At 41.5% G+C, this 115,099-nt stretch carries 119 protein-coding genes and 2 pseudogenes (1 of these 121 cut by a window edge); 103 read left to right on the plus strand and 18 right to left on the minus strand.

What is annotated here, in order from left to right; genetic code table 11:
• The first annotated feature begins 382 nt into the window (after positions 1–382).
• The 3 genes from A0O21_RS10525 to A0O21_RS10535 all read left to right on the plus strand — a co-directional run bounded on the left by A0O21_RS10525 (position 383) and on the right by A0O21_RS10535 (position 1,629).
• The gene (locus A0O21_RS10525; RefSeq protein ID WP_158511677.1) at positions 383–925 is read left to right on the plus strand and encodes a TcaA 3rd/4th domain-containing protein; all 543 of its coding nucleotides are present in this window, start codon (positions 383–385) and stop codon (positions 923–925) included.
• A gap of 112 nt (positions 926–1,037) precedes the next feature.
• Positions 1,038–1,328, plus strand: coding sequence for a hypothetical protein (locus A0O21_RS10530; protein ID WP_082854372.1), 291 nt, complete (start codon positions 1,038–1,040; stop codon positions 1,326–1,328).
• A gap of 34 nt (positions 1,329–1,362) precedes the next feature.
• Positions 1,363–1,629, plus strand: a complete 267-nt coding sequence (locus A0O21_RS10535; protein ID WP_082854373.1) for a hypothetical protein — start codon at positions 1,363–1,365, stop codon at positions 1,627–1,629.
• A 116-nt stretch (positions 1,630–1,745) separates the two neighbouring features.
• Here the strand turns inward: A0O21_RS10535 and A0O21_RS00010 are convergent.
• Positions 1,746–2,612 (minus strand): annotated as a pseudogene (locus A0O21_RS00010) (RluA family pseudouridine synthase).
• 605 nt (positions 2,613–3,217) lie between these two features.
• Here A0O21_RS00010 and A0O21_RS00020 point away from each other — a divergent pair.
• The 33 genes and pseudogenes from A0O21_RS00020 (at position 3,218) to A0O21_RS00170 (ending at position 33,520) form a co-directional block, all read left to right on the plus strand.
• Entirely contained in the window at positions 3,218–3,496 is a 279-nt protein-coding gene (locus A0O21_RS00020) for a type II toxin-antitoxin system YafQ family toxin (protein ID WP_067059811.1), read from the plus strand.
• A 334-nt stretch (positions 3,497–3,830) separates the two neighbouring features.
• Positions 3,831–6,196, plus strand: a pseudogene (pbp2a, locus tag A0O21_RS00025) (penicillin-binding protein PBP2A).
• 49 nt (positions 6,197–6,245) lie between these two features.
• Positions 6,246–6,398, plus strand: coding sequence for a 50S ribosomal protein L33 (gene rpmG, locus A0O21_RS10540; protein ID WP_082854453.1), 153 nt, complete (start codon positions 6,246–6,248; stop codon positions 6,396–6,398).
• A gap of 54 nt (positions 6,399–6,452) precedes the next feature.
• Positions 6,453–6,629: a preprotein translocase subunit SecE gene (gene secE / locus A0O21_RS00030; protein WP_067059813.1), complete on the plus strand. Its 177-nt coding sequence runs from the start codon at positions 6,453–6,455 to the stop codon at positions 6,627–6,629.
• A gap of 641 nt (positions 6,630–7,270) precedes the next feature.
• On the plus strand, positions 7,271–7,732 hold the full coding sequence (gene essA, locus A0O21_RS00035; protein WP_082854374.1) for a type VII secretion protein EssA: 462 nt from the start codon (positions 7,271–7,273) through the stop codon (positions 7,730–7,732).
• Positions 7,713–7,967, plus strand: coding sequence for an EsaB/YukD family protein (locus tag A0O21_RS00040; protein ID WP_067059818.1), 255 nt, complete (start codon positions 7,713–7,715; stop codon positions 7,965–7,967). The genes essA and A0O21_RS00040 overlap by 20 nt, the downstream gene beginning before the upstream one ends.
• On the plus strand, positions 7,960–8,103 hold the full coding sequence (locus A0O21_RS10980; RefSeq protein ID WP_227806874.1) for a hypothetical protein: 144 nt from the start codon (positions 7,960–7,962) through the stop codon (positions 8,101–8,103). Before A0O21_RS00040 ends, A0O21_RS10980 begins: the two co-directional genes overlap by 8 nt.
• 5 nt (positions 8,104–8,108) lie before the next feature.
• Entirely contained in the window at positions 8,109–9,086 is a 978-nt protein-coding gene (essB, locus tag A0O21_RS00045; protein ID WP_227806897.1) for a type VII secretion protein EssB, read from the plus strand.
• Complete coding sequence (gene essC / locus A0O21_RS00050; protein ID WP_067059820.1) at positions 9,079–13,509, plus strand: type VII secretion protein EssC; 4,431 nt, start codon at positions 9,079–9,081, stop codon at positions 13,507–13,509. The genes essB and essC overlap by 8 nt, the downstream gene beginning before the upstream one ends.
• 15 nt (positions 13,510–13,524) lie before the next feature.
• A complete protein-coding gene (locus A0O21_RS00055) occupies positions 13,525–16,347 on the plus strand; it encodes a YhgE/Pip domain-containing protein (protein ID WP_067059822.1) in 2,823 nt (940 codons plus the stop codon).
• A 104-nt stretch (positions 16,348–16,451) separates the two neighbouring features.
• Positions 16,452–16,745 carry a WXG100 family type VII secretion target gene (locus tag A0O21_RS00060; protein WP_067059824.1) on the plus strand — a complete coding sequence of 98 codons (294 nt, stop codon included), beginning with the start codon at positions 16,452–16,454 and terminating at the stop codon, positions 16,743–16,745.
• 109 nt (positions 16,746–16,854) lie between these two features.
• Positions 16,855–17,280 carry a DUF5082 family protein gene (locus tag A0O21_RS00065; RefSeq protein WP_067059826.1) on the plus strand — a complete coding sequence of 142 codons (426 nt, stop codon included), beginning with the start codon at positions 16,855–16,857 and terminating at the stop codon, positions 17,278–17,280.
• 9 nt (positions 17,281–17,289) lie between these two features.
• Positions 17,290–17,574 carry a hypothetical protein gene (locus A0O21_RS00070; protein ID WP_067059828.1) on the plus strand — a complete coding sequence of 95 codons (285 nt, stop codon included), beginning with the start codon at positions 17,290–17,292 and terminating at the stop codon, positions 17,572–17,574.
• Between the two features lie 104 nt (positions 17,575–17,678).
• On the plus strand, positions 17,679–19,103 hold the full coding sequence (locus A0O21_RS00075) for a T7SS effector LXG polymorphic toxin (protein ID WP_067059830.1): 1,425 nt from the start codon (positions 17,679–17,681) through the stop codon (positions 19,101–19,103).
• A 63-nt stretch (positions 19,104–19,166) separates the two neighbouring features.
• Complete coding sequence (locus A0O21_RS00080; protein ID WP_158511678.1) at positions 19,167–19,880, plus strand: hypothetical protein; 714 nt, start codon at positions 19,167–19,169, stop codon at positions 19,878–19,880.
• A 1-nt stretch (position 19,881) separates the two neighbouring features.
• Positions 19,882–20,214 (plus strand): DUF4176 domain-containing protein, encoded by a 333-nt coding sequence (locus tag A0O21_RS00085; protein ID WP_067059834.1) that lies wholly within the window; start codon positions 19,882–19,884, stop codon positions 20,212–20,214.
• A complete protein-coding gene (locus A0O21_RS10915; RefSeq protein WP_067059836.1) occupies positions 20,204–20,614 on the plus strand; it encodes a hypothetical protein in 411 nt (136 codons plus the stop codon). Before A0O21_RS00085 ends, A0O21_RS10915 begins: the two co-directional genes overlap by 11 nt.
• Positions 20,615–20,920: 306 nt before the next feature.
• Complete coding sequence (locus tag A0O21_RS00095; RefSeq protein ID WP_067059838.1) at positions 20,921–22,699, plus strand: T7SS effector LXG polymorphic toxin; 1,779 nt, start codon at positions 20,921–20,923, stop codon at positions 22,697–22,699.
• Positions 22,700–22,714: 15 nt separating this feature from the next.
• The gene (locus tag A0O21_RS00100) at positions 22,715–23,587 is read left to right on the plus strand and encodes a hypothetical protein (RefSeq protein ID WP_067059840.1); all 873 of its coding nucleotides are present in this window, start codon (positions 22,715–22,717) and stop codon (positions 23,585–23,587) included.
• Between the two features lie 57 nt (positions 23,588–23,644).
• On the plus strand, positions 23,645–23,941 hold the full coding sequence (locus tag A0O21_RS00105; RefSeq protein WP_067059842.1) for a DUF4176 domain-containing protein: 297 nt from the start codon (positions 23,645–23,647) through the stop codon (positions 23,939–23,941).
• Between the two features lie 128 nt (positions 23,942–24,069).
• Complete coding sequence (locus A0O21_RS00110; RefSeq protein ID WP_067059844.1) at positions 24,070–24,645, plus strand: hypothetical protein; 576 nt, start codon at positions 24,070–24,072, stop codon at positions 24,643–24,645.
• A complete protein-coding gene (locus A0O21_RS00115; protein WP_067059846.1) occupies positions 24,620–25,093 on the plus strand; it encodes a hypothetical protein in 474 nt (157 codons plus the stop codon). Before A0O21_RS00110 ends, A0O21_RS00115 begins: the two co-directional genes overlap by 26 nt.
• A complete protein-coding gene (locus A0O21_RS00120) occupies positions 25,090–25,491 on the plus strand; it encodes a glycosyltransferase (RefSeq protein ID WP_067059848.1) in 402 nt (133 codons plus the stop codon). The genes A0O21_RS00115 and A0O21_RS00120 overlap by 4 nt, the downstream gene beginning before the upstream one ends.
• A 126-nt stretch (positions 25,492–25,617) precedes the next feature.
• On the plus strand, positions 25,618–25,911 hold the full coding sequence (locus A0O21_RS00125) for a WXG100 family type VII secretion target (RefSeq protein WP_067059824.1): 294 nt from the start codon (positions 25,618–25,620) through the stop codon (positions 25,909–25,911).
• 109 nt (positions 25,912–26,020) lie between these two features.
• The gene (locus tag A0O21_RS00130) at positions 26,021–26,446 is read left to right on the plus strand and encodes a DUF5082 family protein (protein WP_067059826.1); all 426 of its coding nucleotides are present in this window, start codon (positions 26,021–26,023) and stop codon (positions 26,444–26,446) included.
• Positions 26,447–26,455: 9 nt separating this feature from the next.
• Complete coding sequence (locus tag A0O21_RS00135) at positions 26,456–26,740, plus strand: hypothetical protein (protein WP_067059828.1); 285 nt, start codon at positions 26,456–26,458, stop codon at positions 26,738–26,740.
• Positions 26,741–26,844: 104 nt separating this feature from the next.
• A complete protein-coding gene (locus A0O21_RS00140) occupies positions 26,845–28,230 on the plus strand; it encodes a T7SS effector LXG polymorphic toxin (protein ID WP_067059850.1) in 1,386 nt (461 codons plus the stop codon).
• A 14-nt stretch (positions 28,231–28,244) separates the two neighbouring features.
• On the plus strand, positions 28,245–28,883 hold the full coding sequence (locus tag A0O21_RS00145) for a DUF443 family protein (RefSeq protein WP_067059852.1): 639 nt from the start codon (positions 28,245–28,247) through the stop codon (positions 28,881–28,883).
• 114 nt (positions 28,884–28,997) lie between these two features.
• Positions 28,998–29,504, plus strand: a complete 507-nt coding sequence (locus tag A0O21_RS00150; RefSeq protein WP_067059854.1) for a DUF443 family protein — start codon at positions 28,998–29,000, stop codon at positions 29,502–29,504.
• A 271-nt stretch (positions 29,505–29,775) separates the two neighbouring features.
• Complete coding sequence (locus tag A0O21_RS00155; RefSeq protein ID WP_067059856.1) at positions 29,776–30,447, plus strand: DUF443 family protein; 672 nt, start codon at positions 29,776–29,778, stop codon at positions 30,445–30,447.
• A gap of 153 nt (positions 30,448–30,600) precedes the next feature.
• Positions 30,601–30,921, plus strand: a complete 321-nt coding sequence (locus A0O21_RS00160) for a DUF4176 domain-containing protein (RefSeq protein ID WP_067059858.1) — start codon at positions 30,601–30,603, stop codon at positions 30,919–30,921.
• A 286-nt stretch (positions 30,922–31,207) separates the two neighbouring features.
• Complete coding sequence (locus A0O21_RS00165; RefSeq protein ID WP_158511679.1) at positions 31,208–31,756, plus strand: hypothetical protein; 549 nt, start codon at positions 31,208–31,210, stop codon at positions 31,754–31,756.
• A 21-nt stretch (positions 31,757–31,777) separates the two neighbouring features.
• Positions 31,778–33,520: a restriction endonuclease FokI recognition domain-containing protein gene (locus A0O21_RS00170; protein ID WP_067059863.1), complete on the plus strand. Its 1,743-nt coding sequence runs from the start codon at positions 31,778–31,780 to the stop codon at positions 33,518–33,520.
• Between the two features lie 10 nt (positions 33,521–33,530).
• Here the strand turns inward: A0O21_RS00170 and A0O21_RS00175 are convergent, their stop codons facing one another.
• Entirely contained in the window at positions 33,531–35,492 is a 1,962-nt protein-coding gene (locus A0O21_RS00175; RefSeq protein WP_067059866.1) for a Dam family site-specific DNA-(adenine-N6)-methyltransferase, read from the minus strand.
• A 290-nt stretch (positions 35,493–35,782) separates the two neighbouring features.
• On the opposite strand from A0O21_RS00175, the gene A0O21_RS00180 reads away from it, so the two are divergent.
• The 7 genes from A0O21_RS00180 to greA all read left to right on the plus strand — a co-directional run bounded on the left by A0O21_RS00180 (position 35,783) and on the right by greA (position 41,651).
• Entirely contained in the window at positions 35,783–36,076 is a 294-nt protein-coding gene (locus A0O21_RS00180; protein WP_067059824.1) for a WXG100 family type VII secretion target, read from the plus strand.
• Positions 36,077–36,185: 109 nt separating this feature from the next.
• Entirely contained in the window at positions 36,186–36,611 is a 426-nt protein-coding gene (locus tag A0O21_RS00185) for a DUF5082 family protein (RefSeq protein ID WP_067059826.1), read from the plus strand.
• 108 nt (positions 36,612–36,719) lie between these two features.
• Positions 36,720–37,370 carry a DUF4176 domain-containing protein gene (locus A0O21_RS00190; RefSeq protein WP_067059868.1) on the plus strand — a complete coding sequence of 217 codons (651 nt, stop codon included), beginning with the start codon at positions 36,720–36,722 and terminating at the stop codon, positions 37,368–37,370.
• Positions 37,371–37,629: 259 nt separating this feature from the next.
• Entirely contained in the window at positions 37,630–38,118 is a 489-nt protein-coding gene (tnpA, locus tag A0O21_RS00195; protein WP_067059869.1) for an IS200/IS605 family transposase, read from the plus strand.
• A 780-nt stretch (positions 38,119–38,898) separates the two neighbouring features.
• Positions 38,899–39,393, plus strand: coding sequence for a GNAT family N-acetyltransferase (locus A0O21_RS00200; RefSeq protein WP_067059871.1), 495 nt, complete (start codon positions 38,899–38,901; stop codon positions 39,391–39,393).
• 101 nt (positions 39,394–39,494) lie between these two features.
• On the plus strand, positions 39,495–41,102 hold the full coding sequence (gene mltG, locus A0O21_RS00205; protein ID WP_067059873.1) for an endolytic transglycosylase MltG: 1,608 nt from the start codon (positions 39,495–39,497) through the stop codon (positions 41,100–41,102).
• A gap of 66 nt (positions 41,103–41,168) precedes the next feature.
• Positions 41,169–41,651: a transcription elongation factor GreA gene (gene greA / locus A0O21_RS00210; protein ID WP_067059875.1), complete on the plus strand. Its 483-nt coding sequence runs from the start codon at positions 41,169–41,171 to the stop codon at positions 41,649–41,651.
• A gap of 1,036 nt (positions 41,652–42,687) precedes the next feature.
• Here greA and yidC read toward each other — a convergent pair.
• Both yidC and A0O21_RS00220 read right to left on the minus strand, forming a co-directional pair.
• On the minus strand, positions 42,688–43,605 hold the full coding sequence (gene yidC, locus A0O21_RS00215) for a membrane protein insertase YidC (RefSeq protein WP_067059877.1): 918 nt from the start codon (positions 43,603–43,605) through the stop codon (positions 42,688–42,690).
• Between the two features lie 82 nt (positions 43,606–43,687).
• Positions 43,688–43,966: an acylphosphatase gene (locus A0O21_RS00220; RefSeq protein ID WP_067059879.1), complete on the minus strand. Its 279-nt coding sequence runs from the start codon at positions 43,964–43,966 to the stop codon at positions 43,688–43,690.
• A 607-nt stretch (positions 43,967–44,573) separates the two neighbouring features.
• Here A0O21_RS00220 and A0O21_RS00225 point away from each other — a divergent pair.
• The 16 genes from A0O21_RS00225 (at position 44,574) to yidD (ending at position 58,400) form a co-directional block, all read left to right on the plus strand.
• The gene (locus tag A0O21_RS00225; RefSeq protein WP_067059881.1) at positions 44,574–45,317 is read left to right on the plus strand and encodes a TrmH family RNA methyltransferase; all 744 of its coding nucleotides are present in this window, start codon (positions 44,574–44,576) and stop codon (positions 45,315–45,317) included.
• 36 nt (positions 45,318–45,353) lie between these two features.
• The gene (locus tag A0O21_RS00230; protein ID WP_067059882.1) at positions 45,354–45,857 is read left to right on the plus strand and encodes an HD domain-containing protein; all 504 of its coding nucleotides are present in this window, start codon (positions 45,354–45,356) and stop codon (positions 45,855–45,857) included.
• A gap of 16 nt (positions 45,858–45,873) precedes the next feature.
• A complete protein-coding gene (locus A0O21_RS00235; RefSeq protein WP_067059884.1) occupies positions 45,874–46,563 on the plus strand; it encodes a Bax inhibitor-1/YccA family protein in 690 nt (229 codons plus the stop codon).
• 282 nt (positions 46,564–46,845) lie between these two features.
• Positions 46,846–47,700, plus strand: coding sequence for a DUF6574 domain-containing protein (locus A0O21_RS00240; protein WP_067059886.1), 855 nt, complete (start codon positions 46,846–46,848; stop codon positions 47,698–47,700).
• A 12-nt stretch (positions 47,701–47,712) separates the two neighbouring features.
• Entirely contained in the window at positions 47,713–49,320 is a 1,608-nt protein-coding gene (locus tag A0O21_RS00245) for a zinc ribbon domain-containing protein (protein ID WP_067059888.1), read from the plus strand.
• Between the two features lie 945 nt (positions 49,321–50,265).
• On the plus strand, positions 50,266–51,510 hold the full coding sequence (locus tag A0O21_RS00250; protein ID WP_067059890.1) for a diaminopimelate decarboxylase: 1,245 nt from the start codon (positions 50,266–50,268) through the stop codon (positions 51,508–51,510).
• Positions 51,511–51,687: 177 nt separating this feature from the next.
• Positions 51,688–51,930 carry a YneF family protein gene (locus A0O21_RS00255; protein WP_067059892.1) on the plus strand — a complete coding sequence of 81 codons (243 nt, stop codon included), beginning with the start codon at positions 51,688–51,690 and terminating at the stop codon, positions 51,928–51,930.
• Between the two features lie 720 nt (positions 51,931–52,650).
• On the plus strand, positions 52,651–53,451 hold the full coding sequence (gene racE, locus A0O21_RS00260) for a glutamate racemase (protein ID WP_067059894.1): 801 nt from the start codon (positions 52,651–52,653) through the stop codon (positions 53,449–53,451).
• Positions 53,448–54,443, plus strand: coding sequence for a nucleoside-triphosphate diphosphatase (locus A0O21_RS00265; protein ID WP_067059896.1), 996 nt, complete (start codon positions 53,448–53,450; stop codon positions 54,441–54,443). The genes racE and A0O21_RS00265 overlap by 4 nt, the downstream gene beginning before the upstream one ends.
• Positions 54,419–54,940: a metallophosphoesterase gene (locus A0O21_RS00270; protein ID WP_067059898.1), complete on the plus strand. Its 522-nt coding sequence runs from the start codon at positions 54,419–54,421 to the stop codon at positions 54,938–54,940. The genes A0O21_RS00265 and A0O21_RS00270 overlap by 25 nt, the downstream gene beginning before the upstream one ends.
• A complete protein-coding gene (gene cbpB / locus A0O21_RS00275) occupies positions 54,937–55,401 on the plus strand; it encodes a cyclic-di-AMP-binding protein CbpB (RefSeq protein ID WP_067059901.1) in 465 nt (154 codons plus the stop codon). Before A0O21_RS00270 ends, cbpB begins: the two co-directional genes overlap by 4 nt.
• Positions 55,394–56,137: a site-specific tyrosine recombinase XerD gene (gene xerD, locus A0O21_RS00280; RefSeq protein WP_067059903.1), complete on the plus strand. Its 744-nt coding sequence runs from the start codon at positions 55,394–55,396 to the stop codon at positions 56,135–56,137. Before cbpB ends, xerD begins: the two co-directional genes overlap by 8 nt.
• On the plus strand, positions 56,137–56,841 hold the full coding sequence (locus tag A0O21_RS00285; protein WP_067059906.1) for a segregation/condensation protein A: 705 nt from the start codon (positions 56,137–56,139) through the stop codon (positions 56,839–56,841). Before xerD ends, A0O21_RS00285 begins: the two co-directional genes overlap by 1 nt.
• A gap of 5 nt (positions 56,842–56,846) precedes the next feature.
• Positions 56,847–57,437, plus strand: coding sequence for an SMC-Scp complex subunit ScpB (scpB, locus tag A0O21_RS00290; RefSeq protein ID WP_067059908.1), 591 nt, complete (start codon positions 56,847–56,849; stop codon positions 57,435–57,437).
• Positions 57,424–58,146: a pseudouridine synthase gene (locus A0O21_RS00295; RefSeq protein WP_067059910.1), complete on the plus strand. Its 723-nt coding sequence runs from the start codon at positions 57,424–57,426 to the stop codon at positions 58,144–58,146. The genes scpB and A0O21_RS00295 overlap by 14 nt, the downstream gene beginning before the upstream one ends.
• Positions 58,146–58,400 (plus strand): membrane protein insertion efficiency factor YidD, encoded by a 255-nt coding sequence (yidD, locus tag A0O21_RS00300; RefSeq protein ID WP_067059912.1) that lies wholly within the window; start codon positions 58,146–58,148, stop codon positions 58,398–58,400. The genes A0O21_RS00295 and yidD overlap by 1 nt, the downstream gene beginning before the upstream one ends.
• 51 nt (positions 58,401–58,451) lie before the next feature.
• On the opposite strand, the gene A0O21_RS00305 is transcribed toward yidD, so the two are convergent.
• Together A0O21_RS00305 and trkA are read right to left on the minus strand one after the other, a co-directional pair.
• On the minus strand, positions 58,452–59,891 hold the full coding sequence (locus A0O21_RS00305; protein WP_067059914.1) for a TrkH family potassium uptake protein: 1,440 nt from the start codon (positions 59,889–59,891) through the stop codon (positions 58,452–58,454).
• Positions 59,892–59,894: 3 nt separating this feature from the next.
• The gene (trkA, locus tag A0O21_RS00310) at positions 59,895–61,244 is read right to left on the minus strand and encodes a Trk system potassium transporter TrkA (protein ID WP_067059916.1); all 1,350 of its coding nucleotides are present in this window, start codon (positions 61,242–61,244) and stop codon (positions 59,895–59,897) included.
• 342 nt (positions 61,245–61,586) lie between these two features.
• Here trkA and A0O21_RS00315 point away from each other — a divergent pair, with 342 nt between their 5' ends.
• The 6 genes from A0O21_RS00315 (at position 61,587) to A0O21_RS00340 (ending at position 66,474) form a co-directional block, all read left to right on the plus strand.
• Entirely contained in the window at positions 61,587–62,135 is a 549-nt protein-coding gene (locus tag A0O21_RS00315) for a tRNA (cytidine(34)-2'-O)-methyltransferase (protein ID WP_067059918.1), read from the plus strand.
• A gap of 225 nt (positions 62,136–62,360) precedes the next feature.
• Positions 62,361–63,770: a spherulation-specific family 4 protein gene (locus tag A0O21_RS00320; protein WP_067059920.1), complete on the plus strand. Its 1,410-nt coding sequence runs from the start codon at positions 62,361–62,363 to the stop codon at positions 63,768–63,770.
• Between the two features lie 201 nt (positions 63,771–63,971).
• Positions 63,972–64,439: a LytTR family DNA-binding domain-containing protein gene (locus tag A0O21_RS00325; RefSeq protein ID WP_067059922.1), complete on the plus strand. Its 468-nt coding sequence runs from the start codon at positions 63,972–63,974 to the stop codon at positions 64,437–64,439.
• Positions 64,411–64,857 carry a DUF3021 family protein gene (locus tag A0O21_RS00330; RefSeq protein WP_067059924.1) on the plus strand — a complete coding sequence of 149 codons (447 nt, stop codon included), beginning with the start codon at positions 64,411–64,413 and terminating at the stop codon, positions 64,855–64,857. The genes A0O21_RS00325 and A0O21_RS00330 overlap by 29 nt, the downstream gene beginning before the upstream one ends.
• On the plus strand, positions 64,854–65,705 hold the full coding sequence (locus A0O21_RS00335; RefSeq protein WP_067059926.1) for an ABC transporter ATP-binding protein: 852 nt from the start codon (positions 64,854–64,856) through the stop codon (positions 65,703–65,705). The genes A0O21_RS00330 and A0O21_RS00335 overlap by 4 nt, the downstream gene beginning before the upstream one ends.
• The gene (locus A0O21_RS00340; RefSeq protein WP_067059928.1) at positions 65,686–66,474 is read left to right on the plus strand and encodes an ABC transporter permease subunit; all 789 of its coding nucleotides are present in this window, start codon (positions 65,686–65,688) and stop codon (positions 66,472–66,474) included. Before A0O21_RS00335 ends, A0O21_RS00340 begins: the two co-directional genes overlap by 20 nt.
• 109 nt (positions 66,475–66,583) lie before the next feature.
• Here A0O21_RS00340 and A0O21_RS00345 read toward each other — a convergent pair whose 3' ends face one another.
• The 3 genes from A0O21_RS00345 to A0O21_RS00355 all read right to left on the minus strand — a co-directional run bounded on the left by A0O21_RS00345 (position 66,584) and on the right by A0O21_RS00355 (position 69,478).
• On the minus strand, positions 66,584–67,378 hold the full coding sequence (locus tag A0O21_RS00345) for a formate/nitrite transporter family protein (RefSeq protein WP_067059930.1): 795 nt from the start codon (positions 67,376–67,378) through the stop codon (positions 66,584–66,586).
• A 246-nt stretch (positions 67,379–67,624) separates the two neighbouring features.
• Positions 67,625–68,857 (minus strand): NAD(P)H-dependent oxidoreductase, encoded by a 1,233-nt coding sequence (locus A0O21_RS00350; protein WP_067059932.1) that lies wholly within the window; start codon positions 68,855–68,857, stop codon positions 67,625–67,627.
• A gap of 15 nt (positions 68,858–68,872) precedes the next feature.
• A complete protein-coding gene (locus tag A0O21_RS00355; RefSeq protein ID WP_067059934.1) occupies positions 68,873–69,478 on the minus strand; it encodes an NADPH-dependent FMN reductase in 606 nt (201 codons plus the stop codon).
• Between the two features lie 104 nt (positions 69,479–69,582).
• Here A0O21_RS00355 and A0O21_RS00360 point away from each other — a divergent pair, with 104 nt between their 5' ends.
• From A0O21_RS00360 to A0O21_RS00380, 5 genes are all read left to right on the plus strand, one after another.
• On the plus strand, positions 69,583–69,942 hold the full coding sequence (locus tag A0O21_RS00360) for a YbaN family protein (protein WP_067059936.1): 360 nt from the start codon (positions 69,583–69,585) through the stop codon (positions 69,940–69,942).
• Between the two features lie 43 nt (positions 69,943–69,985).
• Positions 69,986–70,432, plus strand: coding sequence for a dUTP diphosphatase (locus A0O21_RS00365; RefSeq protein ID WP_067059938.1), 447 nt, complete (start codon positions 69,986–69,988; stop codon positions 70,430–70,432).
• Positions 70,433–70,557: 125 nt separating this feature from the next.
• Positions 70,558–71,919, plus strand: a complete 1,362-nt coding sequence (radA, locus tag A0O21_RS00370; RefSeq protein WP_173644639.1) for a DNA repair protein RadA — start codon at positions 70,558–70,560, stop codon at positions 71,917–71,919.
• Between the two features lie 189 nt (positions 71,920–72,108).
• Complete coding sequence (locus tag A0O21_RS00375) at positions 72,109–72,606, plus strand: beta-class carbonic anhydrase (protein WP_067064982.1); 498 nt, start codon at positions 72,109–72,111, stop codon at positions 72,604–72,606.
• Between the two features lie 115 nt (positions 72,607–72,721).
• A complete protein-coding gene (locus tag A0O21_RS00380) occupies positions 72,722–73,474 on the plus strand; it encodes a TIGR00266 family protein (protein WP_067059942.1) in 753 nt (250 codons plus the stop codon).
• Between the two features lie 292 nt (positions 73,475–73,766).
• Here A0O21_RS00380 and A0O21_RS00385 read toward each other — a convergent pair whose 3' ends face one another.
• The gene (locus tag A0O21_RS00385) at positions 73,767–74,159 is read right to left on the minus strand and encodes an Lrp/AsnC family transcriptional regulator (protein WP_067059943.1); all 393 of its coding nucleotides are present in this window, start codon (positions 74,157–74,159) and stop codon (positions 73,767–73,769) included.
• Between the two features lie 153 nt (positions 74,160–74,312).
• Between A0O21_RS00385 and A0O21_RS00390 the strand changes: the two genes are divergently transcribed.
• The 19 genes from A0O21_RS00390 to A0O21_RS10700 all read left to right on the plus strand — a co-directional run bounded on the left by A0O21_RS00390 (position 74,313) and on the right by A0O21_RS10700 (position 93,757).
• On the plus strand, positions 74,313–74,885 hold the full coding sequence (locus tag A0O21_RS00390) for a cysteine hydrolase family protein (protein WP_067059945.1): 573 nt from the start codon (positions 74,313–74,315) through the stop codon (positions 74,883–74,885).
• A 92-nt stretch (positions 74,886–74,977) separates the two neighbouring features.
• The gene (gene gltX / locus A0O21_RS00395) at positions 74,978–76,444 is read left to right on the plus strand and encodes a glutamate--tRNA ligase (RefSeq protein ID WP_067059947.1); all 1,467 of its coding nucleotides are present in this window, start codon (positions 74,978–74,980) and stop codon (positions 76,442–76,444) included.
• 226 nt (positions 76,445–76,670) lie between these two features.
• Complete coding sequence (locus tag A0O21_RS00400) at positions 76,671–77,888, plus strand: argininosuccinate synthase (RefSeq protein ID WP_067059949.1); 1,218 nt, start codon at positions 76,671–76,673, stop codon at positions 77,886–77,888.
• A 618-nt stretch (positions 77,889–78,506) separates the two neighbouring features.
• A complete protein-coding gene (argH, locus tag A0O21_RS00410; RefSeq protein WP_067059954.1) occupies positions 78,507–79,892 on the plus strand; it encodes an argininosuccinate lyase in 1,386 nt (461 codons plus the stop codon).
• Between the two features lie 85 nt (positions 79,893–79,977).
• The gene (gene rnpA / locus A0O21_RS00415; protein WP_067059956.1) at positions 79,978–80,337 is read left to right on the plus strand and encodes a ribonuclease P protein component; all 360 of its coding nucleotides are present in this window, start codon (positions 79,978–79,980) and stop codon (positions 80,335–80,337) included.
• On the plus strand, positions 80,303–81,136 hold the full coding sequence (locus A0O21_RS00420) for a YidC/Oxa1 family membrane protein insertase (RefSeq protein WP_269465549.1): 834 nt from the start codon (positions 80,303–80,305) through the stop codon (positions 81,134–81,136). Before rnpA ends, A0O21_RS00420 begins: the two co-directional genes overlap by 35 nt.
• Positions 81,137–81,381: 245 nt before the next feature.
• Positions 81,382–82,365, plus strand: a complete 984-nt coding sequence (jag, locus tag A0O21_RS00425) for an RNA-binding cell elongation regulator Jag/EloR (protein ID WP_067059959.1) — start codon at positions 81,382–81,384, stop codon at positions 82,363–82,365.
• Positions 82,366–82,591: 226 nt separating this feature from the next.
• A complete protein-coding gene (rpmH, locus tag A0O21_RS00430; protein WP_067059962.1) occupies positions 82,592–82,726 on the plus strand; it encodes a 50S ribosomal protein L34 in 135 nt (44 codons plus the stop codon).
• Positions 82,727–83,675: 949 nt separating this feature from the next.
• Positions 83,676–84,500, plus strand: a complete 825-nt coding sequence (locus A0O21_RS00440; protein ID WP_067059966.1) for a ZIP family metal transporter — start codon at positions 83,676–83,678, stop codon at positions 84,498–84,500.
• A 1,683-nt stretch (positions 84,501–86,183) separates the two neighbouring features.
• Positions 86,184–87,164: a Gfo/Idh/MocA family protein gene (locus tag A0O21_RS00445; RefSeq protein ID WP_067059968.1), complete on the plus strand. Its 981-nt coding sequence runs from the start codon at positions 86,184–86,186 to the stop codon at positions 87,162–87,164.
• Positions 87,165–87,499: 335 nt separating this feature from the next.
• Positions 87,500–88,282 carry a TatD family hydrolase gene (locus tag A0O21_RS00450; RefSeq protein WP_067059970.1) on the plus strand — a complete coding sequence of 261 codons (783 nt, stop codon included), beginning with the start codon at positions 87,500–87,502 and terminating at the stop codon, positions 88,280–88,282.
• Entirely contained in the window at positions 88,272–88,841 is a 570-nt protein-coding gene (rnmV, locus tag A0O21_RS00455; protein WP_067064984.1) for a ribonuclease M5, read from the plus strand. The genes A0O21_RS00450 and rnmV overlap by 11 nt, the downstream gene beginning before the upstream one ends.
• A gap of 2 nt (positions 88,842–88,843) precedes the next feature.
• On the plus strand, positions 88,844–89,290 hold the full coding sequence (locus tag A0O21_RS00460; RefSeq protein WP_067059972.1) for an HIT family protein: 447 nt from the start codon (positions 88,844–88,846) through the stop codon (positions 89,288–89,290).
• A 140-nt stretch (positions 89,291–89,430) separates the two neighbouring features.
• A complete protein-coding gene (locus A0O21_RS00465; protein ID WP_067059974.1) occupies positions 89,431–90,372 on the plus strand; it encodes a ketopantoate reductase family protein in 942 nt (313 codons plus the stop codon).
• Entirely contained in the window at positions 90,373–90,903 is a 531-nt protein-coding gene (locus A0O21_RS00470) for a DUF1697 domain-containing protein (RefSeq protein WP_067059976.1), read from the plus strand.
• Between the two features lie 30 nt (positions 90,904–90,933).
• Positions 90,934–91,455 (plus strand): methyltransferase family protein, encoded by a 522-nt coding sequence (locus tag A0O21_RS00475; protein WP_067059977.1) that lies wholly within the window; start codon positions 90,934–90,936, stop codon positions 91,453–91,455.
• 40 nt (positions 91,456–91,495) lie between these two features.
• Positions 91,496–92,338, plus strand: a complete 843-nt coding sequence (locus A0O21_RS00480) for an SDR family NAD(P)-dependent oxidoreductase (RefSeq protein ID WP_067059979.1) — start codon at positions 91,496–91,498, stop codon at positions 92,336–92,338.
• A gap of 18 nt (positions 92,339–92,356) precedes the next feature.
• Positions 92,357–93,229, plus strand: a complete 873-nt coding sequence (gene rsmA / locus A0O21_RS00485; RefSeq protein WP_067059981.1) for a 16S rRNA (adenine(1518)-N(6)/adenine(1519)-N(6))-dimethyltransferase RsmA — start codon at positions 92,357–92,359, stop codon at positions 93,227–93,229.
• Between the two features lie 171 nt (positions 93,230–93,400).
• Positions 93,401–93,757, plus strand: a complete 357-nt coding sequence (locus A0O21_RS10700; RefSeq protein ID WP_158511680.1) for a hypothetical protein — start codon at positions 93,401–93,403, stop codon at positions 93,755–93,757.
• Between the two features lie 716 nt (positions 93,758–94,473).
• Here the strand turns inward: A0O21_RS10700 and A0O21_RS00495 are convergent.
• Positions 94,474–95,106 (minus strand): GntR family transcriptional regulator, encoded by a 633-nt coding sequence (locus tag A0O21_RS00495; RefSeq protein ID WP_067059983.1) that lies wholly within the window; start codon positions 95,104–95,106, stop codon positions 94,474–94,476.
• Positions 95,107–95,819: 713 nt separating this feature from the next.
• Here A0O21_RS00495 and A0O21_RS00500 point away from each other — a divergent pair.
• The 7 genes from A0O21_RS00500 to A0O21_RS00530 all read left to right on the plus strand — a co-directional run bounded on the left by A0O21_RS00500 (position 95,820) and on the right by A0O21_RS00530 (position 98,682).
• Positions 95,820–96,065, plus strand: a complete 246-nt coding sequence (locus tag A0O21_RS00500) for a GlsB/YeaQ/YmgE family stress response membrane protein (protein WP_067059985.1) — start codon at positions 95,820–95,822, stop codon at positions 96,063–96,065.
• 10 nt (positions 96,066–96,075) lie between these two features.
• On the plus strand, positions 96,076–96,651 hold the full coding sequence (gene amaP, locus A0O21_RS00505) for an alkaline shock response membrane anchor protein AmaP (protein ID WP_067059987.1): 576 nt from the start codon (positions 96,076–96,078) through the stop codon (positions 96,649–96,651).
• An 8-nt stretch (positions 96,652–96,659) separates the two neighbouring features.
• Complete coding sequence (locus A0O21_RS00510) at positions 96,660–96,848, plus strand: DUF2273 domain-containing protein (protein WP_067059989.1); 189 nt, start codon at positions 96,660–96,662, stop codon at positions 96,846–96,848.
• Between the two features lie 10 nt (positions 96,849–96,858).
• Positions 96,859–97,356 (plus strand): Asp23/Gls24 family envelope stress response protein, encoded by a 498-nt coding sequence (locus A0O21_RS00515; RefSeq protein ID WP_067059991.1) that lies wholly within the window; start codon positions 96,859–96,861, stop codon positions 97,354–97,356.
• 17 nt (positions 97,357–97,373) lie between these two features.
• Positions 97,374–97,589 (plus strand): CsbD family protein, encoded by a 216-nt coding sequence (locus tag A0O21_RS00520; protein ID WP_067059993.1) that lies wholly within the window; start codon positions 97,374–97,376, stop codon positions 97,587–97,589.
• Positions 97,589–98,125, plus strand: coding sequence for an Asp23/Gls24 family envelope stress response protein (locus A0O21_RS00525; RefSeq protein ID WP_067059994.1), 537 nt, complete (start codon positions 97,589–97,591; stop codon positions 98,123–98,125). Before A0O21_RS00520 ends, A0O21_RS00525 begins: the two co-directional genes overlap by 1 nt.
• A 194-nt stretch (positions 98,126–98,319) precedes the next feature.
• Positions 98,320–98,682: a hypothetical protein gene (locus A0O21_RS00530; protein WP_067059996.1), complete on the plus strand. Its 363-nt coding sequence runs from the start codon at positions 98,320–98,322 to the stop codon at positions 98,680–98,682.
• Positions 98,683–99,102: 420 nt separating this feature from the next.
• Here A0O21_RS00530 and A0O21_RS00535 read toward each other — a convergent pair whose 3' ends face one another.
• Positions 99,103–99,879, minus strand: coding sequence for a MurR/RpiR family transcriptional regulator (locus A0O21_RS00535; protein WP_067059998.1), 777 nt, complete (start codon positions 99,877–99,879; stop codon positions 99,103–99,105).
• A gap of 189 nt (positions 99,880–100,068) precedes the next feature.
• Between A0O21_RS00535 and pfkB the strand changes: the two genes are divergently transcribed.
• The 4 genes from pfkB (at position 100,069) to A0O21_RS00555 (ending at position 104,105) form a co-directional block, all read left to right on the plus strand.
• Complete coding sequence (gene pfkB / locus A0O21_RS00540) at positions 100,069–101,001, plus strand: 1-phosphofructokinase (protein WP_067060001.1); 933 nt, start codon at positions 100,069–100,071, stop codon at positions 100,999–101,001.
• 2 nt (positions 101,002–101,003) lie between these two features.
• Complete coding sequence (locus A0O21_RS00545; protein WP_067060003.1) at positions 101,004–102,413, plus strand: PTS fructose transporter subunit IIC; 1,410 nt, start codon at positions 101,004–101,006, stop codon at positions 102,411–102,413.
• A 78-nt stretch (positions 102,414–102,491) separates the two neighbouring features.
• On the plus strand, positions 102,492–103,472 hold the full coding sequence (gene lacD / locus A0O21_RS00550) for a tagatose-bisphosphate aldolase (RefSeq protein WP_067060005.1): 981 nt from the start codon (positions 102,492–102,494) through the stop codon (positions 103,470–103,472).
• A 159-nt stretch (positions 103,473–103,631) separates the two neighbouring features.
• Positions 103,632–104,105, plus strand: a complete 474-nt coding sequence (locus A0O21_RS00555) for a hypothetical protein (protein WP_067060007.1) — start codon at positions 103,632–103,634, stop codon at positions 104,103–104,105.
• 148 nt (positions 104,106–104,253) lie between these two features.
• On the opposite strand, the gene dinB is transcribed toward A0O21_RS00555, so the two are convergent.
• Positions 104,254–105,348 (minus strand): DNA polymerase IV, encoded by a 1,095-nt coding sequence (dinB, locus tag A0O21_RS00560; RefSeq protein WP_067060009.1) that lies wholly within the window; start codon positions 105,346–105,348, stop codon positions 104,254–104,256.
• 711 nt (positions 105,349–106,059) lie between these two features.
• Between dinB and pflB the strand changes: the two genes are divergently transcribed.
• A complete protein-coding gene (pflB, locus tag A0O21_RS00565) occupies positions 106,060–108,387 on the plus strand; it encodes a formate C-acetyltransferase (protein WP_067060011.1) in 2,328 nt (775 codons plus the stop codon).
• Positions 108,388–108,540: 153 nt separating this feature from the next.
• Here pflB and A0O21_RS00570 read toward each other — a convergent pair whose 3' ends face one another.
• Positions 108,541–109,113 carry a nucleotidyltransferase family protein gene (locus tag A0O21_RS00570; RefSeq protein WP_067060013.1) on the minus strand — a complete coding sequence of 191 codons (573 nt, stop codon included), beginning with the start codon at positions 109,111–109,113 and terminating at the stop codon, positions 108,541–108,543.
• A gap of 680 nt (positions 109,114–109,793) precedes the next feature.
• On the opposite strand from A0O21_RS00570, the gene A0O21_RS00580 reads away from it, so the two are divergent.
• Together A0O21_RS00580 and A0O21_RS00585 are read left to right on the plus strand one after the other, a co-directional pair.
• Positions 109,794–110,231, plus strand: a complete 438-nt coding sequence (locus tag A0O21_RS00580) for a GNAT family N-acetyltransferase (protein WP_067060017.1) — start codon at positions 109,794–109,796, stop codon at positions 110,229–110,231.
• 189 nt (positions 110,232–110,420) lie between these two features.
• Positions 110,421–111,113, plus strand: a complete 693-nt coding sequence (locus tag A0O21_RS00585; RefSeq protein ID WP_067060019.1) for a DUF975 family protein — start codon at positions 110,421–110,423, stop codon at positions 111,111–111,113.
• A gap of 491 nt (positions 111,114–111,604) precedes the next feature.
• Here the strand turns inward: A0O21_RS00585 and A0O21_RS00590 are convergent, their stop codons facing one another.
• The 4 genes from A0O21_RS00590 to gla form a co-directional block, all read right to left on the minus strand.
• Positions 111,605–112,219 (minus strand): DUF1269 domain-containing protein, encoded by a 615-nt coding sequence (locus A0O21_RS00590; protein ID WP_067060021.1) that lies wholly within the window; start codon positions 112,217–112,219, stop codon positions 111,605–111,607.
• 132 nt (positions 112,220–112,351) lie between these two features.
• Complete coding sequence (locus A0O21_RS00595; RefSeq protein WP_067060023.1) at positions 112,352–113,281, minus strand: serine hydrolase domain-containing protein; 930 nt, start codon at positions 113,279–113,281, stop codon at positions 112,352–112,354.
• On the minus strand, positions 113,278–114,030 hold the full coding sequence (locus A0O21_RS00600; protein WP_067060025.1) for a CppA family protein: 753 nt from the start codon (positions 114,028–114,030) through the stop codon (positions 113,278–113,280). The genes A0O21_RS00595 and A0O21_RS00600 overlap by 4 nt, the downstream gene beginning before the upstream one ends.
• A gap of 251 nt (positions 114,031–114,281) precedes the next feature.
• Positions 114,282–115,099: the 3' portion of an aquaglyceroporin Gla gene (gene gla / locus A0O21_RS00605; protein WP_067060027.1), read on the minus strand. 28 nt of this gene lie beyond the right edge of the window; the window shows 818 of its 846 coding nt (coding positions 29–846); its start codon lies beyond the right edge, outside the window; it ends in the stop codon at positions 114,282–114,284.

Below are 115,099 nucleotides of genomic sequence, written 5' to 3' on the forward strand. Positions count from 1 at the left end.
GTGGCTGCAGTTTACCGAAGCTGCAAAGAAAATTTGCCAAAAAAGGAGTACAGATAGGTCTGGGTGTTTTTGTTCTGGTCCTTTGTTTTTGGGGCATCTGGGGACGGATGGTTTTTTCTAAAACAAATTTAATCAGAGATTATGTAGCAGCACGAAGCGATCAATCGGGGATCCATTTGAAAATATTAAAGGTTACTTAGTTTGGGCAGATACCAAAGAAAAGGTAACCAATGATGATGTTAAATATGCCAAATACAGCGCCATCAGTAAACAGCAGGCTGATGAGCTGAAAGAGGAGCTGGAAAGGGCTGATGAGTCTGATGACTACTATGTTGAGCGAGTGGGCACACGGTTTTTCTTTTTCCCGGATTACCGCATAGCCATGAAACCAATGAGCCTGACCATTAAAACTAATCTGCCTAATATGGATGTTTTGCTCAACCAGAAACGTCTGGCAGCCAGCGATTCTGAGGATTTTAGTGTGACTGTGGACCGCCTGCCGATCGCTGATGATTACACAGCCAGTATTTCCGGCAGATACAATGATAAGACAGTTGTTGAGCAAGTCTATGATGGGGAGAATCCTGTCTTGGATTTATTGGTAACATTTAAGAACTTTACCGTAAATAGTAACTTAACAGACGGTGATTTGTATTTTGGAGAGACCAAGGTCGCTGCTTTGGATAATGGGACCTACCAGGTTGAGGACTATCCTGTAACTGATTCGGCGGATGCTTATGTGAAAAAAAACTTTGAAGACGGGGATCTTGAGTCTAACAAGCAGCCGCTGGCTGAGATTGCCGAAGGCGCTACAGTAGACTTAAATGTCGATAATCTGCTGGATGAGACAGGTGCTGTTCAGTATCTGCAGACTGTCTTTGATCAGCTGTCTGCTTACGCTGAGACCAAGCAAGATCCAATGTGACTGCAGTCTTTGAAAGGGTACTGACAATGATTTTTACAAGGCGCTGAAAGAAAGTGTCGCAGATAAACTGGAAAACGACCGCCGCAAGGCTTCTGATTTTACAGTCAGTGATGTGACTTTAAACAGTCTGGAGCAGGTTGGTAAAGAAAGCTATCTGCTAAACTTTGCTGTCAGCTATGCCTTTTATTACGATAAGGCGACGGATCTTGATAAAAACTCCTATGGCAATATCGTTCAGGCGCTGACAGGCCAGCTGACTTTGAAGAAATCTGATTCGGCTTATCTTGTTGCGCAGGAAGGGCAGAAAAATCTCACCGTCACTTGGGAAGATAATCAGGTTCAAGCAGATCCTGACTTGCCGGAAGGACTTTTAGGCAGCTGGGAAGCTAAAACAGTCAGATAAGACTATCAGCCTGACTTTTGCGGAAGACGGTACGGTGACTAAGACAATTGATTATAAAAGCAATAAAAAAGAGGATCGGACAGTCACTGCAGTCATCAGCAGTTTGGAAACAGTAGCCGACAGCACTTATCGCTATGTGTATGAAGCAGGAAGTGACCCGTCAGCTTTTGTTGCAGCGGACAGTCTGGATAATCCTGATAACAGCCAGTATGGTTTCAAGCTGGAAGATTCCAAGTTAACCCTGCTCATCTGGGAAGACGGCAAGGAAAAGACAGACCTCACCTTGAAGAAAAATAAATGACCCGACTGGAAGTCAGAAAATTGCATACTAAAAGCAACAGCTTTACTCCGCTGTTGCTTTTTAGTATAGAATGAGTATTTAGGGGTACAGCAGGCCTGCTTTTAGAATCTGTGCTTTCACTGCTGTCTTGAAAATGGAGCCAGTGCTGTTTTAAAGCTGTCAGATTCTGCCTCAGCCCTTATAGTTTCTAAAGTCAGAGGGTGCCTAAAACTGATTCGGTAAGCGTGCAGCATCAGGCGGCTGTGAGCTGCCGAACTGTAGAGGGGATCGCCTATCAGAGCATGGCCGTGATAGGCCAGATGCACTCGATTTGGTGGGTGCGTCCGGTTTCTAAGGAGCAGTCCAGCAGGCAGCTTGTTTATACTGGTTCAGCCGTCTGACCTTGGTGACAGCTGTCTGACCGTTTTTTCTGTCAACCAGCCGCTTGCGCCGATCATGGCGGTCCCGTCCGATTTTTTCTCGGTAAATGCAGTTACCGTCTGGAAATTCCCCTGAGCGAGGGCTAAGTAGCGGCGGGCGATCCGTTTTTCTTCCAGCAGGCGGTTGAGAATAGGGAGAATAAAAGGTTTTTGGCAAAATCAAAACACCGCTGGTTTCTTTGTCTAAACGGTGGACAACATAGCAGGTTTGGCCGTATAGGCCGAAACATGATTGAGCAGAGCAATTTCGCCGGCCCGTTGCCATGTGTTTTCATTCCTTCATCTTTATTGACAATAATAAGGTGCTCGTCTTCATAGAGGCAGTTCACTTTATTTTTATCTCCCATTATTATAGTTTTAGAAGGTAGTCCTCTTCGTCAAACTGTAAATAAAGATATCACCGGGCTTTGCCTGATTTTGCCAGTGCACAGGCTGTCCGTTGAGCCAGACATGATTTTTGCGTAAGAAATGCCGGATTTTCCTAGGAATGAGCAGATGCTCTTCTAAAAGTTCTTTAATCGTGCAGGGCCCGTAAGGGTTGTTAAGGGTTACTGAGAATGCCATACTTTTATTATAACACCTTGTCTGCCAAAAATATTTGCGGTAAAGATGTTTTCTGGGAATTTGTCTAATAAACTACTGTTTTTAACAGCTTAGATCAGCAGTTTTACAGTTTCCGGCTGTCGTTTTATGCCAAAATTGCATGACAACATAAATTTATAATTGCTTAATTTAAAGGTGTTTTGAATCATTTTATATAGGCGTAGTAGAAGAATTAACCAAAAATTAACCAAGCAGTGTATTTTTTAGTTAATGATATAGAATAAAGTGCATTAGTAGAAGCTAATGCATTTTATTGTGTATCTTATAAATCTTGATTAATATTTACATTATTGGTATAATGTTAGTATAGAAAAGAGGTGTACAGTTTATGACTACAATTACATTTAAGGTTGATGATGAAATGAAGAAAGAGGCTACTGAATTGTATAAATCAATGGGTTTAATTTGTCTAGTGCCTTGCGATTATTTTTGAAGCAATCGTTAGTTACTCGCAGCATCCCTTTTGTCATTAGGCTGATGAATTATCGCCTATTATTGAGGATTCATTAAAGGAGTTAATATGAGTGAAGAATTTACTGATGTTAAAAGTTTGCTAGAGAGTTTAGATGCTTAAAATCAAATATCATAATCAGTTTAAAAAAGATTATAAATTAGCTTTGAGACGTGGGTTTAAGGCCTCTAAGCTAGAAGAAGTTTTAGAGATTTTAGTAGAAGGAAATGGTTTACCAGAAAAATATAGAGATCATCAGTTGACTGTCAGCAAATATTATAAGGGTGTCAGAGAATGTCATATTCAGCCAGATTGGCTTTTGATCTATCGGATTGATGATGATAAGTTGATTTTAAATTTGTTGAGAACTGGTAGCCATTCTGATTTATTTTAATTTTAGAAGAGGTGTTTTATGAAGAAGAAATTATGATGAGACAATTTCTTTTGATGAAAATACATATGTTAAAGAAGGTTCTGATAAGTATAAATCTTTGATAGAAAATGCATCTGAGGTTTATGGAAATTAAAGAAAAAGACGGCTAGAGAAATCTAGTCGCTTTTTTCGATTAAATTTTCAGGGATGAAATAACTAAAAATGTAGAAAGAAGTAAAATATATAGTAAGTGGTTGTTTTTTGAGGAAGATTTATTTTTGGGATAATGCTTTGTTATAATAGTACATTGCAGGTAGTGTTAGATAATTTTTTTTGGTGGTGATATAATAGAGCTATGACGATTATTGAATTACTGAAAAAAAAGTTTTTCCCAAAACGATCAGACCAGCCTTCTGCTGAGGGAAGATCTCAGTTCGATGATAGAACAGCAGCGCCTTCTGATCAGGATAGTCTGGATGAAACCAAGATTTTCCAAGATGACAGTCTAAAAGAGGATGTTGCTGCCAGTGAAAGAGAAGAGGCTGCGGACGCCAGAGAGAGCGCCTATCAGCGCAGCCGCGGCTACCGTGAAAAAGAAAGAGAGCGTCCGGCCTGGCTGCAGACCCTGAGCCGTTTTGTGCCATCACCTAAAAGTCCTATTCGTCGTTTCTGGCGGCGCTACCGCATCGGCAAGATTCTGCTGATTATAGGAGCTGTTTTTGTTTTAGTGATAGGCTCCTACCTCTTTTATTTGGCAAAGACGGCTAAGGTTTCTGATTTGCAGGAAGCGCTGAAAGCTACGACTGTTATTTATGACCGCAATGAAGAGTACGCCGGCAGTCTGTCCGGACAAAAAGGAAGTTATGTGGAGCTGGACGCTATTTCTGATGATTTGGAAAATGCGGTTATTGCGACCGAAGACAGGAGCTTTTACAGCAATAACGGAATCAATATTCCGCGCTTCCTTTTGGCCGTTGTGACCTTTGGAAAATTCGGCGGGGGGTCAACCATTACTCAGCAGCTGGCTAAAAATGCCTACCTGACTCAGGACCAGACTATCAAACGTAAGGCTCGAGAATTTTTCTTGGCTTTAGAGCTGACTAAAAAATACAGCAAGGATGAGATCCTTACCATGTACCTGAACAATGCTTATTTTGGCAATGGGGTCTGGGGTGTTGAAGATGCCAGTCAGAAATATTTTGGTACCAGTGCAGCCAATCTCAGCTTGGATGAAGCAGCTACTCTGGCCGGCATGCTGAAAGGGCCTGAGGTTTATAATCCTTATTATTCTGTTGAGAATGCCACTAACCGCCGAGATACAGTTTTAGCTAATATGGTGGCCGCCGAAAAGATTACGCAGGAAGCTGCTGACCAAGCAGCGGCTGTAGGTCTCGGCAATCAGCTGGCTGACACCTATGTCGGTAAATCTGATGATTACCAGTACCCCTCATATTTTGATGCGGTGGTCAATGAAGCCATAGAGGTTTACGGCCTGTCAGAAGAGGATGTTGTCAATAACGGCTACAAGATTTATACGGAGTTAGATCAGAATTATCAGTCCGGTATGCAGATTACCTTTGATGATGACAGCCTGTTTCCTGTTTCGGCTTATGATGGAACCAGTGCTCAGGCGGCCAGTGTGGCTCTTGATCCAGCTACCGGCGGCGTCCGAGGCTTGATAGGTCGGGTCAACAGTACTGAAGACGTTTCTTTCAGAAGTTTTAACTATGCTACCCAGTCCTCAAGAAGCCCAGGGTCAACCATTAAACCGCTGGTTGTTTACGCACCGGCGATTGCAGCCGGCTGGAGTGTTGACAGAGAACTTCCCAATTCGGTGATTGACTATGATGGCTATGCGCCGACCAATTACGGCGGTTATGAATCGGAAAACATTCCTATGTATCAGGCCTTAGCCAATTCTTACAACATTCCTGCTGTTTACACTCTGGATAAGCTGGGAATCAGCAAGGCCTTCTCCTACGGTGAAAAGTTTGGGCTCAATATGGACGCTGCCAGCAAGGAGCTGGGGGTTGCGCTTGGCGGCAGTATGACGACCAATCCGCTGGAGATGGCTCAGGCCTATGCAGCTTTTGCTAACGGAGGGGTTATGCACACTGCTCACCTCATTACCCGTATTGAAACGGCCAGCGGCGATGTGATTAAAGAGCATAAAGATAAGTCCAAACGTGTGCTCAGTCAGTCGGTAACCAATAAAATGACCAGTATGATGCTGGGACTTTTTCCAATGGTTCAGCAGTCAATGCTAATGTTTATGGCTACACTCTTGCCGGTAAAACAGGTACCACAGAGACAGATTTCAACCCAGATTTAAGTGGCGACCAGTGGGTGATCGGTTATACACCCGATGTGGTCATCAGCCAGTGGCTGGGCTTCAATGAGACAGATGAAAACCATTATCTCAGCGATGCCAGCTCCGGGACGGCCTCCTATATTTTCAGCACTCAGGCCTCCTACATTCTGCCTTATACGGACGGAACAGATTTTAAGGTTGAAAATGCCTATCTGCAAAACGGTGAAAGTCTGGTTTATGATGCGGACGACAGCAATGACACCACAGCCAATGATTCGCAGAGCATTATTGACAGCATCAAAGACTCAGCGGATAAAGCCAGTCAAAGTATCAAAGATGCTGTAGAGGAATACGGCATTAGAGAGAAGGCCAAGGAGCTGTGGGATAATATCATCGATTATTTCAGATAGCTTGCGTGAAATGCTGAATCGTGTTAGAATAAAGACCGACGGAGGCATTATGGCACAGAAAAAAGCAAGTCTGGCCTGCACGGTCTGCGGCAGCCGCAACTATACCATAAAAATCGGCAGCACGCCCAGACCCGTACGGTTAGAAGTTAAGAAGTTTTGCAAATACTGTAAAAAATACACGCTGCATAAAGAGACCCGCTAGTCGATTATATCAGAGGAAAGAGCGAATGCTGTTTCCCAATGGAAGGAGAAACCCGTGGCATTTATTAAAGGTGTTTTCACGATTTTAAAAGAAACAACCTGGCCTGGCCGCAAACAGCGCTGGAAGGACTTTCTGTCAGTTATGGAGTATACGGTCTTTTTCACGATTGTTATCTTCATCTTTGACCAGCTGCTGGGCCTAGGTCTGTTGGAACTGCTCAATCATTTTTAAAAACAGAGGCTCTCTGTCGGCTGTAATAGCTGATAAAGGGCCTCTTTATTTAACTTTTGGCTCTTTTTCGAAAATAGAAAACTAAATCATAAACTGTGCTAACTTACTTATAATGGTTGTTTTTATATTTTGTGTAGTCTCTTGGTCTTACTGAAAGAGCTGCTTTAAAAGGCTAGCTGATATAAAGTTTATTACTGTAAAATTATAGAGCTCTTCTATTTTTTGTTTGATTAGAGAATGCGCATGAGTTGAATGGATTCACAAAAGGTGTGGGATGGAATAAATGAGAAATCCTTTAAATATTTGGAGACGAGACTAGTGGAATTAATTGTAAAAATAAATTTAAATCGGAGTCGCTATTCTGACTATAACAAACAACCTGTCGATGGAATAATGTTTAAAAGTTAAAAAAATTCACTTAATCGCTGAAATGAATATTCCAGAATGCTTTTTTTGAGTGTTTCTCTTTTCCAAATATTGAAAAAAATGACAAAATTTCATATACTATAGTAATATAGTGAGTTGGTTTCAGATAATTTTAACTGTTTGTCTACCCATAAGAGAGCGTTAAATGGTGATTAAGATAAATTTATTTAAAAATAGCAATCGCAACTGGTAGAAAGTGAAAGGGAGAGATTGAAGTGAAAAAAGGGATATTCTTTGTATCACTAATCTTAGTCATAGCATCGTCGACTAGCATTGATGCTAATGATGGTAATTTGGATATCAAAACCGATACGATTAATCAGTCAAGGCAACATTCTACTGGCAATGCTATTGAACGACAATATGCACCGAATCTTTTTCTTGATCGAGTGGCTCAGGAAGTTACAAGAGAAAAGACTAATGATGAAAATGTATTATCTGAGGCTGCCAATATAACATTTAATGGGGTTTCAAGCAATAATTATACATTTGATACTATGTCTTACACCAGTAAACTGTTTGATAATTATTCGATTGACGATACGATTGTAACTACAGAAAATGAGCAACCAAAAAAAGTAGTATGGAAGATTTCAGCAGCTGTTCTTTTTATGGTGATAATGTGTGGAATTGGAGTATGGCTAGGAAGGGTCTGGCATGGAAGACGAATACATTAATGTGACAATAAGATATAAAAATCAAGATTTAGATTTACGTTTTTCTAAGAGGTTGTCATTAGAGCAGTTGGAAGATTTAGTGAAAAAAAGTTCTTTGGAAAATCATTTAGGGATTCTTGAAAAAAATTGGATATTAGAAATATCTAATAAGCCTATAATAATCGAAAGACACCGTGCGCTTGCGGACTATCCGGTAGGGAATGGTGATGTATTGGAGGTTAAGTTCAATGAGTAATGATTTGATACAATTAAAAGTAAAGAAAGAACAGTTGGAAGTTATTTTAACATCTAATACATTTGTACGAGATAAGCTATCTACTATCCAACAATATGTAGATGCGCAGGTGACTTTGAACGAAGGGGGGAATTAGCTCTTATATATAAAAAACCTCCGCATTCTCGCAGCCTTCATAAATTAACTCAAGAGACACGTACAAATCTGGAACGTCTGAAGTTGGCGCAAATTCTAATGGCTATTCCACGGCATGACAATGACTTCCGTATTACATATTTGCATCCTAAAAATATTTTTGTTCGAGGAAATGTAGTTGAATTATTACATTATGGGATTTCAGAAATTATGTTTCCAGAGGAATACAGTGAGGAAAATTATCTTAGACATTATAAAGCTTTAGTAGTATCAGTTTTACGTCCCAAACTTGATTTTGAGTTTTTAGTTAATGGGCTTTCTGCTGTTAATGATAAAACTGTGCAAGAAATCGCTGTCCTCAAAAACTACAGTGACGTGGTGGAATACATAAATAGAATTTACGATGATGAGGCTAGAAAAGAGCGTGAATCTAAGCAGTTAGTCTCTATTATGAAATGGAGGATTGTAACGATTGCGGCAGCTGTTCTGGGAGTTTTAACCGTTGGATTGGGAGCTGTTGCAGGATATAATGTCTTCTGGAAGACACCTTTGCAAACAGATACAGTTAAGGCTCAGGCATCCTTTTTATCTAATGATTATGAATCAGTAGCTGACAGCTTAGAACCCTACTCTCTTGCCCGACTTGAAGAAGAAGCTAAGTATGTTTTGGCCACTTCATATGTGCATCTGGATAATTTATCAGATAGCCAAAAGGCGTCGGTGCTAAATACAATTTCTCCTTCAAGCGAAGAAAATCTACTGGACTATTGGATCAGTATCGGACGTGGTAAATATAGTAAAGCGTTGGATTTAGCCAAAAATATTGGAGATAATCAATTAATTCTGCATGCTTATACTAATCTTTATGAACAAGTCAAAGCAGACTCCAACATGAAGGGCTCTGAGAAGCAAAAAAAGTTAACATCTTATAGAAAGCAAATAAAAAAGCTATCAAAACGATTAGGAGAACAGCAGAATGAGTGAAAACATTAAGCGTTCCTACCACCAATTAGGGGATGATTTGATAGATGAGCAGACTAATCGGCGTCAAATTATAGTGTTTGGTGAGGAGCTTCAAATTAATAGTCTCGATCCTGATGAAAATGTAACTTTAGGAGAATTTTGCTTCACAGACAAAGCAGGAGAGCTATTTGTAAACAATCTTGCTTTATCTGATAGCTCTGTCACTGTGGAAGGTACACTAATCTACGCATTAAGTAGTTTAGATGATATTTATGTAGAGTATATTTTTCCACCAGCTTATGATCTTATTTTATCAAATAAGCCTAATGAAGGCATAACAGCTTCGACTCAGGCTAAAGTTGTTTTTTCCAAAGATTCGGTCTATATTTATCCAAATGGGAGTTTAGTATACTATAATCGCAAGTATGTATCCCAAAATGTGATTAAAAAATTTGAAATAAACGATGAGATTTTTGTTGGAAATTATTTGATAAAAAACAGGGGTAGGCAGTGGGAAATTGCTTCGTTTTTTACTCCTCCTATTTTTAATGAAAAGCACATTTTTATAGAGGACAAAAAGGATATTTACCCTCTTTCTTTTCCGGAGTATCGTAGAAGTCCACGTGTGCTTCCAACAGTCCATGATGAAAAAATACGCTTTGAAAAGATAAAAAATCCTAGCAGTAAGCCTAAAAACGCTTTGTGGCGTGCAGCGCTTCCTCCAATAGGTATGGTTATTTTAGCTGGGGTAGTAACTGTTTTGATGAAACGTAACCCTGTTATGATGCTGACTATGGGTGGGATGAGTGTTATGACTGCAGCTTTTTCCATTACTAATTATTTTTCTACTAAAAAGGACTTTAAGGAAAATGAATTGATGAGAGTTGCAGATTACGAACAGTATCTTTTGAAACATACAGCCGAGTTAGAAGAGTATTATTTGGAAGAAAAAAATATTCTCTACTATCAGCAACCTCGTATTTCTGAATTAGAGGACATGGCAATACGTCTTGATTCTCGGATTTACGAACGGTTATCCTTTAATGAAGACTTTATGCAGGTAGCTTTGGGAATTGGAGATGTCAAAAGTCAGTTAGATCTTTCGTATCATTATGATCCGTTGAACAAAGATGATGAGACTGTCTTTGCTCAGAAACTATTACGTGATTTTGAGATTCAGAGATCTGTTCCTGTAACTATCAACCTTAATGAAACTTTTTTGGGTATTGTCGCTGGTCATGATTTAGGGCAGCGCCTAGCTCAAACGTTAATATTTCAGCTTGCTGTCTTCCATTCCTATCGTGATGTCAATTTTGTTGCCTTAGTTTCTGAGGAAGACTACCAATCAATTTGGAAAACTTGGCGTTTTTTACCTCATTTTGATTTAGCTGGAAGAAATGTTCGAGGGATTATTCATGATGAGCGCAGTAAAGATGCAGTTTTAACTAGTTTGTATCAACTTTTTCAAAGTCGGCTTCAAGTTGAGAAAGGAGAGGATACAACCTTCTTACCTCATATTGTGGTATTGATATCGGATGACCGTCATTTAACCGGTCACGTTATTAATGAGTATTTATCACGACCAGACTTGTCCCAGTATGGGGTAACTGTTATCTGGTTAAAAGAAAGTAAACGGCAATTGCCTGAAACGGTTAATAGTTTAGCAGTTCTTCAAAGCAGCAGCAGTGCACATCTTATCAATGATCATGGGATATATATTAACCAAGCTTTCGATCCCTATGTGGAGTTTAATCAATTTGAAATGGCTGTTCGTTCTTTGGCCAATCTTAACCATGTGGAAACACAGAAAAATTCCTTACCAGATTCAATGACATTCTTGGAGATGTATGGCGTCACACATGTTAACGAGCTTGATATTAACAAGCGTTGGGAGAAAGCAGACACATCTAAAAGCTTAGCTGTTCCTTTGGGGGTAAGAGGAAAGGATGATATCATATTTCTTAATCTGCATGAGCGCGCTCATGGTCCTCATGGCTTGGTTGCAGGAACAACAGGTTCGGGGAAGTCTGAAATTCTACAATCGTACATCTTGTCTTTAGCTCTTAATTTTTCCCCGGAAGATATTGGTTTTTTGCCAATTGACTTTAAAGGTGGAGGAATGGCAAACCTGTTCAGAAATTTACCTCACTTAATGGGCTCGATTACAAACTTAGATGGTGCAGGGACTCAGCGTGCACTGGCTTCAATTCGTGCAGAGCTCCAAAAACGTCAGCGCTTGTTTGGAAAATTTGGAGTGAATCACATTAATGGTTATACTAAACTCTATAAACAAGGTAGACAAGCTAATGATGACAGATTCCCAACTGAACCCTTACCACATTTGTTTTTGATATCTGATGAATTTGCGGAACTGAAACAGAATGAACCTGAGTTCATGAATGAATTGGTATCAACGGCTCGTATTGGTCGCTCTTTGGGTATTCATCTGATTTTAGCGACACAAAAGCCATCTGGTGTCGTTAATGATCAAATTTGGTCTAACTCACGATTTAAATTAGCGTTGAAAGTAGCTGATAAAGCAGATTCTAAGGAAATTATAAAAACACCGGATGCCGCTTCTATTACGCAGCCAGGCCGAGCCTATTTGCAAGTAGGAAACAATGAAATCTATGAATTATTTCAATCTGCTTGGTCAGGTGCAGCCTACAACCCCTCGAGTGACCTAGATAGTAATGAAGTGGACAAACGCCTTTGGGTCATCAACGAGTTGGGGCAGTATGAGTTGGCAACTGAAGACCTCTCTTACTTAGAGGATAAGGCAGCGAATCTTAGTGATGTGACAGAGCTTGATGCAATTGTTAATTATATTTCTGATTATACTTCAAAATCAAATGTTACGATCCCAGAGAAACCATGGCTCCCTCCACTTGAATATGAAATTGTCTCTCCTATTTTAGAAACTCAATGGTGTGAAAAACGGACTCTTCAGGCCTCTTTTGCTTTTATGGATGTTCCGTCTGAACAAACTCAATATGATTGGAAGTTTGACTTGGAAGAAATGGGGCATACTATCATTTTTGCTTCTCCGGGATATGGAAAATCACAAGCTCTCCAAACCTTAATTATGAATTTTTCAAGAGTTAACAATCCTGAGCAAATGCATTTTTATCTCTTTGATTTTGGAACTAACGGTCTTCTGCCGCTTAGAGATCTTCCGCATGTGGCAGATCTGGTTACTTTAGATGAAGGAGAAAAGTTGCTGAAAGCTCTTAAACGTATTCGTGAAATACTTAAAGCGCGTAAAGAACTGTTAGCAGAATATGGGGTTGCCTCGATTGATCAATATGAGCAGAAGTCTGGGGAATCATTACCGATTATTGTTAACATTATTGATTTATATGATACCATTCGAGAAAACTCTTTAGAAGTAGTGGCTGAAGCTACTTTTAATCAGGTACTCAGGGAAGGCTCGAGTTTGGGAGTGTATCTTATTGTGACGGCTCTTAGAAGTAACTCACTGAAGTTAAATATGCGTTCAAACTTTGCCAGTCAGTTGGTTCTCTATTTAGTTGATAAAGATGGGAAAAAAGAATTAGTTGGTTTTGACGCTTTACCTGATCAGGAAATTGCAGGACGAGGGCAAATAAGACTAGATAACCAGTTAAGAGCCTTTCAAATTTACCTGTCTGAACCAGGCAGAAATGATATTGAACGGCTCCGCGCTTTGGAAGCAGATATAACTTCTATGACTCAATTATGGACTGGCAAAGTACCTGCTGCAATTCCTATGCTTCCGAAAGAGATAACTTTTGCCGATTTCGAAGCAGATGAAAATGTCCAGAAATCTAAGGTAGAACTCGCCCTCCCTATTGGCTATGACAAAGAAACAACCGAAGTAGCAGCTCTAAATCCTAAGGAGTACAGTTTTTTACTTTTCACAGATGATACACCTAATCAGACCTATAGTCTTGAGAAAGCAATTGTGATGGCTTTCGCTTCTTTTGCTGGCAGAGTTGATCGTGTAGTTATTGATTTAGATGGGCGGTTTGAAAAAAATGCCGAAAGTTTTGATAATATCATTACAGAGGAAGTGTTAAGCCAATTTATGGGAGAACTGCTTGCACTTATTAGAAGTGGACAACAGAAAGAAAAACCTATGTATATCTATTTCCCAGATATTCACCTTGCGGGTGACAAAATTTCTTTGACTGAAAAGGAGCTGGATTCACTCTTTAAAAAAGGTTCATCTGTAGGTATCCATCTGATTTTCCATGGCTATCAAAATAATGTTGAGACTAAATTTACTCCGTTTTTTAAGCGTTTGCGCCAAAATATTCCGGCTGGAACATTTGGAACAATCAGCTCAGAGCAAAAATTGGTTTCGGGTCGCCATGCTTTTAATGAACCTTTAGTAGCGCTTGATGAAACTCAATTATTTAAAGGAAGAGAGATTTATCGTGTCAGATTTCCGCAAGATGAATAGGAGAAACGAGAAACTATGATTAAGTTAAAAAGTTTTAGAAAATTACTAATTGAAGTAGGTGCAGTACTTGTTCTCTTAGGAGTAATAGGGGCTGTTTACTTTAATTGGAATAAGCTTTTTCCAAATATAAAGTTACAGCAAAAAAATCATATGAATATTGCTGTTGTTAATCAAGACAATGGAGGAATTTTTAATAAAATAAACTATCAATTTGGTAAAGATTTTACAAATTTACTGACAAAAATAAACTCAGATAATACAACATGGACAGTTATGTCACGAAGTCAAGCAGAAAATCGGTACAATAACAATTCTGTAGACGCTGTTATTTATATATCTAGTGATTTTTCAACAAATATTTTACAATTAGATAGTTTTAATCCAGAGAATGCCAAGATTTCCTATAAAGTAAAGCGAACAACTGATAAGGCTCAGTCTCTTGAGATGGAAAAACGCATTGGGACTTATATTAATGTTATTAATCAAAGGGCCATTAAAATGTATTTTGCCAGCGTTATTAATAATTTAGATGACGCTAAAGTTCAATTGACAAATATTGTTGGAGACGAAGATGCTATTTACAGCGGTTTATCAACAAATATTTACGCACCTTCTCAGCAGTCAACACAATACTTGAGTAATCTAACAAGATCCGCAGATGGTTTGAAAACATCAAATGGATCCTTTGAAAATTCTGTATCAAGTTTCAAAGATTCTACTGTGAAATTGCTTCAAAATAATGCTTCGACCCTTAATGAGCAGCTATCAGTTATTCAGTCTAATACAGAATTACAGTCACAGATTAACAAGCACAATGCTTCAGTATCAGAAAAAGCCGTAACTAATCAGTACGATACAGACAGTCAATTATACTCAAATCTTTATCTTAGTACCGTAGAATCTTTAAACAGCTTCTATAATCCTTCAACTGATGCATTGGCACCGATTGAAGTGGCACCTGAAGAAGGTTTGCCTAATACTTTGAATGATGTAGTAGCAACCGAAGAATCTAAAACAGTATATCAACTTTTTTCTGAAGAAATTCAAGCTTATAATGCTGATATTAGCACTTATCAGGTCAGAATTGAGAATGCGAGAAAACAACTTGATGAATTAAGAACTTCTCTCGATAAAACCCGTAGTCAAATTTCTGAACATTATTTTAATACACCAGAAATATCGGTTGATGGGATAGACGATATGGGAGAAGACAATGCTGCTATAACTTCAGCTGTTTCTGACAAGGTGACTCAAGAAAGTGCGAAGCAAGCATTAGCAAAACAAGTTTCAAATTCAATGTCGCGTTCAGATAATTTGCCGAACGACTATACTGATCAAATTAATTCAACAATTGCTTCTCTTAGTGTCAATGCATCCGACTACCAAGACCTTTTTGCCCATTTACTTTCTTTAGATGCTATAAGCTCTTCGCAGGTAGCAGAATATAACAAAAAGATAGAACTACTTAAAAATTACGCTGATAATAAAGGAGCAACTACAGGCTCTGCTCCTAATTATAATTTTAGCAAAGTATCAAATGATACCCTGCCTTCTTCACGAACTGAGACAGTAACTTTCAGTAATGTCTATCCTGAAAGTGAACTGATTAAAGAGGCTACAGATGAGGAAGAAAAGATTTCGACTTCGTATAAAGAAACAGCAGTTACTGTGACTGTTGATAGCTCCAGTACTGTTTCTGCAACGGCCAGCGTTGATAAAAATAATATTTCGTCTCCAACTGATTTGACACTATCATATACTTTCTCGCCGAAATATGGGCTGAATACAATTAAATTGAACCTGACAGTCGGTTCCGAAACTATCCCTCTGGTATACAGTTTTTATTACAGCGACAGCGAAGAGAAAGTTAATCTGGTTGAAAATGATTTAAAAACACTTTTAGGCCAGCTAAGTCGGATTGATACAGCTGCTACAACAATAAAGAATTTATATGGAGACCCTTCAAGTAATTCTTATGATATTGATGTCGCTAATCCAGCCGATGACTCAGTGTTTAATTTGTATGGGAATATTGATTCAGATTCTATTTTTAATCAGCTTAAAGATAGTGATGTTACCAATTATAAAGCATCGGGTGTTGAATTATATACACAGTTATCTATTGAGATTAATCAATTGAACGCAGCTATCGATGAATTGCCATCTGTTGACGAAGCGACACTGCCGACTAACTATTTTTCTAAAAATCTTCAAGATTTAGTTGACTGGTATAATGCAACAGTCAACTCATTAAACACACAGTATGCTGATTGGCAGAATAATCAAGTGACTAAATTAGGGACGGCCTCTACAAATTCGGGAGATATGGACGATAATACATTGTATTCTGGCGCTGACTCTAATAACCGACTTTATGAGACAGTATCTAATCTTGCAAATGCAACCAATACCAATGCTTCAAGAATTTCTACAAATGCTGACAGTATTGGAACCATGTCTACCCAGTTTGACAGCTTGGTCAATCAGGCAAATCAGGTTCAAGGCAAGGTCACAGAAGTATCTGATAATACTTCGAAACTTGTTGAAGAGCAAGCGGACAATATCCAAAATGCTAAAGATTACAGTGAGAACTTTAACGAGGTTCTAAACAACGCTAGAACTGGCGGGACAGATAATGAGTCCGTACTGAATTTCTTGGCTAGTCCGGTTCAGGCGGTTAAAATTGGGTCTGATTCTGTTTTAAGCACTCTCCCCCTATGGGTATGGCTGTTATCTGTTGCTCTGCTATCCAGCGGTTTATCCATTTGGGGGACACGATTTGTCAGCAAAGTAAAAAATAGTAAGCAAAAAGTATTGCAAGATGAAGACGAAGAATAAAAAGTAACGTTTTTGTAACAATAAAGACATATTAGTGTTGTCGACAGACTACTTGAATTTTAATATAATAGCGGTGTATTAAATAGAAAAAGGAGATTTATACTATGGCAGAAGTATCATTATCACCAGAAGAGCTTTCCAGCCAAGCGAGTGTTTATTCGACAGCTGTTGAGCAGATAGAGACAGCTATTCAGGCGGTAGAAAGAACGAACGGCGAGATGCAGTCTCACTGGAACGGGCAAGCCTATCAAGCCTACTTAGAGCAATATAATCAGCTTCGTTCAGATGTGACGAAGTTTGAAGAGTTGTTAACATCAGTGAACCAACAGCTGACCTCTTATGCATCAGTTGTTTCCGAGCGTGATACAAGCGATGCGGGCCAATTCACCTTTCAGTAAATAGAGTGACTATAAGAACTTTTTAGAAAAGGGCTGGGACGGGAGTCCTGGTCCTTTCCTTTATGTTTAAATAAAGCTTGTAGTGAAAGAGAAGAGGGGGGTATAAGAGATGTCAGATGCAGCTATGGCGTCCTATTATGATAATTTAGCGAGTCAAGAGTCGGCTAATTATGCATCAGCGATAGCGGAGAAGGGGGTAGTAGACGGTCAGATAGCGCGATTGCAGGAAGCAGAGACGAGTTTGACCAGTCAGATAACTGAGTTTCAGACCAGTATAATAGATGCTTTTTCGACGATAGAGGCGAGTGACAGCAGTCAGTTTCAGGGTGATCGACAGACGAAGTATGAGGAGAAGTATAGTTCAGCGCAGACAGCAGCGACGACGAACAAGAGCAGTCATGATACGAATTTAAGCAGTATAGGGACGAAGATATCGGAGTTGGAGACGACGTCAGCGAGTTTACAGTCGGCAGCGAACACGGCATACAACAATATGACGAGTTATACGAATCAGGCAAACAGTTATAGGGGGTAGGAAAGGAATATGGCAAAGACAGGGACCAATTACGAGACGTGGTCAGGCTTGACAGGGACAGTGTCGACGAGTGTTTCGGGTTTATCGGATTTATCGGCCTTGACTTTTTCGACAACCACCATGACTCCGTTTACGGATTTCAGTCAGTTAATAGAGGATTTCAACAGTGTATTAACGGACTTGAGGACGTATACGGAGAGTGATGTGACGCATATGAATCAGGCGGCAGAGAACAAGGTGACGGATGACAGCAATCAGGCGAGTGCAGGGAGTGGAAGCAGCAGTAGGTTTTAATCACTGAAGGGCACTGCAGGAGGTAAATTTTGTAGTTGCTTTGAGATAGCCTATCTTATGCTTGATTAGCAATTATCGAGATTTAAGATTAGAAGGGGCTTGATATGAAAATCGATATGACAGAGGTCAATGAGAATAAGACAACTTTAACGACCTCTATTGATAATTTGAACAGTCAATTGGAAACTGCTAAGACTTCCTTTACGAATCTAGTCAATACCGACAGTCTTCAAGGGGAGGTCAAGACAGCCATAGACGGTAAGATTAATAACTATCAGATTCCGCTTCTGACCAACTTTTCCAATAGTTTATCGACTTTATCGGCCCAGTATGATAAGGCGATAGAGGCGTTTCAAACGACGGTTGAGGAGACCTCAGCTACGGCGATTATCGATACGGATTATCTGCAGGGATTAGAGGATGGCTATAGTACGATAGAGAGCAGTATAGCGACGATAGACAGTGAGACGTCCAAGATTTACAGTTCGATATCTGATATCATCAGTTTGAGCAATCCCAGCAGTTCAGATATTACGACACCGTTGAGTGAAGCCAAGAAGGTATTGACGGATACCAAGAGCAACATGGAGACTTTTAACGGCTGGACACAGGGGACAGAATTCAGTGAACTGTTGGCCAGTCAGGGGACCATATTGGCTTCTTTATCTGAATTAATAGGGGTATCTTATACTGATGCGGATGCTTCGGCATTTTATTCGGATGCCAGTTTTGCGGACGGTGTTCAGACCATTGCTCAAGGGATTACTTCAGCTGCTACTCCTGTTGCTTTGCTCAAAGGTGTAGCAAAATCGCTTAATACTATTTCTCAAAATTCGGGTTCTTGGTGGGAAAGCTTTTCAGATATTTGGAAAAATTATAGTTTACAGACAGCTAAATCCAGTTCGAAAAACTCACCAATAGCATTAAATATAAATCTTTCATCTTTTTGGGATGACCTTTTTGGTTCTCAAGACAGTGTTTCTGTATCACAAAATTATAGAAAAGAAGGAAATTGGCTTTTTACAACCTACCACAAACAGACAGAAAAAAGCGTTACAACTGACCCTGGAGTTGTTCAAACAAAAACAGATAATGGTCGTTTTTCGGGAGTAGCTATCAATGCAGGTCCTTTGTCGTTTGATGTGAGTCTTGAAGATTGGCATTTTAATTTGAATACTGAAATCAACTTGTTTGGCTATACCGGTGGTGTTAAAGCAGATTTAGGTTTCTCTAATGAAACGGGTATTGAGTTGGATGTAGCAGGAGGAGGAGGTCGTAAGACCGATACATCTTCAAGCACTGATTATTTTGGCTTGAAGGTCAGTACAGATTTAAATGATGGTATATTGGGTGGTTACCATCAGCACACTACCTCTACAACTAGTGGAAATACAACAACGAGTACACAAAATGAATCTGGTTTCCAAGTGGGGAACTGGGGAGAAGTAGCCGCTGTAGCAGTTGTAGCAGGAATAATCGTTGCTCCAGAAGTAACAGTTCCTGTTTTAGGGACAGCCTTAGCCTTTTAGCGGTCAAGAAAGAAGTAATATGATATGGACTACCTTAGAATAAGACAGCGATATACCCTTTTAGTGAGATTGGCGATTTTACTACCTTCACTACCATTGCTTTATTATTTGTTTGCTAAGGACAACTATCTTATTAAAATATTGTGTATCATAATATATATGGCCGTTTTGGCTGTTTGCGTTTATATAATTAATCGTTGGTATAGCCAAACCGTCACTTATGTTTTGTATTCCCAAGTCGATTTAGCTGCCTTTAGGGAATTTATAGAAATAAACGGTGAGTCTAAAAATGGCAAAAATCACTTACAATCTAAGCTAGCTGCCATCACATATCACTATCTTATTGGGGACTTTGTATCTGTAATCCAAAGGGTGAGTGAATTAGACGGGAATGCTAAACTGAGTCAGTCGCAAGCAAGGGTGTTGGCTCTCTATCGAATTAAATCACATATATTATTAGGGGATTATTCAAATAAGCAAGAGTTTAGAGAAGCTGTCTCCAAGACACTGTCAGAATATCATAATGAAAATAGAGAAATAGTGGAAAACTGTGAAGCTGTTTACGATATTGTGTCAAGTCAGCAACCAAATGACTACTTTGAAGAGTTAGAGAGCGATTTAAAGATATATCAGCTAGAGTTTATGTACTTTAAAGCTTGTAATGCTGTTTTGAAAGGCAATACAGCAGAGGCAGAGAAGCTGTTTACGGCATTGTCTCAAGAAGATGATAATCTTTACATTGTAAAGGAATCAAAAAAGTATTTAGAGGAGAACTAGTATGGCAGCAGCAAGTCGTCAGCAGCTACCTGTAGGGTCTGTTGTTAATATATCAGATGAGGCAGCAAATGTTGTCATTATCGGTCAGTTTCCAGTTGTAGAAAATGATGGTGATAAGGGCTATTATGATTTTGTAGGAGTAACTCTTCCTATTGGCTATGATGCAAAGACCTTATTGTTTTTCAATAAAGAAGATATCAACAATGTTATCTTTTTGGGGTATATTGATGCAGCTTTCCAGAGTTTTCTAAAAGAAGCCGACTCATTTGAAAAAGAAACGAGATTGCAAAAGCTTAAAGCAAGTCAAGCTAGGAGAGAGCAAGATGACCTTTAGATTTAAAAAATGGCAACTTATTTTCCTTATTATCCCGGTTATTATCATCTTTGGTATTGTAAAATCGCAGATTGACTCGCAAACATCAAAAGATGGAACTTATTATCTGGTTGTTGAGAACTACTCTACTATGACAGCTTCGTTAGATAAGACGTCTTGGATAAAAATTGAAGATGATCAACTCATTATAAATGAAGACGATAGTGAAACTAGCTACGATTATGATGTCGATAAGGAAGAGTTTGAGAAAGATTCTATGACCTACTTTTGTTTATTTAATGAAGGGATACTTACAATTGGAACGCATGACGACGATTCAACGGAAACAACAACTTATGTCAGCCCAAAGAGTAATATGTATTCAGGATATGAGGATGGGACAGTGAAGATTTCTAAATAAATGCCGTCCTTGTTATTGTATGTATATGCTTTTTTCTTAGGAAATAGTCCGAATGTTATCAGCGCTGAATAGGAAGTGTTATATGCTGGGCGGAGTATTAAGAATTTTTTATGGGAACGTTGTTCGGAAAAAGGGATAACTGCTGAATTAACTTATAAAATCTCCTAAAAAATTTTTTAAGAAAAGTCCATTACCTCAATATGGATAAAACTATTTTTGTTACAATTCAAAGTAACTGAAAAAAGAGCGGTACGACTATTTAATGTATGTTATTTATTAGAGATTTAAGATTAGAAGGGGCTTGATATGAAAATCGATATGACAGAGGTCAATGACAATAAGACGACTTTAACGACCTCTATTGATAATTTGAACAGTCAATTGGAAACTGCTAAGACTTCCTTTACGAATCTAGTTAATACCGACAGTCTTCAAGGGGAGGTCAAGACAGCCATAGACGGTAAGATTAATAACTATCAGATTCCGCTTCTGACCAACTTTTCCAATAGTTTATCGACTTTATCGGCCCAGTATGATAAGGCGATAGAGGCGTTTCAAACGACGGTTGAGGAGACCTCAGCTACGGCGATTATCGATACGGATTATCTGCAGGGATTAGAGGATGGCTATAGTACGATAGAGAGCAGTATAGCGACGATAGACAGTGAGACGTCCAAGATTTACAGTTCGATATCTGATATCATCAGTTTGAGCAATCCCAGCAGTTCAGATATTACGACACCGTTGAGTGAAGCCAAGAAGGTATTGACGGATACCAAGAGCAACATGGAGACTTTTAACGGCTGGACACAGGGGACAGAATTCAGTGAACTGTTGGCCAGTCAGGGGACCATATTGGCTTCTTTATCTGAATTAATAGGGGTATCTTATACTGATGCGGATGCTTCGGCATTTTATTCGGATGCCAGTTTTGCGGACGGTGTCAAGACCATTGCTCAAGGGATTACTTCAGCTGCTACTCCTGTTGCTTTGCTTAATAGTGTTTCTAAAGCGCTTCGTTCAGCTGAGCAGGAGGAAGATTCTTGGTGGCAAGGCTTTGCAGAAATCTGGAAGGAGTATACATCGGCTATAAGTGGTAGTTCTTTGTACAAAGGTGTTACAGGCAGTGTTTCCTTGTTACAAACTTATCTAAAAATTTTTATTAAGGGCTCTAAGACCCGTGATGCAGCTGATCTAGGTGGCAAAGCATTTCAGAAACTCAGTCTTTCATGGTCAGCTATTAGCAAATCAGGCAAAGATTTAAGGTCTATTGTTAAAAATCTTAAGAATTCTAAAGCTTGGGGAGCATTGGCTAAAATCGGTAAGACTAAGGGTTGGAAATCGCTATCTAAAACTTATAAATGGGGGAAAAAATACTTTGATGCAGTTAAAAATCCCTTGAAATCCTTTGTGAATAATTTGAGTGACGGTGCTGCTAAGATTGGGAAGTGGGGATCAAAGCTCAAATCAAAAACTTTAAGCTTAGGCTTAGGTCTAGTAGGAAAGATTGCTAATTCTAAGGCTTGGAAAAAGGTTACTAATTCTAAGGCTTGGAATAAAGTTGCTAATTCTAAGGCTTGGAAAAATGTTAGTGGTGTACCCAGCAAGCTCAAAGGCCCTTTGAAGTCCGGTATAAAGACTTTAGGTAAAGTTGCTAGGGTTGGTGGCTGGGCAATGACCATTGCTGAAGCTGGGATTTCTGGTTATCAAGCCTATAATGATAAGGACAGTAGGGCTTATCACAGTGTTGGGAAGTCAGCCATTCATGCGGGAGTTGAAACTGTTAAAAATGCTGGTCCAATCGAATATACATTAGCTGGTGCTGAGATTGGTTCGGTGATTCCTGGAGTAGGGACAGCTGTTGGTGCAGGTGTTGGCTTTGTCGTTGGTTCTGCTAATGCAATGTGGGGAGTAGTAGACGGTTGGTTAGGCACTGATTCAAAAGAGAGGGCTTACTCTTGGGTTGAAAATAAATTAGATGATGCCTATGATTGGACAGCTGATAAGGTGCAGAAGGCAGGAAAAGCCGTCGGAGATACTATGTCAAGGGGCTGGAACAATGTCAAATCAGCTTTCGGTTTTTAGAGAGGAATATATAACATGGGGAAATCTATATTTGGAGCTGATTTTGAAGAAAGTAAGCGGATTATTAACTTTAAAAAGCTATCTAATACTCTGAAAAACGACACCTCAATGAACCGTTCATTACCCCGCCGCTTGTTTGCTTTTTTTATAGCGGGAACGCTCTTATTCTCAGCCATGCTGGGCCTGTTATTTGCCATGCCTTTTGGTTTAAGATCGGCTGCTGAGACTGGAAGTGTTCGTCACTTATCTTCAGAAGCGGTTATCATGATAGGAAATATCGGTCAGGCAATGTTAATTCCAAATATTATTGTATTTGTGATAATGCTTCTATCGGCCTGTTTTTCTATCCTGATTCCAAAACGTGATATTTCCAGACAAATTTTTTCTGGTTTTCCTTTTTTAGGAAGCATGATTTATACTGCAACGGTACCCTTCATTTATATCACTGGCATGCTGGCTTTCAATCGATTTGGCATATCAGGTTTGCTTCTGCAAGTATTGGTTGGTTTTCTTTTAATAGCTTTAATCTTCTATCAAGGCTATTTACGAACCAAAGCACAACTATATGGTGAAGCTAATAATAGGGACAGTTTTTATACAAAATTAATCTTGGGAATAACGATAGGGACTAGCTTTATTCTTTTAATTTTGAGTCAAACGGTATTTAAGGGGCTGACCAGTGATTTTAATGCTAAATGGTACAGCTATCTCCTAGGTTTAGGCGTAACTGTTACAATGGTTGTTTTCGCCTATAGCTTTCGAAAAATGAGTGATTTCTGCCTTTTTCAAGGTTTCTATATGATGAAATACTCTAAGCAGTATAAAGACTACCTGCAAATTGCGGATGAAAATTGGTACCGCGGTGGGCGTAAGAAGGAGCAAAAATAATACAACCCATTACATTATTGTTTTAATACTTATGTTAAAGAAAGAAGAGGAATTAAGATGGCAAAAGAGTTACTACCGCTGGGGAGTTTGGTTTATTTGAAAGAAGGCACGGTTAAATTGATGATTATTGGACGCGGGATTGAACTGAACGAAGAGGCTGGAAATGTCTATACAGACTATGCTGGCGTAGTTTATCCTGAGGGTTTTAATCCTGAAAATGGCTACTTTTTCAATGATGAAGATGTTGATCGAGTAATTTTTCGAGGTTTTGAGGATGAAGAAGAGAATCGTTTTATGGAGGTTTACGAGGAGTGGGAAAAGACAATAACCATTCCTAAAAAACAGTCAGATTAGTGAATAGCTAGTTACTAGCGTACATAAAAATGAATTAAATACCCTATTTGAGAGGACTGGGAGAGATTCCTGGTTCTCTTTTTCCATTTCTTTATTATTGAAATTAACCGATTGAAGGAGAATAGTAGATGGTTGTGTTATTAATTTTTGGAATCTTTATAGCTATAGTTGCTGTAACTCTGTTATTAGTTTTTATTCTTATTCGTCATGTCAATAAAGCCAACCGACGATATGAAACCTTCGCCAAGCAGTACGGTTATCAGTTTGATAAGGCACAAGGCAGGGCAGCATATAGAGATTACTCCAGAAATAATACTAAAAAAGTCGTGAATATGAAGTTGGTTGCTAATCCTTATGTTGAAAAATATGCAAATTATACTTCCTATCCTTTTGGCAGGGGAGCCCATTTAAAGGTTGCTTATGTTATCTCAGGAACGTATCAGCATGTTCCTTTTCGAGCATTTACTTATCAATTTACTGGTAGCAGTATTGAACAATCTGGCCCTGGCGGTGTTTTTAGTATTGTTATGATCCAAACTGAAACTGCCCATTTTACGGATTTACCAGATAATGTGTTTTACGAAAATAAGACGTTATGTGAATATTTACCAGAAAATTTAAATGTAGATACAATTCATAAAAGGATTGAGAACTTAATAAAAATAAAGGAGATAGAAGATGACACAGAGACAGTTTCCAAGTAAAGATTTTCCCGTATTTCCGGAAGTCTCAGTAGAGGCAGGAAGTGAATGGATAAATCGGAATTCTCCGGAGTCTGTGATAGGCTTAATCAAAACTAAAGAAAAAGCATTTTCGCCTAATGTTTTAATTAGTATCAAAAAAGTTGAGGAAAGCTATACTTTTGAGAGCAACTCCGCAGAGTTAGCGGACTATACTAAAAACTTTAAGGGGTTAAATATTTTTGCGAATGCGGTTCATGAGATAGACGGACGTCAGTGGAAAATTGAAGAGTATGCTTATGTTGATGAACGTATAGGTATCTTAGCCCAACTGGTGGCTGTGACGTTTATTCCCATTAAGGATGCAAAATTTATGATTAATTTTACTGGGACAGTCGGTTTGCGTGAGGAAGCAAAAAATAAAGATTACGAAGAAATTCAAAATATGTTAAGGAGTGCTAAAATCAAATGAAAAAATCACAATTAATCATTACAGCGCTGAGTCTTCTATTTGGTTTTTTCCTTCTTTCCAGCTGTAGCGATTCTGATAACCTTCAAGGGACTTGGAAGGTTCAAGATGCTTCAGGACAAAATGGGACAATTGAGTTTAAAGAAAAAACGGTCATAGTTGATGGTGAGGAGTATGATTATACTCAAAATGCAGTTGGCACAGAAAATGGTGTTACTTATTATGGTATTAAGCAGAATGGACAAAACTATTCCATCATTTTTCCTGAGGATGATGATAACCTTGCTATTATGTTGGAAGTGGAATCAACGGATAATTATCTCGAAGGCACAATGCTATATGCGATGAACAAAAGCAAGAGTCCGAACTACCAATCATATGCGAAGAAGTATATGAATTAAGTCAACCTAATTTATTTTTATCAAGAAGTTTGTCAGTTTAGACTGCGAGTAAGGGGTGGACAAAAGGCCAAAGATTTGATATACTGACTGTGTCATTACATTAAAAGCGAAAAGGAGATTTATACTATGGCAGAAGTATCATTATCACCAGAAGAGCTTTCCAGCCAAGCGAGTGTTTATTCGACAGCTGTTGAGCAGATAGAGACAGCTATTCAGGCGGTAGAAAGAACGAACGGCGAGATGCAGTCTCACTGGAACGGGCAAGCCTATCAAGCCTACTTAGAGCAATATAATCAGCTTCGTTCAGATGTGACGAAGTTTGAAGAGTTGTTAACATCAGTGAACCAACAGCTGACCTCTTATGCATCAGTTGTTTCCGAGCGTGATACAAGCGATGCGGGCCAATTCACCTTTCAGTAAATAGAGTGACTATAAGAACTTTTTAGAAAAGGGCTGGGACGGGAGTCCTGGTCCTTTCCTTTATGTTTAAATAAAGGTTGTAGTGAAAGAGAAGAGGGGGGTATAAGAGATGTCAGATGCAGCTATGGCGTCCTATTATGATAATTTAGCGAGTCAAGAGTCGGCTAATTATGCATCAGCGATAGCGGAGAAGGGGGTAGTAGACGGTCAGATAGCGCGATTGCAGGAAGCAGAGACGAGTTTGACCAGTCAGATAACTGAGTTTCAGACCAGTATAATAGATGCTTTTTCGACGATAGAGGCGAGTGACAGCAGTCAGTTTCAGGGTGATCGACAGACGAAGTATGAGGAGAAGTATAGTTCAGCGCAGACAGCAGCGACGACGAACAAGAGCAGTCATGATACGAATTTAAGCAGTATAGGGACGAAGATATCGGAGTTGGAGACGACGTCAGCGAGTTTACAGTCGGCAGCGAACACGGCATACAACAATATGACGAGCTATACGAATCAGGCAAACAGTTATAGGGGGTAGGAAAGGAATATGGCAAAGACAGGGACCAATTACGAGACGTGGTCAGGCTTGACAGGGACAGTGTCGACGAGTGTTTCGGGTTTATCGGATTTATCGGCCTTGACTTTTTCGACAACCACCATGACTCCGTTTACGGATTTCAGTCAGTTAATAGAGGATTTCAACAGTGTATTAACGGACTTGAGGACGTATACGGAGAGTGATGTGACGCATATGAATCAGGCGGCAGAGAACAAGGTGACGGATGACAGCAATCAGGCGAGTGCAGGGAGTGGAAGCAGCAGTAGGTTTTAATCACTGAAGGGCACTGCAGGAGGTAAATTTTGTAGTTGCTTTGAGATAGCCTATCTTATGCTTGATTAGCAATTATCGAGATTTAAGATTAGAAGGGGCTTGATATGAAAATCGATATGACAGAGGTCAATGAGAATAAGACAACTTTAACGACCTCTATTGATAATTTGAACAGTCAATTGGAAACTGCTAAGACTTCCTTTACGAATCTAGTCAATACCGACAGTCTTCAAGGGGAGGTCAAGACGGCCATAGACGGTAAGATTAATAACTATCAGATTCCGCTTCTGACCAACTTTTCCAATAGTTTATCGACTTTATCGGCCCAGTATGATAAGGCGATAGAGGCGTTTCAAACGACAGTTGAGGAGACCTCAGCTACGGCGATTATCGATACGGATTATCTGCAGGGATTAGAGGATGGCTATAGTACGATAGAGAGCAGTATAGCGACGATAGACAGTGAGACGTCCAAGATTTACAGTTCGATATCTGATATCATCAGTTTGAGCAATCCCAGCAGTTCAGATATTACGACACCGTTGAGTGAAGCCAAGAAGGTATTGACGGATACCAAGAGCAACATGGAGACTTTTAACGGCTGGACACAGGGGACAGAATTCAGTGAACTGTTGTTGGCACAGTCAACGCAGTTACAGTCTCTAATGGGATTAGTTAATATAAGTTATACTGCATCTGATGCTAAAACGTTTTACAACAAGACGGATTTTGCAGATAATGCAGCTTATGTTGCTCAGGCAATCTCGAATCAGTCAACTCCCGTAGGGCTACTGGCAAATGTAGGGAAACATACTTCAAGCTTCTTTGATTATTTAGGAGAGAACAAAGGTGATATCCTAAAGAACTTATTGATAGATATCACAACAAATGGTATTGAGCAGACGGGACTGATGATTCAGCGCCTGGCTGGGCTCAGACTTCAGCAGCAAGGTATTCCAGGACCTGTTGGAAAAAATAGCTTTGTGATGTTTGATCCAAGTAAACGCATAGGCAAATGGCCTCTATCTAATGCTATGGATAAGATTACAAAGGGAGCAAGAGTGGCCAACATAGGGAAATGGGCCGGCAGAGCGGCAACAGGGCTCGCGTTTGCTTACAGTACTTATAACGATGTCGCTAATAACGGTAAAACTCTTGGACAGGCAGTTGCTAAAAATGGAGCTTCAACAGCCGTTGGTTGGGCAGCGAATGTAGGAGCGACTGCTTTCTTGACAACCATAGCAGTAAGTAATCCAGTTGGCTGGGCCGCTGTGGGTGTCGCAGCAGCTGGTATAGCTGCTGGTACTGCAGCAAGTATTATCTTTGACTGGGCTTATGAAAATAATGAAACGGTCAGGAATGTTGTCGATGGAGCAGGTGCGTACATTGATAAAGGACTGGATAAAGCCAAAGAAGGATTAAGCAATGCTGGAAAGGCTATAGGGAACGCTTTTTCCAGCGGTCTAAGCGGACTTAATCCATTTGGCTAAATGGAGGTGTACAAATGTCTTTCGACCAATATAATATTCGGTATTTCCTGCTTGAGACAGATGAGAAGTATTACATCTTTGATAGAAAATCCAGTTTCATAGGATATTTTTTTGCGCCTCTAAATGCTTTGACCCCAAAAAATGCTTATGAACTGTCCAGTGAGCAGTATCAAAGTTTATTAGCATCTATCATAGAAAAGAGGCAGCTGCCACCTTCTGGTTTACTGAGAGGTTCATTGCGCTTAGCTGCTGTTATGTGGGCAAATATACTAGCCAGACAAGTTTTTAATTATCTTGATACAGACTATTCTCTGTCCGTTAATCTTATACTGTTATCAATATCTATGATTTTGAGTATGCTGTTAATTCATCTTATTAATAAACAAGCTAAGAATGGTCTAGAAAAGGTGATAAAGCTAAGCAATTTACGGCGGCGAAAGATTAGGGTTATACCTAGCCTTACCCCTCAATTGATAAAGACAGGCTTTTTAGGTCTTGCTATGTTTTTACTGATGTTGGCTGCGATGTATGTTTATATTCTTTCAGGAAATCTTATTTTTGTTCTACTGTTGCCAGTGCTAGAGCTGATTGTTCTCATTGCGGCTTATTTTCCTTATTTTGAAAAAATGACTGTTAAAGCAGTAAAAAAATGATAACTTATCATTTGTTGTTGGATATCGAAAATTGCCTGCCAGATAATGGATCTTTAATAAATAAAAAAACAAATAGCAATGCTGAAAACTGCTGGATAATTGATAGGGGAAAGCATGATAGAAAATATTGAATTGGTTGCTGTGAATTTTCGTTACTTGGCTTTTAGAGCTGCTGGGACTTATTACCTTTTGGACAGAAAGCCCAGATATATTATTTCTTATTTTTTCTTTCCGATCAGCTGGTTTTTTAAACAAAAATTTTATTCTATCAGTGAAGAGGAGTATCTTAGGCTTGTTCAGTCAGCACAGTCAAAGGGTACAGGTCTTGCCCTCCCAGCTTCTCTTACTGGTGGCTTAGCCGTTGTATCCGGTGCACTGCTTAGGCGAAGTGGAATCATAGAGCAGCTGGGAACGGGTTTATCTCACTATGCAACTATCTTTATTATTGGTTTTTTAACCTTATCTGCTTTTGTCAGTGTCTGGCTTTTTCACCGTTTCAGTCAAAAGAGATTAACAGCCTTTTTGCCGCTTAAAGGCAGAAAAATTTGTTACAATAGGTTATACCCACAAGCTGTCAGCATGGTTTTAATAAAGAGAACTTTTGCTCATGTGATGCTGTAGCTGTTGACATTGTTCATTGGGGCAGTTGCTTTCTATTCTAATAACTGGTTTTTTCTGCTTTCGGCATTTCTTCTGCTCTGCTTTATGCTTTGTGTCAGTGTTGTTAGCTATAGTCCTGATATCCGCTACCGACTCAATGATAAAGTGGTGGTGTCATAATGTGAGCACATCAAAGAAGTGCTCTTTTCTAAAAGAATTATTCTTAGGCAGCATCGAGAAAGGATAAAGAAAAGCTGTTTTTATGATTTGATTTTTAATAATGGGAGGATTTATGTATTATGGTGGCTTAGAGCTTGTGACGATTAATTCCCGTTACTTGGTCTTTAGTGCGGCTGGCAATTACTATCTTTTGGATAGAAAACCTAAGTATTTTGTCGGTTATTTTTTCCTGCCCACAGCTTGGCTTGTGAAACAAAAATTATATCTTCTTACAGAAAGTGATTATCTTAAACTTGTTGAGAAAGTTCAACAGAACAGAGCGAGCGGTATAGTGGTACCGGCTTCATTCAGCGGCGCTGGAGCTGTCTTGCTCAGTTTGTTTATCCGAAGAAGCGGTTTGATGGAACAATTGGACTTAGGCTTCTCTTTGTTTGTGAATAGTATAATTGTCTGCCTAATGTTTTTGATAGCTTTTGCATTGGTACAATGGGTTTATTTAACGAGATATCGAAAGATTGCTTCGGATTTATCATTAGAGCAAAAGGGACTTGTCTACGCAAAATTAATCCCTGAGAGGCTTAATAAAACAGTCATGAAAGCTGTTTTTGTACATATTGTGCTGTGGATACTGACTCTTGCTGTGACTGCGGCAGCTATTTTATCAGGCAACTTGTTTTTTCTCTTTTCCACTCTTTTGCTTTTCTTTCTCTCCTTACTTTTTAGCGGGATTGGGCAGACGTCTCTGCTGAGCTATAAACTAAAAATTTTACGAAAGAATCGATGAAAGTAGAGGAAGTTAAGAATTCCAGTATCCCATTGGATACCATAAGTTTTAGATGCTTGGAGACAAGGATCGTTGTTTCATCAGTTTTTCCTTTACTATAAGGAGAAGCGATGACTGTAAATGTATAATAGATTAAAAATAAGGAGATAATTAATGTTACCTATTGGCAGTGTCGTTTACCTGAAAGAAGGTAACCAAAAATTGATGATTTTAAATAGAGCGCCTCTTCTGACCGTGAATGGTATGCAAAAGTATGTTGATTATTCAGCTTGTGAATTCCCTAAAGGACTTGTTCCAGAAGAAGTTTATTATTTCAATGAAGAAGATATTGATAAAGTTATATACATGGGCCTTCAGGACGAAGATGAAAAACGATTTGAAGAGTTATATAATGTGTGGCGCAAAGAAAATGAAACTAGAATCCCACAAGCTAAAATAGTTAAAAATAGCAGCGGCAATATCGAACTTCAATAACTTTTTTGACTTATTAACTTAACGCCATAGGCTTTTAATATTTTGTCGATGCCTGCCACTTTATTCTATAATTTTTTTGGCTAATCTGTTTTTTTAGTTTAAGTCAGCTTTAGGTTTCCAGGTAGGAAACTGGGGAGAAGTAGCCGCTGTAGCAGTTGTAGCAGGAATAATTTTTGCTCCAGAAGTAACAGTTCCTGTTTTAGGGACAGCCTTAGCCTTTTAGCGGTCAAGAAAGAAGTTATATGATATGGACTACCTTAGAATAAGACAGCGATATACCCTTTTAGTGAGATTGGCGATTTTATTACCTTCACTACCATTGCTTTATTATTTGTTTGCTAAGGACAACTATCTTATTAAAATATTGTGTATCATAATATATATGGCCGTTTTGGCTGTTTGCGTTTATATAATTAATCGTTGGTATAGCCAAACCGTCACTTATGTTTTGTATTCCCAAGTCGATTTAGCTGCCTTTAGGGAATTTATAGAAATAAACGGTGAGTCTAAAAATGGCAAAAATCACTTACAATCTAAGCTAGCTGCCATCACATATCACTATCTTATTGGGGACTTTGTATCTGTAATCCAAAGGGTGAGTGAATTAGACGGGAATGCTAAACTGAGTCAGTCGCAAGCAAGGGTGTTGGCTCTCTATCGAATTAAATCACATATATTATTAGGGGATTATTCAAATAAGCAAGAGTTTAGAGAAGCTGTCTCCAAGACACTGTCAGAATATCATAATGAAAATAGAGAAATAGTGGAAAACTGTGAAGCTGTTTACGATATTGTGGAGATGGAAGCTCGACTTCCTAAAATTGCGAATCCATAAAGTTTACAGGGGGAGTGCACTATGAAGTCAAGAACTTATGGCTGGGTACAAAATCCATCAAGTTTTATTAGTTTAAAAAAAGTTGTCCAAATTTTTAATAATAAATCTAATCACTACCAATTACTGAAAGAAAAGTTGGTAGATACTATCTATTTTGAAGACATTAGAACAATTTTCTTAAATAAACTACAAGAAGGTGTAGAGGAATTTTCTTATTTGGAGCTTGTTGGAACCTCTAAAGATAGGAACGGAAGATTACCTAAAAAACGGTCTGATGCTGTGGCAGATGCTCTTATTCAGATTAGTATTACCCCTCAGCAGACAAAAAACACAGGCAAAACTTGGACAGATAACTGGACGGCAGACGGCTTTTTACGCTGGGCAGTTAGCCTTAATTTTGTGTCAGTCGATAGAGAAACAGACTGTTTCTCTATCACTGCTAAAGGGCGAGCTTTTTCCACAACTCTTGATGGTTCAGATGAGGAAATTGCTATTCTACAACAAGCTTTATTGGCTTATCCACCGGCTACCCAAATTCTTTCTCTATTAAAGGAGCACGGAGGCTATTGCACCAAATACTATCTGGGTGAAAAGCTTGGATTCCGTGGAGAAAAAGGATTTACTTCTTACAACGAAGACATCATGTTCGATTGGTTAGGTGCTGCAACGCAATCAGAAAGGAAATCGATAAAATCAGACATCGAAGGAACAAGTGATAAGTATGCCAGAGGGATTTGCAATTGGTTGAAGAATGTTGGTTTAGTGGAAACTAAAACAGTTAAAAGATTGTTAGATAATGGCATGGTAGATGGATTTCAAGGTTATAAAATCAATGCTCGAGGTATTCATTTACTAAATCAATCGCAAGGTAGTTCAAAAAATACAAGACTTGAAAAATTTATTATGTGGGAATTTTTTGCTACCCATGGGGAAAACCGGGATTATATTCGAACTCGTCGAGCATATATCGTGAAATTTCTTCAGGAAACTCAATCTTTATCCATATTGTTAGCCAAATTAAGGTCCAAAGGTTTTAATGATGAAAAAGAAATTATTTTATCAGATATTGAAGGGTTAATTAATTTTGGACTAAGAATAGGGTATTCAGAGAATAGGATAATTTTAAAAGATCGTGTAAATGATTTTTCTATTCCAAATTTAGAAATTACAAAAGAACTGAAAGATGAGCAATCCGAAAAACGGAAAGCATATTTTTTGAAAGAGACGAATTTACCGTTGAAATACATCGAATTACTAGATATTGCTTACGATGGTAAAAGAAATCGAGATTTTGAAATTGTTACGATGGAACTATTTCGTAATGTTTATCGTTTACAGTCAAAATTATTAGGCGGAGTTCGAAAGCCAGATGGATTATTATATAAGCACCGTTTTGGAATTATTGTAGATACTAAGGCTTACGGAGAGGGCTATTCGAAATCGATTAGCCAGGCTGATGAAATGATACGCTATATTGAAGACAATAAACGCCGTGATGAAAACCGTAATTCTACAAAATGGTGGGAGCACTTTCCAGATTGTATTCCTAAACAGAGTTTCTATTTTATGTGGGTATCTAGCAAATTTGTTGGTAAATTTCAAGAGCAGCTGGATTATACAGCAAATGAAACGAAAACGAACGGTGCTGCTTTGAATGTAGAACAACTTCTTTGGGGTGCGGATCTAGTAGCAAAAGGTAAATTAGATATTTCTCAATTACCAAGTTATTTTCAAAATAAGGAGATTGAATTTGTAAAAGCATAGTCGAATCAGATTATGCTTTTACTGTTTTAGGATCATAGTTTGTGATGAGCACTTCAACACTGTCTTCTTTTATAGTATTGTAAGAAGAATTTTTATAATGGTAGTTTAGTATGGTTAGATGAAGCTGTTCCTCTTTAATAAAATCCTCTAGCATAGTGTTATGCTTGCCTTTATGCTTCAAAACATTGCTTAGTGCAAATTTGATACCTCTGTGATTGAGTTCTCTCATTACTTGGTACATTTCGGCTTCCTGCTTCTCCCCCCAATTGGTGAACCCTCTATTACCATCGTTGTAACTACCTGTGGTTATAAGATAAGGTGGATCGAGATAAACAAAGTCATTTTTTGACAATTTTGAAATATCGAAATCTATCAGCAATTTATCTGAAAAAGTAGCTTTTAAGCTTTGTAGGCGAGTTATGAAATTGAGCAAGTTTTTTTTCATATTTTCACTGAAATGACTTCTGTTCCGCCCAAAAGGGTTATTAAACTCCATAAGATTATTAAACCGAAATTGATAATTATAGCTATAAGAGGATAAAATATATAGATCTAATGGGTTTGGATTTTCATTATACTGTTTCCGGAAAGCCAAAAAACCTGCTTCATTGGTTTTGCTCAGTTGATATTCCTTGATTCTTTTTTCAATTTTTTCAACCAACTCAATTGGGTCGTGCGACTGAAAATAGCGAAACATTTCGTTTATTCGATAATTCATATCGTTGAAAATATATCTATGAGCGGGAACGTTAATACCGACATTTGCTCCGCCGCTAAATAAGTCTACGAATGTATCAATCTCTTTTGGAAAAAGTGGAATAATTTGTTTAAGTAGACGATATTTTCCTCCAATATAGTTGAGGGGACTTTTTATATATTCTCTTTGATTAATAACAGTCGGTTTATGCTTAGGTTTATTTAAGAACTTATTAGGGGTTGGCTTTCGTTGAATATAAAAAAGAAGTTCATATAGTTCTTTTTGTTTTGATTTTTGCTTCGATTGGTATTTCCGATAAGGTATTCGCTTAACATCTACCTGATTGTCATAGGCATACTTCAAAAGCAGCGAGTAGAGCTCGCTTTCCGAGATAATGCCCTCATTGTTGTAACTCAAGATTATATGAGTGGAATCTATATTAGCTATCAAATTTTCCATAGCATTAGCTGCTCTAGTTTTCGTAGAATAATCACTTTTTAGGCTTTGCCAATCGAATATTTTTGTCACTCCTTTTAGCTCGGGTTTATGATGTAGAGCTACATTTTCTAGCAAGTGATAATTTGAGGCATACTGACGAGAGTTATAGGGAGTGTCAATATAGACAATATCTGCTTTAATCTGCTTAACGAGTTCGTTAGCATCTTGGTGGAAAGCTTTATTTTTTCTATAATTATTAAATATTATTGTTTCTTCCGTTAATGTTAATGGATTCAATGCTCGTTTATCCCAATGCTTCAAAAAAGCTCCGTAAGTGCCTGTAATATTGCTTACGTAAGGGATAGCTTCGATTAAACAATTTAGTAAATAGAAGTATTCATACTCATTCAACAATAATTTCTCTGCTTTCCATTTTTCAATCTGTTCCCTAATACTATCAATTTTACGAGCATTTTCTTGTGTTAGATACATAGAATTTCCAGCTGGAGAGTAGTTGTTTGTGTAATATCCAGACATTCCCTCTAGTTGTTGTAAATACTCTAAGGGGTTATTAATCCCAATTTTTTTCAATGCATTAAAATGCAGATAGGAGTTATTTTCGATAACGGTCTTAGCCTTAATATAATTAAAGTAGAGTGTGTCGTTAGAATAAATAGTAAAATAAGGTTTGAAGAAATTCCCAACCACATTTGTACCTGCGAATAAATCTAAAAAGATTTCCTCTCCACCAAAGAGATGCTTATCAAGCATCTCTTTTATTTCTGATAGTAATAATTTTTTAGAACCTATATATCTCATTTCGACATCCTTATTCATCCTTTTAGTCTTTTCATTATACCATACTAAAAATTAACTTCCAATACTTTATTCGGAAACTTGGAAGTTTCCAGATAAAGCATGATTTTTAGGTTATAGATGTTTGGGTTGTATTTATTGTTTTAGACTACTGAATGAGGTATGGCATAAAGTATATGAACTAAGTCAACCTAATTTATTTTTATCAAGAAGTTTGTCAGTTTAGACTGCGAGTAAGGGGTGGACAAAAGGCCAAAGATTTGATATACTGACTGTGTCATTACATTAAAAGCGAAAAGGAGATTTATACTATGGCAGAAGTATCATTATCACCAGAAGAGCTTTCCAGCCAAGCGAGTGTTTATTCGACAGCTGTTGAGCAGATAGAGACAGCTATTCAGGCGGTAGAAAGAACGAACGGCGAGATGCAGTCTCACTGGAACGGGCAAGCCTATCAAGCCTACTTAGAGCAATATAATCAGCTTCGTTCAGATGTGACGAAGTTTGAAGAGTTGTTAACATCAGTGAACCAACAGCTGACCTCTTATGCATCAGTTGTTTCCGAGCGTGATACAAGCGATGCGGGCCAATTCACCTTTCAGTAAATAGAGTGACTATAAGAACTTTTTAGAAAAGGGCTGGGACGGGAGTCCTGGTCCTTTCCTTTATGTTTAAATAAAGGTTGTAGTGAAAGAGAAGAGGGGGGTATAAGAGATGTCAGATGCAGCTATGGCGTCCTATTATGATAATTTAGCGAGTCAAGAGTCGGCTAATTATGCATCAGCGATAGCGGAGAAGGGGGTAGTAGACGGTCAGATAGCGCGATTGCAGGAAGCAGAGACGAGTTTGACCAGTCAGATAACTGAGTTTCAGACCAGTATAATAGATGCTTTTTCGACGATAGAGGCGAGTGACAGCAGTCAGTTTCAGGGTGATCGACAGACGAAGTATGAGGAGAAGTATAGTTCAGCGCAGACAGCAGCGACGACGAACAAGAGCAGTCATGATACGAATTTAAGCAGTATAGGGACGAAGATATCGGAGTTGGAGACGACGTCAGCGAGTTTACAGTCGGCAGCGAACACGGCATACAACAATATGACGAGTTATACGAATCAGGCAAACAGTTATAGGGGGTAGGAAAGGAATATGGCAAAGACAGGGACGGTGTCGAGAGTACGATATCGTTCGCCAATTTTGTTTTATTTTTTAACGGACTTTATATTTTAACAAAAGGAGTATGAGAATATGACAGCAGTGGATAGTCTTTATCAGGCAGCGCTCGAACGACTGCCTATTTCAGAGCTTGCACGGGAGGTGTTAAACCAGTTTGGTTATAGTGTGACAAGCCAGCGGGAAATTTTTCGGGACTTGCAGCTAGCTTTTTTTACGCAACAGAATGAGTATACCTATCAAGGAATTATTGGTGTTTCAACTACACTTCATTTTGACTGGCCGTCTGAAACGGTAACATTTAATCGGTTAGATGCTGAAGTAGTACTGGCACTTTCAGATTTTAAATGCTGGCTAGCAGAGACTGATTTACTTTTGGCGCCAGTTCTTCCTTTAGGAACAGTGGTTGAGTTAGATAGTCGCTTCTTTCCTGAAGCGCTTGTCAAATCATTTGAAAAAGAAGGGATTCCTTTTAGAGCATCAATTTCGGGACGCCGGTTTTTGTTACACCCTAATGCTGCTGATGAACACAGTTATGTAGATTATTTGGCAACGATTTATCCCTATGGCATTAGATTGGATACGGAACCACTTTTAGTCCCTAATTATATGATTGAACGCATTGTCCAAGAAGGCTATCAAGACGAACAAGACGCTGTTTATGTGGAAGCGCAGTATCGCAGAGATTACTTTCATTCAGGTATCTTATCAGGTATTTATAAATAGGAATGAGTCCTAAATAGCAGAGTAATTACTATATCTAACCTCAGGCAAGTGGTTATGACAAGATTTATCGATACTCTGAATGACTCTTGGCTGTCAGTCAAGAGTTCATTTATGTGACTTTCAGTCCGTCACGCTCCGTAGGGTGCGTGACAAATGAACCACCCGCTATGCGGGTGCGCGATGAAGGTTATACCAAAAAAACTCCAAACGCGCTACAATAAAGGTGTTCAAGCCTATTGTAAAGGGAAAGGAGAAAAATATGGCGCAAATGGCACATAGTTTATCACATCCAAAGTGGCTGTGTCAATACCACATTGTCTTCACCCCTAAGTATAGACGAAAAATCATCTATAATCAATATCGAAGTAGTCTGGGAGAGCTATTTCGACGATTGTGTAGTTATAAAGGTGTTGAAATTATCGAAGGCCATCTGATGCCAGACCATGTTCATATGTTAGTGAGTAATTCTCCGAGATTAAGTGTATCAAGTTTCATGGGAGATTTAAAAGGCAAGAGTGCTCTTATGATGTTTGATAAACACGCCAATCTCAAATATAAATTTGGCAACGGCCATTTTTGGGCAGAGGGATATTATGTCAGTACGGTAGGGCTTAATGCAGCCACAATTAAGAAATATATACAAGAACAGGAAAAACATGACATAGCACTTGATAAGTTGAGTGTGAAAGAATATGAAATCCCTTTAGGGATAATGGCAAGTAGTAGGAACGTCTCTTTAAGAGGCTAGTAACGAGTCAAGAGCAGTGAGGCTTGAACAAAGTGAAAGCCAGCGTCTTTAGGCGCTGGCTGGTGTTGTGGGCTTATAGCCCTTGTTCAAACCACCCGTTTGACGGATGGTCATGATTGGTTCAGGATTTTTAGCAATTTAATTCTAGAGCAATAAAATATAGAGATGGACAGGGGAATATATTTATATGAAAGGTGGCATCATCGATAATGTTATTTTGATCTCATTGCTGGTCTCTTAGGTTTTTCCTGTCAAGAATTAACAGAAAAAACCTAGGTAGTGAGATTTTAAGACTATTGTCTTCCCCAATGGAATACCTTATATTTAATCAAAACAGCCTTGTATGTTTTAAAGTAGTCATACAGTTAAATTTAAAAAAGTAAGAGATAGCAAATAAGACTCTGTCTCAAAGACTGGTCATCGGCTAGTAATAACATTCATAGATAATGATGATACAGCGTTAATAATTATTGTCTGTGCTAGTATTGCTGAGGAGTCGCATTTCAACAACGGGAAATGAAAACAGAGGCTTTGTATTTTGTGAACTGAACGCGCCCTAAACGCTGCGGGAAAAAGATGTCCTGACTTAGAATCTGGCGATTCGTCAGTCAGTCCCCTATTTTCCCTTTGCGTTCTTAACGGGTTTTGTATCTTAATGAACTGAACACGCCCTAAAATCCTAGTGAAAAAGATGACATCTATCGCGATGCGAGTCATCGCTCAGCTGTCTCTATTTTCATACGGATTTTTTAACGGGCTTTGTATCTTGAGGAGAATATGATGTTATTGATTAGGCAGGTAAAGGAAGATGATTTGGCTGAAATCGTTCGTATTGAGCAGGAGAATTTCTCACCTGAGGAAGCTGCTGATTTTCAAACGTTTAAAGAACGGTTCAGCTGTATTAAGGATACCTTTCTTATTGCAGAAATTGCCGGAAAGATCGCTGGCTATATTGAAGGTCCGGTAATTGAGCAGCGTTATTTGACGGATGATCTTTTTCATAGAGTAAAACCCAATCCTCTTCAAGGCGGTTTTATAGCAGTGACAAGTCTATCTGTGGCCTCTGATTTCCAGAGGCAGGGAGTTGGAACCGCTTTGCTGGCTGCTTTGAAAGATTTAGCCGTCGCCCATAAGCGCTTGGGAATTACGCTGACCTGTCACAGTCACTTAATCTCCTATTATGAGATGAATGGCTTTACTGATGAGGGGGAATCCGCTTCGCAGCACGGCGGTTCTGTTTGGTACAATTTGGTTTGGGAAGAATCACAAAACTGAAGCAAGGCTTTTATTAAGAATCGATGACAAAAAAGTATCCAGTTGCTTTTATCCCGCTTTTAGGTTATAATGGCGTTTGATTAAGAAGAGGAGGATGTGCTTTGACCGATTTTAAGGATGACAAGCAAGACAGCCAAGATTTAAAACATTTTAAAGAAAAGCTTCTTGCTGAATTAGAAGAGGCCAATCAACTCAGAAAGCAGCAGGAAGAAGCCTTAGCTCAGAAGGAAGCTGCTGAAAAGGACCCTATCCATTCAGAAAGTACTGACAGAACTGCGCAGAGACCCCTCTTATCTGCAAAAGAAAAAAGAGAAGCTTCTCCTAAAGAAACTGCCAATCAGCAGCCGACCGCAGATGATGTATCTTTTAATAACCATTCTCTACAGGCTTCAGAATCTGCCGAGCAGCTTTCGGATGCTGATACCGCAACTTCCGAAAAACTGTCTGCAGATGATGCCAAAACAGATTTGGACAATGATGAGCAGCCCCAATCAGCTGCTCCAAAGAATAAACGTACTGGCAAACAGAGGAAGGCCGTAGGCAGAAGACGGCGGCAGAAAACGGATAAGCTAGCTAAACGGATTGCGCGTGTTCTTATTTCGGCCATCGTTTTGCTTTTAGCAGCCTTTATCTTTTTTGCTTATCGCTATGTTGCCGACGGGATTGCTCCTGTGGATAAAAAGTCAACGGAATATGTGACTGTGGAAATTCCTGAAGGTTCCGGTAATAAATATATCGGCCAAATTTTGGAAAATGCTGGTGTAATTAAAAACGCGACAATCTTTAATTACTACACTAAGTTTAAAAATTACAGCAATTTTCAGAGCGGCTATTATAATCTGCAAAAAAGCATGGATTTAGATGAAATCTCGCAAATCCTGCAGGAAAGCGGAACGGCTGAACCGCAGGAACCGGTGCTGGGTAAAATTTTGGTAACGGAAGGTTACACTATTGAGCAGATTGCAACGGCAGTAACAAAGAATACAGTAGGGGAAAAGAAGAGCACACCTTTTAAGAAGGATGATTTTTTAGCCCTTGTTAAAGACGAGAAGTTTATCTCGCGGATGACTGAGAAATATCCTGAGCTTCTTGCAAATCTCCCAAGTGCTGATAAAGCAGTTTATCAGCTGGAAGGCTATCTGTTCCCTGCAACCTATAATTATTACGACGAGACCACGCTGGAAGAACTTGTTGAAGAGATGATTGCCACAACTAACGCTTATATGTCTGACTATTATTCAGCAATCGAAGCAAAAGGCATGACGGTCAATGAGGTGCTTACACTGGCCTCACTGGTTGAAAAAGAAGGGGCGACAGATGAAGACCGGCGAAATATTGCCAGTGTATTCTATAACCGTTTAGAGGCTGATATGGCTTTGCAGAGTAACATTGCCGTTCAGTACGCTTTAGGAACCTTAGGTGAAAAAACCTCTTTAAAAGACGATGCAACTATTGACACAAAGGTTGATTCCCCGTATAATGATTATACTAATACCGGCTTAATGCCCGGACCGGTAGACAGCCCGAGCCTTTCAGCAATCGAAGCAACTGTCAATCCGGCAGATACCAAATATCTGTATTTTGTAGCAGACGTCACAACTGGTGAAGTCTACTTTGCTGAAAATTTTGAAGAGCATGAAGCCAATGTTGAAAAGTATATTAACAGTAAGCTGGATGACTCATCCTCTTCATCTTCATCCGATAATTAAAAGCAAACATGGTGTGGCAACGCATCATGTTTGACTTTGGCAAAAAAATAGAAAAGAGATTAAAAAATGGCAGAAAAAACTTATCCTATGACACTCGCTGAAAAAGAACAGCTTGAACAGGAACTTGAAGAATTAAAACTGGTCCGCCGTCCGGAAGTGGTTGAACGGATTAAAGTCGCCCGTTCTTATGGCGATCTTTCGGAAAACAGTGAATACGATGCAGCTAAAGATGAACAGGCTTTTGTCGAAGGGCAAATTTCGACACTGGAAACCAAGATTCGCTACGCAGAAATTATTGACAGCGATGCCGTCGCTAAAGATGAGGTTGCTATCGGAAAGACTGTTATTGTTCAAGAAATTGGCACGAGCGATAAAGATACCTATTCCATTGTCGGCGCAGCCGGAGCAGATGTTTTTTCCGGTAAAATTTCAAATGAAAGCCCGATCGCACAAGCCCTTATTGGGAGGAAAAAAGGCGATAAGGTAACAATTGAAACCCCTGCCGGAAGTTATGATGTTGAAATCATCAGCGTCGAAAAAACAGCTTAAACCAAGATACCAAGCCCGTTAAAAGAGCAAAGCAAAAATAGGAGCCTGACCGCTGAGTCACTAAAGACTCAAGGGAGGGCTATCTTTTTTGCACAGCTCTTAGGGCGTGTTCAATTAAACCAAGATACCAAGCCCGTTAAAAGAGCAAAGCAAAAATGGCGGTAAGCCAGAAATCTCTGATTTCGTAGGCGCACCCCTGCCAAGACGACTAGAAGGGTGCTGTCGGCTGTTAAGACGACAAAGCCTTCAGACGGCTACGGCTAGCGGAAACTAGGTAACGATACAGATTTCCTTCCCCTCACTCTCCCTTTTCTAGGTTCGGGCTGAAATCATCCACTGGATGATTTCACTGCACAGCTCTTAGGGCGTGTTCAATTAAACCAAGATACCAAGCCCGCTAAAAGAGCAAAGCAAAAATGGCGGTAAGCCAGAAATCTTTGATTTCGCAGACGCACCCCTGCCAGAACGACTAGAAAGGTGCGGTCGACTGTTAAGGCGACAAAGCTTTCAGTCGTTTACGGCTGGCGGTAAGCCAGAAATCTTTGATTTCGCAGACGCACCCCTGCCAAGACGACTAGAAGGGTGCTGTCGGCTGTTAAGACGACAAAGCCTTCAGACGGCTACGGCTAGCGGAAACTAGGTAACGATACAGATTTCCAATCCCCTCACTCTCCCTTTTCTAGGTTCGGGCTGAAATCATCCACTGGATGATTTCACTGCACAGCTCTTAGGGCGTGTTCTCAATTAAACCAAGATACCAAGCCCGCTAAAAGAGCAAAGCAAAAATGGCGGTAAGCCAGAAATCTCTGATTTCGCAGACGCCCCTCTGCCAGGACGGTGGGGTGAATTTGGTCTTTCAATTGTTTCTGTAGGCTAGCGTATCTTGTTTTTAGGTGACTAAAAAATGGAAAAAAACCGGTGAAAGCCAGTTGCTCTGCTTTCACCGGTTTTTTTAATTAGCTTAAATTAAAATAAAACAGCTGAGCTAGCTTCCCAAAAGGTGGGAGCTAGCTCAGTCTGTTAACTCTTTTAAGAATTAGTGCCTTCTTTTTTGTTTGCCGGCATTGCGTCTGTTTCTATTGCCTGCGATAGCTGTCTGTGGTTTGCCGGCTGATGTAGGGGTAACATCTTTAGGGCGATTTGTTGATTTAACGGCTTTAGGTGGGTTCTCTTTAAATTCTTTTTCGACTTGCTCCCGGAGCTTAGGCCGAATCAGGTAAGTGGTGATTAATTGCTGAGCAATACTGAAAATCCCTCCGACAAACCAGTACAGAGCAACACTTGCCGGCAGAGAAATGGACATCATGACCATCATCAAGGGCATCATATACATAGTAGTCCGCATCTGGGCTTTTTGCTCTTCTGCGACAGACTGAAGCGACAGCCAAGACTGCAAGAGATAAAGGACAGCAATGATGGCTGTCAAAACAAGACTGCGTTCTGCCAGATTAATCCCAAGAAAATTGCTGTTTGGCACCTCTCGTGCAGCAAAGTAAAGAGCTGAAATAAAGGGCATTTGGATAAGCAGCGGGAGACAGCCGATACCCCCCAGCACACTAACACCATTTTCACGCTGTGCAGCCATGAGTTCGGACTGAGCAGCCAATTTTTCTTCTTGGGTTTTTGCATTTTTAATGCGCTCATTAATTGGCTCAAAAATGGGCTTAAGATAAGCTGTTTTTTCCGACTGGTAGCTGGCTTTTTTCGACTGCTGCAGGTTAAGCGGCAGAATGACAGTTCGGACAATGATGGTCACCAGGATGATTCCTAAACCATACCCCAGCCCCATATTATTAGCAAAATAATCGATTGCTGTGGTCATCGGCCGGCCCAGAAAATCCCAAATAATGCCGCTAGGATTACCGCTTGCATCCCGTCCGACACAGCCCGAAAGCAGCAAAAGCATTGTTATCCCTGTTCCTGAAAGTAAGATACGCTTTAAATTTTTTTTCACCTTTTTATTCCTTTAAAATTTAATATACCCATCTATTTTACTTTTTTTTTTCTAAATTCTCAATAGTTCTGCGGACGGATTTTTAATTGGCCATACGAAAATCTGTATAGTCCGAAAACTGTCCAACTGAGACATCAACATAAGTGACTTTGGCCCATTGGGACGGTCCCTTGCGTATTTCCTGAATAAATTTAGCCATTTTGCCGGAATCGTCTGACTGGGCTAAAATTTCAACAGTGCCATCATCATTATTCCATACCCGGCCGTAAATGTCTCCGATTTCAAGCGCTAAAGCGTAAGTTGAATAACGAAAACCAACTCCCTGAACGCGACCGGAAACCAGCAAACGTACTTTTTTCATACCAAAACTCCCTTCTAAAATAAGATACCAAGCCCGTTAAGAAATCCGTATGAAAATAGGGACAGCTGAGCGATGACTCTCATCGCGATAGATGTCATCTTTTTCACTAGGATTTTAGGGCGTGTTCAGTTTCACCAAGATACCAAGCCTGTAAAAAGAGCAAAGCAAAAATGGCGGTAAGCCAGAAATCTTTGATTTCGCAGGCGCACCCCTGCAAAGACGACTAGGGAGCGAGACAGAACCCCAGACCGTAAAGTTCGATGCCTCGCCCCCGCAAAGCCTAGCAGACATTTTAAAGCTTTGAAAAAGCGACTAAAATGCCGCTAGACGACTAGCGTCTTGTTTATACTGCAAGCAGTGATTTGGGAGGCTAGGATTTTTGTCTGCCTTCAGACGCCTACGGTTGGCGGTAAGCCAGAAATCTTTGATTTCGTCTCTACCTCTCTTACTAAGATGACAAATTACGGCTGGCAAGGGACGATTAAGAGCCTCAGTTTATAAGGTTCCCTAACTCTCTAGGTTCCGCATTAGGGCAAAGATCATCTGCTAGGTAATTTTCATTCCTCAGTGTTTAGGGCTTCGCTCAGTTTTTTGTTATAATGTCTATATGACTATTATAACCTCAAAAGCAAATAATCTCATTAAAAAGACAAAAAAACTGCTGCAAAAAAAGTATCGCAGCCATTCTTATTTGATAGAAGGCTGGCATCTTTTTGCTGAGGCAGAAAAAACAGGGGCTGTTTTTCTCAACATTTTTGTTGTCAGCGAACAGGCTGAGAAAGTGCGTCACCTCAAACAGGTTAAGTTGGTAACTGAAGATGTCTTAAAGACCTTATCGGAGTCCCCGGCTCCGCAAGGAATTGTAGCAGAAGTCGCTATGCCGCCTGTTCCAAAACTCTCTGAGATAGCCGCAGGGCGCTTCCTGCTGCTGGAAGATATACAGGATCCCGGCAATCTTGGGACCATGGTTCGGACAGCAGCTGCTGCAGACTTTTCAGCTGTTTTTATCTCTGAAAAATCAGCTGATATCTATAATCAAAAAACACTGAGAGCCATGCAGGGGAGCCATTTTTATTTGCCGGTTTACCGGACAAATCTATTGGAGACTTGTCTTTTGCTGCAAAAACAGTCTGTTCCTCTGCTTGCGACCAGTCTGAAGCAGGGAGCTGTTGATTACAGGAAGCTCTTTAAAACGGAACATTTTGCTCTCATAATGGGCAATGAAGGTCAGGGGATTTCCGATGAGTTGACACAAAGAGCCGATCAATTGGTCCATATTCCCATGCCCGGACAAACAGAAAGTTTAAATGTTGCTGTTGCTGCCGGTATTGTTATTTTCAGCTTAATTTAAGTGAGTGTGCTATAATAGAGCTAGAGGTAATTGGATATGAGGAATTATGAGCGGGACCAAGAGTTTATGAACCACGTTGGTCATCTTATCAGACATCCGCGTTTTCAAAGACTTGACGGCATTACTCAGCACCAGCATTCAACTCGGCTTGAACATTCCATTAATGTCAGTTATACCAGTTTTCGCATTGCCAGAAAATTGGGGTGGGATAAAAAAAGTACAGCCAGAGGAGCTCTTTTGCATGACTTTTTTTATTACGACTGGCGGGTTACTAAATTTAATAAAAGCCATGCCTGGGTTCATCCGCGTATTGCTGTGAGAAATGCCCGAAAACTGACACAGCTCAGTAAAAAAGAAGAGGATATTATCCTCAAGCATATGTGGGGAGCGACTGTTGCTCCGCCGCGCTATAAAGAAGGCTACATTGTGACTATGGTTGACAAGTATTGGGCGGTAAAAGAGGCTGCTATGCCTTTGCGGAGGGTTTGGCAGAAACGCCGCCGCTTCAGTCGAAAATTTTTAGGCAGTCACAATCATTAGAAATGGAGATTTTAATATGAATGACAGTATGATTTATACACAGACAGATACAGGACTGAATAGATTTTTCGCTAAAATCTACAGTTTAGTCGGTATGGGAATCGGCTTGTCCGCCCTTATTTCTGCTTTGATGCTCTATGTTTTTACCGACAATATGATCGCTATCATGATTAATTACCCTTGGGTATATTACGGAGCTATCTTTGCAGAGTTAATTTTGGTTCTGGTGGCCAGCAATGCTGCCAGAAAAAATACACCGGCTGCTCTTCCGCTCTTTTTAACTTACTCGGCCTTAAACGGCTTTACTTTGAGCTTCATTATCGTGGCTTATACACAAACCACTGTTTTGCAGGCCTTTCTGTCATCAGCTACCATCTTCTTTGTGATGGCCCTGATTGGGGTTACAACTAAAAGAGATTTATCCGGCATGGCTAAGGCTCTGCTGGCCGGCTTGATTGGTATTATTGCTGCCAGCTTAATTAATCTCTTTATCGGAAGCGGCATGATGAGCTATATCATCAGTATTGTGTCTGTTTTAATTTTCTCAGGTCTGATTGCTTATGATAACCAAAGAATTAAACATGTCTATCAAGCGACAGGAGGGAATGTCGGTGATGGCTGGGCTGTATCAATGGCCCTCAGTCTCTACCTTGACTTCATTAACCTTTTCTTGAACCTGCTGCGTCTGTTTGGCAATCGCCGGTAAAATGAATTTTTACCTGATTATTCGGGCTTTGTGCTTCGGTGTCTCTGAAGTGTCAGAACGGTTGAAGAAGCCCTCCCCCTTATTTAAAAGTTCTGTCATATCTACTGTGGAGATATGACAGAACTTTTTTATTGTAATTGAGATTATACAGAGCTTACAGGCGTTTTGCCTTGCTAAAAAACAGAAACAATCTTAAATTATGCCTTCTGAAAAATACTCGGTTTTAGTTGAATGGTTTTTCCCGATATGTTATAATGGCTCTAAAAATTGTGGAGGAGTATTATGAAAAAAGAAGATTGGGTAGATTATTTTGCGGCTATCAACGGCCGTATGCCATCAGATGAAGAAATAGCACAGGCGCTCATGGCTGGAGAATTTGTTGAAAATGATGAAGAAACCGGTATAGAGAAAACTGCTCAAAATCCAGGGGTGAAGCCATCAGATGACGCAGTCCCTCAGTTGGCTTCAACAGTAGCTGGTAAAGGAAGCAGTTTATTCAAAGATTTCTGGGGCTGGCTGGTTTCTGCTTGGCAGTCCCCCACATCAGAGGTTCCGACTAATAAGTACAACGGTTATGTAGCTTTTGGACTGCTGACTCTTTTTTACACTATTGCTGTTTTTGTCATGATTCGGCGTGCGGTTGGAATCGGTACTTTTTATGTTAATAATTTTAGCCGTTTTTTTGGTGAAGAAAGCAGCTTCGCAAATCCGGTTGGACCGTCAGCCTTCTTTATGATTTTGATTGCAGCAGCGCTTTACATTTTTTCAGTTATTTTCTCAGGTTTTGTTGCTAGACGATTGGTATATAAGGAAACCGACTTTACTTTTTCAAAGAGCTTTGAATGGTACGGTCGGCTCTTTTCGATTAATATTATATTGTCAGCTGTCTCAGCCTTTTTTGCCCTTATAGGACTCTCATTGCTTTCATTTTTTGTATTATCTGTCAGTGTTACGATTTTTGGGCTTGCAACGACATTTGCGCTGGCTCAATCAAAAAATGTTTCTGGCATGGATATGTTCTATAAATACCTCATTGCTATCCTTGTAAACGCAGTTATCATGTTTTTATTCTCTATAGTAGAATTTAGTATTTTAGCTAGATATATCAGAGAAATAGGAAGCAGCTTCTTTTATTAATTGAGGTGGATTATGGCAAGTCAAGAAAAGTGGGTCCGCTTATTTGAACAGGTAATTGGGCGGCAGCCAAGCCCTGAAGAATTTATGAAGGGGAAAGAGACAGGATTCGCTCCGATTCATATTAAAGAAATTGCGGGTCTTCAAGTCCCTGAAAAATCTGCCGATGAAAGTATTGCTGCAGGAGCTCCAAAGCAAGGCAAAACTGATATTCAGGAGTGGACAGCAGCATTTGAAACAAAGGCTGGCCGCAAGCCGACAAAAGAGGAATTTATGTATGGAAAGAGCCAGAAATTTGCGCTTTTTTCTGTCGATGAACTGGCCAATGTCATAAACAGCACCCCTGCTCCTCAGAAGAAGCCGATGTCCAAGCGTAAGAAACTTCTTCTTGGGACAGCCTTTTTTATCATACTGTCATTGATCTCTGCTTATGCTTATGGCTTGCATTACTACTCTCGTCCCGAAGTGGCTAAGCGGTATTTAGAAGCTGTTAATAAAGATTTTGATGAGGCTTTGCCATATGAGGTTTGGTCAGATACAGAAAAGGCGATTAAAAAATCCGAGCTGGCCTACACGGATAAAAAATCTGTTCAAATTGAAAACGATGAATCAGCTTTATTAAATGGTAGTGCTATGCGTAAAATTGGGCAAAAATATCTTATTTTTCCTAACTGGAAGGTCGTTGTTACTCCAATAACAGCTAAAGTAACTTCTAATACTAAAGGAATGACCTTGTCTGTTAATAAGAAGAAGTTTGCCACAACCGACAGCAGCCGTTTTTCAAAAACCTTAACCCGCCTTTATCCGGGGACTTATCAGTTCGAAGCTTCCATTAATTTGGATGGCCAAGAAGTAAAAGTGTCATCAGAAGAAAATTTATCCAGTGATAAAACGGTTGCTTTAGATGTTACCTATCTCAATTTTACTGTAAAAAGCAATTTATCCGATGGGGATTTATATATTGGCAGTAAGAAAGTCGGCACCTTGTCAGATGGGAAGCTTGAAGTTTCAAATACTGCTGTTACCAACTCGTCTAAAGTTTATGTCAAAAAGACATTCGGTGATGATTCAAATGTGAAATCTGATACAATTTCTGTTGAAGACATCTATGATGGTGATACTATTACCCTAGATGCTGATGGGATACTGACAAAAGCTACAGCTAAAAGTGTCCTTGAAAAAGCCTATTATAAACTGTCAAACTATGCCAGTAATCATACTGCACCTGATAAGCTGGAGAGTGTCTTTAAAGGGGGCAGTAAAAATTCCATGTACAGCGATGTTGTCAATATGATTGAAACAAATACGACAAACGCTAAAAACCGCAGTGCGAAATCAATTACTTTTTCAGATATAGATGTCACAAAAGTGACTCAGACAGGGGAGAAAACTTATACTGTAGATTTTACAGTTATCTACGATTTTTATTATGCCTACGATTCTGAACATAAAAGTTCAGGCAGCATCATTCAAAAGATGTCCTGGTCAGCAAACGTAGAGTATGATGGCAGTGCAGACAGCAGGAGCGATAGCTATTATTACAATGATTATACCGATGATTACGTCATAGCTGGAAAGAATGGGGACTCCTCTGTTTTATCTGAAAAAAACACAGTGAATTGATTCATTTCCTAAGGAATTTGAAGATTAGTCTTTCTGTAAAGATGAGCGATCCTTTGAAGGATAAGGCTCATCTTTTTCTTTAGGATAACATTCAGTTTATCCTGCAGTTGCCCCAAAAAATGATAGACCTTTGGGTCATTAAACCTGCAGCCTGATTGATGAATCTGCTGCAAAAGAGCCGTTTTGTCATTTGCCAGTGCTTTGTGTTATAATGGTGCTAATAGTTTAAACTGAATATACCCTAAAATCCTAATGAAAAAGATGACATCCGTCGCGATATGAGTCATCGCTCGTCTGTCCCTATTTTCATACGGATTTCTTAACGGCCTTTGTATCTTAGTGAACTGAACACGGCCTAAACGCTGCGGGAAAAAGCAGGGTCAAATATAGAACTGATTTCACAGTTAGGCAGCCGTAAACGACTGAAAGCTTTGTCGCCTTAACAGTCGACCGCACCTTTCTAGTCGTTCTGGCAGGGGTGCGCCTACGAAATCACAGATTTCTGGCTTACCGCCATTTTTGCTTTGCTCTTTTAACGGCCTTTGTATCTTGTTAATTGAACACGGCCTAAGAGCTGTGCAGTGAAATCATCCAGTGGATGATTTCAGCCCGAACCTAGAAAAGGGAGAGTGAGGGGACAGGAAATCTGTATCGTTACCTAGTTACCGCTAGCCGTAAACGACTGAAAGCTTTGTCGCCTTAGCAGCCGACCGCACCTTTCTAGTCGTTCTGGCAGGGGTGCGCCTACGAAATCACAGATTTCTGGCTTACCGCCATTTTTGCTTTTGCGTTTTTAACGGCCTTTGTATCTTATTAATTGAACACGGGCTAAGCTCTTTGCAAAAAAGATAGCCCTCCCTTGAGTCTTTAATGACTCGGCGGTCAGGCTCCTATTTTTGCTGTGAGCTTGAACGCCCTTTGTATCTTAATTTATCGGAGTTGAGAATGAAAATCCCTTTTATCAGTCAAGAAGAGTTAAGTAAGATTGCTGCCGAATTTCCAACCCCCTTTCATCTTTATGATGAAAAGGGAATCCGTGAAAAAGCGCGTGCTTTGAATCAGGCTTTTTCCTGGAATAAAGGCTTTAAAGAGTATTTTGCAGTTAAAGCAACTCCTAATCCAACAATTTTGAAGATTTTGCAGGAAGAAAACTGCGGTGTAGACTGCGCAACAGAAGTTGAACTGCTGATGAGCCATAAGCTGGGATTTACTGATATCATGTTTTCTTCCAATAATACACCGGCAGAAGAATACCGCTATGCGCGTCAGATTGGGGCTATTATCAATTTGGATGCTTATGAGGATATCGCTTTTCTTAAGGAAAATGCAGGGCTCCCTGAAACAATCTCTCTGCGCTACAATCCGGGAGGTATCTTTGCTTTGGGAACTGACATTATGGACCATCCGGAGGAATCGAAGTTTGGTATGACTAAGACGCAGCTAATGCAGGGGTTTAAAGAATTAAAAGCTGCAGGGGTCAAGGAATTCGGACTGCATGCGCTTTTAGCTTCCAACACAGTCACTAATGACTACTATCCGACTTTAGCAGGGGAACTGTTTGAATTAGCAGTAGAAGTGAAAGAAGAAACAGGTATTGAGCTCAGTTTTATCAATCTTTCAGGCGGGATAGGCGTCAATTATTTACCCGATCAGGAGGCCAATGACATTGCTCTGATTGGTCAAAAAGTGCACCAGGTCTTTGATGCGGTCTTACAACCGGCTGGTTTGGGTCAGATTAAAATTTTCACAGAGCTTGGACGGTTTATGCTGGCACCGCACGGTCTCTTAGTAACCAGGGTGCATCACCGTAAAAAAACCTACCGTGACTATGTAGGAGTAGATGCTTCGGCTGTCAATCTGCTGCGTCCGGCTATGTACGGTTCTTATCATCATATTACCAATATGACCAATCCTCAAGGAGAACCGGAAATTGTTGATGTCGTTGGGTCGCTTTGCGAGAACAATGATAAATTTGCCGCAGGACGTGAACTCCCTCATGTTCGTGTAGGGGACTTGCTGGTTATCCATGATACCGGTGCCCATGGTTTTTCAATGGGCTACCAGTATAACGGCCGGCTGCGGTCAGCTGAAATTCTTTATCAGACGAACGGTCAGGCCAAGATGATCCGCCGGGCTGAAAAACCAGAAGATTACTTTGCCACACTTTACGGCTTTAATTTCGAAAAATAGCAGAGACAGCTGGTCGCCAGTCTTTAGGGCTGCCGGCTGGTCTTTTATTGTTTCAGAATTTTATCTTAGCTATACTGATCCAAGACAGGTTTTTTGTTGAGGGCAGGGGACAATTATTTGTAAAGCACTTTCATTTCTGCTATAATATAGAATGTAAAAAATGTAGGAGAGAACAGTATGACGACTTTTGTTTGGATTTTATTGATTATTATTGCTCTGGGAGCCGGCTTGGTTGGCGGCGTTTTTATTGCACGGAAACAAATCGAGAAAGAAATCGGCGAACATCCTCGTCTGACTCCGGATGCTATTCGTGAAATGATGAGCCAGATGGGACAAAAACCAAATGAAGCCAAGATTCAGCAAACCTACCGCAATATTATTAAGCAGTCAAAGGCTGCTCAGGCAAAAGGTAAAAAATAATTTTTACTGAGCTGATAGGAATCCGGAGCGACGGTTTTAGGCAGGTTAGCCTGACTCAAGCTAAGGCGGCTTGGCTGTTTTATCACACTTTAAGCCTTGTAAGCAGCCATTATGCTGTGGGTAAAAATGGTTTTTATAAAAATAACAGGACCGTTATTTTTATAGCTTTAGTTGCACAGCCCTGTCAGTTATCAAAGTTAAGGGAAAGGTCCGCTGGGCCTTTTTGATTTTTGCCTTGCTCTTTTAACGGGCTTTGTATCTTGTTTGAACTGAACACGGGCTAAGCTCTTGGCAAAAAAGACATGGCTAAGTTTAGAATTGATTTCAAGTTAGCTGGCCGTAAACGTCTGAAGGTTTTATCGTCCTAGCGGCTGACAGCACCCTTCTAGTCGTTCTGGCAGGGGTGCGTCTGCGAAATCGAAGATTTCGGACTTACCGTCATTTTTGCTGTGAGCTTTTCACGGGCTTTGTATCTTGATGAATTGAACACGCCCTAAAATCCTAGTGAAAAAGATGGCTGTCAGCGTGATGCCAGCATCACTTGCCATCCCCTATTTTCATACGGATTTTTTCACGGGCTTTGTATCTTGATGAATTGAATACGGCTAAATGCTGCAGGGAGAAGATGGTCTGACTTAGAATCTGGCGATTCGTCAGTCAGATCCCTATTTTCCTTTGCATTTTTTACGCCCTTTGTATTTTTTGTGTAGGGATTGGATTATGGATAATAGACCGATTGGGTTTTTGGATTCTGGTGTTGGGGGGCTGACTGTTGTTCGTGAGCTGATGCGGCAGCTTCCTCATGAAGAGATTGTTTATATCGGTGATTCGGCCCGTACGCCTTACGGTCCGCGCCCAGCTGAGCAGATACGTCAGTACACATGGGAATTGGTTCGGTTTCTTTTGACCAAAAATGTTAAAATGATTGTTTTTGCCTGCAATACGGCTACGGCGGTGGCTTGGGAAGAAGTGAAAGAGAAACTGGACATTCCGGTCTTAGGTGTTATATTACCGGGATCCAGTGCTGCAATTAAATCAACTGTCAAAGGAAAAATCGGGGTTATTGGGACAGCAATGACCGTTCAGTCAGATATTTATAAGCAGAAAATTCATTTACTGGCACCGCAAATGGAAGTTACAAGCCTTGCCTGCCCTAAATTTGTTTCTATAGTCGAATCCAATGAAATTTCTTCCAGTGTAGCTAAGAAGATCGTCTATGACAGTTTGGCACCTCTGGTTGGCAGAGTTGATACTTTGGTTTTAGGCTGTACCCACTATCCGCTTTTACGCCCTCTGATTCAGAATGCCATGGGGGAAAAGGTCAAGCTGATTGACAGCGGAGCAGAATGTGTCCGTGATATCTCGGTTCTTTTGAACTATTTTCAAATTAACCGCCGCCGCGAGCTGACCGATCAAAAAGGGTCCCATCGTTTTTATACAACGGCCGGCATCACCGGTTTTAAGACAATTGCTGATAACTGGCTGGACCAAAAAATAAGCGTGGAGCATGTCACATTATGAGTGAGAAAATTTATGAATATAAAGATGATAATGACTGGTTTGTAGGCCGCTGGACAGGAACGTTCTCTTTTGACGGTTTTGTCTCTTTAGATAATGATATTCTGGAGCTGCAGGGCAGTTTAAGCAGACTTATTTCCTCCGGTCAGTCAAACCCTGCCTCTAGCGCTGGCAATATTTTGCTGCTGCGCTTCAGCTCTGTTTTGCGTTTGCTGGCTTTTGTCGCGGACATGATTAATCAAGAGCTGGGCCGTCATTTAGAGGTTCGGCAGCATCAGGGGGCGGTTCTGATGATTGAGCAGGAACGGCTGCTTCTGATCCATCTGCCCCAGTCCGGTCTGCCTCTCTCTGCTCTTTCAGAGGGCGGACTTCCGGCTTCCTTTGGGGATACCATCCTTATTGCGACACGAAATGACGGTAAAACTAAGGAATTTTCGGGAATTTTTGCTAAACTAGGACTTAAGGTGGAAAATTTAAACGATTATCCTGATTTGCCTGATGTTGCTGAAACGGGGACAAGTTTTGCAGAAAATGCCCTTTTAAAGGCAGAAACAATCGCTAAACTGACTGGGAAAATGGTTTTAGCAGATGATTCTGGCTTAAAAGTAGATGTGCTGGGAGGTCTGCCTGGTGTTTGGTCTGCCCGTTTTTCCGGACCTGATGCTGATGATGCTTCCAACAATGCCAAATTGCTGCATGAGCTGGCGATGGTTTTTGACATCAAAGACCGTTCTGCTCAGTTTCACACCACTTTAGCTGTAGCAGCACCGGGGAAAGAGAGTTTGGTAGTAGAAGCGGACTGGCCGGGCTATATTGCTTTGCAGCCTAAAGGAGAAAACGGCTTTGGCTATGATCCTTTATTTTTAGTTGGTGAGACAGGCCGAACAGCTGCGGAATTGACGCCTGCTGAAAAAAATCAGCTGTCTCATAGGGCCTTGGCTGTTAAAAAGCTAATGGAGGTATTTCCAGAATGGCAAGCAAAACATTCATTGTAATGAGCGATTCTCATGGTGACCGTGAGATTGTTAAAGATATTAAGGAACGCTATTTGGGGAAAGTCACTGCGATTTTTCACAATGGGGATTCTGAACTGCCAAGTTCAGATACGGTTTGGGATGACATTTATGTTGTCGCTGGCAACTGCGATTACGACAGCGGCTATCCCAACAGCCTGCTTATCCCTTTCCCCGGTGTGACGGTTGCCCAAACACACGGCCATCTCTACCATATTAACTTCACTTGGGATAATCTCATCCGCTTCGCACAGGAAGGAGAGGCCGATATTTGTTTATACGGCCACCTGCACCGTCCTGCTGCCTGGCAGGAGCAAGGTGTCCTATTTCTTAATCCCGGCAGTGTTTCACAGCCGAGAGGAGAAATTAATGAGCGGCTCTATGCTAAGCTGGATATTGATGATGACAAAGTAAGCGTAAGCTATTATACACGTGAGCACCAGCTCTACCCCGCACTGTCAAAGGAATTTATACGATGATTGCTAAGGAATTTGAAGACTTTTTACTCGGCCAGCTGGACAGTTATTTAATTCCGGCAGATGAATTAGCCATCTTTGTTGATACGCATAATGCTGACCATGTGATGCTTCTGCTGGTTAATAACGGCTATTCCCGTGTCCCTGTCATTACCAAGGATAAAAATTATGTCGGTACGATTAGTATTGCGGATATTATGGCCTATCAGACTAAAGAGAAGCTGACAGCAGCGGAGCTGGCACAGACAGATATCGCTCCCATGGTTAATACTCAGATTGATACGATAAAAGATCATTCTGATTTAACTGAAATTATGCATAAATTGATCGACAACCCATTTTTGCCTGTTATTACGGATTCAGGGATTTTTGCTGGTATTATTACACGCAAATCTATTTTAAAAGCTGTTAACAGCCTTTTGCATAATTTCACGGATTTTTACACGATAACAGCCCATGAATGATTTAATTGCAGCTTTTATAGACAGCAAAGCTCTTTCTTTAAACTCGCAAAAATCTTATTATTATGACCTGCAGCAGTTCAGTCAGACAGTAGGCAGCCGTATAAACAAGGAACGTCTCGCCTTGTATGAGCAGTCTTTGGCGCCTTTAGCCATCTCGGCTAAAAAACGAAAGATTTCTGCAGTGAATCAGTTTTTGTATTTTCTCTACCTTAAGCAGGAGCTTGATAGCTTTTACCGGCTGCAGGTAAAGGACCGCCTGCCGGTAAAAACTGCAGTGCATCCCTTAATCGATTCTGCTGTTTTTTATCAAAAAAGCGTTAATGGCTGCGGCCAGCTGATCGCCTTATTAATCATCGAAACTGGTTTGCTGCCGAGTGAGATTCAAATGATCAAAGTCACAGATGTGGACTTGACTTTTAAGGTGCTGCGTCTGACTAAGGCCGGTTTTAGCCGTGTGATTGAGCTGCCTGATCGTCTCCTGCCCTACATGAGTCCCTTTCTTTCTGATGATAAAACCTTTCTTTTTGAACACCGCGGCTCGTTTTACTCGCGACAATGGTTTTTTAAGCAGCTGAAAGCTTACTTGGCTGAAATTGACCAATCCGACTTAACGGCACAAAGCTTGCGGGAACAGTTCATTCTTTCACAGAAAACCAGCGGGAAAACACTGGCTCAAGTTAGCCGCAGTTTAGGTCTTAAAAGCCCGCTGACTTTGGAAAAATACTATAAAGACTAATGGACATAAAATTAAAAGATTTCGAAGGCCCCTTGGATTTACTGCTGCATTTGGTCTCTAAATATGAGGTGGATATTTATGATGTGCCGATTGTTGAAGTGATTGAGCAGTACTTGGCCTATATTGCTACTCTGCAGGCTATGAGGCTGGAAGTAGCCGGAGATTATATGGTGATGGCCAGCCAGCTGATGTTGATTAAGAGCCGTAAGCTTCTGCCAAAAGTTGCTGAAACAGCTGTTGAAGAAGATGATCCGGAGTTAGAGCTTCTCAGTCAGATTGAGGAGTATCGGCGTTTCAAAGTTTTGAGCGACGAGCTGGCTGCTCAGCATGACAAACGCGCTGTTTACTATTCCAAGCCCAAAGAAGAACTGATTGTTGAAGACGCCATCTTAAAACAAGATAAATCTGTCATGGATCTGTTTCTGGCTTTTTCAAAAGTGATTTCTGCCAAACAGGAAGAGGTTAAAAACAGTCATACGGTCATTGAAAAAGATGACTATCGGATCGAAGACATGATGGCCCTGCTAAACAGCCGTTTGGAGAGTGAATCTTCTGTCGTCTTAACCGGCGTTTTTGCAGGCTGTCAAAATCTGCAGGAAGCCATCACACTGTTTCTGGCCGCATTGGAATTAATCAAACGTCAGCAGGTCAGTGTTGAACAGGAAGATAATTTTGGCCGGATTATTTTACGAAAAGGAGCCTGAAAAAGATGTCTTATTTGTCTCAAATTGAGGCTTTGCTGTTTGTTGCAGGCGAAGACGGGTTAAGTCTGAGGGACTTGGCTCTTATGCTTGATTTAACGCCCACTGCCTTGCAGCAGCAGCTGGAAAAATTAGAGCAGAGGTACCAAGAAGACGATGATAGCTGCCTCTGTCTAACAGAAACAGCCAACAGCTATAAGCTGGTCACTAAAGCAGTCCATGCTGATTTACTGAGAAGATATGCCAAAGCTCCGATAAATCAAAGCCTGTCTCGGGCCAGCCTGGAAGTCTTGGCCATTATCGCTTATAAGCAGCCAGTGACCCGTATCGAAATCGATGATATCCGCGGGGTCAATTCCAGCGGAGCGCTGAGCAAGCTTCAGGCCTTTGGTTTAATTCGGGAGGCTGGGAAAAAAGAGGTTATCGGCCGTCCCAATCTTTATGCCACAACAGACTACTTTTTGGATTATATGGGCATTAATCATTTAGATCAGCTGCCTGATATTTCCGGTATAGAAATTAAGGAAGAAGAAACGGCTCTGTTTATGCCGGCTGATTCGATGACAGAAACAAAAGGACAAAATTATGAGAATAAATAAATATATTGCCCATGCCGGTCTGGCAAGCCGAAGAAAAGCTGAGGAGCTGATAAAACAAGGAGTGGTTACTCTGAATGGACAGGTTGTGACAGAACTGGCCACACTGGTCAAATCCGGAGACCGTGTCGCTGTAAAGGGAGAGCCTATCTATAATGAGGAAAAAGTCTATTATCTCCTCAATAAACCGCGCGGGACCATTTCCAGTGTTTCCGATGAGAAGGGGCGAAAAACCGTGGTAGATCTTTTACCTGAGGTTAAGGAGCGGATTTATCCTGTAGGGCGCTTAGACTGGGACACATCAGGACTGCTCCTTTTGACGAATGACGGTGATTTTACAGATAAGATGATTCACCCGCGCAATAAGATTAATAAGGTTTATTTAGCGCGTTTACAGGGCATAGCAACTAAAGAAAAGCTGCGTCCTCTTACGAAAGGGATGAAGCTTGACGGACAAAAGACCCAGCCTGCTCATTACCGCATTGTTAAAACGGATGCGGAAAAAAATCGTTCAGTAGTGGAGCTGACCATTCATGAAGGGCGGCATCATCAGGTTAAAAAGATGTTTGAAGCGGTTGGGCTTCCGGTTGATAAACTCTCAAGGATACAATTTGGCAGTCTTGACTTAGGGGGATTAAAACCGGGAGAGTTTCGCCGTCTTAGTAAAAAAGAGGTCAGCCAGCTGCATAATTTGGCTGTTAATAGTAACTGATGGTAAAAAAAGTACTTATTAGTTTAGTTCGTCTGTATCAAGCCTATCTGTCTCCCCTTTTTCCGCCTTCTTGCCGCTACCAGCCGACCTGCTCAAATTATATGATTGAAGCGATTGAAAAACACGGTCTTAAAGGTGTTCTCATGGGTTTGGCCCGTATTTTACGCTGCCATCCCTTTGTTCGAGGCGGCAAAGATCCGGTTCCGAATCGTTTTAGCCTGAAAAGAAACAGCCCGCGGTCATCAAATGAATAAGCAAATCCCCATAGGACACTGTCCTATGGGGATTTTTAAACTTCAAAGCTTTTAGATTTTGGACCAAGTTTTTGGGATAAAGAACAACAGCATAGGGTAAATTTCTAAACGTCCGGCAATCATAGCAAAGGACAGCAGGACTTTGGAGAGGGGGTTGAAGATGGCAAAATTATCAGTTGTCCCCAGCATAGGTCCGATATTGTTCATACATGAGGCAGCAGCACTGAAAACGGTCATAAAGTTATTATTATCCAGTGATAAAAAGAAGATCAGCCCCAGCAGAAAAATAACATAGAGCGCCAGATATTTTAAGACACCGTTCTGGGTCTCCTTATCAATCGTTTCATGATTGATATGCAGTGACATCATGCGATTAGGATAAAGGGTTGACATCACTTGGTTTTTGGTAATTTTAGCCAGAATTAGGGATCTCATAACCTTGAAACCGCCGGCTGTAGAGCCTGCCGATCCCCCGACAAACATGAGCAGCAGCAGAATGACCTGAGAAAAGAGCGGCCAGCCGCTGATATCCGTAATACCATAACCTGTGGTAGTAATCGTTGCTGAAACTTGGAAAAAGACATACTCCAATCCCTGTCTGACATTATCATAAAGTCCTAAGACATTAAGGGCAATCAAACCTGCAGCAACTAAGACAATTTTGATATAGGTATGCAGTTCTTCGTCTTTGAAAAAAACTTTGAACTTTCTAAGCAAAAGGAAATAATAAAGATTAAAGTTAACGCCGAAAGCCAGCATTCCTAAGGAAACCAGATTGGTTATTAAAGAGCTGTTATAGTGGGCGATGCTGTCATTGTAGACAGCAAAACCGCCGGTTCCCGCAGTCCCCATAGCTGTAATCAGGCTGTCGTAGAAAGGGAGCCCTGCCAGCCACAGAATCAAAGTAAACAGGGCAAACATAGCCAAGTAAATAAAGTAAAGGATTTGGGCAGTGTCTTTCAGTCTGGAAACCATCTTGCCAAAGACTGGTCCCGGAACTTCTGCCCGCATCACCTCAAGATGGCTGTTTTTACTGTTCTCCATAATTGCCAGGGCAAAGACCAGCACCCCCATCCCTCCGATTAGGTGAGCAAAGCTCCGCCAAAACATAAGAGCGGGGGAGAGGGCGGCCGTATCAGCAAGAATGGTCGCTCCGGTTGTGGTGAAACCTGAGCTCGTTTCAAAGAAAGCATCTATAAAATTGGGGATCTGTCCTGTAAAGACAAAAGGGAGAGCTCCGAAAAAGGACCAGAGAACCCAGCATAAGGCAACAATCAGCAGAGCTTCTTTAGTGTATATATGATAGTTTTTCGGTTTGATAAGGACACCTAAACCGCCCAGCAGGCAAAGCAGACCCATGGTTGCCAGAATACTGAAAAAAACAGCGCTTTCTTCCCGATAAAGAGCCGCCACAATCAGCGGAACAATCATCAGGGCAGCTTCCAGTAAGAGTAATTTTGAAAGGAGATAGCGAATCATACTCTTATTCATAATCTACCTCTCAAATACATCATAGATATGACTGACATTATTTAAAAGGGTAATAACAACAATCTTGTCGCCTACCTCAAAAATGTCATCGCCTGTTGGGAAAATCGTCTTACCCTTTCGGATAATGGCAGCGATTAATACATCTTTTTTTAGTTTAAGGGAGGCCAGCGTTTTGCCGGCCATTTTGTTTTTAGCCCGAATTTCAAATTGCAGTGTTTCAACCTGTCCATTGGCAACATGGTGCATGGCATCAAGATTAGAATCCTGAGCATTGACACGTCCGCGAATGAAGTGCATCATACTGTCAACGGCAATGCTTTTTGGGGTAACGATACTGGAAAATTGAGTCGTATCAATAATCTCTAAGAGACTGGTGCGGTTAACCTTAGTAATATTCTTTTGGATGCCTAATGTTTCTAAAAACATTGATGCGATGATATTTTCTTCGTCAACTCCAGTCAAGGTTGCGACCGCATCAAAGCTGGATACACTTTCTTCCATTAAAAAGTTTTTTACAGTTCCGTCTCCCTGTACAACATGAACATCAGGGAATTCCTGACTGAAAAGCTCTGCCCGTTCCGGATTGATTTCAATTAATTTAAAATGAAGCTTGGCCTGTCTTAGGATGTTCAGCAAGTAATAAGTAATCCGTCCAGCTCCGATAATCATCATGTTCTTGATTGTTTTAGAATTAACAAAATGATGAAAAGCCACCATTTCGGTCCGGTTTCCAGTGACAAAAATTCTGTCATCGGTCACAATTGTGTCCTCGCCGTCTGGTATGATAATTTTTCCCTGACGTTCAATGGCACAGATTACCACATTGCTGAATTTCTGTCGAAACTGACTGAGGCTCATCCTGCATAGCTTGCTGCTGTCGGTGACTTTGAATTCCATCAGCATAACCCTGCCATTGACAAAATGTTCAACAGATAAGGCATTGGGGAAATCGATAGAATTAGCGATATAGCGCGCTGTCAGCAGTTCAGGGTTGACAACTAAAGAAAAACCGAGGAAATTTTTCTCTTTGAAATAGGGATTGGAGTATTCCGGATTGCGGACTCGGACAATGGTTTCCTTTGCCCCCATCTTTTTGGCAAGAACTGCAGCAATCATATTGACTTCATCTTTGTCGGTAATAGCAATGAAAATATCGCAGTCTTTGACATCAGCCTGCTCCAGAATTTTAAAATTGGCACCGTTGCCGACAATTCCCATAATATCATAGTGCTTGGTAACATTCTTTAAAACCGGCTCTTTTTCTTCGATTAAGATAACGTCGTGTTCTTCTTCAACAAGCGAACGGCAGAGAGCTGTTCCCACCTTTCCTCCGCCAACAACAATTATTCTCATTTTTACCTCCAGTTTATATCCTTTATCATACTCCTTTTTTCCTTAAAATACTACTGATTTCCTCTAAAAATCACTCAAAGCATCTTTGAATTTTTAGAGCCTATTTAAATGAGAAATAAGGGTTTCTAAAGGTAAAAGGAAGCTGGGCAAAAAAATTACTATTTTTGTATCAAATATATTGACTTTATATGTCAAAGTGTTATAATATCATATGAGATTCGTTGGTTTAAATCAAACCTGTTATGATTTAAGAAAACGAATCGCCACAACCACATTGTTTGCTGAGCTTGACTCCGGGCAGTGTGGTTATTTTTATGTTTTGGAAGAAAGTGTGACAGGATAATGAATATAGAAGAATTGAGCCGGCGGCAGCACCGTTCTGACAGTCAAAGAAACCATATTGTTCTTTTTGAGCCCCAAATACCAGCTAATACAGGGAATATTGCCCGAACCTGTGCAGCTACAAACAGCCCTCTTCATATTATCCGGCCGATGGGCTTTCCGGTGGATGATAAAAAGATGAAGCGGGCAGGCTTAGATTATTGGGATAAGCTGGATATCACTTTTTATGACAGTTTGGCAGAATTTATGGACAGCTCCCAGGGGATTGTCCATCTCATCAGTAAGTTTGCTGTCAAAACCTATGCGGCGGTCAATTATAGGGACAGCCAGCCGCATTATTTTATCTTCGGCCGCGAAGATAAGGGACTGCCTGAGAGTTTTATGCGGGCTCATGCCGAACAGGCTCTGCGTATCCCTATGAATGATGAGCATGTCAGGAGTCTCAACCTGTCCAATGCAGTCTGTTTGATTATTTATGAGGCCTTGCGCCAGCAGGACTTTCCCGGTTTAGAACTTACCCATACCTATGAGCAGGATAAATTAAAGTAAAGGTTTCTGGGAATTCGGCCAGACAAGTAAAAACAGCCTTTACCTCGAAAACAAAACGTTGGAGAGCCTGAAGGCTCTTTTTTGCAGACCAGACACCAGAACAGAGTGTTTCTTGCTGCACTGTTAAAAAGACCTCTTTAAAAGTAATCAAGCCATAATAAAAATGAGAAAGGCTGTTAATGAATATAAGGTAAAATGCATAGAACACTAAAAAAAGGAGGATTTATGAAAGATACCAACCGAAACATTTTAAGTTTTCTTTTCCTGCTGTTTTTGTCAATTCAGCTAGGTTCTGCTGCCTTTCGCATCAGTGCTGATGAGATAAGTGCTGCAGAAAATCCGGCAGCCTCTTCTGAGACTGTCCAGACTGGGGCAAGTCAGGCAGAATGGGATAATTTTGCTGCTTCTGCAGACGAGGAACCTGTTTCAGCTCTTATAGAGACAGAAACAGATTCGCAGCTGGCAAATCTGACAGCTGATCAAACGGTTTCTGAAGAGGCAGGAGCGGCAGTCCTTCCTGTCGTATCAGAGGATGCAGCTTCTGTTCAGGATAATGTGTCCGAACTTACAGGACAGTCCGTTATTCTGCCCGCTTATCGTTATGCCAATCAGGGTGATGATTACTGGACGCGGATAACAGCTGTGGGAGGCAGTCAGATTCCTTATGTGATTATCAATCCGGACAGCGGTCCGGGGACTGCTCCCAATGCTGACTTCAGCCGGCAAATAGCCGACAACAGGAATGCCGGAATTCAGAATATTGCCTATGTCAAGACCGATTATTTCAATCGCAGTTTAGCTGATATTACAGCTGATGTCGATCGCTATGTTGCCTTTTATGGGACAGACAATATCGCCGGTATTTTCTTCGATGAAGCCGGAGCTGGCACCAATCCAAATGACTTGCAGGTGATGGCCGATTTATATACCTATGTCAAAAACACCTATCCCAATATGACCGTCATCGCTAATCCCGGCCGCTCCATCACAGATGATCTGTCCCCTTATGCTGATATCTGGCTGACCAGTGAAGTCAGTGCAGAAGACTATATCAATAATTTTCCGCAGCCTCAGTCAAATTTTGAAAATGATTCCGCCAATGCCAACCGGATTTTCCACTTGATTTATGCCGCGGATCCGGCTCAATATGACACACTTATTGAACTAGCACGGCAGCGCAATGCCGGCTGGCTGATGATTACGGATGATGTGCAAAACAATCCCTACGATGAGCTGCCGACAGATTTTGAAAGTCTGATGTCCCGTATTAATGCGCTTGGCAGACCGGCTGATCTTGCCCCTGAGGCTGTTGCTGCTGGCATACAGCCAACTGAAACAACAGTTGAGCCAGTCCTGGCTAATGCTTTGCTTTCAGCAGAGAGTGCCCCTCTATCGTTAACGATTGATCCGTCAGACCAGTCAGAGGCAGCCGGAATATCATCAGATCGGCTGCCGGCCGGTCAGGCTGGACAGCTGCAGCGTCAGACAGCACTTACAGCTCCTGCCGATCAGCAGCATCAGGTTTTACCGGAGACTGGTCAAGTCCCTGACAGTCTGTACCTGTTTTTATCAGGGATTCTGTCACTGATTGCATTGGGCTTGGTCCTTTATCGTTTCAAAGGACTTCAAAAATAAGAAAATTCTCTAATATCTGCAGCAGTCCCCTGCCAGTCAGATATTAGGGATTTTTTTGTCTGATAAAGAGAGTTTAGACGTTTGTCCTGTCCTGCGGACCTAGCTATGCAGCTTAGCAGTGATTTTTGCATCTTGCCTGTTTGGCTATTGTCTTTCAAACTAGGTTTGCTATACTAATGGCTGAAAGGAGGTTCTTTTTCTATGAAAGTCAGCTTAGAAAAAGTTGCTCACGGTGAAACGGAAGTGATTATCCGTTATACAGAAATGACAGATAGCCTGCGGTCGCTTATCAATCTTGTGGCCGGTCAGGCTGAAAAAATTTTGGGCCGCAATGAAGAGGGGCAGCGCTTTATTTTAATCTCAGAGATTCTCTATTTTGAGAGCGTAGATGGCCGAGTTTATGCTTATACGGCATCGGATGTGCTGCAGGTTGCACAGACTTTGAAGGAACTGACTAAAATTTATCCGGATAGTTTCTTTCGCTGTTCTAAGTCTATGCTGCTTAATATTCTGCGGATTGCTCATTTTAAAAGTCAGGCCTACGGCCGAATTGAGGCGCGTTTGGATAATGGAGAGAAAATCATTATTTCTCGGAAATATGCCGGTGCTTTGCGGCAGCTTTTAGCAGAAGGAGTTCAGGATGAAAACGAGATGGCAGAGAATTTTTAGCAAAGAGGTCACAATTGAGTATAAAACAGGGGTTTACAGCATGTGTGCCCTAGTCTTTATCGCCTTTTATGAATGCTGGCAGGCTTCCTATCAAATCAGTGTTTTTTATTTATTTGAATTGATTTTTCTGGCTTATTTTCTGGCTTACCTTCAGGTCTATCTTTTTCACAATTTTGATGAGGCAGAAAAATTATCAGGCTGGGGCCTAGCAGGTCTTTTAGTCTCCAGCTGCATATACGGGCTTTGCGGCCAGCTTTTGGGCTGGTTTGACGGCTCTTGGACAGTCAGCCTGATCTTTATGCTTTATATGGCTGTCTGCTATCTGTCGGTCTTTGCAGCTAATAAAATCAAACGCCGTATTGACAGCCAGCGTCTTAATCAGCTGTTAGAAAACTATAAGGAAAGGAAACAAAAATGACAGAAAGATATGCTATTGAAATTCAGGGTCTGTATAAATATTACGGTAAATATAAGGGGGTCAGTGATGTGACGCTAAAGGTCAAAAAGGGGGAGATTTTTGGTTTTTTAGGTGCCAACGGTTCTGGAAAGTCAACAACAATCCGCTGTCTCTTGGGCTTAATCCATCCTAATAAAGGACAGATTGAGCTGTTAAACGGGCGTTATCCGACCTTAAAAGAAGCTTTGCAGCATATCGGCTATATGCCATCAGAAAGTATGTTTTACCCCCAAATGCGTGTAGAAGAAATTATCGATTTTGCTGCTAAATCCCATAAAAAAGACTGTAGTTCCGAAAGCCATAGGCTGTGCCGAATTTTAGATGTGCCGCTGGACAAAAAAATTGCTGAACTGTCATTGGGGAATCGTAAAAAAGTCGGTATTGTTTGTGCTCTGCAGCATCAGCCCGAGCTTTTAATTTTGGATGAGCCGACTTCAGGTTTGGACCCCTTGATGCAGGAACGGTTTTGGCTGCTGGTTAAAGAGGCCTGTCATGCGGGAGCCAGCTGCTTTTTATCCTCGCATATTTTGGAAGACATTAAAACTTACTGTGATCGTATAGCTATTATTAAGGACGGTGATATTTTAAAAGTAGGAACTCTGTCAGAACTTATAGGCAGTCAGTCAAAAACAATTACTTTTTGGCAGGACGGGCAGATAGAACATTCCTCTTTTGCCGGTTCAGGCAGGGAACTGCTGGCCTATTTACAGGATTTACAGGCTGACGATTTTCTGGTTGAAGAGCCATCCTTAGCTGACTTATTCAGACATTACTATCAGGAGGAAAAAAATGATTTTACTGAGGCATGAGTGGCGGTCTGCCCGCACAGCAATGCTGGTTTGGGCTGTGAGTATCGGACTGCTTTGTTTTATAACGATTAGCTTGTTTACAAGTATGGAAAACAGTGCTCAGTCGATGGCTGAGTCGCTTGGCAGCATGGGCGGTCTTTCTGCCAGTATGGGGATGGATAAGATGAATATTGCTGATTTTAATGGCTACTATGCCGTAGAAAATGCTTTGATTTTCTCAGTCGGCAGTGCCATGTTTGCTGCTTACTTGGGTATCATCTCGCTGGCTAAGGAAGAAGAGGGGCACACGGCTGAATTTCTTTACACCCTGCCTTATAACAGGAGAATAGTCTGGTTAGCCAAATACCTTAGCATTATTTGTCTCTTGCTGGCTTTCAACTGTCTTGTCATTTTCTTTGAAATAGGGGCTGTAAAGCTGGCCGAGGTAGATTTGGATTTCAAGGCTTATTGGCTCTACCACATTCGGGCTTTTTTGATGCAAAATGAAGTGGCTGCCTTTTGTCTGCTTCTATCAGCTTTTTACAGAAAAAAGCAGGTCGGCCTGGCTCTGGGTTTGGCGCTTCTGCTCTATGCTTTAGATATGCTGTGCCGGCTTATCGAAGATGTGGCTTTTCTCAAATATGTAACGCCTTATTATTATGCTAATGCTATCACAGTTTTCAGTCAGGAAAAGCTGAACAGTCTTTACCTGCTTATTGCCGGATGTATCACTGTTTGCAGTTTAGCAGCCAGTTATATCATTTTAAAGAGGCGGGACTTATCAGTTTAGTGTTCCCCAGTTAACCTGCGGCCTGTTTTATTTCCAATAAAAACAACCGCTCGGTATACTTTCCGAGCGGCTGTTTTTTTAACTGACAGAGTTGGGTTACAAGCAGGTGCTACTGTTCAATATGGTTTGTTTTTGTTTGGTTCAGCCAAGCGTAAGCAATACCGATGAAAAGGCCGCCTCCCAGCCAGTTGCCAAAGAAAACAACAATCCACTGACGCGCGACATTAAAGAAGGTAAAACTATTGATATGGGCTCTGACCGGATTAAAAGCTGCCAGCATAAAAGATGCAAAATTGGCTACTAAGTGTTCATTGATGAGAAAAACAAACATAAAAATGGCAGAAATAACGATAAAAATTTTAGCGCTTTCCTCTTTTAAGAGCATGTAGCCTAAAATGGCAATATTAACAAACATATTAGCCGTAATGCCTTCAATAAAGTTGCTCCAGTCCGACTTAGCCAGCTTAATATTAACGGCATTAACAACAAAACTCTTGTCGGTCAGATTCATAAATGAAAACGATTGGTTGAAAAGCCAAGCCAGAATAAGAGCACCGACAAGGTTGAAAAAGGTGCAGTAGAGGAGAATCATAATGGCCTTTTGCCAAGAGATTTGCTTGTAGTAAGCTCCTGCTGTCAAATACATCATGTTTGATGTGGCCAGTTCACCGTTAAATATCAAAACATAGACGAGGCCGATAGCAAATATAAAGGTGAAGACAAAGCGTGACAAGGCTGGAAAACCTGCAGCAATCACATCAGCACCGATAATACCGACCGCTGTACTCATTGTCAGATAGGCTCCGGCAAAGATGGAACGCAAAGCGTATCGGGCCAAGCTTTCATTAAACAAGGCTTCTTTTTTAGCGCAGGCTGCGCCGATTTTTTCCTGAAATGGGGTCATAAATCACTCCTTGGTCGTTTTTGCGGGTTATGTTATTATTTATCAGAGATTGATTCCAAAGTCAAAAAGCGGCAGCAGCAGTTTTCTGACAGAAATGCAGGCCAGAACATTGGCTTAATGGCAGATGTTAAAAAGCTGAGAAAGCAGCAGCTTTTCTTTCAAGAAAATGGCTTCTTGCTTTCTCAGCCTTGAGAGCCCCGGCTTTTAAAGCTTCTAAATTTATAAAACAGCTTCTATTTGGTAAAATCAGTGTGCCGATGCGCCTGAATCGGCATCGGTAGCTGCCCCTGCACTGCCAGCGCTGTCTGAAGCTCCGGATGTGGCATCTGCTGCTCCGTGAGAAGCGGGGCCTGCACCGTGGCCGCCCACTAAACGTTGTCCGGTTTCTTTAAGATACCAATCCAGCCAAGGTTTAAAATTAAAGACAATTTCATTGATACCGGCATAAGACCCGTCAGGATAATACATAGCTTGATAGTTGTGGGTATTAATGACACTGTCCGGAGAACCTGGAACAATTGTTCTGACATATTCCTGATTGCCGTTGCGCAGTGTACCGATAACCCATTCAACATTTTTCATGCGAGCCGGCGGCAGAGAACCGTGAACAGTTGACATGCGATTTCCAACCTGCTCAGGAACCCGTTTGGCAAACATGGTTTCCGGATCCTGATGCGCATTGTTGTAGTATAGGAATTGATTATTGTCATCAGCATAAGTCAGCTCAAAAGGCATGGCATTTAAGAACATATTAAGCTGGTTAACTGTCAGTAAACCTTGGTCGAGTTTAACATAGGTATCTCCTTCGACAGCATTCACCAGTTTGGAAGCTTTTTCCAGCCATTCCGGATCATCCGGATCAATTTCTGTAATACTTGTTGCAATAGGTTTTCCACAGTCTAAATCTTCCGGTTCAATCGGTTTTGGTTTTTTCAATTGTGATACGACTCCCACATATTTTATGAAATTATCCAAGCAGCTTTCAAGGAAAGCAACCGTGCTTTCATTAGTAATATTGCCTTCTTCATCGAAAGCTTCTTTGGCCTTGCCCAGCAGAAACTCATTGCCCGGAAGCGTGTAGGCATTGACCCCCGGCGCATCAAGAATCTTGCGCAGGTGAACCTGAGCGCGCGATGTCCCTTGATCGTGGTAGGAAGCTCCGACAATCATAACAGGCTTGTTTTCAAAGGGATGCAAGTTAAAGGACAGCCACTCAAGGGTGCTTTTCAAGGCTGGAGTGGTCGTATGATTATGTTCGGGAGTTGCGATAATAACGCCGTCTGCACGGGTAATTTTATTATAGAGATAGCGAACAGCAAAGCTGTCAGACTGATCGTCATCCTGATTAAACATAGGAACATCTTTAATTTCAAGCACTTCCAGTTCAAATTTCAGTTTAAAATGGCGGCGAATGAATTCTAAGAGCATACGGTTATAGGACTGGTCAGCGTTTGAGCCGACAATTCCGACAAGTTTCATAATCGTTTTTCCTCCTTATGATAAGCTTTCCCAGTCAAAGTTTTCGGCTTCTTTCCGCAGTAAGGCCTGAGCATTTGACATTTTAGAAATCATCTTGACAAAGATACGGAAATCATCAAAAATAGCATCTAATTTTTGAATGGTTTCCAAATCGATCAGATTGTTGTCTGCATCGAAAGCCTGTAAGGAATGAGAAAGCAAAAACTCATCAGGCAGGACACTGGCTTTTAATTCAGGGGAGTTCAAAATTTGCCGGAGCTGAAGCTGTGCACGGGAAGATCCCAGCGTTCCAAAGGAGGCCCCTGTAATCATAACAGGTTTGTTCAGCAGCGGGAAAATGCCGTAAGACAGCCAAGCCAGCGCATTCATCAGAACAGCAGGAACAGAGTGGTCATACTCAGGCGTACCGATGATGACACCGTCTGACGCTTCAATTTTTGCGGCGATTTCGGTGACACTATCAGGCACTTTCCTGTCTGCGGGTTTATTAAAAATAGGGATATCTTTTATCTCAACCAGTTCAATAGCCGCTTTATCGGCAAAGTGCTTTTGCATATATTGGAGAAGCTGGCGGTTGGTTGAACGGGCAGAGTTGGTACCAACAAGTCCAATAAGTTTCATAGGGCAACCTCTTTTCTACTTTTATTTTCTTATAATATGATAACGTTTTCTAAAAATACTGTCAACTCAGTGCTAAAACAAAAAAAACATGGTAGAATAGCTATATGAAAAAAATGCTGCTGATTGCTGCTGGTTATCTGAGCCTTATTTTAGGAGTTATCGGTGTTGTTCTGCCGGTTTTGCCGACTACCCCTTTTCTCCTTTTATCAGGTTATTGTTTTGCCCGCAGTTCCAAAAAATTTGAGTTATGGCTGAAACAGACCAAACTTTATCAGTTCTATGTTGCGGACTATGCTGAAAGCAAAAGCATCGCCAAAGAGCGCAAAAAGAAAATTATCGTTCAGATTTATCTGCTGATGGGTCTGTCAGTCTGGCTGGCCCCAATCATCTGGGTGAAGATAGCTCTGCTGGCTTTGACGGTCTTTATCACCTATTATCTCTTTCGGGTCATTCCTGATAGATAGTTAGAATAACGAATAGATAAAAATGAAGGAAGGGAAGGAAAAGATGTCTAAAATACGTGGTTTTGAACTGGTTTCCGGTTTTACTGATGAGGGTTTGCTGCCGAGGCGTGAGACTGCTCATGCTGCCGGCTATGATTTAAAAGCGGCAGAACAAACAGAAATTGCTCCCGGCGCAATTGTTTTAGTTCCGACAGGTGTTAAGGCTTATATGCAGGCCGGCGAAGTACTCTGCCTCTATGACCGCTCTTCAAATCCGAGAAAAAAGGGCTTGGTGCTGATTAATTCTGTTGGTATTATTGATGGGGATTATTACAACAATCCTGCCAATGAGGGACATATTTTTGCACAAATGCAAAATATTACCGAGACAGCGGTGGTAATCGAGGCTGGAGAGCGGCTTGTTCAAGGGATTTTTATGCCCTTTTTAGTCGCTGATGGGGACACGGCTGACGGGATTCGTACAGGCGGTTTCGGCAGTACCGGAAAATAAAAAAGACTAAAGCACAGCCCGGAGGGGAGAAGCGGAAAGTGCAAAAGAAACGGTTTGTTGAAACGATCTGTTTGCCGCTTATAAATGCTGTTAAGTAAGAATTGATTAAAGAGGAGGAAGAACCTATCGCTAAAAAAAGAACGACCTTTGTCTGTCAAGAATGCGGCTACAATTCTCCCAAATATCTGGGGCGCTGTCCCAACTGTTCGGCTTGGTCCTCTTTTGTAGAGGAGGTTGAGACTGCTGAAGTCAAAAATGCGCGTGTCAGCTTGACAGGCGAGAAAACAAAACCGGTTAAGCTGACCGATATTGCTGCGATTAAGGTCAACCGTATCCAGACTGGGCTGGGAGAATTCAACCGTGTCTTGGGCGGAGGTGTTGTACCCGGAAGCCTGGTTCTTATCGGAGGGGATCCCGGTATCGGCAAATCGACCTTGCTTTTGCAGGTTTCAACCCAACTGGCTCATAAAGGAACTGTTCTCTACGTTTCAGGGGAAGAGTCAGCCGAGCAGATAAAGTTGCGGAGTGAACGTTTGGGAGATATTGACAATGCCTTTTACCTTTATGCCGAAACCAACATGCAGCTGATTCGGACGGAAATTGAAAAACTTCAGCCGGATTTCTTGATCATTGACTCTATTCAAACCATTATGAGTCCTGAAATTTCAAGTGTCCAAGGATCTGTCAGTCAAGTGCGGGAAGTAACAGCTGAGCTCATGCAGCTGGCTAAAACGAATAACATGGCAGTTTTTATTGTCGGTCATGTAACCAAGGAAGGAACCATAGCCGGCCCGCGTATGCTGGAACATATGGTTGACACTGTCTTGTATTTTGAAGGGGAACGTCATCATACTTTTCGTATCCTGCGGGCGGTTAAAAACCGTTTTGGCTCAACCAATGAAATCGGTATTTTTGAAATGCGGGCTTCTGGTCTGGCAGAAATTCTCAATCCCAGTCAGGTCTTTTTAGAAGAACGTTTGGATGGGGCTACCGGTTCTGCTATTGTGGTGACTATAGAAGGAAGCCGGCCTATCCTTGCAGAGCTGCAGGCCTTGGTTACACCCAGTGTTTTCGGCAATGCTAAGCGGACAACGACTGGCCTTGACTTCAACCGTGTCAGTCTGATTATGGCAGTTTTAGAGAAACGCTGCGGCCTCCTGCTCCAAAATCAGGATGCCTACCTAAAATCAGCCGGAGGTGTAAGATTAGATGAACCAGCCATTGATTTAGCCGTAGCGGTAGCGTTGGCTTCAAGCTATAAGGAAGAGCCGACAGATCCCAAAACCGCTTTTATTGGCGAGATTGGTCTGACCGGTGAAATCCGCCGGGTTAACCGTATTGAACAGCGGATAAAAGAGGCCGCCAAGCTCGGCTTCACCAAAGTCTATGTGCCTAAGAACTCTCTGCAGGGTGTCGAAATACCTGAGACTATTCAGGTCATCGCTGTCAGAACAGTCAGTGAAGTTCTTAAAAAAGTGTTTGGCTGATGGAGAAAGTACTGCCTTTCTGCCTAAAAGCCCTCAAAAAGTTTTTGAGCTGCTGATAAAACGACATTAGACAGGCAGGGAATGCAGCCTGTAAAGCGGTTCCCGGCAAGCCTGCTTAAACCACAAAAGATTTACTTTGCAGCCCGGTCGGTTAAAATTTCCGGCCGGCTGCTGATAGGGAGGACGACAGTGTCTTATTTTGACAACTTTTTAAAAACTAACCAAGCTTATGCTGACCTGCATGGGACAGCCCACTTACCGATGAAACCAAAAACCAAGGTTGCGATTGTCACCTGTATGGATGCCCGTCTTCACGTTGCCCAGGCCTTGGGACTAGCACTGGGAGATGCTCATATTTTACGGAATGCCGGCGGACGGGTGACCGAAGATGTGATTCGCTCCTTGGTTATTTCTCAGCAGCAACTGGGGACAGAAGAGATTGTGGTGCTGCATCATACTGACTGCGGTGCACAAACTTTTACCAATACTGCTTTTGCCCAGCAGCTGCAGCGGGATTTGGGAGTAGATGCTGGTGATTGGGACTTTTTGCCTTTTAGCGATGTCGCTGACAGTGTGCGGGAAGATATGACCCTGCTGCGTCAGTCGCCCTTGATTCCGGCTGATATTACTATTTCCGGAGCGATTTATGATGTAGATACCGGCCGTATGACAGAGGTTAAGGTTTGATATAGCAGCGCTAGATAAAAAAATACCAGCCATGCCCTGTGATACTTGACAGATACCGAAAGACCTGTTATCATCTGTATTAAAATAATAATACAAAAAGCACAGGAGGCGAATAATGGCAGATAATCGGATGAAATTTACTATTGACAGCAACATGCAGTTTCCCTTGGTTGAAATTGCTTTGGAAGCGGGAGAGACAGCTTATATTCAGCGCGGCAGCATGGTTTACCATACGCCCAGCGTCACTCTCAATACAAGGCTCAATGCCCGTGGTTCTGGGCTGGGAAAACTGGTGGGAGCAATTGGCCGTTCAATGACTTCCGGGGAGTCTGCTTTTATTACCCAAGCAGTCTCAAATGCTGATGATGGCAAACTGGCTTTAGCCCCGTCTGTTCCCGGCCAGGTTATTGCGCTTGAACTGGGAAGCAGGCAGTATCGCCTGAATGATGGCGCCTTCTTAGCTTTGGATGGTTCTGCTCAGTACAAGATGGAACGACAGTCAGTCGGACGTGCCTTTTTCGGAGGACAGGGCGGTCTTTTTGTCATGACAACTGAAGGAGAAGGGACGCTTTTAGCTAATGCCTTTGGCTCGATTAAAAAAATAGAACTTCAAGGAGAAGAGCTTACTATTGACAATGCTCATGTTGTAGCCTGGAGCCGTGAATTGCAGTATGATATTCACTTAGAAAACGGTTTTCTGCAGTCTATCGGAACCGGTGAAGGGATTGTCAACACCTTCCGCGGGACAGGTGAAATTTATGTACAAAGTTTAAATATCGAAACCTTTGCTAACGTTATCGGCAGTCATATTATTACCGGCGGCGGTGATGGCGGAGGGAAATCATCGCTTTTGGACAGCTTCTTGTAATAAGCTGCAGGATAAAATACCCAGCGACGAACGAGGTGTTAATCGTGGTGTCAAAGATATTGATTTTCCTCGCTCTTTTAATTTTTGGCTGGGACAGACTTCGACGGCTCAGCTGTAAAACAACTGTTTGAAAGGGCTCCCTCTTTTCTGAGTTATTAGAGCATATGCAATCCCAATAAAACAAAGCTGAGACAATTTCTCAGCTTTGTTTTATTTGTGTAAACAGTGTTATCAGCAGTCGGATTTACAAAAAAATCAGCTGCTGAGGCAATTTTCTACAGCAGCAATTCCTTTATTTTATCTGCTGCAGGATATTTTCGACATTATAACGCCCCCAATATGTCAATCGTTCTAAAAAAGCTTTTAAGTCAGCTTCATTAAAGTGGGCTTTTATTAAATAGCAGGCGTGTCCGGAAACTTTATAGAATTCATCAATTTCTTCATAAGCTGTAGCAAAATGTTCGAATCGGCTGAACTGATTGCTGTCCATATAAACCATAATATATTGCTGGAAGGAATAAGAAATAGCGGTCGTAAAATGTATGATCGTCCCATTTTCCTGAAGTTTACTGATACGATTGCCGACTGCCTGACCGGTTAGATGGACGAGCTGTCCGATTTCTTTGTTTGTTAAACGTCCGTTTGTTTTTAACAGACTGAGAATCTCTTTATCAATATTATCCATTTATCTATCCTTTCACGGTGAAATGAAAAGAACTGATTGTTTTTCATCAAGTGATGGCTATTAATTTACAAAAGTTCTATACTTACATCATATCATATAAAAAGGTATTGGACACAATCAGGCAACTTTGACATTTAGAAGGGAGCAAGTATTATGACAAAGCAGGCGTTATTAATTATTGATGTTCAAAAGGATTATTTTCATCTTGGGAAATGTGAATTGGTTGGACCTGAAGAGGCTTTGATTCAGATCAATAGGCTAGAGATCTTATTTTTAAAAAGAAATTTGCCAATTCTCTATATTCAGCATATTAAAAAGAATGAAGATGCTGATTTTTTTGCTGAAAACAGTGAAGGTGCTGAACTGCATCCGAGTTTAAATCTGCAAAAAGAGGCTCTTGTTATTACCAAGCATTTCCCAAATAGCTTTCTGGAGACTGGATTAGATGACAAATTACAAGCTTTGGAAGTCGGTCAGCTGGTTATAGCTGGCATGATGACCCATATGTGTGTTGATTCAACGGTTAGAGCAGCTAAAGAAAAGGGTTACCAGCCTATAGTAATCAGTGATGCGACAGCAACTAAAGCCCTCTGCTATAAAGGTCAAAAAATAGAAGCATCTGATGTTCAGATGAGTTTTCTGGCTGCTTTACAAACTTTTGCAGTCATAGACACTGCAGCAGATTTTATCAGACGCAGTGAAGCGGAAAACAGCGGAGCGCTTTAGACTTTTTCTGCTCTTTTCTCAGAGCTATCTCCTTGTTATGTGTTTAATTTGTGCTATAATAAAAACGATTGAAAAAAGGACAGGAGAGAAACATGGCTCAGAAAATAAGGGTGCGCTACGCACCAAGCCCTACCGGATTACTGCATATCGGCAATGCGCGGACAGCGCTCTTTAACTACCTTTATGCCCGTCATTACGGCGGAGACTTCATTATCAGAATTGAAGATACTGACCGTAAACGTCATGTGGAAGACGGAGAACGCTCACAGCTGGAGAATCTTCGCTGGCTGGGAATCGACTGGGACGAAAGTCCGGCAGAACCAGGTGCTTACGGCCCCTACCGGCAGTCAGAACGTCTGGAGATTTACCAAGGCTACATTAAGGAGCTGCTGGCAAAGGGCTTAGCTTACGAATCATATGTCACTGAAGAAGAGCTGGCTGCAGAGCGCGAACGTCAGGAAGCAGCCGGCGAAACACCGCGCTATGTTAATGAATATCTGGGTATGTCTGATGAAGAAAAGGCTGCCTATATCGCAGAGCGCAAAGCTGCCGGTATTCTGCCGACTGTTCGCTTAGCTGTCAATGAGACTGGTGTTTATAAGTGGAATGACATGGTCAAGGGAGAAATTGAGTTTACAGGAGCCAACATCGGCGGAGACTGGGTCATTCAAAAGAAAGACGGGTACCCAACTTACAATTTTGCAGTTGTTGTTGATGATCATCTTATGGAGATTTCGCATGTCATCCGCGGGGACGATCATATCGCTAATACTCCTAAACAACTGATGGTTTATGAAGCCTTGGGCTGGCAGGCGCCGAATTTTGGGCATATGACTTTGATTATTAATGCTGAAACCGGCAAGAAGCTCTCTAAACGTGATACCAACACCCTGCAGTTTATCGAAGATTACCGTAAAAAAGGGTATTTACCGGAAGCGATCTTTAATTTTATCGCTCTGTTGGGCTGGAATCCGGGTGGTGAAAATGAAATTTTCTCCCGTCAGGAATTGATTGACCTTTTTGATGAAAAGCGTCTCAGTAAATCTCCAGCTGCTTTTGACCAAAAAAAGTTGGATTGGCTGAGCAATGAATACCTCAAAAATGCGGACTTTGATAGAGTATTTGGCCTGTGCAGACCTTTTCTTGAATCAGCCGGCCGCCTGACAGACAAGGCCGAAAAATTAGTGGCTCTTTATCAGCCGCAGCTGAAGTCAGCTGATGAAATCCTGCCTTTAACAGACTTATTTTTCACCGATTTTCCGGAGTTAACTGACACAGAACGTGAATTTATGTCCGGAGAAACAGTACCGACAGTCCTGAAAGCCTTCAAGTCGAAATTGGAGGCCATGAGTGATGAGGACTTTACTACAGAAAATATCTTTCCGCAAATTAAAGCGGTTCAAAAAGAAACGGGCATCAAAGGGAAAAATCTTTTTATGCCGATTCGTATTGCTGTTTCAGGAGAAATGCACGGACCGGAACTGCCGGATACCATTTTCCTGCTGGGCCGGGACAAGGCTATCAATCATATTGAGAAAATGCTGGAAACCTTATCGTAAATATCAAAAGCCGGGAGCCTCCGGCTTTTTTGCATGGTCTTCAGACATCAGCACCTGCTGACTTCCGCAGGACAGTCAGAAATCAAGCCTCAATTCTGGCAGACTTGTCGATTTTTTGGAATAAAAATACATTTTTTTAAAAAATATACATAAAAAGGGTTGACAAAAGAATAAATATACATTATCATGGACACATAGCTAATAAATATAAGAAAAGAGATACAATATGTCTAAAGAAAAAGTCATTTTAGCCTATTCCGGCGGTCTAGATACATCAGTTGCCATCACTTGGCTTAAAAAAGACTATGATGTGATTGCTGTTTGCATGGATGTCGGTGAAGGCAAAGATCTTGATTTTATTCATGATAAAGCCCTGAAAGTCGGAGCTGTTGAATCTTATGTCCTCGATGTTAAGGATGAATTTGCCCAAGACTATGTTCTTCCTGCTCTTTGGGCTCACGCCTATTATGAGCAGAAATACCCCTTGGTTTCAGCGCTCAGCCGTCCGATTATTGCTAAGAAGCTGGTAGAAATTGCCCATAAAACAAATGCTGGGACGATTGCTCACGGCTGTACCGGCAAGGGAAATGATCAGGTTCGGTTTGAGGTCGCTATCGCTGCGCTTGATCCGAATCTCAAAGTTATCGCACCGGTTCGTGAGTGGAAGTGGTCGCGTGAGGAAGAAATTGAATATGCTAAAGCCCACGGGGTTCCGGTTCCGGCGGATTTGGACAATCCTTATTCGGTTGACCAGAATTTATGGGGACGTGCCAATGAATGTGGTATTCTTGAAAATCCATGGAACGAGGCGCCGGAAGATGCCTTTGGTATTACAAGCGCTGTAGAAGATGCTCCGGACAAGGCGGATTATATTGAAATCGAGTTTCAAAAAGGGACCCCTGTTGCTCTTAACGGGCAGAAAATGAAGCTGGCTGATTTAATTCAAAAATTAAATGAGCTCGCCGGAAAACACGGAATAGGACGGATTGACCATGTTGAGAACCGTCTGGTTGGTATTAAATCAAGAGAGATTTATGAATGCCCAGGTGCAGTAACACTGTTAGCCGCTCATAAAGAGATTGAAGATTTGACTTTGGTTCGGGAAGTCGCTCATTTTAAGCCTATTCTTGAGAATGAGCTGGCTAATCTGATTTACAATGCGCTCTGGTTCAGCCCAGCCACCGATGCGATTTTGGCCTATATTAAAGAGAGCCAAAAAAACGTTAACGGTACAGCTAAAGTTAAACTTTATAAAGGCAGCGCAAAAGTGGTTGCCCGCAAGTCTCCTAACTCCCTTTATGATGAGAACCTGGCTACTTATACTAGCGCTGATACCTTTGACCAAGACAGTGCTGTCGGGTTCATCAAACTTTGGGGGCTGCCGACAAAAGTCAACGCTCAAGTACAGGAGCAGGCTCAAAACAATACACCTGAGAATGACTAAAGAAAAGTGCCGGAATATTTCAGATAAAAGTGTCCTGTGAGGCGCATCTGAACCCCTCTTTTCTTATATAGCAGACTTTCTCGTCAATGTGCTCAGTGAGCCACAACGAGCTTAAATAAAGCCGGCCTGAGAGCCGACCTTTAAGAATAGTGTCCGGTGAGACAAAGCAAGGGTCGGGAGTACCATCTCCCGCCCCGTTTTCATAAGAAACAAAGCCCCTTAAAAGAGCAAAGCAAAAAGGCGGTAAGCCAGAAATCTCTGATTTCGTCTGCGCCCCCCTGCCAGAACGACTAGAAAGGTGCGGTCGACTGTTAAGGCGACAAAGCTTCCAGACGTTAACGGCTGGCGGTAAGCCAGAAATCTCTGATTTCGTCTGCGCCCCCCTGCCAGAACGACTAGAAAGGTGCGGTCGACTGTTAAGGCGACAAAGCTTCCAGACGTTAACGGCTGGCGGTAAGCCAGAAATCTCTGATTTCGTCTGCGCCCCTCTGTCAGGACGACTAGCAGAGTGTTGCCGTTTTGAACTATTAGTTTAACTGAAATCAAAACAAGAAAAAGAGACAAAGGGAAACCTGCTGCGGTTCAGGTTTACTTTTTCTTATAAATAGAGGAATCATCATGACAAAAAAAGAAAAACTTTGGGGCGGCCGTTTTGAAGCCAGCCTTGAGGACTGGGTGGAGGCATTTGGAGCGTCAATCAGTTTTGACCAAAAAATGGCTAAATACGATATTCAGGGATCGCTCGCTCACGTCACTATGCTGGGTGAGACGGGAATTATTGCAGCAGAAGAAGCTGCTGCTATCAAAGCCGGCCTTGAAAAACTACTTAAGCAGTATGAAGACGGACAGTTAGTCTTTACTGTGGACAATGAGGATATTCACATGAATATCGAGGCCCTCCTGACAGCTGAGATCGGTTCAGTGGCCGGTAAGCTTCACACGGCGCGCTCACGGAATGATCAGGTCGCAACAGATATGCATCTGTATCTGAAAGCGAAATTAAAAGAAGTGCTGGAAAAATTGGACCATCTGCGCCAAGTACTGCTTGATCTTGCCCAAGAGCATACTTATACCATTATGCCGGGCTATACTCACTTGCAGCATGCTCAGCCTGTTTCTTTCGGGCACCATCTGCTGGCCTACTATAATATGTTTACAAGGGACAGTGAGCGTTTTGATTTCAATTTTGAACATACGGACCTTTCTCCCTTAGGAGCGGCTGCTCTTGCTGGGACAACCTTCCCTATTGACCGTGAGCGGACAGCAGATTTGCTCGGTTTAGCTAAGCCTTACAGCAACTCGCTTGATGCAGTATCGGACCGCGATTTTATTCTAGAATTTCTGGCTAATGCCAGTATTTTGATGATGCATATGAGCCGTTTGTGTGAAGAGCTGATCAGCTGGTGTTCTCATGAATTCCATTTTATCAGTTTGTCTGACACTTTTTCAACCGGCTCGTCCATCATGCCGCAGAAAAAAAATCCCGATATGGCGGAATTGATTCGCGGAAAATCGGGCCGGGTTTATGGCAATCTGCTCAGCCTGCTGACCGTTATGAAATCTCTTCCTCTGGCTTACAATAAAGATTTACAGGAAGATAAAGAGGGGATGTTTGATACAGCAGAAACCGTAACAGTTGCTCTGGATATTTTAGCTGGCATGCTTGATACAATGACTGTCCACAAGGAAGAAATGTCTCAGGCAACGGAAAAAGATTTTTCCAATGCAACTGAGCTTGCCGACTATCTGGCCAGCAAAGGTTTGCCTTTTCGTGAGGCCCACGCTCTTGTCGGCAGGCTGGTTTTAGAGTGTACGAAAGGCGGATATTACCTGCAGGATGTTCCTTTGGAACGCTATCAGGAATTATCTGACTTAATTGAAGAGGATATTTACCAAGCTCTCCGCTCCCGCACAGCAGTTGAGAGGAGGCAGTCGCTTGGGGGGACAGGCTTTGAGCAGGTTAAAGAGCAGATAAAGCAAGCCAAAGACGATTTAAAATCATAAGTAAAGAAAGCCAAAATACCAAGGGTTGAGGCTTTTTTCTATTTTGTGGTATAATAGTAATAATTTAGATGTTTGGAGTTATGTTTTGAAGAAGACCTACCGTGTCAAGAGCGACAAAGATTTTCAAGCCATTTTTGACCATGGGGAAAATGTTGCTAACCGGCGGTTTGTTGTCTACCGTTTAGCAAAGCAGCAGCAGCACTTTAGAGCCGGAATTTCTGTCGGTAAAAAAATCGGCAATGCGGTTATCCGTAATGCGGTTAAGCGTAAAATCCGGCATGCGCTTATGGAGTTTCAAAGCCGTCTGGTTTCTGATGATTTTGTTGTAATTGCCAGAAAAGGAGTGGAATCTTTGGATTATCATGAGATAAAGAAAAATTTGCGGCATGTTCTTAAACTTGCTAAATTATATCAGGAAGGTTCAGATAGTGAGAAGAAAAATTAAGTTATCAGGGTTAGCTGTCAGCGGTCTTTTATTTTTGTCTGCCTGCAGCCGCAGTGAGGTCAGTGCTTCATCCGGCAATGGATGGGATCAGCTTGTTTATTTTTTTGCCCAAGCCATCAGATGGCTGTCCTTCGACGGTTCCATCGGGCTGGGGATTGTTCTCTTTACCATTATTATCCGTGCCCTGATGATGCCTTTATATAATATGCAAATCAAGTCCGGACAAAAAATGCAGGATCTTCAGCCCGAGTTAAAAGCATTGCAGGCCCAGTATTCTGGGAGAGACAGCGGGAGCCGGATGAAATTAGCCGAGGAAAGTCAGGCTCTCTATAAAAAATATGGTGTTAATCCTTATGCCAGCTTTATTCCGCTGGCCATTCAAATGCCGGTTATGATTGCCCTCTATCAGGCACTGACACGTGTTGCTTTTTTGCGTACCGGGCGATTTTTATGGTTGGAGCTGTCACAGCCCGATCCCTATTTTATCCTTGCGGTTCTGGCTGCCGTCTTTACTTTCCTTTCTTCTTGGCTGACAAATAAGGCGGCTAAGGAGGCAAATTTTGCAATGACAGTTATGACCTATTTGCTGCCGGCCTTAATTTTCTTTATGGGCTTCCGCTTAGCCAGCGGGATTGTCCTTTATTGGACAGTCTCCAATGCCTTTCAGGTTGTCCAGATTCTCCTGCTCAATAATCCTTTTAAGATTATTGCAGCCCGGCAGCAGGCTGAACGGGAAGCTAAAGAGCGTCAGGCCAAAATGCGCCGCGCCAGAAAAAAAGCAAGAAAGCAAAGAAAATAAACGAACACGCCCTAAACGCTGCGGGAAAAAGATGTCCTGACTTAGAATCTGACGATTCGTCAGTCAGTCCCCTATTTGCCTTTTGCGTTTTTCACGGGCTTTGTATCTTGTTGGAATTGAACACGCCCTAAGAGCTGTGCAAAAAAGATAAAATTTCCTAGAGTCTTAGCGACTCTTCGTCAATTTTCCTATTTTTGCTTTGCTCTTTTCACGGGCTTTGTATCTTGTTGAAGGAGAGAGTTGTTATGGTGATTTTCACAGGTTCAACTGTTGAAGAGGCTATCGAAAAAGGATTGGAAGAGTTGCAAATCTCGCGTTTGAAAGCACATATCAAGGTTATTGCACGTGAGAAAAAAGGATTTCTGTGGTTTGGAAAGAAACCGGCACAGGTTGATATTGAAGGGATTGCTGAAACGACAGCGCATAAGGCTGACCAAAGAGCGGTCAAAGGGGTGCCTGATGCTGTTAATCGGCAAAATGAACCTGTCTCTTCGCAGCTTGAGGATGCACTCGAAATGGCCAAAGTCAGCGGCATGATAAAGAAAAAAGAAAAAGCCGGTCAAGCTGTTGGGGACAAATTCAAGGAAACAGTCTTGGATACTAAAAAAACACCGCAGACACTTTTAAGAGAAGTTCAAAAGGAAGAAGGTGTTTTGGAAGTTAATCCGGCAGAGGGTGCTCCGGTCAGCAGCTCATTATCTGAAGCAGCAGAAAGGGACAGTGATTTTGCAGCCTTTGTAGCAGCAGAGTTTGATGTGGAAGCTCAAAGTGGTGATATTGAACAGGCAGTTGCTGGCGTAAGTGATTATGTCAAAAAAATTATTTATGAGATGGATATTGATGCCACTATTGAGACCAGCCATACGAGCCGTCAGATTAATCTGCAGATTGAAACACCGGAAGCCGGCCGTGTCATCGGTTATCATGGGAAAGTTTTGAAATCGCTGCAGCTTCTAGCTCAGAATTTCCTGTATGATCGCTTTTCAAAAAATTTCATTGTTTCGCTGAATGTCCATGACTATATTGAACATCGGACCGAAACGCTGATTGACTTCACACAGAAGGTTGCCAGACGGGTGCTGGATTCAGGCCGCAGTTATACCATGGACCCAATGAGTAACAGTGAGCGAAAAATCGTTCATAAAACGATTACTAAAATTGAAGGTGTCGAGAGCTATTCAGAAGGCAATGACCCCAACCGCTATGTTGTGGTTGCTTATAAGCGATAAAATACGCATTAAGTTGTTGGAGCAAAGTAGGAAGTGCAAGTGAGTTCGGAATATGCTTTCCTTGAAATCCTGCATCAGTTTCTCTATATTTTCTTTCGTTCAATAAAAGTTCAGTAAATCTTGACAGGGTCAAAGCTTTATTATAAAATAGATGAGTATGTTTAGTAACTGATATCACATAGCCGGCTAAACGAATACGAAATTCTATGAGGAGGTATTCTGAAACGTGAAACGGACTTATCAACCAAGTAAAATTCGCCGTCAGCGTAAGCACGGTTTCCGTCACAGGATGGCAACTAAAAACGGCCGCCATGTATTGGCCAGCCGCCGTCGCAAAGGACGCAAAGTTTTATCAGCTTAAAAGAGCTGTGTTGTAACAAGGAACCGGAAGTGCTCGAGGCTTTCGGTTTTTTTAATGCAGTGCCTGTTCAAAATGTTTTTGCCTTTAAAATCAATCTCTGTGAAAAAGCAAATAAAGGTCTTTTCTAGTCGCGCTGTGCTGCGTTAGCAGAAATTTTAAACTGCCGCTGTAAAAGTCAGCAGGCGGTGAAGCAAAGCTGTTTTTATATTTTTCTTAAATTGATTTTAATTTATTTTGTGATATGATAAAAACAGCAGGTTTAAAAGAGCAGAGGTTTAGGAATCATAAGCCGGAATAAGCATTTGTTTTAAAATTATAAAACCTGAGAGAACCCGCCTTAAGTTTAGAGATTGACTGGCTGTAGAGGTGCGCAGACGAAATCACAGATTTCTGGCTTACCGTCATTTTTGTTTTGCTCTGTTCACGGGTTTTGTATCTTATGAAATTGAACACGCCCTAAGAGCTGTGCAGTGAAATCATCCAGTGGATGATTTCAGCCCGAACCTAGAAAAGGGAAAGTGAGGGGACTGGGAATCTGTATCGTTACCTAGTTACCGCTAGCCGTAGCCATCTGAAGGCTTTGTAGTCTTTACAGCCTGCCGCAGCCTTCTAGTCGTCCTGGCAGAGGTGCGCAGACGAAATCAGAGATTTCTGGCTTACCGCCTTTTTGTTTTGCTCTGTTCACGGGTTTTTGTATCTTGATGTAACTGAACACGGGCTAAGCTCTTTGCAAAAAAGACAGCCTTCCCTAGAGTCTTTAGTGACTCGGCGGTCAGGCTCCTATTTTTGCTGTGAGCTTTAAACGCCCTTTGTATCTTGGTGAACTGAACACGGCCTAAAATCCTAGTGAAAAAGATGGCTGTCATCGTGATGCAAGCATCACTTGCCAACCCCTATTTTCATACGGATTTTTAAACGGCTTTTGTATCTTATGAAAGAGAGTGATGAGATGATTGAGTGGATGATGTCGCAGAATGTAGTCTGGCTGGCGTTTTTGGCTGGTTTGTTTACTTGGGGCTGTACAATCCTTGGTTCAGGGGTGGTGCTTTTCTTTAGGAATATCAGTCGAAAACTTTTGGATGTTATGATGGGGTTTGCGGCCGGTGTTATGATTGCAGCCTCCTTTTGGTCTCTTCTGGCTCCGTCAATCGAATATGCAGAGGCAGACTATGGCGGCTGGTCTTGGTTTCCTGCAACTGCAGGTTTTATACTGGGCGGTCTTAGTCTTCGCTTAATTGATGCTATTGTCCCGCATCTGCATTTAGGTAAGGATGTCGATGATGCTGAAGGGATTCAGCCTAAGAAAAAATTATCCAAAACTGCCTTGCTTTTTTTGGCTATAACGATTCACAATTTTCCGGAAGGATTGGCTGTGGGGGTTACTTTTGGCGCTTTGGCATCAGGGAATATGACAGTAGCCGGTTTAGTCGGGGCTATCGGTTTGGCGATTGGAATTGGTCTGCAAAATATTCCTGAGGGAGCGGCGCTTTCTATTCCTATCAGAGCCGATGGCAGTTCACGCGCTCATGCCTTTTATATGGGATCTATGTCTGCTATAGTTGAGCCTATCGGTGCTGTACTTGGTGCTGCTCTGGTCATGATTATGCTTCAGATTATTCCTTATGCTTTAGCTTTTGCAGCAGGAGCTATGATTTTTGTCGTAGTGGAGGAACTAATCCCTGAGTCACAGACCAACGGCAATACAGATATTGCGACACTTGGTCTGATGGCCGGTTTTGTCATCATGATGGTAATGGATGTTGCATTAGGATAATGGGTGAGCAAGACAAAAATCAGGAATTTTGTTTCTGTTTTGATATCCTTTTATATTTAGTTATAAAATTGAGGCCGGGGTTTCCCGGCCTCAAGCAATATTTACAGGGTTATAGCGGTTTATCTACTCATTTAGTCTCTTCTTTAGTATGTCACGCAACAACTTAAATACTTTTTAAAAGAGCTGCCCTTTTTCCTATAAAATGATACACTATAAGTGGCACAAAAAATTTTAAAATATAATCTAAAAACTGTGGAGTGAGAGGGCCATACAGCAGGAGTTTCCTGTTGCACTAGCTAGCGGCCGCAGACATCTGAGTGTGGGACAGTACTTCAAACAATCAGTTTCCCTCACTGTCTATTTCTAGCTTTGGGCTGAAGTCACCCGCTGGGTGATCTCACTCCCGCAAGGTCAAGTGAACATTTTAAAGTTTTAAAAAAGAATAAAATACCATTAGCCTACTGTATCTTAGCAAGGGTGCGCCTGCGAAATCAGAGATTTCGGACTTACCGCTAGCCGTAGCCGTCTGAAGGTTTTGTCGTCCTAGCGACCGACCGCACCCTTCTAGTCGTCCTGGCAGGGGTGCGTCTGCGAAATCATAGATTTCTGGCTTACCGCCATTTTCATACGGATTTTTTAACGGGCTTTGTATCTTATTAATTGAACACGCCCTAAAATCCTAGTGAAAAAGATGACATCTATCGCGATGAGAGTCATCGCTCGTCTGTCCCTATTTTCATACGGATTTTTAACGGTCTTTGTATCTTGGTGAATTGAACACGCCCTAAACGCTGTGTAAAAAAGATAGACTTCCCTAGAGTCTTTAATAACTCAGCGGTCAGTCTCCTATTTTTACTTTGCGTTTTTAACGGGCTTTGTATCTTGGTGAATTGAACACGCCCTAAACGCTGTGTAAAAAAGATAGACTTCCCTAGAGTCTTTAATAACTCAGCGGTCAGTCTCCTATTTTTACTTTGCGTTTTTAACGGGCTTTGTATCTTGGTGAATTGAACACGCCCTAAAATCTTAGTGAAAAAGATGGTATAACCATGCTTTGTAATAGCAATTGATTAGAAAAGCCGTAGCCGTCTGAAAGCTTTATCGCCTTAACAGTCGACCGCACCTTTCTAGTCGTTCTGGCAGGGGTGCGTCTACGAAATCATAGATTTCTGGCTTACCGCCATTTTCATACGGTTTTTTAACGGGCTTTGTATCTTGGTGAATTGAACACGCCCTAAAATCCTAGTGAAAAAGATGGTATAACCATGCTTTGTAATAGCAATTGATTAGAAAAGCCGTAGCCGTCTGAAAGCTTTATCGTCCTAACGGCCGACCGCAGCTTTCTAGTCGTCTTGGCAGAGGTGCGTCTGCGAAATCAGAGATTTCGGACTTACCGTCATTTTCATACGGATTTTTAAACGGCCTTTGTATCTTGGTGAATTGAACACGCCCTAAACGCTGTGTAAAAAAGATAGACTTCCCTAGAGTCTTTAATAACTCAGCGGTCAGTCTCCTATTTTTACTTTGCGTTTTTAACGGGCTTTGTATCTTGGTGAATTGAACACGCCCTAAGCTCTTTGCAAAAAAGATAAAACTTCCTAGAAACTGAAGTTTCTTCGTCAGTTTTCCTATTTTTGCTGTGAGCTTTTCACGGTCTTTGTATCTTGTGAAAGGAGAAAGTTGATGCGTTTAACGATTGTTGGTTCAGGGATGATTGTTTCTGATTTTTTGAGTATTATAACGGATTTGCCTGAGATTCAGCTGGAATCACTGGTTGGAACAAAGCGCAGTTGGGAGACGCTGCAGGCCATGAAGGCGGAATATGGTTTTAGATACTGTTATACTGATGCTGAGGAGGCCTTTGCCAAAGACAGTTCAGATACGGCTTATATCGCTGTCCCCAATCATTTGCACTACCGCTTCAGTAAATTGGCTTTAGAGGCCGGGAAAAATGTGATTTGTGAGAAACCTTTTACCCTTAAAGCAGATGAATTAAGACATTTAAAAGTCTTAGCGGAAGAAAAAGGGCTTATATTGCTGGAAGCCATTACTAACCAATATTTAGGCAATTATGCTTATATTAAAGAAACGCTGCCGACCTTGGGTGATTTAAAGCTGGTTGAATGCAATTACTCTCAGTACTCATCCCGCTATGATGCCTTTAAACAAGGGACAGTCCTGCCGGCTTTTGACCGGGAAAAAGGGGGCGGCGCTCTCATGGATATTAACATCTATAATATCCATTTTGTTGTCGGTCTGCTTGGCAAGCCGACAGCGGTCTATTATTATCCTAATATTGAGCGGGGAATCGATACTTCCGGTATTTTGATTTTAGATTATGACAGCACTAAGGCTGTTTGCATTGGCGCCAAAGATTCTGAATCGGAGATTCGGACCACTCTTCAAGGCAATAAAGGCGCTTTAGTTGTTAATGGTGCAACCAACACTCTTCCAAGCTTAACGTTAAGCTATCATAAGAGCCGTCCTCAGGAAAAAAATAACAATCACCACCCGCACCGTATGTACAGCGAGTTTAAGCAGTTTATCAAAGTTATTGCAGAAGGGGACTTGGCCTTTGCGCGTGAGCAGTTGGAGCACAGCCTGATTGTTATGGAAGTCCTTGAAGAAGCAAGGAACAGTATGGCAGTAATGAAGGAGAGCTAAAATGAGTCAATAGCAAGGTACGTGGGACTAGGTCCGCGGGCAAAGTCAGCCTGTTTGGTTCCGACCTTTTATGATATTGTAAGTCTGCCTGAGGTTCGACCGGCCATTTTTTGGCTTACAAAAGGAATGGTTGGATAACGACTGCAGAGCTGAAAAGGTTTCTATTAAAAGGCAGATGGTGAGTTTTACAAAAAATAACTGAAGTGCTCTTTAATAGAGCAGGGAAGAGTGGCTGGGACGAAAGTCCTGCTTCATTTCACTTTTTTAGACAGATAAGTTCGACACAGTGCTTGATTTGAAACACAGTGTCAGCAAGAAAATAAGGAAGGATAAAGATGACAGCATACCGTATCTTTGATACCCATACACATTTGAATGTCCCGCAGTTCGAGGGCAGGGAGCAGGAAGAAATTGCTTTTGCGCGTGAGCTTGGGGTGACAAGGGTGAATGTTGTGGGTTTTGACCGGCCGACAATCACTAAGGCACTTGAATTAGCTGATAGGTTCCCCGAAGTATATGCAACGATCGGCTGGCATCCGACAGAAGCAGGATCCTATAATCAGGAAGCTGAGGATTTCCTCTTAGCCAGTCTTCAACACCCTAAAGTGCTTGCTCTTGGCGAAATTGGGCTTGATTATCATTGGATGGAAGACCCTAAAGAAGTCCAAAAAAGGGTTTTTAAACGCCAGATTCAGCTGTCCAAGGACTGCGGTCTGCCTTTTGTCGTCCATACACGTGATGCGCTGGACGATACTTATGAGCTTATCAAAGAAGCAGGTGTCGGTCCCAAGGGCGGAATTATGCATTCTTATTCCGGTTCGCTTGCCATGGCAGAAAAATTTGTTGATTTGGGTCTGATGATTTCTTTTTCTGGTGTTGTGACTTTCAAAAAAGCACTGGAAGTTCAGGAAGCAGCCAGAGAGCTGCCCTTAGATAAAATTTTGATTGAAACCGATGCGCCCTACCTCGCCCCTGTACCTAAGCGCGGTAAAGAAAACCGGACCGCTTATACCCGTTATGTAGCAGATAAAATTGCAGAACTTCGCGGTTTGACAGGAGAAGAAGCGGCAGAAGCGACCTATCAAAATGCAGTGAGGGTGTTTGGCTTTGAACAGTAAACTAACGATTCAGGAAGTCCTTGTTGTAGAAGGCAAAGATGATACGGTTAATTTGCGCCGTTTTTATGATGTTGATACCTATGAAACAAGGGGCTCAGCCCTTACGGATGCGGATTTGGAGCGGCTGGAGCGTCTCAATGACCTGCGGGGTATTATTGTCTTTACGGATCCTGACTACAGCGGGGAATGTATCCGTAAACGTATTATGCAGGCCATCCCAACTGCTAAACATGCTTTTCTCAATCCCGATGAAGCTAAGCCCAAGTCCAAAAGCAAAGGTCGCTCTCTCGGTGTAGAGCATGCCGGTTTTGATGCTTTGCAAAAAGCTCTCGCTGGTGTGGTCGGCTGTTTCGATGATGATAATCACTTTGATATCAGCAAAGCCGATCTTATAAGACTGGGTCTGCTTACGAGGACCGACAGCCGCAGGCGGCGGGAATTTCTTGGACAGCAGCTGCGCATCGGCTATACTAACGGCAAGCAGCTGCTTAAACGTCTAGAGTTGTTCGGCATCACCCTGGAAGATGTCGAAAAAGCGATGGAGAAGTATAGAGATTAAAGATGTGTCTTATTTGTGAACGAATTGATTGGATAAAAAAAGGGGAAAATCAATATTTTGTAAAAGAATTTGAAACAGGCTATGTAGTCATTGGTGATTATCAGTATTTCAAAGGCTATACCCTTTTTCTTTGTAAATGTCATGTTTCAGATTTGCATGATTTGCCGCAGCAGTTTCGTGTTCGGCATCTATCTGAAATGGCGCTTGTGTCCGGAGCCGTCAGCAACGCCTTTTCAGCTGATAAAATGAATATTGAGAGCCTTGGCAATGGGGAAAGTCATTTACATTGGCATCTTTTTCCGAGAAAAAAAGGCGATTTAGGCCGCTACGGGCAGCAGGGAAGAGGTCCAGTATGGTGGCTGCCTTTTGATAAGATGTATGCAGAACATGCCAGACCGACAGCGTTAGAGCTTAAAGAATTAAAGGAAAAATTATTAGAAAAGCTGTAATAAAATTCCTCATTTACTCGGTTTAAGCTTATTCTTTTACTAGACGCAGCTTCTTGCCGCAAAAAATATTGTCCTCCTTTTATGGGAAAAGCACTTCAGTAATGCTTATAAGGCCAACAAGACAATAAAAGGTGAAAATAATGAGCAGATATTTAATTTACGGGGCAGGAACGATTGGTTTAACGCTTGCTTGGCTATTATCTCCCTATAATGATGTTGACGTCCTAGTCAGGAAGCCCTTAACCAAGCCGGTCAGTCTGGCGGTCAAAGACTTGCGGCAGAAAGCAAAGGTTTATGAAAAGAAAACTTTTCAGCCAAAGACTGTCTTAGAATATAAAAAAACTTATGATTGTGTTCTGGTGACAGTCAATCGTTATCAGCTTCACGAAATTCTGCCTGTCTTATCTGCTAAACAAGGCTTGACCAAAGGATTCATTTTTATACAAAATCATTGGAATTTAATAAATGAATTAAAGGGCTGTTTGCCAAAAGAGAAAATAATGGCAGCTTTTCCTTCGAATATTGGCGGCGGCAGAGACCAAAAAGGACTGGAGGTCATTCTTTTTGATGAAGCCGTACGGTTAGGCGGTTTTAACAAAAAGCTTATTCAGACCTTCCGCAATGATTTGCATCAGGCAGGGGTGAAAACAGCATATGATAAAAATATTTTTGCTTGGCTGAAAGTGCATTATTTACAACAATCTATTACTGCGGGTGCTTTATTAGAGAAAAAGGATTTTCAAACCTTAGCTCAGGATAGACAGGCTCTGCAAAGAATGGTGAGAGCCTTGCGGGAAGGCGTTGATGTGTGCTATCGCTTAGAACCTGCCACCCGCAGAATTGGCATAACCAAAATGATTAGATTACCTATTACTTGTGTGACGGCGGTCCTTCAAAAATTATTTTTGAATCAGAATACACAGGAAATGGTCAGGAATCATATGAAACAAGGCTTATCTGAGTGGATTTACGGCTATCAAGAAGTGCTGGCAGATGGTCTGGAAGCAGGACTTGAAATGACCTATTGGAAAAGTTATCAAACTGGCCTAGAAAACTATCTTAGGAATGAAAGGAGAAATTAAATGCCACTTGCTTTGCTTCGCGGTGTTATGCCAGTTGGTTCCAATAGAATTCCCAAAATGGCTTATTTGAGAGAGATTCTGACAGCTTCTGAGCTGCAGTCTATTCAAACCTATATTCAAAGTGGAAATATCATCTTTGAAACAAGTCAGTCTGACAATGAAGCAAGCCGGCTTATTCATGAGACAATTAAAGAAAAAATCGGCGCTGACTTAGCCGTCATCATTAAGGAGTCGGCGCAGTTTGAGAGAGCTGTATTTGAAAATCCTTTTAGCTCTGGCTATGACAGCATCAGGGTCCATCTGGTTTTTACCAATGATGACTTGCCTGCAGCCAAATGCCAAGAGCTGACAGTCAAAGACTTTGGAGATGAAGAACTGACTCTAGGCAGTGAGTGCTTCTGCATGTATCTGCCAAGAACTGCCCAAAAGAAGCGCCTGACTACTAATTATTTGGAGAAACAGCTCGGTATCAAAGCGACAATGAGAAAACTGAGCCTAGCCGCAAAACTTAGTCAATTCTCTTGCAGATAATGACCGCTCTATAAACCAACAGGAGGACTTATGCCAGCGATTGTTCTTTTGCTCCCTTTTTTGCTCATCAGATTTGGCTTGCTGTCATTTTTAAGCAAATCTGCTTTGGCGCGTGCTGCACATTTTGCCCCGATGGCAAATGGTGAAAAAGCAGCTTACTATATTTACCAATCAGCTAATCTGGCCATTTTAGGGACTGCCTTTTTCGTGAAGATTAAGCTGGATTTTTCCTGGCTCACTTTTGCTGGCATTATTTTTTATGGTTTAGGTTTAATCCTTTGCGCTGCAGCTATGCTTGATTTTGCTGGGGCAAGCGGCACGACCTTCTGTACAAGAGGACTTTATTCCTTATCCCGTCATCCCATGTACTTAGCCTATTTTGTCTGCTTTCTGGGAATAGCCGGCTTAACAAAGTCTGTTTTGTTTCTGGTCTGTGTTTTGGTCTTTCAAGTGTCGGTCCATTGGATTATTCTGGCCGAAGAAAGAGAATGTTTGGCAGCGTTTGGCGAGACATATCGAGCTTACTGTAAAAAGGTGAGACGCTATCTCTAACCGACAGCATAACTGTGTTTTATCATGTTTAGGAGGAAAAATGAAAAGGACGATTATTACAGGAGGCAACAGCGGTATCGGCTATCAAGCAGCCAAACAGCTGGTTCAAAAAGGCTGGCAGGTTACTCTCTTTTGCCGCAATGAACGGCGTGCTAAGGAGGCTTGCCGGAAAATCACGGAAGAAACGGGCAGCGGACAGGTTGATTACAAGCTTGCCGATTTAGCGGATATAAGGAGCGTTCGCCAAGCAGCGGCGGCCTATCTGGAACAAAATCGGTCGCTGGATGTGCTGATTAATAATGCTGCTGATTTTGACCTCTCTGTCAAAAAACGGGTTCTGACCAGAGACGGTCTGGAAAAACAGTTTGCGACCAACGTCCTTGCCCCCTATTTATTGTCAGAGCTCTTGCTGCCTGCTTTAGAGGAGTCCTCTGACGGACGGATATTAAACATCTCTTCCAAGGGTTTGATAATGTACCCTAGAATAAGTCTGGACTTTGATAATCTGAACGGAGAAAAATCCTACTCTCCATCAAAAACTTACTATCAAAATAAACTGGCTCTCCTGATGCTGTCTCTCTATCAAAGAGAGCAGTACCCGAAAGTCAGTGTTCAGGCTGTCCGTGTGACCAATGTAAAGCTTGATATTTCACGCTATCCTAATCTCACACCTGTCATGAAGGCAGTTTACCGGCTGAAATCAAGATTTTCAATACCAGCAGAAAAGATGGCAGAAGTTTATACAGCCTTAGCCAGTGAGGCTGGTTTTGACGGCTTTTTATATGATGAACACTGTAAAGAGGTCAAAGCCAACCGTTCTGCTTATAATAAAACCGAACAGGAAAGGCTATACCGGCTGCTGGGGGAGTTGGCCCGGCGTTAAAAAGGGAGAAAAATTTTTATGAGAATAGCAGATTACAGTGTAACCCGTGCTGTTTTAGAGCGCCATGGTTTCACCTTTAAAAAATCCTTTGGTCAGAACTTTTTGACCGACAGCAATATTTTGCAAAAAATTGTCGATACGGCAGAGATTAATCAAGATGTCAATGTGATTGAAATCGGTCCCGGCATTGGAGCTCTGACCGAGTTTTTAGCCGAACAGGCAGCCGAGGTCATGGCCTTTGAAATCGATGACCGCTTGATACCGATTTTGGCAGATACTTTGAGAGATTTTGACAATGTCCAAATCATCAACGAGGATATTCTCAAGTCTGATTTACAGGCGCACATCGAGGCTTTTGCTGATCCTAGTCTGCCCATCAAGGTGGTGGCCAATCTGCCTTATTACATCACGACACCTATCCTCATGCACCTGATTGAGAGCAGAATTCCTTTTGTCGAGTTTGTGGTCATGATGCAAAAAGAAGTGGCCGACCGTATTTCTGCCGGGCCCCGCACCAAAGCCTACGGTTCCTTATCCATTGCTGTTCAGTATTATATGATGGCAAAACTGGCTTTTGTTGTGCCAAAGACAGTCTTTGTTCCTGCGCCCAATGTGGACTCTGCCATTCTTAAAATGACACGTCGACAGGAGCCGTTAGTTGAGGTGAAAGATGAGGATTTCTTTTTTCGCCTAACTAAGATTGCCTTTGCCCATCGCCGCAAAACCCTCTGGAACAACCTCATCAGTTATTTTGGCAAATCAGAAGAAACTAAGGCCCAATTGAAAGACAGTTTAGAAAGAGCCGGTATTTCGCCTTCTGTCCGCGGTGAAACTCTCTCTATTTCAGACTTTGCGGCCTTGGCTGATGCGCTTAAGGGTTCAGGTCTATGATGATACAGGAACTTTTATACGCCAACACACGCACTTATCTGGTTAAGGAAAACGAAAAAATCTTCTGGTCGATACGGACTGGGCAGGGACTTTGCCAGCTTTTTTCAAGGCCATCAAGCGGATTGGAATGACAGTCGATAATATTGCCTATCTCCTTATCACCCTGACCATATGGGGCTGGCACAGGATTTGATGGATTTAGGAGTTAAACTGCTTGTTCTTGATGTGCAGAAAGCTTTTATTCATCAGTCATATGCCATTTTTGCAAAAGAGAAGTCCAGCAGTTTTAAACCTATTGCTGACGAGCAGATTCACTTGCTTTCTTTGAAAAATAGCAGAGCATTTCTGGCCGATTTAGGCATCAGCGGGGAGATTCTCCACATATCTGGGCACAGCCAAGACAGTGTGTCTTTGCTAATGGACAGCGGTGAAGCCCTTGTTGGTGACCTCTATCCCTTCAGCCAAGCCGTGCTGTATGATAAGTTGGTGCTGACAGCAGCAGGGATAATCTACTCAGGCACCATTTAACTGTTGTCTTTTATGCCCACCCGTTACCAGAAAATATCAGCGGCTGGCAGACAGTTAAGGAGTACAAAGAGCTGCTGGATTTTTGCCCCCAGTGAGGCAGATTAATTTTTGCTGCCTGGCTCATCTGTTAAGAATCTTACTCTAAGGCAAATGGGAATCTTATCCGAAAAAATGCGGATAACATGAATCTCAGTGATAATAGCGAAAAACCGCTAATCTAAATGAATAAGTTCAGCCATATTTTAAAATTTTATAAATGGCAATCAGTTCGATTCAGGAAGATGTAAAATAAAAGAGGGTCAGATAATTATTTGAAAATTTTTGCTGTCCTATCTCCGGACAGATGATTAGGGGACTGCCTATCTACAACAAGGGATAAGGACTTGCAGTCAGCTGCTGCGTCAAACGTATATATCTAAAAAAGTAAAGGGGCTTGGGACAGAACTGTCTCAAGCCTTTTATGCTATCATTGCTTCTTTGCTAGTTAGGATAAGTGATATTTACACCGTTGTGTTTCGGTTCGATTCATTACGTGCCTCATAGCAGACAAACTAAGCTTCACAGGAGATCCATATCTGCCTAATTCTCTGACTGGTTACTGCTATTTAGGATTATCTGCGGGCACTGTTGATTATTTCTGGCTTGCCAAAAGGGTAAGACCAAGATTTGGGATAATATCAATCTTTGCAGCTTCCAGAAATTCCTATATTTTAGAATTATTTTTTTAAGTGAAAAACCTCAGCCATTCGAGTGTAGCTTGCTTCTTCACCGATAAAATAAATCAGATCGTCCTCCTGCAGCCGCTGGTAGGGGCTTGGTGCTAAGAGAAGCTCATTATTTCTTTCTATAGCAACAAGGACAGCACCGATTTTGTGCCAAATCTGAGCTTCCTGGACCTGCAGCCCGACGAGCTCTGAATCAGCATCCAATCTTAAGCCATAAGGATCGAGCGGGTACTTTTTATTGACCAGCTTGGATTGATCCAAATAGACTGACACCAAGCCTTTGAGTTCTAAAAGATTTTTTTCTTGTTCATCAATTTTTTTAAGAATGCGTTCTTTTTGTATTTCAATATCATTTGTATTATCAAAGTCTTCAACAAATTCTATCGCTTTTTCCTTGGAGAGGACAATGGCACCGCTTCCATGTTTCAAAGCGACGATATGCAGGTCAGCTAAAATGTTAAGAGCCCGTCTGGTTGTCTCAGGTGAAACACCGAAAGTAGCGGCCAGAGTGGAGCGTGATTTGATTTTTTCGCCGACAGAGTAATCGCCAATGGCGATTTTTTTAGCAACTTCAACAGCAATTTTTTGAAATTTTGCTGTTTTTACAATTTTACGATTAGGCATGTTTCCCTCCTGTACTAAAAAACAAGCACAACTAAATAAAAGCAGCAGCTTTTAAGAAAAGTAGATTGTCTTGGGCAGATTACAGACAGTGACGCCAGTTTTTAAGCTGCACGCAGTATGACAGCAAATGAAACTTAGCGCAGATAAACAGGAGTTTGAAAATAACTTCAAACCCTTCTAAAAGATGATTTTGGAAATAGCAACCACCAGATAAATTAAATGAAGCGGGAGCGATTTTTGTCAGAAACTTTCAACCCCAGCCTTAAAATTAGGCAGGGAGTGAAGGAAAGTGATTAGTGATGTCAGCCAGCTTTTGTTGTACACCTTACCTGTTTAAGAAGATCAGCAACCTCAAATGGTATTTTGTTCAGTAATAAGAGGTTCAGCAGAGCTAAGTCTGAGAAAATATAGGAAGGAGAATAAACTGGCAGCAGAAAAAAGGAGCAAAATAGGAAAAGGCTAGCGTATTTTATATTGTTATTATAAGCAGGCAGTCCAGCCAGCTTTTTATAGTTATTACTATAGCATACCAAGGACGCTTGGACAACAGAAAAATAAAAAAATGTTGTTTCTGAGAAGAATAGCTTGACAGGGAGAATGAACTAGGATAAAATGACAATAGACTTTAGAAATAAAGTTGTCACAAAATAAAGAGACTTCTTATTTTTAAAAATAGATTGTCTCTTTAAAACTTGATCCAATATAAGGAGGAAATGATTATGTTATGGTCAATTATTGTAGGTGCTTTGATAGGTCTTGCGGCCGGTGCCCTTACTAAAAAAGGCGGCTCTATGGGTTGGATAGCGAACATCGCTGCCGGTCTGATCGGATCGGCTCTTGGGCAGACTCTGTTTGGAAGCTGGGGACCTAGCTTAGCAGGGATGGCATTGATTCCATCGATAATAGGCGCGGTTATTGTCGTTGCTATAGCAGCCTTTTTCTTAGATCGTGCGAGGTAGGAGACAAAATATGAACAAACTGGTAAAAATGTTTTTCATTTTGACCGGCCTCATTCTTCTGGCATTATTAGGCGCAGGAGCTGTCCATTACGGCAGCTTAGCTGCGCTGCCTGATGGCTTCAAAGAATTAGTCCGTTTCTTTAGGCTAACCCCTTTCTGGGAGAGAGCTCTCTCGCCTTACTTTTTCTGGCTTGCGTTTGCTGCTATGATATTTGTTTTTGTAGTTACAGTAATTCTTGCTCTCTATCCGAGAACCTATACAGAAATTGAATTGGAAGATAGTCAGCCCGGGAAGCTCAAACTTAAAAAGTCCGCTTTAGAAAGTTATGTACGGACTATTGTTGAAGAAGAAGGTGTGATGAAGGCTCCCAATGTGTCAGCTAAGCTGTATAAAAATAAGTTTAAAATAAGGATTTCCGGGAAAATTGTTCCGCGTGTTAATGTAACAGAGAAAGTGACTGAGTTAAAAAAAGCAATTCGCACAGGCTTGGATACTTTCTTTGGGATTAAAAATAAGGTGGATTACCGCATTGACATCAATCATATTGAAACTAGGGAACAATCCCTGTCTCAACGTGTTAAATAGGAGGCTATATGGATTTTATAAAACTATTTAAACAGTACCGCTACCCTATTATCGGCGGTCTAACAGGATTGCTTCTTGCTCTGCTGCTGGTCAATTATGGCTTGTTGAAGACGCTAGTTATCCTAATTTTTGTAACAGCAGGGGTATATGCTTCTGCTTACCTGAAAAAAACAGGTTTGTTGGATAATTTGAAATAGGAGGATAGCAATGGCTGGAATAAAATCTGAAATGGCAATTAAAGGGGAACTGACCTATGCCGATAAAGTGATCGAAAAAATAGTTGGTCTGGCTTTAGAAACAGTTGATGGTCTGTTAGCAGCAGACGGCGGTTTTTTAGCTAATGTGAAAGATAAGCTTATTAATACCGATACAGTAACAGACGGTATTCATGTGGAAATCGGCCGAAAACAGGTAGCTGTTGACTTATCTGTTGTTGTTCAATATCAAAAGCATGTTCCGACAGTTTTTGAAAATATTAAGGCAGTTATTGCAGAAGAAATCAAACGGATGACAGGGCTGGAAGTGGTGGAAGTTAATGTCAGCGTAGCTGACATCAAGACTTATCAACAGTACGAGAATGACAAAGTGAGTCTGCAGGACCGCTTGGCAGATGCCGCTCAAACAACAGGTGATTTCGCTTCTAAACAGTATACGAAACTGGCCAAGGAAGCTGAATCGGTATCTGATGGGCCGCGGGTTAGATAAAAAAGGAAAATCAAACGATGGAAAAAGCAAAATATAAGGCAAAAGAAGAGCAAGTTAAAGGATCTCTGAAAGAAACAGCCGGGAAAATAACCGGGAATAAAGAAAAAGAGATTGAAGGAAAGTCAGAGAAACTTTCCGGTAAAGCCAAAGAAAAAGCCATAAAGGCTAAAAAAGTAATTAGTGATGCAGCAGATGAAAAACTGACAGCAAAAAATAAAAAAGAGGAGAAATAATGGCAGATACAGTATTAACTGGCAAAAGCAGCCAGCAAACTTATAAGAAAACACACCTAAAAGGCAATATTATCTACAGCGACAAAGTCATTGAAAAAATTATTGGAAAGTCTTTAAAAAGCGTCTCAGGACTCTTGGCTTTCAGCGGTGGTTTTTTCTCCGACCTAAAGAATAAAGTTGTCAACAGTGATGATATGACGGAAGGTGTTGATGTGGAAGTGGGAACTAAGCAGGTTGCAGCAAATCTGCGTATTGTTGTTGAGTACGGCAAGGATATCCCAGATATCGTTAAACAGATTAAAAAAGTTGTGCAGCAGGAAGTGGCTAAAATGACACATTTAGATGTCATCGAAGTCAATGTTGAAGTGGTTGATACCAGAACATTAGATGAGTTTGAAGCCGATTCCGTCACTGTTCAGGACCGTGTGACAGAGGCTGGAAAAACGACAGGCAAGTTTGTTGAAGAGCAGGCTGTAAAGACAAAACAGACGCTTTCAGAATCTGCTGAAACAAGTGACAGGTCCCATCTGCAGTAAATTACAGGGCAGATAAAGCCCTTTCTTGCTTACTGTAAGTAAAGAAATATAAAGGATGATATGAAAAACAGAAGAGCTAAAAAAGGAAAATGGATAAGACTGTTTCAAATAATAACAATAGTCTTACCCACAGTTCAGCTAATCCGCGGGCTGATAAGAGAACACAGATCTAGCACAAAATAAAAGGAGACGGTATGTCAAAAAAATCAAATAAAAAAGGGATGACTTTTTTTCAAGGGGTACTGACTGCAGCAATGTTAACAGGGCTTGTTTACAGTATGGCTACGAAAGAGAAACGGCAGGCTCTATCTGATAAAAGCAAGAAGATGTTTAAGGATATAATGCCGGATCATCATTGTAAGTCAGAGAAAGCGGCTGATTCAAATGCTGTTCAGGCGACTCTTGCCGGTTTAGCAGCTTCTGCTGCTAAAGCGGTCAATGATGTTTATGAAAAAGCAGCCAGCAAAAATAAGAAAGCTGACCAGGCTCCCTTTGTCTCAGATATAAAAGATAGCAGCAGCCAAGAAGAAGTATCCAGTGAGGATGCGAACAGATAATCTTTTCTACCCTTATTTTTGGGAATGATAATATAAGCATAAAAAGCCCTCCTTTATCTTTGATTAAAAATCAGCAGATAAGGGAGGGTTAAAAAATCAAAGACAGGGCGGTTACTTCTGCAAAGTAAGGCTGGCGAAGATATAGAGAGCGGAGTATGAATCGTTATACTTTAAAGCGTTCACTTTTTTGAACTTGCTGGCTTTCTTGCTTTAGACTGTCAGCTGTCTTTTAAGTCAGTTAATCCGGTGTCTGAGTTCGGATCCCTTCTTTATTAATAAGAAGGGCCTTTTTTATTAAGACTAATGGCTTTTATGAGGGCTGATTTTCAGTCAGATTTAGATAGAGGAAAGTGAGAGGAAGCGCTGGTTTAACATTCTGTTTGGTTTCATTTCTGGTGTCTGTGGGATTGAACAGCAGATTTAGTACAGAAAGCCGTTTTCCTGTCTGTTGTTTTTTAGGCTGGCGGCATAAGCATCTAAAACAATCCGAGAAAGGATAGCCAAGGGCAGACGCGAGTGAACTTCAAAATCAGGGAAATACGAGAGTTCGGATTTAAAACCAAAGAGCTGATAGTCTGTAAATTTAGCTAAGGAACCCGATGGATTGGCGCTGATTAAAATAGATTTAATTTGGTTCTGCCGGCAGTTTTTAGCAGCATCAACCAGTGCCGCTGTTTCACCATTGAGAGAAATAAAAACAACTAAATCTTCTGGCTTTAGCCGTTTACTGACTGGCCGGATAATATTTGGGTCTGTGTGCAGTTCACAGTATTTCTGACTTAATTGAAATTTAATCAGCATTTCTGATCCGGTCATTTCTGAAAAGCCACGGGCAAAAATCATGATGCGTTGAGCTTTTTTGATAGCAGCAATTGCTTGTTCCAGAACATCAGCATCAATCATATTTAAGGTGCGAATGACTTCTTGGTAATTTTTGATAATGGACTGTTTAGTATCAGCTGTCATATGCTGATTATCTATGATATGCAGGCTGTCCCTGCTTTTACTCTGGATTTCGTGTTTGAAAGCCGAAAAGCCAGCATAACCTTTTTTCTTCAATGTCCTGGTGACAGAAGCATTGGAGACACTCAGAATCTCGCTTAACTCAGAGATAGTCAGGTGGGTAACATAATCGAAATGATTATTTATATAGTTCCAAATATATGTTTCTGTATCTGTTAAATGGTGCCGGGTCATTTTATCTTCCTGAAAATCTGTTCAATATCACCGCAAAAACCGAAAACGCATTCAAAATTAAAGTGCTAAGATAAATATACTAGATAAGACAGTGAAATGCAAGTCAGCAATAGACCTTATACAAAAGAATTCTTGACAAAAATAACAGGCAGTTTTCACTGTAAGTTTTTGTATCTTAGTGGAGGAGAGATGGTAATTTATACTTGTACGATGAATCCGGCGATAGATTTATTTATAGAAACAGAGAGAATGGAAGCAGGCAAGGTCAACCGTACGCTAGCTAATGAAATTCAGGCTAATGGAAAAGGAGTCAATGTTTCACTGGTGATGAAAAAGCTGGGGTTAAGCAGCACTGCGCTAGGCTTTACAGGTGGTTTTACAGGCCGCTATATCAGAGATTATCTGACTGAACAGGGAGTGGCCAACAACTTTGTGGAAGTAGCTGGTCTCACTCGAATTAACGTGTTTACAAAAGTCAATACTAGTAATCAGGAATTTAAATTGGTTAATCAAGGACCAACAGTCAGCCGAGAAGCTCAGGATGAGCTGCTTAGGCAGATTTGGGAGATGGCCGAAAATGATTATATAGTTGTCTCAGGAAGTCTGCCAAAAGGAGTAGATCCGGGGATATTGACTGAACTGGCGAAAATCAGCAAGGAAAGGGGGATAAAAGCTGTCTTTGATGTCAGCCACCCCGCAGTTCTAGACACACTTTCTTATCAACCCTATCTCTTAAAACCTAACGATGAAGAACTTGCTGAATGGTTTGGTTTAACAGGCTTGACACGAGAACACAGCTTACTGTACGGCAGACGTTTGATTCATCTGGGAGCAAAAAATGTTTTGCTGTCTCTGGGATCTAAAGGTGCTGTATATATTGCGGAAAACTTATCTGCCTGGTTCTGCAGTGCTCCTAAAGGTAGGGTAGTCAATACAGCCGGCGCTGGGGATACTTTGCTGGGAAGTTTTTTAACAGGATTGGTTAACGGGCAGAATATAAAAGATAATTTAGCAAGGAGCGTTGCCGCTGGTTCGTCAACCGCTTTTAAAAGCGGACTCACAGATTTTAGTGATGTCGAAGAACTAAAAAAACATATTCAGGTTCAAAAAATGGAGGTATAATCATGTCAACATATCAACTTGTTGCCGCGACCGGCTGTCCGACCGGCATTGCACATACGTTTATGGCTCAGGAAGCTCTGGAAAAAGCGGCCAAAAAGCGAGGGATAAGTATAAAAGTCGAAACACATGGGCAGGTTGGTGTTGAAAATGCACTGACATCGGCAGAAATTGCTAGCGCTGATGCTGTTATTATTGCAGCAGATAAGGATGTTCAGGCTGAACGTTTTGCTGGTAAACGTGTGATTTCTGTGCCTGTAGCTGATGGTATCAGAAAGGCAGATCAATTGATAGCTGATGCCTTGTCAGGCAAAGGCAGTATCCAGGGCGGAAGCGCTGTAAAAACAGAAGCAGTTCAGCAAACTGCCGGCAGAGGGCAAGAGAGCGTTGGTCATCAGATATATAAGCATTTAATGAACGGAGTTTCTCGCATGCTGCCTTTCGTCGTTGCAGGAGGAGTATTAGTTGCTGTTTCTTTTCTATTTGGTATTTATTCCTCTGATCCTCAAAACAGCCAGTATAATTGGTTCGCTGCCTTGCTGAATACGGACATAGGTGCTGTAGCTATGGGAATGATGACTCCTGTTCTGGCTGCTTTTATTGCTGAATCTATTGCTAAACGCTCGGGCTTTGCTGCTGGTATGGTTGGCGGTTTGATGGCTGTTAACGGTGGTTCAGGTTTTTTAGGCGGTATTATAGCAGGTTTTACAGCGGGTTATATAGTATTAGCCTTAGAAAAAATATTGGTTTTTCTGCCCAAGTCCTTGGACGGTTTAAAGGCTATCTTTCTTTATCCGGTATTTGGAGTTCTTTTTACAGGCTTGATAATGTCGCTGATCAATGCACCGATGGCTTGGGTAAATGAAAGCTTAATGGCCTGGCTGGCAGCATTTGAGAATGCCAATCCGCTGATTTTAGGGGTTATTATCGGCTGTATGTCAGCCTTTGATATGGGCGGTCCGGTTAATAAGGCAGCATACGTCACTGGGACAGCCTTACTGGCTCAGGGCAATACAACGTTTATGGCTGGTGTTTCTGCAGCCTGCATTGCTCCGCCGCTGACTACTTTTGTAGCAACAACCGTATTTAGAAAATATTATAGTGAAGAAGATCGGAATGCCGGTATGGCTAATCTGATTTTAGGCTCAACCCACATTACAGAAGGGGCTATTCCTTTTGCTGCTAAAGATCCCCTGCGTATTTTGCCGACCCTTATGCTGGGTTCGTCGATTGCTGCTGTACTCACTTATATGTGGGATGTTCAAGTTCCGGCTCCTCACGGCGGTTTCTTGGTTCTTCCTGTAGTGACTCATGCTTTCCTTTGGGTTCTTGCCATTGCAATAGGCTCAATTACAGCAGGCCTTATCATGGGACTGATTGAAAAAAATAAGGCAGGAAAAGCGTCATCTGCTTGAAAATTTCAGCACTCACCAGCTCCTTACCAGAGGCAAAGCCAATAAGTTTGGTGAAATATCAAAAAGAAGGAGGATATCATGTCTGCTAAAGATGAAAAAAAGCGCCGTTTGAATCAGCTCAGTAATGAAAGCGGTTTGATTACAGCTTTGGCCTTTGATCAGCGCGGAGCCTTAAAGAAAATGATTGCCCGTCATCAAATTCAGCCGGTCGCCTTAGAACAAATGACAAATCTAAAGACCTTGGTAGCTGAAGAATTAACAGGAGATGTATCGGCCATTTTATTGGATCCTGAGTACGGTCTGCCGGCAGCAAAAGCGAGGTCTGCTGCGTCTGGACTGCTTTTAGCCTATGAAAAAACAGGCTATGACAATATTAGAGAACGTCTGCCGGTTTGCCTTTCTGACTGGTCAGTCCGGCGTCTTAAGGAAGCCGGAGCCAGTGCAGTCAAATTCTTGCTTTATTATGACGTAGACGGCAATAATCAGATTAATCAGCAAAAACAAGCGTATATTGAGCGTATTGGTGCGGAATGCAGTGCTGAAGAGCTGCCGTTTTTCTTAGAAATCCTGAGTTATGATGAAAAGTTTTCTGATAAAACAAGTCCCCAGTTTGCCAAGCTTAAGCCGCATAAAGTAAATAAGGCGATTGCTGTTTTTTCTGATCAGCGCTTCAATGTTGATGTCCTGAAGGTAGAGGTGCCGGTAAATATGGATTTTGTTGAAGGGTTTGCATCCGAAGAAATAGTTTATAGCCGCAAGGAAGCTGCTCAAGCCTTTCAAAATCAAGAATTAGCAGCGTCAGTTCCCTATATTTATTTAAGTGCCGGTGTAGCTGTTGGTCGGTTTCAAGAAACATTGTTTTTTGCCTATGAATCCGGTGCGAAATTTAGCGGTGTTCTATGCGGGCGTGCCAGTTGGGGAGAGGTGGTGCCGATCTATGTCAAAGAGGGACAAGAGTCAGCCCGCAGATGGCTGCAGGAACAGGGGCGCCAAAATATCAGCAGCTTGAATGCCGTTTTGCAGCAAACAGCAGTCCCTTGGAGTGATAAATACCGATAGCATAATAAAGTAAAATTAAGAAGCTAAACAGCTTCTTAATTTTTTGCTCTGAATAACAGAGCCTTTCAACTCCATGATGCATTTCAAAAAGCCGGTTTTCACGGCAGCATTTTTATGGTAAAATAAGAGCTAAATACGTTTTATTTTGAGGAGGTTTATATGATTTCATACGAAAAAGTGCGTCAAAACTTGCGTTCACTGAATATTACAGTGCTGGTTTTAGAATTTTTCTCTGCTATACTGGGGATTTTGGGCTTCATAGGGATTTATACCATCAGTGCTAATCTTGATAATGAAGAGCTGACTTCAGTCTACTCTGCTGAGCAGATTGAGCTGCTCAGAGCCAGTGTTACGCCGTTCGCAATTTTTCTGTCTGTGGTATCGTTTGCTATCAGTGTAGCGATTATCGTTCTTGTCTTTATGAACTTGTCTAAGCTTAAAAAAGGTGAAGAGCTCAGCTATATTCCCTATTTCTTAGGGTTAGGGCTTGCTGCTTTTAATATACTTTATAGTTTTACCAGTGGCTTTAATATCTGGACTTTACTTATTCAAGGAGCTATCGCTGTTTTATTTGCCTTTACTTTTGTCAAAGCTCGGACACTTAATGAGGGTGATAACAGCCAGCAGGCTTAAGGGTGAGAGTAAGAGGGCGGCAGGAAAATGTCCAGGCTGGCTGTTCTTTCTGTTTCGCCGTTTTCAAGCACAAACAAAAAGACTGGGAGACCGCTATGATTGCTTTGCATCGTAGATGGTCTCCCAGTCTTTTGCCAGATAAAGGTTGTTATAAATCTAAAAGCAGTTCCGTTTCATCAGCTGTCAAACCAGTCACAGTAACCCCTAAAAGCCGGACGCCGGCAGAAGACTCTTCAAGACTATCATAAATGTCCTGAGCCTTGCGCTCAATTACTTCAAAGTCTGCACTGGGCTTCTCCAAAGTGATACGCTTGGTCAAAGTTGAGAAATCAGCATATCGAACCTTGAGAACAATAATTTTACCGGTTTTTTTATTTTGGGCCAATGTGTCGGCTACACGTCTGGCGTTTTTGGAAATTTCTGCCTTGATATCGTTGTCGCTGTATAAGAGTTTACCATAAGTCCGCTCGCTGCCGATCGACTTACGAATGCGGTTGGGCTGTACCGGGGAATTGCTGATCCCTCGGGCTTTTCGGAATAAGTCGTAACCAAAACGGCCGAAGTGGTCAATCAAAGTCATTTCAGATAGCCCCAGCAAGTCTTTTCCCGTATATACGCCTAATTGATGCAGTTTTTTAACCGACTGCCTGCCGACCCCGTGAAATTTTTCAATCGGCAGTTCTGCTAAAAAGTCCTGAGCCTGTTCAGGCATGATGAGGGTCAGACCGTGCGGCTTATCAAAGTCAGAAGCCAGTTTAGCTAAAAATTTGTTATAAGAAACACCGGCTGAACAGGTCAGATGATGTTCGTCCCAGATTTCTTTTTGTATGAGCCGGGCGATTTTAACAGCCGATTTTATTCCCAGTTTATTAACTGTAACATCTAAATAAGCTTCATCGATGGACATGGGTTCAACCAGATCGGTGTAACGCTTGAAAATATCCCGCAGCTGGCGGCCGATTTTTCGGTATTTGCTGTAATTCCCTGAAAGGAAGACTGCCTGAGGGCAGCGCTCATAGGCTTCTTTAGAAGACATAGCAGAATGGATACCGAATTTTCTGGCCTGATAATTGCAAGTAGAAACAACCCCACGACCGCCGGTTTGTCTGGGATCAGCCCCTATAATAACAGGCTTTCCCAGCAAATCTGGATTGTCACGCTCCTCCACTGCAGCAAAAAAAGCATCCATATCGATGTGGATAATTTTTCGTGATGTATCATTAACCAGCGGGAAAATCAGCATAAATCCTCCATCAAGATACAAAGCCCGTAAAAAGAACAAAGCAAAAATGGCGGTAAGTCCGAAATCTCTGATTTCGCAGACGCACCCCTGCCAGAACGACTAGAAAGGTGCGGTCGACTATTAAGGCGACAAAGCTTTCAGTCGTTTACGGCTAGCGGTAACTAGGTAACGATACAGATTTCCTGTCCCCTCACTCTCCCTTTTCTAGGTTCGGGCTGAAATCATCCACTGGATGATTTCACTGCACAGTTCTTAGGGCATGTTCAATTCATAAGATACAAAGCCCGTAAAAAACGCAAAAGGAAAATAGGAGACTGACCGATGAATCCAAAAAGATTCGAGGTCAGGCTATCTTTTTCCCGCAGCGTTTAGGGTGTGTTCAATTCCATCAAGATACAAAGTCTGTTTGGAAAACGACTGAAAAACAAAGGCAGACCTACTCACAGATAGACAGGTAACATTTAAATCAGGCTTCTTTGTTCGTACTTTTAGGCCATAATTAAGTGCCCTTTTATTATTATACCCTTTCTTTCTTTTTTCTGCCCGCCTAAAATATTTATACTACAGTTGACCTGGGAAAAGAACAACTGTAGTATAAAAGAAAATGCCCAAAATGCAAGCATTTTCCTTTAGAAAACGTTTACTATGTGGTAAACTATAATTGTAACTGTAACAGTAGGATTTTGTTACTAGATTAAGGAGAGGAAACTTATGGCAACTGTAAAAACCAACACAGATGTTTTTGAAAAGGCGTGGGAAGGTTTCAAAGGCACTGACTGGAAAGAAAAGGCAAGTGTTTCTCGCTTTGTCCAAGCGAACTACACACCTTATGACGGTGATGAAAGCTTCTTGGCCGGTCCAACTGAACGTTCTCTTCATATTAAAAAGATTGTTGATGAGACAAAAGCTGGATATGAAGCAGAAGGACGCTTTCCTATGGATACACGTCCGACCTCAATCGCAGATATTGATGCGGGTTATATTGACAAGGACAACGAAGTTATCTTTGGTATCCAAAACGATGAGCTGTTCAAGCTGAACTTCATGCCTAAAGGCGGTATCCGCATGGCAGAAACAGCTCTTAAAGAACACGGCTATGAGCCTGATCCAGCTGTTCATGAAATCTTTACTAAATATGTGACGACCGTGAATGATGGTATTTTTCGTGCTTATACGTCTAATATCCGCCGTGCCCGCCATGCCCATACTGTAACCGGCCTGCCGGACGCATATTCACGCGGCCGTATCATCGGTGTCTACGCCCGTCTTGCTTTATACGGTGCCGATTACTTGATGCAGGAAAAAGTGAACGACTGGAACGCCATCACTGAAATTGATGAGGAATCTATCCGTTTGCGTGAAGAAGTTAACCTTCAGTACCAAGCGCTTGGTGAAGTGGTGAAACTCGGTGATTTGTATGGCGTAGACGTTCGCCGTCCTGCTTACGATACAAAAGAAGCTATCCAATGGACCAACATTGCCTTTATGGCTGTGTGCCGTGTTATCAACGGTGCTGCTACATCTCTTGGCCGTGTGCCGATTGTTCTTGATGTTTATGCAGAACGCGACCTTGCCCGCGGAACCTATACTGAAAGTGAAATTCAGGAATTTGTTGATGATTTCGTTATGAAACTTCGTACTGTCAAATTCGCTCGTACTAAAGCGTACGATGAATTATACTCAGGAGACCCAACCTTCATCACAACTTCTATGGCTGGTATGGGAGCTGACGGACGCCATCGTGTCACTAAGATGGACTATCGCTTCTTAAACACGCTTGACAACATCGGAAACTCACCAGAACCAAACCTGACTGTTCTTTGGACAGACAAATTGCCTTACGCTTTCCGCCGTTACTGCATGTCAATGTCACACAAACATTCTTCTATCCAATATGAAGGTGTGACAACAATGGCTAAAGACGGTTACGGTGAAATGTCATGTATTTCATGCTGTGTATCGCCGCTTGATCCAGAAAATGAAGAACAACGTCACAATATCCAATACTTTGGTGCCCGTGTTAATGTCCTTAAAGCACTTTTAACTGGTCTTAACGGTGGCTATGATGATGTTCATAAGGATTATAAGGTATTTGACATTGATCCTGTCACAGACGATGTGCTTGACTTTGATACGGTTAAAGCTAACTTTGAAAAATCACTGGACTGGCTGACAGATACTTATGTAGATGCACTGAACATCATTCACTACATGACTGATAAGTACAACTATGAAGCTGTACAGATGGCCTTCCTGCCAACACGCCAACGTGCTAATATGGGATTTGGTATCTGCGGTTTTGCTAATACAGTTGATACCTTGTCAGCAATTAAGTATGCAACGGTTAAACCGATCCGCGACGAAGATGGCTATATCTACGACTATGAAACAACTGGAGATTATCCGCGCTGGGGTGAAGATGATCCTCGTTCAAACGAATTGGCAGAATGGCTGATTGAAGCTTACACAAACCGTCTGCGCAGCCACAAGCTTTACAAAGACGCTGAAGCAACCGTTTCACTTTTGACGATTACTTCAAATGTTGCTTACTCTAAACAAACAGGTAACTCACCTGTTCACAAAGGGGTATACCTCAATGAAGACGGTTCAGTAAACCTGTCTAAACTGGAATTCTTCTCACCAGGAGCTAATCCATCTAACAAAGCCCGCGGCGGCTGGCTGCAAAATTTGAACTCTCTGGCTAGTCTGGACTTCTCATATGCGGCTGATGGTATTTCCTTAACAACGCAAGTTTCTCCGCGTGCGCTTGGTAAAACTCGTGACGAACAAGTTGATAACTTAGTGACTATCCTTGATGGCTACTTTGAAAACGGCGGTCAGCACGTTAACTTGAACGTTATGGACCTTAAAGATGTTTATGACAAGATTATGAATGGTGAAGATGTTATCGTTCGTATCTCTGGTTACTGTGTCAATACCAAGTATCTGACGCCTGAGCAAAAAACTGAGCTGACCCAGCGTGTCTTCCACGAAGTGCTTTCGATGGATGACGCAGCTGAGGCAGTATCTGGAAACTAAAGCAAGGCGCTTCATAATCATTAATAAAAGACTGAAGGCAGAGCCTTCAGTCTTTTATGCTGTTCTTGTAATCTATCTTTGTGACCTAACGCTGCCAAACACTCTTTTTATAGCCGACATAAGAGCAGTGTTGCTGCTTTTTAGAGTTTTCGGCTAAATATCCGGGTTGTCCGCAAAAACTTCTACTGAGAGATTAGGCCAAATTTTTTGCCAGTTCTTTTTCATTATCCTCTTGTTGTAAACATTCCTGCGCTCTTTATCCAGCGAATAGTGCGGAGTTGGAGAGACAGTGAAGTTAATTAAATCATCAATCCCATGCGGCGTAAAGACCTCTAAAGTACCGTCAGGAGCTAAGCGAGCAGCGATTGAGGTGCATTTTTCAGGGAATTTAGAAACCGCATCTTTTGAGCTGCTGTATTTGTCAGTATTTGGACTGTGGCTGTTCATGTAGTACTGATTCTTAACTTCCCAGTTATATTGCGGATATTGCTTTTTGATGGCTTGCTCAATGGTCAGCGTTTGACCATAGCTGATGCTGTCATCGAAAAAAATCACATCGATATCTGAAAAATGAACAGTTGCACTTTTTCCGCTTAAAACATCCCAAATATAATTTCTAAGAGTACCGGCACACAGCCAGCAGTCTTTTAAGTCAAAAGAGCTGATAATTTCAAGCAAAGTCATCATCTCTTTGCTGTTTCTGATGATATGGTCAATTGAGGACATCATCATCTCCTTCCATAGCGTTATAAGATACAAGGTTCGTATGAAAATGACGGTAAGTCCGAAATCTATGATTTTGCAGACGCCCCTCTGTCAAGACGACTAGAAGGGAGCGGGGAGCAGTAAAAGCTTTAACTTTTAAATGGATTACAGCCTTTTTCAGGACGCTAGTCGTCTAGTGGTATTTCAAAGCATTAAACTGCCTACTAGACCTTGCGGGGTGGGACAAGGAACTTTTTATCCTTGACAAAAGGTCTGTCCTACTCCCAGATGGCTAGGGCTTCTTTAATTAATTGTTACTACAAAGCATGATGTACACAATCTTTTTCACTAGGATTTAAGGCTGTGTTCAATTCACAAGATATAAAAGCCGTTAAAAAATCCGTATGAAAATAGGGGAAGACAAGTGATGCTTTGCATCACGCTGGCAGCCATCTTTTTCACTAGGATTTAAGGCTGTGTTCAATTATACTCTTTTGCAAAAAATTATTCAATCTTTCTTATTAATCTATAACTGGGAAAATCTGCCGGAAAAAGAGGGCAGTCATAGTTTGTTTTGGCTGCTGCACAGATTTCTGCTGTTTGAGTGGGTGATATATTTTATAAATACCGAATTCAGTCGTCAAAACGGAAGCATAGGAGCTTATTTTGATTATTACTGAGTAAAAGGGTATAATGAAACTATGCAAATCAAACAGACCAGAGATACACTTTCGAATACTTATTATGATGCTGTCAAAATTCGGCAGCTTGTTTTTGTAAAGGGGCAGGGTGTTCCGCGCAGCATTGAGATTGACAGCGATGAGGCTTACTGCCTGCATTTTGTGCTCTATGATGACAGTAATCTGCCGGCAGCCACCTGCAGGATTTTACCGGATAAAAATTATAACAGTGCAACTTTGCAGCGTATGGCAGTCCTGCCTGATTACCGCGGGAAGCATTTGGGGACGCTTCTTTTAGAACATACTCTTGCTTTTTGCCGCAAACAAGGCTTCTGTAAACTGTCCCTTCATGCCCAGCTGACCGCCAAAGGTTTTTATGATAAGATGGGCTTTAGAGCAGTGGGATCTGTTTTTGAAGAAGCCGGGATTCGGCATATTACAATGGAAATGACGCTGTAATCAGATTTAGAATGTCCTTAGCTTAGGGGCAACTGACTTGAGAGTTGATTTTTTAAATATTCTGCCCTGCTTTTTGTTGCTTCTAAGCTTGGGTTTTTTGTATAGCCAAAGAATTTTTTGAAAAGAGGTGACTTTTTTCAGAAAAAATGCTAAACTAATGAAATACTACAATTTTTGAGGGAGATTGACATGAAAACACGCAAAGAATTGAAAGATGAAGCAAAAGCAGCTTTATCGGGCAACTGGGGCTGGGCTGCTGCGCTTTCTATCATTCCTTATCTGCTTCTTATGCTTGCATTTTTTATGATAATAAGTCTGCTTGGTCTTTTTTCTTATGCTGGCGGCAGTGATGAACCTACAGAATTGATTGGTGTTTCACTTTTTCTTATAATAGCTGTTTATATCTTGTTTTTATTGGCGCTTTTGGGGATATCTGTCAGCATTTCCTCCAGCTTTTTGGATTTAATTCGCGGTAAGAAGAGTGAATTGATGCCTGCTGCAACCTATGCTTTTAAAGAGGGGCGCTATGGCAAATTCTTTACTAATTCCTTGATGGTAGCTATTTTTACTTATCTTTGGTCGCTTCTGTTTACTATTCCTGGCCTTATTAAAACCTACAGCTATGCTTTAAGTACCTATATTGTCAAAGATGATTTAGAACAAGGCAGACCAGTGAGCGCTACTTCAGCTATTACCAAAAGCCGTCAGCTGATGGATGGCTACAAGTGGGACCTTTTTGTTTTAGGGTTAAGCTTTTTAGGCTGGGAGATTTTAGCCTCTTTAACACTGGGGATTGGTTATATTTGGCTGGCTCCTTACATGTCAGCAACTTATGCCGCTTTTTATGATGATTTGGTTCAAAATCAGCAGCAGACGGCCTAACTGTCAAAAGAGATAAAATGGGGGCCTAGTTTTCGCTGCATGGCTGACTCTGATGGGCAAATACGTTGTCATAGCCAGCAAAAAAGAGTGAGGGAAGTTGATTCAAATAGTTATCGATTCTTCCTCACTCTTTAATTCTTAAGCGATTACCTATAGGCGTAGTCAAAAATGGTGTTTTAAGTAAAATAACCAATTTAAAGGCTTGAGACAGTTCTGTCCCAAGCCTTTTTAAACATTAAAAACACATAAGCCAAAGTGACGGCAAGTCCGAAATCCTCGATTTCGCAGTTCTCCACTGACAGAACGACTAGAAGGGTGCGGTCGGCTGTTAAGTCGGCAAAGCTTTCAGCCGTCTATAGCCGCCAAGAAGTCCGAAAGGGGAAATTTGTAAAAACTTTAACTTTCCTCACTTCCACAGCCTTTACTTTTAGACCATGCTCAATGTTGGCTTCTATGGGGAGGGGTAGGCAGATTGTTTTTCGAAAGAAAAATTATTTTTTACCCTTTAAACGCTTGAAAGTAGCTTTTAGGTTTTCTGCGATATCGCTGCCCTGTTCTTTAAGATGTTCCAAACGTCTCTGGTTCATATCTTTTTGGACATTAGCGTAAAGATCATCTTGCACCTTGCCGGCTAATTCGACTTCCTGAGCAACAGAAAGGGCATTCCAGCGCATAGTGCTGGTTTTATAAGCAGATAAGACAGCATCAATCACGGTCTCGTCTTCCTCATGGGCTAAGAGGATCAGAGCTGTATCACCATCCAGAAGCTTTGTGGTGACTTCTTCAATAAGATTATTATTTGAGCTGTCTGTCATACTTCCGCTGGCGGCTCCGGCCAGACTGCCGATTCCGTAACCGATGATGACACCAATCGGACCGCTTAAAATACCGATTAAACCGCCGACAATGCCTCCGATGGCAGCATAATCACGGCTGCTGTCGTTAAAATCAAGAGCATCTTTGAGAATGACTTGGTTGGCTTCTTTTTTGACAACCGCCAGCTGAGCAATCTGTGTCTTGTCATCAGGCTGGAACTGTTTGAGTTCTGAGAAGGATTGGTAAGCCTCACTTTCTGTTTCAAAAATGGCCATGATAATATTTGACATACATTCTCCCTCCTTTTACTCTGACCGCTTACAGGTCTTTGCAGCTTTATTGCAGCATTTTTATGCAGGTTTATAAGCGTTTTACTAAAGAAAAAACAGTATTGGAAAACTAGTATTGCCCTATTCTGCCTGTCAAGCAGTGAGACTGCTTTTTATGGACTCTTTTATTTTACTGCGTTCTTTTATCCATAAAGAACGGCAGTCTCTTTCATAAGTACGGTTGGTCAGAAAAACAGCAGCTTGCTGAGCTTGACGGTTGACCATAATGAAGGGACCTGTGTATCCGGTATGGTCAAGCCAGTTTCCTTCTAGATTCCAAGCCAATGAGCGCGGCTTTTTCATGTTGCCGTAATTATGCCAAAGGTCAGCAGCGAAATCATCCTGCAGGTAACCTTCTAAAAAATGTTCCAAATCTTTGATAGTTGAAAACAGTCCTGCTGAACCAGCATGATTTCTCAAAATTTTAGCCTTAGGGTCGTGCACCCTTCCATCAGTTACGCCTTTGCAGGTTGGGACAGCCTCTCTCACAGGTCCAAAACGGGTTTGTGCCATCTTAAAAGGAGTAAAAACCTCTTTTTGAAAAATCCTGTCTAAGGATTGGCCATAAATGTTCTCCAACATAAAACCTAGCAAAAGGAAATTAATATCAGTATACCGAAAGGCTTTATCGGGTGTCACAGAAATATGATTAATGGCTTCCTGCAGTTGGGTTGCATTCATCTGATTCCGGCCGGGGATATAGGGATCAATGCCGCTGGTATGGGTTAAAAGCTCTCTTACCGTAACAGCAGAATGATAAAAAGAGGGATAATAGGCTTTTAAAGGCTTATTTAGTTCAATCTCATGTCTTTTTAGCAAATAGAGGCAGACTGTTCCTACGCCAACAACTTTTGAAACAGAGGCTAAATCATAAATCAGTCCCGGTTTGACTGCCTGCTCTCCGTCGATTGTTCCCATGTAATATTCCTGCCAGCAGCCTTTTTGGTACAGGGCTAAACTGGCACCATGATAGTGTCCTTGCCTGATATGTCCGGTGATGGTCTTTAAGACTGTCTTTGTCATTTGCTGAACCAAATTTCAATGCGGCTGGGGTCGGAGATAACCAGCAGTTCTTCTTTACGATCGAGATAAACAACTTGCCCCTTGTCTTCAAGCTGCTTTTTCAGCTCAAGCAGATTGTAATCTTTCGGAACTTTAACTTCCAGATATTCTAAATCCCAAGTATGACTCGGTTCAGCAGCCAAATCTTCGCCTTGTGCTGCTGCAAATACCAGCTCTAATGGAAAATGAACAGGGAGCAGTTCTTGATAAAATGTTTGTGACAAAGCGGGGTCAGTAGCATTTACGGCCAGTCTGTCAAACTGAAAAGCCGACAGCCCCTTGAAGTCAGGATTCTTATCCAGATGGGGCGGGACAATTTCTATTAAATTTTTCACATTTTCTTCGGCATGCAGCAAGAAGAGATCTCCTTGCGGGGACAAGGCTTCAAAGGCATAGCCTTCTTTTCCTTTGTATATTTTTTGTGCGGCTGCTCCATTTGCCAGTAAGTCTGAAATTTCGGAAGGATTTTCTGCTTTTAAGGTGATTTTATTGAGTTTTTTGTTCCCTCTGACAGCACGGGTCTCGGGATCAGGTGATTCCTCAATTAATAATAGTTGATTCTGCTTATTCCAAGCTGAAAAAAAAGCCAGCGTATTTTCTTCGCCAAGCAGACGCAGGCCCAGAGTCTGTTGATAAAAAGCAATATTCTGGTCACGGTTGTCGACCCGCAAAGCGATTGCTTTAAAAGTCATACGGTCAAATAAAGTCATCAGGTATTCTCACGCTCCTTTCTTTTAGTTTAGCCAAATTTTCTCTATTTGACAAGAAATTATCGGTTTTGAAAGAAATAAGTGAGGTGTCGGTCAGCAAGTGCTGCCAAGCCGGTATTGACTGCCTAATGAGCTGCGGTTGTAAATGTTAGGGGGATTCGGAAATTTCTGGCTACTGCCAGTCGTAGACATTTGAAGTTTTGTATCATAATAAAAAAAGATTGAAGAGACAATCCTCTCCAATCTGATGATTAGGTATAAAGCCACTTATATAAAGCGATAGCGGTAATTGATGCAAGAATAGGAGCTACTACAGGCACCCAAGCATACCACCATTTAGAATCGCCCTTATGTTTTCCAAGAACAGATACAGGCAGCAAGGCGTGAAGAATACGAGGACCTAAGTCACGTGCAGGATTAAGTCCGGGACCGGTAGGGCCGCCGAGGCTGGTTACTAAGGCCATGACTAAGAAACCAAGAGCGATGTGTGCAACAGCCAGACTGCCGTTTGTATAGAGTCCGGCTTGTTCAGTTGCAACAGTTGAATCATATCCTAGCTCAGTCAACCTTGTAATCAGTTCGGCTCCAAAATAATTTTTAGTCATAGCTATGGCGCCTGAGAAAAGAACAAAAGAGCCGAAAAATTCATTGATAAAGCCGTTAATCCAAGCCGCTTGCCGTGTTTCCTGCGAACCGCTGTCTATAGCTGAAATGGTTGAGAAGGAGCCTAAGATAGCGTTAGGATTTTCTGTTTGCAGATAGTAAGGACGGTGTGTGGCTACAACAACTGCCTGTCCGGCCATCGCTCCTAAGAGCTGAGCCAAGATGTAAGGCGCCACATGTTCCCAAGGGAAATACCCGGAAACAGCCAAGCCCAAAGTGAAGGCAGGGTTAATGTGGTTGCCTGATACGTTACCGAACATCAGCGCAGGAATCATGACTCCCATACCATAGCCGATAGCGATAGTCAGCCAGCCGCTGGCATGCCCTTTTGTGCCTTTTAATTCAACATTAGCAACAGCTCCGTTTCCGAGTATCAAAAGGATAGCTGTTCCTAAAAATTCTGTGA

It is taken from the genome of Streptococcus pantholopis, from assembly GCF_001642085.1.
GTDB classification, from domain to species: Bacteria; Bacillota; Bacilli; order Lactobacillales; family Streptococcaceae; genus Streptococcus; species Streptococcus pantholopis.

Excerpts from the sequence above, each read along its gene's own strand:
- A0O21_RS00295 (WP_067059910.1), top strand. The coding sequence starts at position 57,424 with ATGAGAATAAATAAATATATTGCCCATGCCGGTCTGGCAAGCCGAAGA.
- A0O21_RS00265 (WP_067059896.1), top strand. The coding sequence starts at position 53,448 with ATGAGTGAGAAAATTTATGAATATAAAGATGATAATGACTGGTTTGTA.
- A0O21_RS00220 (WP_067059879.1), bottom strand. The coding sequence starts at position 43,966 with ATGAAAAAAGTACGTTTGCTGGTTTCCGGTCGCGTTCAGGGAGTTGGT.
- A0O21_RS00120 (WP_067059848.1), top strand. The coding sequence starts at position 25,090 with ATGAAAAAATCACAATTAATCATTACAGCGCTGAGTCTTCTATTTGGT.
- A0O21_RS00155 (WP_067059856.1), top strand. The coding sequence starts at position 29,776 with ATGTATTATGGTGGCTTAGAGCTTGTGACGATTAATTCCCGTTACTTG.
- lacD (WP_067060005.1), top strand. The coding sequence starts at position 102,492 with ATGTCTGCTAAAGATGAAAAAAAGCGCCGTTTGAATCAGCTCAGTAAT.
- A0O21_RS10980 (WP_227806874.1), top strand. The coding sequence starts at position 7,960 with ATGAGTAATGATTTGATACAATTAAAAGTAAAGAAAGAACAGTTGGAA.
- A0O21_RS00075 (WP_067059830.1), top strand. The coding sequence starts at position 17,679 with ATGAAAATCGATATGACAGAGGTCAATGAGAATAAGACAACTTTAACG.
- A0O21_RS00175 (WP_067059866.1), bottom strand. The coding sequence starts at position 35,492 with ATGAATAAGGATGTCGAAATGAGATATATAGGTTCTAAAAAATTATTA.
- A0O21_RS00170 (WP_067059863.1), top strand. The coding sequence starts at position 31,778 with ATGAAGTCAAGAACTTATGGCTGGGTACAAAATCCATCAAGTTTTATT.
- A0O21_RS10915 (WP_067059836.1), top strand. The coding sequence starts at position 20,204 with ATGACCTTTAGATTTAAAAAATGGCAACTTATTTTCCTTATTATCCCG.
- A0O21_RS00595 (WP_067060023.1), bottom strand. The coding sequence starts at position 113,281 with ATGACAAAGACAGTCTTAAAGACCATCACCGGACATATCAGGCAAGGA.
- A0O21_RS00315 (WP_067059918.1), top strand. The coding sequence starts at position 61,587 with ATGAATATAGAAGAATTGAGCCGGCGGCAGCACCGTTCTGACAGTCAA.
- trkA (WP_067059916.1), bottom strand. The coding sequence starts at position 61,244 with ATGAGAATAATTGTTGTTGGCGGAGGAAAGGTGGGAACAGCTCTCTGC.
- scpB (WP_067059908.1), top strand. The coding sequence starts at position 56,847 with ATGTCTTATTTGTCTCAAATTGAGGCTTTGCTGTTTGTTGCAGGCGAA.
- A0O21_RS00020 (WP_067059811.1), top strand. The coding sequence starts at position 3,218 with ATGCTTAAAATCAAATATCATAATCAGTTTAAAAAAGATTATAAATTA.
- jag (WP_067059959.1), top strand. The coding sequence starts at position 81,382 with ATGGTGATTTTCACAGGTTCAACTGTTGAAGAGGCTATCGAAAAAGGA.
- A0O21_RS00115 (WP_067059846.1), top strand. The coding sequence starts at position 24,620 with ATGACACAGAGACAGTTTCCAAGTAAAGATTTTCCCGTATTTCCGGAA.
- A0O21_RS00240 (WP_067059886.1), top strand. The coding sequence starts at position 46,846 with ATGAAAAAAGAAGATTGGGTAGATTATTTTGCGGCTATCAACGGCCGT.
- A0O21_RS00320 (WP_067059920.1), top strand. The coding sequence starts at position 62,361 with ATGAAAGATACCAACCGAAACATTTTAAGTTTTCTTTTCCTGCTGTTT.
- A0O21_RS00230 (WP_067059882.1), top strand. The coding sequence starts at position 45,354 with ATGAGGAATTATGAGCGGGACCAAGAGTTTATGAACCACGTTGGTCAT.
- rsmA (WP_067059981.1), top strand. The coding sequence starts at position 92,357 with ATGAGAATAGCAGATTACAGTGTAACCCGTGCTGTTTTAGAGCGCCAT.
- A0O21_RS00070 (WP_067059828.1), top strand. The coding sequence starts at position 17,290 with ATGGCAAAGACAGGGACCAATTACGAGACGTGGTCAGGCTTGACAGGG.
- A0O21_RS00305 (WP_067059914.1), bottom strand. The coding sequence starts at position 59,891 with ATGAATAAGAGTATGATTCGCTATCTCCTTTCAAAATTACTCTTACTG.
- A0O21_RS00495 (WP_067059983.1), bottom strand. The coding sequence starts at position 95,106 with ATGCCTAATCGTAAAATTGTAAAAACAGCAAAATTTCAAAAAATTGCT.
- dinB (WP_067060009.1), bottom strand. The coding sequence starts at position 105,348 with ATGCTGATTTTCCCGCTGGTTAATGATACATCACGAAAAATTATCCAC.
- A0O21_RS00535 (WP_067059998.1), bottom strand. The coding sequence starts at position 99,879 with ATGACCCGGCACCATTTAACAGATACAGAAACATATATTTGGAACTAT.
- A0O21_RS00570 (WP_067060013.1), bottom strand. The coding sequence starts at position 109,113 with ATGTCCTCAATTGACCATATCATCAGAAACAGCAAAGAGATGATGACT.
- A0O21_RS00600 (WP_067060025.1), bottom strand. The coding sequence starts at position 114,030 with ATGACTTTATTTGACCGTATGACTTTTAAAGCAATCGCTTTGCGGGTC.
- A0O21_RS00150 (WP_067059854.1), top strand. The coding sequence starts at position 28,998 with ATGATAGAAAATATTGAATTGGTTGCTGTGAATTTTCGTTACTTGGCT.
- A0O21_RS00225 (WP_067059881.1), top strand. The coding sequence starts at position 44,574 with ATGACTATTATAACCTCAAAAGCAAATAATCTCATTAAAAAGACAAAA.
- A0O21_RS00160 (WP_067059858.1), top strand. The coding sequence starts at position 30,601 with ATGTTACCTATTGGCAGTGTCGTTTACCTGAAAGAAGGTAACCAAAAA.
- A0O21_RS00545 (WP_067060003.1), top strand. The coding sequence starts at position 101,004 with ATGTCAACATATCAACTTGTTGCCGCGACCGGCTGTCCGACCGGCATT.
- A0O21_RS00530 (WP_067059996.1), top strand. The coding sequence starts at position 98,320 with ATGTCAAAAAAATCAAATAAAAAAGGGATGACTTTTTTTCAAGGGGTA.
- A0O21_RS00580 (WP_067060017.1), top strand. The coding sequence starts at position 109,794 with ATGCAAATCAAACAGACCAGAGATACACTTTCGAATACTTATTATGAT.
- A0O21_RS10700 (WP_158511680.1), top strand. The coding sequence starts at position 93,401 with ATGGGGCTGGCACAGGATTTGATGGATTTAGGAGTTAAACTGCTTGTT.
- racE (WP_067059894.1), top strand. The coding sequence starts at position 52,651 with ATGGATAATAGACCGATTGGGTTTTTGGATTCTGGTGTTGGGGGGCTG.
- A0O21_RS00380 (WP_067059942.1), top strand. The coding sequence starts at position 72,722 with ATGGCAGATAATCGGATGAAATTTACTATTGACAGCAACATGCAGTTT.
- pflB (WP_067060011.1), top strand. The coding sequence starts at position 106,060 with ATGGCAACTGTAAAAACCAACACAGATGTTTTTGAAAAGGCGTGGGAA.
- A0O21_RS00385 (WP_067059943.1), bottom strand. The coding sequence starts at position 74,159 with ATGGATAATATTGATAAAGAGATTCTCAGTCTGTTAAAAACAAACGGA.
- rpmG (WP_082854453.1), top strand. The coding sequence starts at position 6,246 with ATGGCACAGAAAAAAGCAAGTCTGGCCTGCACGGTCTGCGGCAGCCGC.
- A0O21_RS00285 (WP_067059906.1), top strand. The coding sequence starts at position 56,137 with ATGGACATAAAATTAAAAGATTTCGAAGGCCCCTTGGATTTACTGCTG.
- A0O21_RS00585 (WP_067060019.1), top strand. The coding sequence starts at position 110,421 with ATGAAAACACGCAAAGAATTGAAAGATGAAGCAAAAGCAGCTTTATCG.
- xerD (WP_067059903.1), top strand. The coding sequence starts at position 55,394 with ATGAATGATTTAATTGCAGCTTTTATAGACAGCAAAGCTCTTTCTTTA.
- A0O21_RS00130 (WP_067059826.1), top strand. The coding sequence starts at position 26,021 with ATGTCAGATGCAGCTATGGCGTCCTATTATGATAATTTAGCGAGTCAA.
- A0O21_RS00085 (WP_067059834.1), top strand. The coding sequence starts at position 19,882 with ATGGCAGCAGCAAGTCGTCAGCAGCTACCTGTAGGGTCTGTTGTTAAT.
- A0O21_RS00250 (WP_067059890.1), top strand. The coding sequence starts at position 50,266 with ATGAAAATCCCTTTTATCAGTCAAGAAGAGTTAAGTAAGATTGCTGCC.
- A0O21_RS00520 (WP_067059993.1), top strand. The coding sequence starts at position 97,374 with ATGGAAAAAGCAAAATATAAGGCAAAAGAAGAGCAAGTTAAAGGATCT.
- A0O21_RS00365 (WP_067059938.1), top strand. The coding sequence starts at position 69,986 with ATGTCTAAAATACGTGGTTTTGAACTGGTTTCCGGTTTTACTGATGAG.
- A0O21_RS00330 (WP_067059924.1), top strand. The coding sequence starts at position 64,411 with ATGAAAACGAGATGGCAGAGAATTTTTAGCAAAGAGGTCACAATTGAG.
- A0O21_RS00065 (WP_067059826.1), top strand. The coding sequence starts at position 16,855 with ATGTCAGATGCAGCTATGGCGTCCTATTATGATAATTTAGCGAGTCAA.
- A0O21_RS00245 (WP_067059888.1), top strand. The coding sequence starts at position 47,713 with ATGGCAAGTCAAGAAAAGTGGGTCCGCTTATTTGAACAGGTAATTGGG.
- yidD (WP_067059912.1), top strand. The coding sequence starts at position 58,146 with ATGGTAAAAAAAGTACTTATTAGTTTAGTTCGTCTGTATCAAGCCTAT.
- A0O21_RS00400 (WP_067059949.1), top strand. The coding sequence starts at position 76,671 with ATGTCTAAAGAAAAAGTCATTTTAGCCTATTCCGGCGGTCTAGATACA.
- A0O21_RS00190 (WP_067059868.1), top strand. The coding sequence starts at position 36,720 with ATGACAGCAGTGGATAGTCTTTATCAGGCAGCGCTCGAACGACTGCCT.
- A0O21_RS00200 (WP_067059871.1), top strand. The coding sequence starts at position 38,899 with ATGTTATTGATTAGGCAGGTAAAGGAAGATGATTTGGCTGAAATCGTT.
- A0O21_RS00450 (WP_067059970.1), top strand. The coding sequence starts at position 87,500 with ATGACAGCATACCGTATCTTTGATACCCATACACATTTGAATGTCCCG.
- A0O21_RS00445 (WP_067059968.1), top strand. The coding sequence starts at position 86,184 with ATGCGTTTAACGATTGTTGGTTCAGGGATGATTGTTTCTGATTTTTTG.
- A0O21_RS00235 (WP_067059884.1), top strand. The coding sequence starts at position 45,874 with ATGAATGACAGTATGATTTATACACAGACAGATACAGGACTGAATAGA.
- A0O21_RS00100 (WP_067059840.1), top strand. The coding sequence starts at position 22,715 with ATGGGGAAATCTATATTTGGAGCTGATTTTGAAGAAAGTAAGCGGATT.
- A0O21_RS00360 (WP_067059936.1), top strand. The coding sequence starts at position 69,583 with ATGAAAAAAATGCTGCTGATTGCTGCTGGTTATCTGAGCCTTATTTTA.
- A0O21_RS00475 (WP_067059977.1), top strand. The coding sequence starts at position 90,934 with ATGCCAGCGATTGTTCTTTTGCTCCCTTTTTTGCTCATCAGATTTGGC.
- cbpB (WP_067059901.1), top strand. The coding sequence starts at position 54,937 with ATGATTGCTAAGGAATTTGAAGACTTTTTACTCGGCCAGCTGGACAGT.
- A0O21_RS00390 (WP_067059945.1), top strand. The coding sequence starts at position 74,313 with ATGACAAAGCAGGCGTTATTAATTATTGATGTTCAAAAGGATTATTTT.
- A0O21_RS00340 (WP_067059928.1), top strand. The coding sequence starts at position 65,686 with ATGATTTTACTGAGGCATGAGTGGCGGTCTGCCCGCACAGCAATGCTG.
- A0O21_RS00140 (WP_067059850.1), top strand. The coding sequence starts at position 26,845 with ATGAAAATCGATATGACAGAGGTCAATGAGAATAAGACAACTTTAACG.
- A0O21_RS00345 (WP_067059930.1), bottom strand. The coding sequence starts at position 67,378 with ATGACCCCATTTCAGGAAAAAATCGGCGCAGCCTGCGCTAAAAAAGAA.
- A0O21_RS00135 (WP_067059828.1), top strand. The coding sequence starts at position 26,456 with ATGGCAAAGACAGGGACCAATTACGAGACGTGGTCAGGCTTGACAGGG.
- A0O21_RS00355 (WP_067059934.1), bottom strand. The coding sequence starts at position 69,478 with ATGAAACTTATTGGACTTGTTGGTACCAACTCTGCCCGTTCAACCAAC.
- A0O21_RS00480 (WP_067059979.1), top strand. The coding sequence starts at position 91,496 with ATGAAAAGGACGATTATTACAGGAGGCAACAGCGGTATCGGCTATCAA.
- amaP (WP_067059987.1), top strand. The coding sequence starts at position 96,076 with ATGAACAAACTGGTAAAAATGTTTTTCATTTTGACCGGCCTCATTCTT.
- A0O21_RS00180 (WP_067059824.1), top strand. The coding sequence starts at position 35,783 with ATGGCAGAAGTATCATTATCACCAGAAGAGCTTTCCAGCCAAGCGAGT.
- A0O21_RS00555 (WP_067060007.1), top strand. The coding sequence starts at position 103,632 with ATGATTTCATACGAAAAAGTGCGTCAAAACTTGCGTTCACTGAATATT.
- A0O21_RS00105 (WP_067059842.1), top strand. The coding sequence starts at position 23,645 with ATGGCAAAAGAGTTACTACCGCTGGGGAGTTTGGTTTATTTGAAAGAA.
- A0O21_RS00185 (WP_067059826.1), top strand. The coding sequence starts at position 36,186 with ATGTCAGATGCAGCTATGGCGTCCTATTATGATAATTTAGCGAGTCAA.
- argH (WP_067059954.1), top strand. The coding sequence starts at position 78,507 with ATGACAAAAAAAGAAAAACTTTGGGGCGGCCGTTTTGAAGCCAGCCTT.
- greA (WP_067059875.1), top strand. The coding sequence starts at position 41,169 with ATGGCAGAAAAAACTTATCCTATGACACTCGCTGAAAAAGAACAGCTT.
- A0O21_RS00525 (WP_067059994.1), top strand. The coding sequence starts at position 97,589 with ATGGCAGATACAGTATTAACTGGCAAAAGCAGCCAGCAAACTTATAAG.
- A0O21_RS00500 (WP_067059985.1), top strand. The coding sequence starts at position 95,820 with ATGATTATGTTATGGTCAATTATTGTAGGTGCTTTGATAGGTCTTGCG.
- A0O21_RS00145 (WP_067059852.1), top strand. The coding sequence starts at position 28,245 with ATGTCTTTCGACCAATATAATATTCGGTATTTCCTGCTTGAGACAGAT.
- A0O21_RS00470 (WP_067059976.1), top strand. The coding sequence starts at position 90,373 with ATGCCACTTGCTTTGCTTCGCGGTGTTATGCCAGTTGGTTCCAATAGA.
- A0O21_RS00325 (WP_067059922.1), top strand. The coding sequence starts at position 63,972 with ATGAAAGTCAGCTTAGAAAAAGTTGCTCACGGTGAAACGGAAGTGATT.
- A0O21_RS00515 (WP_067059991.1), top strand. The coding sequence starts at position 96,859 with ATGGCTGGAATAAAATCTGAAATGGCAATTAAAGGGGAACTGACCTAT.
- A0O21_RS00270 (WP_067059898.1), top strand. The coding sequence starts at position 54,419 with ATGGCAAGCAAAACATTCATTGTAATGAGCGATTCTCATGGTGACCGT.
- A0O21_RS00255 (WP_067059892.1), top strand. The coding sequence starts at position 51,688 with ATGACGACTTTTGTTTGGATTTTATTGATTATTATTGCTCTGGGAGCC.
- A0O21_RS10525 (WP_158511677.1), top strand. The coding sequence starts at position 383 with ATGAAACCAATGAGCCTGACCATTAAAACTAATCTGCCTAATATGGAT.
- A0O21_RS00465 (WP_067059974.1), top strand. The coding sequence starts at position 89,431 with ATGAGCAGATATTTAATTTACGGGGCAGGAACGATTGGTTTAACGCTT.
- A0O21_RS00510 (WP_067059989.1), top strand. The coding sequence starts at position 96,660 with ATGGATTTTATAAAACTATTTAAACAGTACCGCTACCCTATTATCGGC.
- A0O21_RS00335 (WP_067059926.1), top strand. The coding sequence starts at position 64,854 with ATGACAGAAAGATATGCTATTGAAATTCAGGGTCTGTATAAATATTAC.
- A0O21_RS00095 (WP_067059838.1), top strand. The coding sequence starts at position 20,921 with ATGAAAATCGATATGACAGAGGTCAATGACAATAAGACGACTTTAACG.
- A0O21_RS00055 (WP_067059822.1), top strand. The coding sequence starts at position 13,525 with ATGATTAAGTTAAAAAGTTTTAGAAAATTACTAATTGAAGTAGGTGCA.
- A0O21_RS00590 (WP_067060021.1), bottom strand. The coding sequence starts at position 112,219 with ATGTCAAATATTATCATGGCCATTTTTGAAACAGAAAGTGAGGCTTAC.
- A0O21_RS00350 (WP_067059932.1), bottom strand. The coding sequence starts at position 68,857 with ATGAAACTTGTCGGAATTGTCGGCTCAAACGCTGACCAGTCCTATAAC.
- gltX (WP_067059947.1), top strand. The coding sequence starts at position 74,978 with ATGGCTCAGAAAATAAGGGTGCGCTACGCACCAAGCCCTACCGGATTA.
- A0O21_RS00460 (WP_067059972.1), top strand. The coding sequence starts at position 88,844 with ATGTGTCTTATTTGTGAACGAATTGATTGGATAAAAAAAGGGGAAAAT.
- A0O21_RS00110 (WP_067059844.1), top strand. The coding sequence starts at position 24,070 with ATGGTTGTGTTATTAATTTTTGGAATCTTTATAGCTATAGTTGCTGTA.
- A0O21_RS00440 (WP_067059966.1), top strand. The coding sequence starts at position 83,676 with ATGATTGAGTGGATGATGTCGCAGAATGTAGTCTGGCTGGCGTTTTTG.
- A0O21_RS00060 (WP_067059824.1), top strand. The coding sequence starts at position 16,452 with ATGGCAGAAGTATCATTATCACCAGAAGAGCTTTCCAGCCAAGCGAGT.
- A0O21_RS00040 (WP_067059818.1), top strand. The coding sequence starts at position 7,713 with ATGGAAGACGAATACATTAATGTGACAATAAGATATAAAAATCAAGAT.
- tnpA (WP_067059869.1), top strand. The coding sequence starts at position 37,630 with ATGGCGCAAATGGCACATAGTTTATCACATCCAAAGTGGCTGTGTCAA.
- pfkB (WP_067060001.1), top strand. The coding sequence starts at position 100,069 with ATGGTAATTTATACTTGTACGATGAATCCGGCGATAGATTTATTTATA.
- essC (WP_067059820.1), top strand. The coding sequence starts at position 9,079 with ATGAGTGAAAACATTAAGCGTTCCTACCACCAATTAGGGGATGATTTG.
- A0O21_RS00125 (WP_067059824.1), top strand. The coding sequence starts at position 25,618 with ATGGCAGAAGTATCATTATCACCAGAAGAGCTTTCCAGCCAAGCGAGT.